Source organism: Rhodococcus sp. BE178 (assembly GCF_050433545.1).
Classification (GTDB): Bacteria; Actinomycetota; Actinomycetes; order Mycobacteriales; family Mycobacteriaceae; genus Prescottella.
In genome coordinates this window covers 1-115,343 of the sequence record NZ_JBNPXA010000006.1, presented here as the reverse complement: position 1 = coordinate 115,343, position 115,343 = coordinate 1, and the positions used below count along the sequence as shown (strand labels likewise).

The window sequence follows — 115,343 nt, the reverse complement described above, 5'->3', positions numbered from 1 at the left end:
TCACGGGTAGCTCGTGACGGAAGTGTGAGGGCGATCGGGTCGGCGCTGCGCAGATTGGCTGCGCCGCGCCGGGATCCTCGACATCACGTCCCGCCCGGTCCGCAAGTGCTCCGGTGGACAGCAGCAGCGGCTGCGGTTCGCGATGGCGCTGCTGCCCGACCCGTCGCTGATCCTGCTCGACGAACCGACGGCCGGCTTGGACGTCGAGGGGCGCCGCCAGTTCTGGTCGGCGATCCGTGCCGACGCCGACGCGGTCCGCGCCGTCGTATTCGCGACCCACGACCTCGAGGAGGCCGACGCCTACGCCGACCGCATCGTGCTGGTGCGACAGGGCCGGGTGGTCGCGGACGGCACCACCGCCGAAATCAAGGCGCTGACGGCCGGCCGCATCCTGCGCGCGACGCTACCCGGCGCGAACACCGAACTGCTGCAGTCCATCCCGCACGCCGACGCCGTCGAACTGCGCGGTCAGTCAGTCGTGGTGCACTCGTCGGACACCGACGGCGTCGCCCGATTCCTGCCCACCACGTGGTCGCCGAGGTGGGTCGCGGTGACGAGGTGGTCGGGGCCGCCGTCGAACACCACCCGGATGTCGCATTGCTCGACGTGGAAATGCCGGGACTGGACGGCATCTCGGCCACCGCGGCGCTGCGGGAGGCGATGCCGTCGACCCGCGTGCGTGTCGTCGACCCGGCGCTGGCCGCGGACAGCCTCGTCAGCGGCGAGTCACCGCTCACCGAACGCGAGACCGAGGTGCTGCGGGCAGCGCGCGACGGAGCGCCGGTGGCATCGATCGCAGCGACGCTGTTCCTGTCCGCGGGGACCGTCCGTAACCATCTGTCCTCGGCGATCGGCAAGACGGGCGCGGGCACCCGCACCGAGGCCGCGCGCATCGCCGACGCGAACGGCTGGCTCTAACCCGGGAAGAGCGGACCGTCGGGCAGCTCGGCCAGGCACGCCATCGTGCCCATCTCGACGAGGTTGACGACGAAAGTGTCGTGGTCGAGCGGAAACTCGCGTTCGGCGTCGTACGCCCGAGCCCGCGCGGCCATACCGGAGACCATGAAGTTGATCGTCAGGCGATAGCGTTCCTCCCGCACGGCGTCACTCATGCCGACCATCGATCGGCGGACGAGGTCCTTCGCGATCTCGCTGGCCGGTATGTACTGCGCGTCGGCCAGACCGCCGCGCCGCTCGTACACCTCGGCCACGATCTGCATGAAGTCCCGCCCCCGATCGTCGAGGAGCTTCGCAGCGAACGGGACCGTCAGCGCGCCGATCGAGTCGCGAAGAGCGGACTTCGAAGGCTCCCGGCCTACGCAGTACCGCTCGACCATCTCTTCGATGCACTCCTTGATGTCCCCCATGTGACGCACCACGATCGCTTCGAGCAGGCCCTCCCGGGAGCCGAAGTAGTAGTGGACCGCGGAGTCGTTGCGAACCTCGGCCAAATCGTTGAGGTCCCGGATGCGGGCCCGATCGATACCTTCACGCGCGAACAGGTACTCCCCGGCTCGCATCAATCGCTCTTTCGCGGGAATGTCCGCCACCATGCTTGACAGCCTAACAAACTCCGTTAGTGTGTTCCGCATCACTCTTAACAGGCTCCGTTAACTGGATCTTTCTTCCGGGTTCGACGCTCTCACCAGCGTAGATCCCGCGTCACACGCTTGTTCTCAAACTCCACGGCACCTTCTCCGACGACCCTGAAGGATCAGCAAATGGATCTTCGAGCACCAATAGATCTTCCCGAAGGAATCGACTTCACCCATCCGTCGACATTCGAGGACGGGATACCGCACGACCTCTTCGCCGAACTTCGCCGGTCGGCGCCGGTGTGGTGGAATCCCCAGCGCCGCGGCGCCGCCGGCTACCAGGACGACGGATTCTGGGTGGTGTCCACCCACGACCTCGTCCAGGAGGTGTCCCGCTCCGACGGGGTGTTCTCCTCGTGGGAGAACACCGCATTGGTGCGCAACGAGGACGACTGCCCCCGGGCCCAGGTCGAGGCCGGCCGGTTGACCCTGTTGAACAAGGACGGGCCGGAACACGCGACACTTCGCCGCATCATCACTCGCGGGTTCACACCGCGCGCCATCAACGGCCTCCGCGACACCCTGCGCGTCAGGGCCGAGGACATCGCCCGTACGGCAGCGACTCTCGGCCGCGGCAACTTCGTCGAGCAGGCCGCGTGTGAACTACCGCTTCAGGCGATCGCCGACCTCCTCGGTATTCCGCAAGAGGACCGCCGCAAGATCTTCGACTGGTCCAACACGATGACGAGCCGCGACGATCCCGACGTCATGGACGACCCCCTCGTCGCGGTGCGGGAGGTCATGGAATACGCCCACGCCATGGCCACCGATCGGCGCGCGCGGCCCGCCGACGACATCGTCACCAAACTGGTCCAGGCGCAGATCTCGGACGGCTCCCTCACACCGGAGGAGTTCGCGCACTTCGTGATCCTGCTCATCGTGGCCGGCAGCGAGACCACGCGGAACTCGATCACCCAGGGGGTGATGGCGTTCGTCGACAACCCCGAGCAGTGGGAACTGTACAAACGCGAGCGACCCGCGACGGCAGTCGACGAGATCATCCGCTGGGCGAGCCCGGTGCTGTCGTTCCAGCGGACGGCGACCTGCGATACCGAACTCGGTGGTCAGCACATCCGCAAGGGCGACCGCGTCGTGATGCTGTACGCATCCGCGAACTACGACGAGCAGGTCTTCGACGATCCCCGGCGATTCGACATCACGCGTTCCCCGAACCCGCACCTGTCCTTCGGCGGCACCGGTGTGCACTACTGCGTCGGAGCCAACCTCGCCCGCCTGGAGGTCGATCTCATGTTCAACGCGATCGCCGACCACCTTCCCGACATCAGCGTTCTCGGCCCTCCGGTGCGAATGCACTCGGGGTGGCTCAACAGCATCAAGGCACTGCCCGTCGACTACGGCTCCTGCCCGGTCGCCCACTGAATCGGCAAGGAGACCCAACGTGCACAGTCTCAACGGCAAGACCGTCGTCGTCACCGGCCACGCGTCGGGCATCGGGGCGGCGACGGCCGCCGCACTGACCGAACTCGGCGCTGTCGTGATCGGTGTCGACCGCGCCGCCGCCGATTCCGGGCCGCTCGTGGCCCGCACCGTCGTCGGCGACCTCTCCACCTCCGACGGCGTGCGCGCTGTCGCCGACGCCATCGACGGGCCGATCGATGTCCTGGTCAACAACGCCGGCGTCGCGGCGACCCAGCCGTGGCGGACGGTGCTGTCCGTCAACGCGCTCGCACCTCGTGACCTGACCCGCCTGTTGCTCCCCAAATTCGGTCCGCGGCCCGTCGTGGTCACCACCGCATCGCAGGCCGGCTTCCAGTGGCAGCGGAACTTCGCACGTGCCAACTCATTCCTCGCGATCGACGACTGGGACGAGGCCCTGGACTCGCTCGCCGATCTGCCCGGCATCGACCAACTCTGCTACTCGCTGTCCAAGGAAGCGGCCATCGTGAACTCGGGCAACCTGGCGGTGGACTACAAGACCCTCGGCCTGCGCTCCAACACCGTCTCCCCCGGCACGGTGGGAACGCCACTGCTGCCGGAGTTCACCGCGACGATGGGCGAGGCGGTCATCAACGGCGCGGCGGCCTGGGCCGGCAGGCACGCGGCCCCGGAGGAGATCGCCGACGCCATCGTCTATCTCGCGTCCGACGAGGCCTCCTGGATCAGTGGTGTCGACCTCCCGGTCGACGGCGGCTACGGGTCCCTCGTGTTCCGAACCCTCGTCGCACCCGCCACGAGCGCCGCGCAGTGACCCGGACAGAAGGGAAGCGATGACCACCCATCCGGCTCCGCCACGCGGAGTGAACACGACCGTCACCACCACCGCTACCGACGTCACCGGCCTGCAGCGCAGCCTCGAAGGCTGGATCCGGGACCGGCTCGCAACCCCGACCGCGCGGATCTCCGACCTGAGAAAGCCATCCGAGTCCGGGATGTCCAGCATCTCCGTGCTGTTCACCGTCGAGTGGGACCTGGACGGATCGCGTCAGCGCGCCGATCTCGTCGCGCGACTGGCGCCGGAGCCCACGGCACTTCCGGTGTTTCCCGGCTACGACCTCGAGCGTCAGGCCGCGGTGATGCGGACCGTCGCGGACCACAGCACGGTGCCCGTGCCACGGGTCAGATGGATCGAATCGTCGCCCGCCGTCCTGGGGCGGCCGTTCGTGGTGATGGATCGCGTCGACGGCGTGGTCCCGGTCGACAACCCGCCGTACGTCTTCGGCGGTTGGCTGCACGAGGCCACGACGGCGCAGTTGGACGTCGTGCAGCACGGCTCGGTCGACGTACTGGCCGGCATTCATTCCATTCCCGATCCCCGTTCCCTGCTGCCGGAACTCGGTGTCGGTACAGCCGACGACGCGCTGCGTCGGCACGTCGACGGCGAACGCGCGTACTACGAATGGACGCGGCAGGACGACGGACTGCGTATCCCGCTGTTGGAGAGAGGTTTCGACTGGCTGGAGGAGAACTGGCCCAGCAGTCCGTCCGAGCCGGTGCTGTGCTGGGGCGACTCCCGGATCGGGAACATCATGTACCGCGACTTCGCACCCGCGGCTGTCCTCGACTGGGAACTGGCCACGCTGGCCCCACGCGAACTGGACGTCGGCTGGTTCGTCTTCTTCCACCGGATGTACCAGGACATGGCCGAGCAGTTCGGCCGGCCGGGGCTACCGGGCTTCCTGCAACGCGCGGACGTGGTTGCCCACTACGAGAATACGACCGGAGTCGAGCTACGCGACCTCGACTTCTACCTCGGGTACGCGGCGATCCGCCACGGCATCATCATGTCCCGGATCAAACGGCGGTCCATCCACTTCGGCGACAGCCCTGCGCCCGACGACCCCGACGAATACGTCCTGCACCATCGAATGCTCCGACGGTTGATCGAAAACGAATACTCTTGGGAGACAATGTGAACCCCGATCCGCTCGACGAATACCCCATCCATCAGTCGCCGCTGTCCATGGCGCGGGTCGCCAGCAGCGACCGGAACTTCTACGACCGCTTCTACTTCAACGGTCACGACCGCACCGGAGACATCTTCCTCGTGTCCGGCTTCGGCGTGTACCCCAATCTGGGTGTCCGCGACGCGTTCGTCACCGTCCGCCGCGGTGACACCCAGAGGTCGGTCCGGTTCTCCGACGCGCTGGACGCCCGCTCGATCGAAGCCGAGGTCGGCGGGTACCGCCTCGAGGTCGTCAAACCCCTGCAGACCGTCCGCCTGATCTGTGACCACGCGAATCTGTCGGCCGACCTCGTCTGGGAGGGCGCCTTCCCCGCGGTGCTCGAGGAGCATCACGAGCTCATGGCGGGCAACCGGCCGTCGCTCGACGCCAGCCGCTTCGCTCAGGTCGGAAGCTGGGCCGGCACCATCAGCGTGGACGGCACGGACCTCACCGTGGATCCCTCGGTGTGGACGGGCACCCGCGACCGCTCCTGGGGCATCCGGCCGGTGGGCGAACGCGAACCGCTCGGCCGAATGGCCGACGAGCCGGTCGGTGGATTCTGGTGGGCGTACGTTCCGTTGCGATTCGACGACTACGCGCTGATGATCATCGCGCAGGAGGGACCGGACGGACACCGGACGCTCAACCACGCCACCAGAATCTTCCCCGACGGTCGAATCGAGCAGTTGGGCTGGCCGCGATTCGAGATCACCTACCGCAGCGGAACCCGCACCCCCGAATCGATTCGCATTCATCTCACCACGCCGACCGGCGATCCCCTCGTGGTCGACATCGACCCGCTCGGATTCGTCGTCCTGCAGATCGGCTCCGGGTACGGCAGTGATCCCGAGTGGAATCACGGGCAGTGGAAGGGCCGCAGCTGGAGCTCCTCCTCGCTGTACGACCTGACCGATCCCGCACTCGCGCCCCGGATTCCGCACGGCACCGTCGAACACATCGCCCGCGCCACCTGCAACGGCGACGTGGGTTGGGGCATGTTCGAGCACGGTGTCGCCGGCCGCCACGACCCGTCCGGATTCCTCACCGCCCAGACCATGGCGCCGTAGCACGCTCACGGTCCCCGGTCCTCTCAGCTTCGAAACGGAAGAAGGTTCGAATGAAACGATCGTCTCTCGCCCGCGCCGGAACGATGTTCACGGCACTCGCCACCGCCACCGTGCTACTGGCCGGGTGTGCCGGCGAGTCAGGTTCGTCGACCGACGCCTCCGACGTGAGGACCGGGATCGTGGGAGAGCAGCCGGACGGCGGCGATCCGCAGTCCGGCGGCACGGTCTCGTACGCCACCTACAACGGTGTGAGCAGTCTCGATCCGGCCGACCGCCAGGACGGCGGCGCCACCGGTGGCAGCGAGATGGCGGCGATCTACGACCTGTTGATGCGCTACGACTCCGAAAGCAAGGAGTATCAGCCACAACTCGCGCAGTCGCTGACCGCGAACGCCGACAACACGGTGTGGACGTTGAAGCTCCGGCCCGACGCGAAGTTCAGTGACGGAACCCCGGTCGATGCCGCGGCGGTGCAGTGGAGCATCAACCACTACCTGGAGAAGAGGGGCACGCACAGCCAGGTGTGGAAGGCGAGTGTCGCCGACGTCGCCTCGCCCGATCCGGCGACGGTGGTGTTCACGCTCAAGCAGGCGTGGAACGAGTTCCCGATCATGTTCACCACCGGGCCCGGCATGATCGTTTCGCCGGCCTCGACGGCGACCGGCACCTTCACTCCGGTCGGTGCCGGCCCGTTCCAAGTCGAGAAGTTCGCCTCCCAGGACGAACTGGTCCTGACCGCGAACCCGACCTACTGGAACGGCAAGCCGCACCTGGACAAGCTGCGCTTCCCCGCCATCGTCAATGAGCAGGCCAAGGTCGACGCCCTGCACACCGGTGGCATCCAGGCGGCCTACCTGCGAGCGGCCGACGTCGTGCACGGCGCCCTCGAAGCGGGCGACCCCGGATACGTCTACACCGCCAACATGGGTGGCATCGGTCTGATCAATCAGCGCGAGGGTCGAGCAGGCTCGGACGAGCGGGTTCGCAAGGCGATCGTGGCCTCGTTCAACCCCGAGTCCTACAACGAACGCTACGAGGGCGGCTTCGGGTTGCCCAGCAGCGACATGTTCCAGTCGGGGTCCAAGTGGCACGGCGACGTGGCCGGCCCCGCCTACGACCCGGAAGCGGCGAAGAAGTACCTCGCGGAGGCCAAGGCCGACGGATACGACGGCAAGCTCACCTACGTCGGGCTCAACGATCCGGCGGCCCAGCGCGGCGCCCTGGCCTTCCAGTCGATGCTGCAGGCGGTCGGATTCACCGTCGAGATCGTCTGGGCGACCAACATCAACGATCTCGTGAAGAAGACGTTCGTGCAGTACGACTACGACGTCTCGTACTCGGGGTTCAACGTTCTCGACGAGTCGCCGTTCGTGCGTCTGTACGGCAATCTCTTCAGCGAATCACCCTCGAATGCCCTCGGGTACAAGAACCCGCAGATGGACGCGCTGCTCGGCAAGCTGCAGACCGCCCCGACGGACGAGGCCCGGCTCGGGGTCGTCCAGGAGATCCAGACCCTCGTGAACGACACGGCACCGATGGTCGTCACCGGCGCCGGCAAGTACTTCATCCCGTGGAGCAAGAACGTCCACGGGATCACGCCCAGCGCCGACGGCATCCTGCTCTTCGGAGACGCCTGGCTCACCGAGGATTCGGAGTCGTAGGGCGGCGCGACAAGCGAACATTCCGTCCCCGATCGGGCGGGCCTGTCACCGGGCCCGCCCGATCGGTGTGTTTCGAGGGCTTATGCTGGGCGGTGCAGCTGGTTCGCCAGGCGCGGTCGTGAGGAGCCCCGAAGACCACCGCCCGGCGTCGAAGCATCCGCGGTCACGAGACCACGGGGGTGAGAGGGAACCCGGTGAGAATCCGGGACTGTCCCGCAGCGGTGAGTGGGAACGACCGCCGTCACATGCACTGGACCGAGAAGGTCTGGGAAGCGACGGCCAGTAGGTTTCGGCGCTGTCCGAAGTGTCCACGAGTCCGAAGACCTGCCGACTGTGTCGGGCACGCCGTGCCCGACGGTCCACCGCCTCGAGGAAAAGGCGAGTAGATCAGCTCGGTACTTCGTGCTGCCCCGTTGGCGGACGCACACCAGGGGCTCGGTCTGTTCTCGTCTGCCGGTGGTGGCCATCCACGCTGTGAGCAACTGGAGAACACCGTGACATTCGCTTTCACCGCAACCGTGCTGGGCTCCCCGCGCATCGGGCCCCGGCGCGAACTGAAGAAGGCCGTCGAGTCCTACTGGGCCGGGAACCTCGACGCCGCCGCACTCGAGACCGTGGCGAAGGATCTGCGCCGGCAGACCTGGACCGAACTGGTCGACGCCGGCATCGACTCCGTGCCGGTCAACGTCTTCTCGTACTACGACCAGATGCTGGACACCGCCGTCATGCTCGGCGCGCTGCCGGAGCGGGTCGCCGGGATCGACAACGCACTGGACCGCTACTTCGCCGCCGCCCGCGGCAACGCGACCGTGACGCCGCTCGAGATGACGAAGTGGTTCGACACCAACTACCACTATCTGGTCCCCGAGATCACCCCGGACACCGTCTTCACGCTCGACCCGTCGAAGGTGCTCGGCGAGGTGAACGAGGCACTGGCGCTGGGTGTTCCGGTCCGACCCGTCGTGATCGGACCGGTCACGTTCCTGCTGCTGTCCAAGTTCGAGGGCGGAGCTCCGCTGGATCGCCTCGACGAGATCGTGGCGCTGTACGCCGATCTGCTGGCGCGTCTCGAGGACGCGGGCGTCGAGTGGGTGCAGATCGACGAGCCGGCCCTGGTCGCGGACCGCACCGACGCCGAGATCGCCGCGGTCGGCGCGGTGTACAACCGCCTGTCGGCGCTCGATCGCCGTCCGGCGATCCTGCTGGCGTCGTACTTCGGCGACCTGGGTCCGGCGCTGCCGGTACTCGCCGAGACCGGTGTCGAGGGGCTGGCCGTGGACCTGGTCGCGGGCTCGCTCGATTCCGTGATCGCGACCCCGGGCCTCGAGCGCAAGCACGTCGTCGCCGGTGTGGTCGACGGCCGCAACATCTGGCGCAATGATCTCGACGGTTCGCTCGACGCCCTCGAGGCCCTGCGCGAGCGCGCCGGTTCGGTGGCCGTCTCCACGTCGTGCTCGCTGCTCCACGTCCCGTACACCCTCGACGGCGAGGACGGCCTGGATCGCGCGCTGCGGTCGTGGCTGACCTTCGGTGCCGAGAAGATCAAGGAGGTCGCCACACTGGCTACCGGCGTGCAGTCGGGCCGCGACGCCATCACCGCCGAGCTGACCGACGCCCGCGCAGCGGCGGCCACCCGCGCCGCCGACCCGCGTCTGCACGACGACGCGATCCGCGACCGGCTCGCCACACTGACCGACGCGGACCGTCGTCGCAGCCCGGCCGCCGAGCGTCGTGCGGCCCAGTCCGCGATGCTGCCGCTACCCCCGCTGCCCACCACCACGATCGGCTCGTACCCGCAGACCACCGCCATCCGGGTCGCCCGCGCGGCGCTGCGCAAGGGCGAGATCGACGACGCCGAGTACGTGCGGCGGATGCAGTCCGAGATCGCCGATGTGGTTGCGTTGCAGGAGAAGCTGGGCCTGGACGTGCTCGTGCACGGCGAGCCCGAGCGCAACGACATGGTGCAGTACTTCGCCGAACAGCTCGACGGCTTCTCCGCGACCGTGAACGGGTGGGTGCAGTCGTACGGCAGCCGCTGCGTGCGTCCGCCGATCCTGTTCGGCGACGTCCGCCGTCCGCGGCCGATGACCGTCGACTGGACGTCGTACGCACAGTCCCTCACCGCAAAGCCGGTCAAGGGCATGCTCACCGGCCCGGTGACGATCCTGGCGTGGTCGTTCGTGCGCGACGACCAGCCGCTTGCGAGATCGGCCGATCAGATCGCGCTCGCGATTCGGGACGAGACGGTCGACCTCGAGAAGTCGGGTGCACAGGTCATCCAGGTCGACGAGCCGGCGCTGCGCGAACTGCTGCCGCTGCGCGCGGTGGACCAGCCCGCCTACCTGGACTGGGCGGTCGGGGCGTTCCGGCTGGCGACGTCGGGCATCGAGGACTCGACGTCCGTGCACACCCACCTGTGCTACTCCGAGTTCGGCGAGGTGATCGGGGCGATCGCCGGCCTGGATGCCGACGTCACCTCGATCGAGGCCGCTCGCTCGCACATGGAGGTGCTCGACGACCTCAACGCGGTCGGCTTCGACCTCGGTGTCGGGCCAGGGGTCTACGACATCCACTCGCCGCGCGTCCCGTCGGTCGACGAGATCGCCGGATCGCTACGGGCCGCGCTCAAGGCGGTGCCCTCCGAGCGCCTGTGGGTCAATCCGGACTGCGGCCTCAAGACCCGCGGACCCGTCGAGGTGGAGGCGTCGCTGCGCAACCTCGTCGAGGCGGCGCACGTGGTGCGCGCCGCGATCTAGGTAGCTCCGGGCGCACCCCCGATCCGACGGGGGTGCGCCCGGACACCCAGTTACGGCAGGCTCACCTTCGGCGGCACAGACCTCCACCGCTTCAGCTCGGTCTCCCCCGAGCAGCAGGTCAAGTTGTTCTTCTCCCGCACCGACAGCGAGCCCGAGGTGCCGCCGCGACCCTCGGACGGCGACATCATGACCTGGCACCGCGCGTATCTCGCGATGCCCGACGACATCCGTCCGTGGATGCGCGCCTACACGATTCGCGCGCATCGCCCGGACGTGCAGGAAGTCGACATCGACTTCGTGCTCCACGGCGACGAGGGGCCGGCGTCGGCATGGGCGGGCAGGCCGCGGCCGTCGGCTGAGCGACCGCCTCAGTCGTTCGTCAAACCGGCCCGGCGCCGGGTGGACTCGGTGATCGCGGACCAGTCCTGGTCGGCCTGCCCGTGCGCGAGCGCGTCGAGGAACACATTCTCGAGCGCGCTGCCGAACAGCAGGCCGATCCGGGCATCGTGCGCCTCCGACAGCGCCAGTCGAACATCCTTGAGGCCCAGCGTGAGCCGGAAACCGGCGGGCTCGTAGTTGCGCTGCGCGATCATCTTCCCGTAACCGCCGTAGACGCCGCCCGGGAAGAGGCTGTCGTTCATGACCTCCATCAACAGCTCGGGTGAACCGCCCACCTTCTCCGCCACCGTCGTCGCCTCGGCCATCGCCTGGATCGCGTTGGCGATCAGATAGTTTCCGAGGATCTTGACGACGTTGGCCTGCTTCGGATCGTCACCGATCCGCCACGTCCGACGCCCGATCACCGCGAGCAGCGGGGCCACCTCGTCCACCGCGGTGGGATCACCGGCGGCGAGCACCGTGAGCTCTCCCGCCTCGGCGACCTCCGCCCGGCCGAACACCGGCGCGGCGACGTAGCGGATCCCCCTCTCCCCCAATGCCGATACCGCCTCCGTCGACATCCCCGGGCTCACGGTCGCCAGGTTGACGTGCACCGACCCGGGCTGCGCGGCCTGCAGCGACGGCGCCGACAGCACCGCGTCCGCGAACGCCCGGTCGTCGGCGAGTGAGCTGAACACCACCGGCTGGTGGAGCGCATCCGACACCGCCGACACCTCGGTGGCTCCGTAGTCGACCACACCCGCAGCCCTACCGGGAGTGCGATTCCACACCTTCACCGCATGTCCGGCGCGGGCGAGATTGCGCGCCATCGGTTGCCCCATCGTGCCCATGCCCAGAAATCCGACGTCCACGGCAGACTCCTCGCGATCGAGAAACGCGGTAACACGGCTCGGTCCACTGTAACGCGCGCTGCAGCGCCGAGGCTCCCCGATCGCGCGCACCCCGCGGTCAGGGCCGAACGCAGCAGTTCGGGTCCAGCACCACTCGCAGCGCGTCGAGCGCCTCGGCCTGTGCACGGTAGAAGACATTCATGCCGCGGCGGGTGCGCTCGACCATCCCGGCCTTCTTGAGCTGGCCGAGGTGATGACTGACGGTCGACTCCGCCAGGCCGACACCGGTGGCCAGGTCGCACGTACACACCTCGCCGCCGTCCGCGGTGAGCAGGATCGACATGAGCTTGATCCGGACCGGGTCGGCGAGAGCCTTCAGCCGCAGTGCGAGTTGCAGCGCCGCCTCGTCGCCCATCGGGCCCGCCGAGACGGGAGCGCAGCAGATCGGGGCACTGACATCGACCATCGGCAGCGTCTTGGGCATGACAACGATCGTAACCACTTACTTGACTTATGTCGAAAAGGTGGGCACTCTCGAAGTCGGTAATTCGATATATGTCGCATAAGTGGAGGCTGTCATGTCACGCGCCCAGCTCGCTCTCAACGTCGACGACCTGCAGGAGGCGATCACGTTCTACTCCAAGCTGTTCGGCACCGAGCCCGCGAAGGTCAAGCCCGGCTACGCGAACTTCGCGATCGCCGAACCCCCTCTCAAGCTGGTACTGCTCGAAAATCCGGGCAAGGGCGGCACCCTCAACCACCTGGGCGTCGAGGTCGAGTCCAGCACCAAGGTTCACGAGGAGATCGCCCGACTGACCGGCGAGGGCCTGTTCACCGACGAGGAGATCGGCACCACCTGCTGTTTCGCCACGCAAGACAAGGTGTGGGTCACCGGCCCGGCGGGCGAGAAGTGGGAGGTCTACACGGTCCTCGCCGACTCGGACACCTTCGGCTCGAGCCCGCAGCATCCGTCCAGCACTGACAGCGGGGCGTGCTGCGGCACCTCTGCCGACGAGGCGCCGGCTGGCGAATCCTCCTGTTGCTGAACACGTATCGGACCGGATCGCATCACCGCCGGTTTCCCTGGACCTAGCGGACCTTCTCGAGTTCGTCGAGGCATCGCTCGGCTCGGCTCACGATCTCGTCGATCAACTCGGCCACACTCGGAAGATCGTCGATCATTCCGACCACTTGACCGGAGGCGAGGACGCCCGCGCGAGCGTTGCCCTCGACTAGTCCTGCCCGCAACAGCATCGGACTGTTCGCCGACATCATCAGCTGGGACAGGGTGCGATCACCGGATCGCACCATGGTGAGGCCTTCGGCGATCATCGATCGCCACGAGATGCCGGTCAGCTTCCGGAACCTGACGGTGTTTACGGCCGCGTGCGCCAACGTGCGGACGCCCCGGGTGCGTTCCAGTGCATCGACGAGTTCGGTGCGCAACACCCGGTGCGGGATCCCGTCGACCTTCGTCGTGACGACGGTGTCATTCAGCCCACGGGCCAGATACTCCCGTTTCACGGACTCCGGGACGGTGCTCTCCTTCGTCAGCAGGAATCGCGTCCCCATCGCGATACCCGAAGCACCGCAGGCCAACGCGGACGCGAGACCGCGGCCGTCGAAGAAGCCTCCCGAAGCAATCACCGGTATGTCCACGGCATCCAGCACCGAGGGCAACAGAAGGCTGGTGGCGACACCACCTGTGTGGCCACCACCCTCGCCGCCCTGCACGATCACCGCATCTGCACCCCAACGCGCCACCTTCTCGGCGTGGCGCGCGGCGCCGACGGACGGAATCACCACCACGCCGGCCTCTTTGAACCGAGCGATCATCTCCTCGCGCGGGGCCAACGCGAACGACGCGACCCGCACGCCCTCGCGGATGATCAGGTCGACCCGCTTCTGTGCATCCTCGGCGTCGGCGCGCAGATTGACACCGAACGGAGCATCGGTGCGCGCCTTGACATCCCGGATCGCCGTGGCCAGTTCGTCGTAGGTCATCGTCGCCGACGCGAGAATGCCGAGCCCGCCGGCCCGAGCGGTCGCGGTGACCAGTCGGGATCCGGACACCCACCCCATGCCGGTCTGCACGACCGGATGCTCGACGCCGACCAGTTCGGTGATCCTCGTCTTCAGTGTCACGACCGCGCCCCCTCAGCCACCCGAACGCGCGCGTCCGACCCGATCACGACTGCACGGACAAGCGTGAGCATCCCATCCCCCTCGATCTCCCAAAGCAAGCACTTGCTTGGTAAGGTAGCAGAGGTTTGGTTGCGCACCGGGATCAATGGACGACTTGGGCTATTCCGGAAGCAGTTCGGCGATCAGCGCCTCGACCCGGGCCCGAATCTCGTCGCGGATCGGACGCACCGCGTCCACGCCCTGCCCGGCCGGGTCGTCGAGCGTCCAGTCGCGGTAGCTGACACCGGGGAACACCGGGCAGGTGTCGCCGCACCCCATCGTGATCACGACGTCGGAGGACTCGACGGCGTCGGGCGTGAGAATCTTCGGGCTCTGCCGCGAGATGTCGATGCCGACCTCGGCCATCGCCTGGACGGCAGCGGGATTGACCGACTCGGCTGGAGCCGAGCCCGCCGACCGCACCTCGATCCTGTCCCCCGCCAGGTAGACGAGGAACGCTGCGGCCATCTGTGATCTTCCGGCGTTGTGGACGCAGACGAACAACACACTCGGGGTCGTGGACACGAATCAGGACTCCTTCCGGGCTGCTGCGGGCACGTGCCCCGCGAAACGTGTGCGGAGCGCGAGGGACACGTAGACGAGGCCGACCAGCACGGGCACCTCGATCAGAGGCCCCACGACACCGGCCAGCGCCTGACCGGACGACGCCCCGTACGTCGCGATGGCCACGGCGATGGCGAGCTCGAAGTTGTTGCCGGCAGCGGTGAACGCGAGCGTGGTGGTGCGCTCGTAGCCGAGACCCATCGCGGCACCGAGGGCGTAGCCGCCGCCCCACATGATCGCGAAGTACGCCAGCAGCGGCAGCGCGATCCGCACGACGTCCAGGGGCCGGGAGGTGATCTGGTCGCCCTGCAGCGCGAACAGGATCACGATGGTGAACAGCAGACCGTAGAGGGCCCACGGGCCGATCTTCGGCAGGAACGTCGACTCGTACCAGTCGCGGCCCTTCGTCTTCTCCCCGAAGTGGCGGGTGAGGAACCCGGCGAGCAGCGGGATGCCGAGGAAGATGAGCACCGATTTCGCGATCTGCCACGGCGAGGTGTCGATCGTGGTCTGCTCGAGTCCCAGCCAGCCGGGCAGGACCGAGAGGTAGAACCAGCCCAGGACGGCGAACATGAGCACCTGGAACACCGAGTTGATCGCGACCAGGACGGCGGCGGCCTCGCGGTCACCGCAGGCGAGGTCGTTCCAGATGATGACCATTGCGATGCACCGGGCGAGTCCGACGATGATCAGGCCCGTCCGGTACTCGGGCAGGTCGGGCAGCAGCAGCCAGGCGAGGGCGAACATCAGCGCCGGCCCGACGACCCAGTTGAGGACCAGCGAGCCGATAAGCATCTTGCGGTCGCCGGTCACGGTGTCGAGGCGGTCGTAGCGCACCTTCGCGAGCACCGGGTACATCATGATCAGCAGGCCGAGCGCGATCGGCAGCGAGATCCCGTCGAGTTCGACGGCGCTCAGCGCGTCGCCGAGCCCGGGGATCATCCGGCCCAGCAGCAGGCCGACGACCATCGCGACGCCGATCCACACCGGCAGGAAACGATCCAGGGTCGAGAGCCTGCCGACCACGGCGGGCTGCGGGACGCTGGAAGCCCCGCTCACGCCGTGACCTCCGCACAAGCCCGCGACGGCCCACCCTGCGCCACGAGTACCTCCGACAGCTGCCGCAGCGCAGCGGGAATCACCCAGTAGTACACCCACGTTCCGCGGCGTTCGCAATCGAGCAGCCCCGCCTCGCGCAGCACCTTGAGATGGTGCGAGATGGTCGGCTGCGACAGGTCGAACGTATCGGAGATGTCGCACACGCATGCCTCGCCGCCGGCGTGACTGGCCACCAGGCTCAGCAACCGCAGCCGCACCGGGTCACCGAGCGCCTTGAACATACGGGCCAGGTCACCGGCCCGGTCCTCGGTCAGTGGCGTGCGCGCGAGCGGCGAACAGCATGCGTCGCCCGGATCTTGATTCGACATCCTTCAATATTGACAGATATCGAATCAGAGATTCAACCGGTCAGCGCCTGAAGTGGGGGTGGTCACGACGCCGGCGGGTACGGCAGCAGATGCAGACCCGCTCCCGGCTGTACGAACTGCTCGAGTACGAGCGCTACAACGAGTTCGATTCCGGAGTCTTCAACTTCACGCTCGGAGGGAACCAATGACGAATGCAGTCCCGACGATCCGCAAAGGCCTGGCCGGCGTCGTCGTCGACACCACCGCGATCTCCAAGGTCGTACCCGAGACCAACTCGCTGACCTACCGCGGTTACGCGGTCCAGGATCTCGCCGCGAACTGCAGCTTCGAGCAGGTCGCGTACCTCCTGTGGAAGGGCGAACTGCCCTCGGACGCCCAGCTCGAGCTGTTCTGCCAGCGTGAGCGGGCGGCCCGCCGCGCCGACCGGTCGCTGCTCTCGCTCGTGGCGAAGATGCCGGACAACTGCCATCCGATGGATGTGGTCCGCACGGCGATCAGCTTCCTCGACGCGGAAGACCCGCAGGAGTGGGACAACTCGCCGAAGGCCAACCGCGAGAAGGCGCTTCGCATGATGGCGGTGCTGCCGACGATCGTCGCGGCCGATCACCGTCGCCGGCACGGCCTGGATCCGATCGCCCCGCACAGCCACCTCGGGTTCGCCGAGAACTTCCTGGGCATGTGCTTCGGTGAGATCCCGGAGCCGGAGATCGTGAAGGCGTTCGAGGTCTCGCTGATCCTGTACGCGGAGCACAGCTTCAACGCGTCGACCTTCGCCGCCCGCGTGGTCACCTCGACTCTGTCGGACATCTACAGCGCCGTCACCGCCGCGATCGGCACCCTCAAGGGCCCGCTGCACGGCGGTGCCAACGAGGCGGTCATGCACGACATGATCGAGATCGGTGAGCCCGAGCGCGCCGAGGCCTGGATGAGGGACAAGCTGGCCCGCAAGGAAAAGGTCATGGGCTTCGGGCACCGCGTCTACAAGAACGGCGACTCGCGCGTCCCGACGATGCGTCAGGCATTCTTCGATGTCGCCACGAAGACCGATGGCGAGAAGTGGGTCCAGATGTACGAGATCCTCGAGCGCACCATGAACGAGGCCACCGGACTCGAGCCCAATCTCGACTTCCCCACCGGGCCCGCCTACTACCTGATGGGCTTCGACATCGAGGTCTTCACCCCCGTCTTCGTGATGAGCCGCATCACCGGATGGACCGCGCACATCATCGAGCAGGGCGAGTCCAACGCCCTGATCCGACCGCTCAGCGAATACACCGGCGTGCCACAGCGCTCGGTGGTGGCCTGACCGTCGCAGCACGAGAATCGGCTCGGGGCCTGGACCGCAGTTGCGGTCCAGGCCCCGAGCCGTCCAAGCGTGTGGGACTACAGGTCCTGGCCGCGCCGTCCGACGGTGATGCCGAAGGCCAGAATTGCACCGAGCAGGGCCGCGCCGGCGGCGACCATGAAGCCGACGAAGAAGCCGTCCGAGCTGTACACCGGGCCGGCGGGACCGACGGTGATCACATGCTGGGCCAGCAGGGCGAAGCCCACCGACGACAGCATTCCGCCGAACATCGACTGGGACAGTCCGGTGAAGTTGGCACCGATCGCGCGCTGGTCGGCCGGCAGGGCCATCATCACCAGATTCGGGATGGCGGCGTAGATCATCGAGCCGAAGCCGATCAGGCCGTAGCCGAACACGACCTGCCAGGCCTGGTCCGGGGTGGTGGCGAGCAGGGCCGCGCCCAGGGCGATGAGAACCGATCCGCCGATGAGGTGCTGACGGAAGCCGATTCGCTTCGAGGTGGCGCCGACGAACACGCCGCCGAGGACGATCAGGATGCCACCGGGCAGCATCCACAGCGCCATGTCGGTGACCGACAGACCGAATCCGTAGTCCGCCGCCTCCTTGGGCGTCTGCAGCAGCATCGGGATCAGCGTCGCTGTGAGCGTCGTTGCGCCGTAGGCGATACCACCCGCGAGCAGCGTGATGCCGACCTTGCGGCTGGCCAGAACATCGATGCTGATGAGCGGCTCGGGGCAGCGACGCTCCCAGACCACCCATGCGACCGCGAAGATGACGGTGACGGCAAGCGTGCCGAGCGTCTTGCCGCTCAGCCAGCCCCAGCCGGCACCCAGCGACAGCGCCAGCATGACGGTGAACAGGGCGACCGTCAGCAGGAACGCGCCGAGCCAGTCGACCGAAACCTTTGCGCGCAGCGGAGTTTCCGGGACGAAGAACAGAGTCAGGAGGCCGCCGACGGCGCACAGAGCGAAGGAGAACCAGAAGACCGAGGACACGTCGGTGCGATCGAGCATGAAGCCCGAGATCAGCGGGGCGACGACGGTGACGACACCGACGCCGGTGTTCGCGATGCTGATGGACATCGCCTGCAGGCGGGCCGGGAAGATGTCACGGATCAGCGAGTAGCCGAGCGCGGTGAAGGCGAAGCCGACACCGGACAGGAAGCGGCCGACCAGCAGGATCGGGAAGGTCGGCGCGATGGCCGAGATGAGCGCACCGAGGCTCGCGATCGCCGCGGTCACCACGAGAATGCGCTTCTTGCCGTAGACGTCGGCCAGCTTGCCCAGGATCGGGGACGCGATAGCGGCGGCGAGAACGAGTGCAGTCATGACCCAGACGACCTGCGTCGTCGAGTACTTCACGGCAATCTTCGGCAGTGCGGGGGTGAAGAGGGCGAAGGCCAGTGCCGCCTGCTCGGTAAGCAGGACGAGGATCAGCAGAACGCGGATCCAGTACCCGGTCGAGCCGCCGGGATCACCGGCACCCCGCACGGGGGCTTCGTCGCCCTTTGAGACGGTGACTGACATTTCCTACCTACATTCCAGTCGTGTGCCCAACAGTGACCGCAAGCACGTTAGGAGGTGAGACGCGACTCACCTCCATCGTTTCCCGGTGAGCGGAAAAGTGTTCCGAATCGAAAGACGCACCCCCACCTCGCCGGGCGCCGATCGATGCCGCGCGCCGCCACCCGACCGGAAACTTCCTGCCCGCAAGTGTTTTTCGGGAATCCTGCAGGCGTGTTCCGCTGGGCCGAATCCGCTTGCACGAATCCACGACTGACGCCAGGTAACGCGCACCACACGGACTCGGTTCGCTAGTCGCGGATCCGCGCAGACTCGCCCGGGAAACGTTCACCGCACCGATCCCGAACCCGGCCGACACCCCGAGGGCCCGCGACCGTCCGGCCCAGCCGTCACCCCCTCCGAAACGAGTTCTCGCCGGCGCTGGAGCGACGCGGCGCACGCTGATACAGTCTCACCACTTAATTGAACGCTTGCTCAATCAGATCGGAACGACGCATCAATGGAGGTTCGAAGGGTCATGACGACGGCAGATGCAAGCTCCCCGATCGCAGTCATCGACCGCGTCGCGTTCCTACTGGACGCGTTCAGGGAAGCGGAACGACTGACGCTCTCGGAGCTGTCGCGTCGCACCGGGTTCCCCAGGTCCTCGACACATCGCATGCTCCTCCAGCTCGTTCGGATCGGGTGGATCCGTCGCCACGGGCATGCATACGAACTCGGCATGAAGATGCTCGAACTCGGCTCGCTGGCACAGCACCACGACCGCGTACACCAGGCAGCACTGCCCGTGCTGCACGAACTGCACAACGCCACCGGCCTCGTCGTCCACCTCGCGGTACTCGACGGATCCGACGCGCTCTACCTCGAGAAGATCGGCGGGCGATTCACGCTCTCGGTCCCCTCCCGCGTCGGCGGACGCCAGCCCGCGTACCGCACCGCGATCGGCAAGGCACTGCTCGCGAACTCGCGCGTGGATGCCGAAACCATTCTTCCCGAGTCGATTTCGGGGCCCACACAGAACTCGATCAGCGATCCGGCGCGCCTGCGGATCGAACTCGCCCGCATCCGGGAGCAGAGCATCGCGCACGATCGCGACGAGACGACCATCGGAGTCTCCTGTGTCGCAGCAGCTATCGGAGACGGTAAGAACGCGGTCGGTGCGATCTCGGTGTGCGGACCGACCAAGGGCATGAACAGCTCGGCACTCGTCGCACCGGTGCGGATGGCCGCGCTCGCGACATGGCGGCACATGACCAGCAGCCGCACGCTGCGACCCATCCCCGCCTGACCGACCACCCTCAGTTGTCATTCGCCCGCCGGCGAGGGTGATTTCACGCCGAGACAGCAGCGACGACGCTGTCGGGAATGACGATCGCGCGTTTGAGAATCTTCCCGGTGGCGCCCTTGGACAGTTCATCGACCAGCCAGATGTGGCGCGGATACTTGTAGGGGGCGACGCGCTCGCGGACGAAGGTCCGCAGTTCCTCGGGCGTAGTTCGCGAGCCGGGCCGAAGTACGACGGCAGCACCGACCTCTTCGCCCAGGGCGTGTGCGGGAATGCCCATGACGGCAGCCATTTCGACGTCGGGGTGTTCGTAGAGGACTTCTTCGATTTCGCGTGGATAGATGTTGAATCCGCCGCGGATGATCAGGTCCTTCTTCCGGTCCATGATCCAGTAATAGCCGTCGGAGTCGACCCGGCCGAGGTCGCCTGTCCGGAACCAGCCGTCCGAGAGCACTGCTGCGGTGGCGGCGGGCTGACGCCAGTAGCCCTTCATCACGTTGTGGCCGTGCACCGCGATTTCTCCGACCTCCCCAACGCCCAGTTCACGCCCGTCGTCGCCGAGCACACACATGCTGATGCCGGCGATCGGCGTACCGATACTGCCTGCTTTGCGCAGCGCATCCGGATGGCTGAAGCACGCCACCGGCGAGGTCTCCGACAGCCCCCAGCCTTCGAGGATCACCGTGTCGAACTGCTCCTCGAAGGCGTGCAGTGTCTCCACCGGCAGCGCCGCGCCGCCGGACACGCAGACCCGTAGCGCGCTCAGGTCGTAGTCGCCACGATCGGGATGCGCGAGCAGCGCGGCGTACATGGTCGGCACGGCGGCGAAGACGGTGACGCGGTCCCGGGTCAGGACCTGCAGTGCATCGGTGGCGTCGAAACGGGGCAGAAGAGTGAGGCATGCGCCGTGAGCGATGGCCGAGGTCAGGGTTACGGTCTGCCCGAACGCGTGGAACAACGGCAAGCCTCCGAACACGACATCGTCCTCGGTCAGCTGCAGCAGGCTGGTACTCGTGACCTCTTGATTGCGCATGAGGTTGCGATGGGAGAGCTCAGCGCCTTTCGGCTTGCCGGTGGTGCCCGAGGTGTAGAGGATGACCGCGGTGTCCGACGGATCTCGGAGCGCAACGGCGCACTGATGCTCCTGCACCGGCGACCGGTTCACGAATGAATCCGGATGCACCGTCAGGCATTCGACGTCAGCGAGTGCCGCACCGGGGATCGATTCGGCGGCGTCGTGCCAGGCGAGCAACAGCGCTGCGGTGCTGTCGGCGAGTTGGTGGGCGACTTCGCGGGGTTTGAGCAGCGGATTCATCGGTACCACGATCGCGCCGGATCGCAGGATCGCGTAATAGGCGATCGCGAACATCGGAACATTCGGCACCATCATCGCGACGCGCTCGCCCGACCGAACCCCGCGCTCGCGCAGTTCGAGCGCCAGTGCGGCGCTGGCTGTCTCCAATTCGGCGTAGGTGAGTTGCTGCTCGCCGCAGATCACCGCGATCCGGTCTGGATGCCGTCGGGCCGAGTCCGTCAGCGTGGTTGCCAGATTCGTCACTTAATCTCCCTGCCGATCGATCGGTTGTCGCTGAGAATCGCCTAACTATCGATCCATCTCGCGTACGATGTCAACCGATCGATCGGTAGGCAACCGGTCGGAGCAGAACGAAGGAGTCCGAGGTGGATATGTCAGTGTGGAAACCGCGGCGGGTGGCATCAGTGCCCGTGGAACTACCCGAGGGCGTCGCGTCTGCCGGAACGCGGGGGACGATACTTCGAGCCGCGCTGGCACTCTTCGCCGAATCCGGATACAGCGCGGTATCCATCCGCAAGATCGCCAACCAGGTCGGGATCACCTCGGCGAGCCTGTACGCGCACTACCGATCCAAGGAACAGATCCTGGCGGAGTTGGTGCTGATCGGGCACCGCGAGCTGCACGCACGGCTGACGAACGCACTCGCTGCCGCCGAGCCCACAGCGGTGGCCCAGCTGTCGGCGCTGGTACGCGCGCATGTGCTGCTGCACACCGATTTCCCCCTGCTGGCCGTGGTGACGAACTCAGAGCTACACGCGCTACCGGAGGAAGTGGCCGCGCCCGCTTTGGAATTGCGGTCATCGTGCAGCCGACTGCTGGTCGATGCGCTCGAAATCGGCGTCGCCGAAGGCGTCTTCCGAATCGAGAACCTCCAACTGGGTGCGATAGCCATCGGCGGGATGGCCATGCAGGTAGCTCAGTGGTTCGGGCCGGACGAGCCGTTCACCCCGGACGAGGTGGCCGACAATTATGTGCGTTACGCCCTGCGCATCGCCGGAGCGGACGAAGGAGCAGTGCGATGACACGCGCCGCGCAGAGTGCTGTCGTCACCACCACCGACGGAGCGGTACGCGGCCGGACGGATCCGACCACGGGTGTGGTCTCCTTCAAGGGAATTCCCTACGCAGCTGCACCGGTCGGTGCACGCCGGTTCGCTCCACCCCAGCTATGTCCCAGGTGGGACGGAGTGCGAGACGCGAGCGAGTACGGACCCACCGCACCGGCCTCCCCCTATGCACCTCCCTATGATGCGCTGATTTCCGAAGTGTTCATCCCGGGCGAGGACTACCTGAACCTCAATGTGTGGACACCGGATCCGAACGGCACGGCGCCGGTGATGGTATGGATCCACGGTGGTGCGTTCACCAACGGCTCCGGTTCGACCACCGCCTACGACGGCACCGCATTCGCCCGCGACGGTGTCGTGCTGGTGACCATCAACTACCGGCTCGGCGTCGACGGGTTCGGACAGCTACGCGGGCAGGTCACGAATCTCGGCCTGCGCGACCAGATCGCGGCGTTGCGCTGGGTTCGCGACAATATCGCAGCGTTCGGCGGCGACCCCACGGCTGTGACGGTATTCGGCGAATCCGCCGGCGCCATGAGCATCGGAGCGCTACTCGCCTCCCCACCAGCCGAAGGCTTGTTCCAGCGCGCAATCCTGCAGAGTGGCGCGGCCCACCACACGATACGGCCCGAGACCGCCGAGCGGATCTCGGAAGAACTGGCTTCCCTGCTGGGGATTTCGCCAACCCAGGAAGCCCTCGCCGCTGTGCCCGCGGACCGGGTGCTGGCCGCCCAGCAACAGTTGCGGGCCGCGGTGTCAGCCGACCCGAATCCGCAACGGTGGGGTGAGGTGACGCGAAACCTCATGCCGTTCGAGCCCGTGGTGGACGGCGAAGTGCTCCCGGTAACGCCGCCCGAAGCGATAGCGGACGGCGCGGGCGGCGACGTCGACGTGCTGATCGGATGCAACACCGAGGAGTTCCGCTACTTCCTGGTTCCGGTCGGCGCGATCGACGCGGTCACAGCCGAGCTGACGCATGGCGCGGTTGCCGCGTACGGGCTCGACCCCGATGTCGCACTGCCGGTTTACCGAGAAGCCGATCCGAATGCAGGTCCCGGAGACCTACTCGCGGCCGTCGGCACCGACTGGTTCTACCGGATACCCGCCATCCGGCTGGCAGAGGCACATGCCGACAACGGCCGGGGACGCACCTACGCCTACGAATTCGCTTGGCAACCACCGACCTTCGATGGCCGACTGGGCGCTTGCCATACCGCCGAGATCCCGTTCGTCTTCGACAACCTCGGCCTCGAGGGGTTCGAGAACGTGGTGGGAGCACGCCCGCCGCAGGATTTGGCCGACACCATGCACGCCGCGTGGATCGCATTCGCGACACACGGTGATCCCGGCTGGGCGCCTTACACCGTTCGTGACCGAGCAACTATGCGCTTCGATACCGTCTCCGCCGTGCAGACGGATCCGCATGCACAGCGACGGCAATTGTGGAGCGGCATCCGGTGACCACGGCTGCCTGATCGAAGCGGATGTCACCCCGCCGAAGGCCATGCCTTCGACGGGGTGACATCCGCCATGCGCAGCGCACACAGTGCCTCCAGCGCGGGACTCGACCGTCAGCCCGGGATCTGCCGGGCCAGATCGTTGCGGTCGAAGTCCGAGAACTGCTGGGTGTCAGTGCAGTACCCGCAGCTCGCTCCGAAGAACTCGGTGCGGGCGTTCGGATCGTCGAGTAGCCAGTACCGCAGCCACGCCGTGCTCGGTCCGCGCATATCGCCGCCGGTGATCGATGTGCCGAAGTGCGTAGCGTCGCGCAGTTCCAGATACTCGGCGGGCACGTGGTCGGCGTCCTCGTACATCGCCCGCACCACTGCCGGCCAGACGATTGCGTCGGCCTCACCTGCGAGATAGAGAACGGGCTCGTCGATGAGGTCGACATCGTTGAGCGGGCCCGGCTGGATCGCGACGGCGGTGTCGACGCGGTCGTCGATCGCGGCATTGATCGCCGCCGAACCGCCCTGTGAATGCCCTACCGCACCAATGTGTTCCAGGTCGACCTTGCCGAAGAAGACACTCGATGGGTTGGCTGCCTTGCCTGCGATGAGGTCAATTCCCGACCGCATGGTGACGGCGAAGTTGCTCGCCGGGGTATTGGCGGCGACCACGATGAATCCGTGGCTGGCGTAGTGGCGCAACAACGAGGCGTACGCACCGGGGAGCACGCCGGTCCCGTTCCCCCAAATCACCACGGGGTGCTTCTCGCCGCGTGCGCCGAGCTCACCCGGGTAGTACAGAGTATGTACCAGCCCGATCGAGACGTTCGGCGTGTACGGCCCTGCACCCGCCCAGTCGTGCCCGACGCTCGGGATGCCGGGCGCCTCGGCGGCAGCCGTTCCGGCCGGGCCCGTGAGCCCGAGTGTCGCGCACAGCGCAACCGTCGCTGCAGCATTCGCAAACAGTTTGAGGGATTCTCGCATGAAGGTCTACCTTTCGAATTTGATCGGCACGGTCAGTCGGCGAGACTGGACCGCATACGAATTGAGTCCACATCCACCCGACGGGTAGCGAGGTAGATGAAACCCGCGGTCAGTGCGAGCATCAACGGCACCAGGTAGAGCGCGGAGTTGAGACCCTGGCCTGCGAACTGCGCGACGCCCTGCACGCCGGCGCTGTGTGCCGCACGTTCGGCGAACCAGTCGGAGATGCCGCCGACCACAACCGGTCCGGCAAATCCTCCGAGTAGGTACATCGCGGCGAAGAACAACGCGGTTGCGGTGGCACGTAGCTGCGGAACGACAACGTCGTGAATCGCGGGATACACGCTGATGTAGAAGCCGTAGGCGAGCAGCCAGCCGAGCGAGAACAGCAGGGCGAACAGGAATACGCTGCCGCCGTTCTGCATCAGCGCCAACGCGGTGAGCGGCGCCGCGACGGCGCTGGCGACGACGCCGATCATCAGCCGGGACCGCGGAGAGGTGGCCGAGGCCCGGTCGGCGTAGCGAGCCCCGAGCAGCAGGCCGAACAACCCGGTGAGCCCGACGATGACGCCGGTGACGACGGCCGCGGACGTCAGTTTCAGTTCGTACTGTCGCATCAGGAGCGGGACTGTGAAGGAGTTGACCGCATAGGCCGCGAAGTTGAAGGTCAGGCCGGCGAGGATCAGCCAGCGCAGGGTCGGGATCGACAGCAGGAGGCGGATCGGACGCCGAATCGCGCCTGATTCGGTGATCGAGACCTGCTCAGCACCACCGCGTTCGGGATCGCGCATCCGAAGCATCACGAGCGCGAGGATGACGCCCGGGACCGCGGCGACGAAGAACGGTGCCCGCCACGAGTCGAAGGCCTCGGCGATCCTGCCGACCGTGAAGTAGGCGAGCATCAGCCCCATCGGGAGTCCCAGCATGAAGATACCGACGGCACGAGAACGCCTATCGGCCTGATAGAGGTCGCCGATCATCGAGTTCGCGGCTGGGGTGAAGGCGGCCTCTCCGACACCGACGCCGAGTCGGACGAGGACAAAGAGCATGTAGTTGCCAGCGGCCCCGGTGGCTGCGGTCAGACCACTCCACACAAGCAGTCCGACACCGATGATCCCCGGGCGGTTTCCGCGGTCGGCAAGGCGCCCGAGTGGCAGTCCCGCGATCGCGTACACAACGGTGAAGGCTGACGTGATCAGGCCCAACTGCAAGTCACTGAGGGCGAATTCGTGCTTGATCGGCTCGGCGACGACCGAAGGGATCGACCGGTCGAAGAAGTTGAGGAGGTTGGCGAGGAACAGGGCGACCAGCGCCCCGCTGAGTATTGTGGTGCGGCCGGTGTCCGGGGCAGGGGCGCCCGTCACGGTTCGAGGCAGCGACATGGGAGTCCTCAGTGTCGAAGGGGAAGGGTGGCGTGTAGGCCGAAAGGGCGGATCAGCGGATCTGTTCGGCGACGTAGGCGCCGATCGCCTGCATACCCAGTGCGGTCGGGTGCAGTGGTACAGCGGATTCAGCGGGCACGACGCCGGCATAGTGCGCCCGGCTCACGTCGGCGCAGATGTCGTGCCCGGAGGTCACCGTTCGGATATCGACGAATGCCATTGCACGGGAACGTGCCTGGGCCGCCATGGCATCGTCGACGGAATCGATGACGTTCTGCAGGTAGTCAGCGCCGCGCGGCCACATCGGTTGCCGGTCTGGGCATCCACCCGGGGGCGTGTAGGTGCCGTAGCCGACGACGACGATCTCGGCGTTCGGCGCGTGTGCCCGGATCTCGTCGAGCGCCGTTCCCCACTGCGGGGCGACCTGGTCGACGAGCGGGCGCTGCTGGTCGACACCACCGGCGGTGAACGCGTCTGCACACGAGGTGCCGTACCGCTCCGGAAGCGGATTGAGGCAGCAGGGTGCAGTGGTGACCAGATTGATGTCGTTGGCGCCGATGGTGACGGTGACGAGGTCGGTGTCCGCGCTCAGCGCTTCTAGCTGGATCAAGGAACGCACGGCGGACACCTCCTTCGGTCGGCGGGCAGGCTCACTGTGGTCGGACTTGTCGATTTCGGAGTGATGCGTATTACATATTCACCGGAAAGCGACAGGTCGTCGTTGTTTGAGCAAACCGACTATCGGAGGAGTGTTGTGCCTGTGGACAAACCCATCGCCATCGGTGGCCGACCGATAGCCGATCAGCTCGCCCAGCGCACCCACACAATCGTGGCGGCGACGGTCGAGTTGGTATGGAGGCAGGTGCCGTTCTATCGGTCACTGCCCGAAGAAGCAGTACGCAGCGACGTCACGGCGATCATCCGGTGCAACTTCGAGGTGCTCATCGCGAGCCTGCGGTCGTTGCAGACGACGGACGACGAGGGATTGATGCGGATCCGCGCGTCGGCGCAGCGGCGGGCAGAGGAACTGGTTCCGCTCGCGGAGGTGCTGCACGCGTATCACCTCGCTGTCGATCACTGGTGGAAAGTGATCGGTGACCTCGCCGGCCCCGAGGACACCACTGACCTGTCGCGGGCCGGAACGCTGCTGCACAGGCACCTGCTGGCAGCGACAACCGCGGTGCTGGCAGGATACGGCTCCGATCCAGCGGTTCACGGCGAGGAGGACTCAGCGCGGCGAGACTTGTTCCTGGAGTTGACGTCCGGCCCGAATACCACGGGGACAGCGGAACGGTTCGGTATCGACCTTCCCCGCTTGTACTGGGTGCTGTCGCTCCACGTCGAACCCCATCCGGACGAGCGGTCGGCCGGTATCGACGCGGTGGTGGCAGAACGTCGTAAGGTTCGGCGATTACAGCGCGAGTTGGACAACGTCGGCCGCGACAACGCGTTGAGCATGCTCACGAGCAGTGGCGGCGGTGTCCTGATCCCGATTCTCGAGCCCACCCCTGGGGTGGACGACTGGCAGGACAGCGCACAGTACGCGCAACTGAGTCGGAACCTGCGGGACATGGAGCGGACGATCGGTGCCGCGGTCCTGACGGCAGTGTCGGTGGCAGCACCACAGGAAGTGCCACAGGCATACGAGCAGACTCGAGAGATCCTCGACGTCGCCCGCCGATGCGGGCGCGGCAACGGCACCGTGCGACTCCCGGACGTCGCGCTCGAATATCAGCTCACCCGGCCGAGCGCAGCGACGCCGCTGCTGGCAGACCTTCTGTCACCGTTGCAGTCCAACCCGGTCGTGCTCGAAACGCTGGAGTCCTACCTCGACACCGGCTGCGACCGCTCCGCTGCGGCCGCTGCGTTGCACGTACACCCGAACACGGTGGCCTACAGGCTGCGAAAAGTCGCTACCCTCACCGGCTTGGACGTCGGGACAGCACCCGACCTGGTGCGTCTCGTTGCGGCGGTGGCGGCGAGACGGGCGACGGATGCGACTCAGACGGCTCGGGTTTCGAGAACCGCACCCTCGCTGTAGATCTTCACCGCTCCCCCACCGAACCTGAAAACTCCTGTGCCCCTACCGAACAATTCGGCAGGGGCACAGGCGTTGCAGTCGGCAGACCTAGACGTCCGCGACCAGCTCGACGGGCTTGACGCCCTTCGCGACGTTGCCCGCGACCACGTCACGCCAGTTCTCCTGTGCGCGGGTGGTGTCGACCTCGAACTCGAACCGCTTGGTCATGTCCTCGGTGACGTCCTCGACGTCGACGTAGAACTGCTGGTACCAGCGACGCAGCTGGTAGACCGGGCCGTCTTCCTCGGTCAGCAGCGGGTTCTCGATCCGGCTCTTGTGGTTCCAGATCGCGATGTCCTGCTTGAACTGGTGCTCGACGCCCTCGGTGAACTGCTCCGCCATCGCCTTGGCGTCCTCGTCCGACAGACCCTCGGTCCGCTTGACGACGGTGCCCCACTGCAGCAGGAACGAGTTGTTCGTGATCGGGTAGTGGCAGTTCGCAAGCTTGGTCTCGACCTTGATGTCGCCGGCAACCGTGTAGACGGTGTCCAGCATGAAGGACGGACCGAAGTACGAAGCGTCCGAGATCGTCTCGGCCTCGGCCATACCCAGCTGGACGCCGGTCTGGATGTCGTCACGACCACCCGAGCGCATCACCTGGGTCGCGACGTGACCCTCGAAGATGTTCTTGAAGTAGGTCGGGATCTGGAAGTGCACGTAGAAGAAGTGCGCCATGTCCACCACGTTGTCGACGATCTCGCGGCAGTGCGAGCCCTCGACGTAGTAGGTGTTCCAGCTCCAGTCGCTCCAGCCGCCCTCGTCGAAGCCCTCGATCTGCGGGATCGTGACGTCGGCTGGCGGCGGGTTGCCCTGCGGGTCGTTGTACACGAAGAACAGGCCGTTGCGCTCGAGCTTGACCCACGCCTTGGTCTTGGCGACCGGGGGAACGCGGCGAGCGTAGGGGATCTCCGTGCACTTGCCCTTGCCGTTCCAACGCCAGTCGTGGAACGGGCAGGCGATGTTGTCGCCCTTGATCTCACCCATCGCGAGGTTGCCACCCATGTGACGGCAGAACGCGTCGAGAACCTGGAGCTCGCCCTTGCTGTCCTCGAACACGACCAGGTCGGTGCCGAAGATCTTGACCTGGTGCGGCTTCCCGTCGCGGAAATCCTTGGCACGGCCGATGCAGTGCCAGCCACGCGCGAAACGATCGGGGTTCTTGCCCGCCTCGATCTCCCGAACCTCGACGTCGTCGGCGATCTCGGTCATCTTGCCTCCTCAAATGATGTGTTCGCGTGCTCGCCCTTGTGCAAGCCGCATGAAAACCCCCGGAACCACAGAGAATCTGGTTCCGATGACTAGGTGTACGAGCGGACTTCCTGCGTCGATCCCGCGACCGGCACGGTGCGGTAGGACTCCGCGATGGTGCCGTTCTCGACCGCCTCGTCGATGGTGTTACGCAGCGAGTAGCACGTGCGGACGTACATGCTGTGCACGCCCTTCTCGGCCTGTGCGCGGAACTCGGCGCAGTTGCTCTCCGCGTCGTCGACCCACTGGGTACTGGTGTGAGTCGGACTGAACTTCTCGACGAGTACCCGGTTACCGCACGATCCACATTCGATCGGTTGCATTGTGCGACCTTTCCGTTGGAACTGTATTCAGCGAGCGTACGAGTAGGCAGTGCGCTCTTCCTGGTCCATTTCCGTTGAGCGGTAAAGAATTCGACCGATCATCACCTCAGGAAAGCCTGTCCTCCGTCCACCGGCAGCGAATGGCCGGTGATGTACCGCGCGGAGGCGCTGCACAGGAACACCACGGCCGGCCCGATATCGGTTTCGGCGTCGCCCAGACGCCCCAGCGGCACGCTCCGGAGGTACTCGCCGTACGCCTCCGGATTGAGATCGGCCCACTCGTCCATCAGGGGCGTCGACGCCAGCGGCAGGATGGCGTTGACGCGGATGCCGTCGGCGCCCCACTCGCAGGCTGCCGTCCGGGTGAGCACCCGGACGGCCTCCTTCGCCGCGGCGTACGCGCCTGTCCCGGTGGGATCCCACTTCAGCCCGGCTGCCGACCCCAGGTTGACGATCGACCCACGGCCCTTCAGGTGCGGGTGGCACGCCCGCATCATCCGCAGGGTTGCCAGCGGTCCCGAGTTCATGCTGCCGTGGTAGTCGTCTTCACTGACCTCGAGCAGCGTGCCGTGCGCCGGCGTCTGGGCATTGTTCACCAGAATCGACAGGCTTCCGTACCGCGCCACCACGTCGGCGACCACGGCGTCGATCTGTTCGGGGTCGGTGACGTCGCACCGGAAGGCGACCGCGTCGCCTCCCCTGCGGACGATCTCGTCGGCGGTGTCGGCCACCTTGGACAGGGTCCGGCCGACGACCGCGACGCGCGCGCCCTCGACCGCGAGGGCGAGCGCGATTCCCCGCCCGATCCCCTGTCCGGCGCCCGTCACCAGCGCGACGTCACCATCGAGTACACCCATCAATCACTCCCGCTGCTGCTCACTCGGTCACAAGTCGCCGATCATTGTGATCCAAGACACCGAATTGAGCAAACGCTCAATCAATGTAGGATTGCCTTGCCGGGTCGGGCGCGGGCTGTGCGGGCACAGGTAGCATGAGGCGCCTCGACCGACACAGAATCGACCCAGGTACAGGGGGAAGTCCGAATGGATCCGCAGGAACGTCGGCGTCAGATACTCGAACGTTCCGGTGAGATCTTCGCAACGAAGGGCATCTCCGCGACGACGGTCCGCGAGATCGCCGACGCGTGCGGCGTCTACTCCGGCACGCTCTACCACTACTTCCCGTCCAAGGACGCGATCGTCACCGAGATCATCTGGGTGTACGTCGACGAGCTGTACGAGAAGTGCTCCGAGGTGATCGGCCAGGGCCTTCCGCCGATCGAGCGGCTCGAGGCCCTCGTCCTGGTCGCGATCGACTCCGCCGAGAACCACCGTCACGCGACCGCGATCTGGCAGGTCGAGACGGACTACATGCGCGATCAGATGCTCGAGGCCAGCCTCGACGACAAGGGCGATTTCGCGGCGACGTTATGGCTGCAGTGCATCGAGGAGGCGCAGGCGTCGGGCGATCTCCGCAGCGACGTCGAGTCCGCGACCTTCTACCAGCTGATGCGCGACGCGGTGTGGCTCACCAGCCGGTGGTTCCGGAAGTCCCCGACGAAGTCGAACGCACAGTTCGCACACGAGATCACGTCGATCTTCATCGACGGACTGCGGGTCCGTTAGACACACGAAGGGGCGGTACAGGCGAATCGAATTCGCCTGTACCGCCCCTTCTTCTACCACGATCAGCTCACGACGAGGTCCAGCTCGTCGTCCGCGACGGTCACGGTGATCCGTCCACCCGCGTCGAGCACGTCGTCCAGCAGCAGATCGGCGATGCGATCGTCGACCTCCCGGGCGATGGTCCGGCGCAGCGGCCGCGCACCGAACTCGGGCTGGTGCCCGTGCTCGGCAATCCAGTCCACCGCATCGGGTGTGAACTCGATGTCGATGTCCTTGGCCCGCAGCCGATCACGGCTCTCGCTCAGCAGTAGATCGGTGATCCGGTGCAACTGCTGTGCCTCGAGCTTCCGGAAGATCACGATCTCGTCGATCCGGTTGAGGAACTCCGGCCGGAAGGACTCCCGAAGGCGCCCCATCACCCTGTCGCGCAACGGCTTCTCGGCCGCGGCGGCGTCACCGGTGGTGAAGCCGAGCGCCCCGCCCTTGCTCGAGATGATGTCCGAGCCGAGGTTGCTGGTCATGATCAGGACCGTGTTCTTGAAGTCCACCGTCCGACCCTGGCCGTCGGTCAGCCGGCCGTCGTCGAGCACCTGCAGCAGGACGTTGAACACGTCCGGGTGCGCCTTCTCGATCTCGTCGAGCAGGATCACCGAGTACGGGTGCCGGCGCACCTGTTCGGTGAGCTGACCGGCCTCGCCGTAGCCGACGTACCCCGGAGGGGCGCCGACCAGTCGGCTCGCGGTGTGCCGCTCGCCGAACTCGCTCATGTCGAGCCGCAGCATCTTGCTCTCGTCACCGAACAGCGACTGCGCCAACGCCTTCGCGAGCTCGGTCTTGCCGACGCCGGTGGGCCCCAGGAACAGGAAGCTGCCGACGGGCCGACGCGGATCGCCCATGCCGGTCCGGCTGCGGCGCACCGCGCGCGCGATGGCCCTGACCGCGTCCTCCTGGCCGACGACCCGCTGGTGCAGCTCGTCCTCCAGCCGGCGCAGACGCTCCTTCTCCTTCTGCGTCATCTGGCTGGCCGGGATACCGGTGGCCCGGGCGACCACCTCGGCGATATCCTCGGCCGTCACGGCCGGAACCTCCGTCGCGACGGGTTCGCCGTCACGAGCCTCCGCCAGCCGCTTCTCCACACCCGCGATCTCGTCCCGCAGCTGCGACGCACGCTCGTACTGCTCGGCCTGCACCGCGCTGTCCTTGTCCTGTTCGAGCCGAGCGATCCGCTGCTGCAGCGCCTTCGCATCCGGATTGGATGCGCCGAGCTGCAGGCGCTTTCGCGCGCCCGCCTGGTCGAGGAGGTCGATCGCCTTGTCCGGCAGGAACCGGTCGGCGATGTATCGCGACGACAACTCGACCGCGGCGGTGATGGCCTCGTCGGTGTAGCGGACACGGTGATGCTCCTCGTACCGCTCCCGCAGGCCCGTCAGGATCGCCTCGGCGTCCTCGGGACTCGGCTCGTTCACCGTCACCGGCTGGAAGCGTCGTTCGAGGGCCGAGTCCTTCTCGATGTGCTTGCGGTACTCGTCGAGCGTGGTGGCGCCGACGATGTGCAGGTCACCCCGGGCCAGCTTGGGCTTGAGGATGTTCCCGGCGTCCATCGCACCCTCACCGCCGGCACCCGCACCCACGATGGTGTGGATCTCGTCGATGAAGACGATGACCTGGCCGTTCTGCGCGACGATCTCGTCGACGGCCTTGGTCAGCCGCTCCTCGAAGTCGCCGCGGTAGCGGGTACCGGAGAGCATGCCCGCCAGGTCCAGCTGGACGATCCTCTTGTCTGCCAACACCTCCGGGACGTCGCCGTCCACGATGCGCTGCGCCAGCCCCTCGACGACGGCGGTCTTGCCGACGCCGGCCTCGCCGACCAGCACCGGGTTGTTCTTGGTCCGGCGCGCGAGGATCTCGATGGTCTGCTCGATCTCGTCAGCACGTCCGATCACCGGGTCGACGCCGCCGGAGCGAGCGCGCTCGGTGAGATCGGTGCCGTACTTGTCCAGGGTTGGCGTGGCCGAATCCTGCTGGGGTTCGGCAGGACCCGCGTTCACAGCGGACTGCATCGACTCGGGTGTCACGCCGGCCGACGCCAGGACACGTCCGGTCGCGGAGTCCCCGTTGGAGACCAGCGACAGGAAGATGTGCTCGGGATCGATGTAGGTCGAGCCGAGTGCGCGTGCGATCTGGTGAGCGTCGAGCAGTGCCCGACGTCCCGCGGCAGTCACCGCGGGAGGGGTCGAGATCGCCTCACGGCCGCGCGGCAGGTGGGCCTCCGCAGCCTTCGAGATCGCCTCCGGGTCCCCGCCCACACGCTTCACCATGTCGCGCACCGGGTCCTTGACCGCGGCCACGTGCAGGATATGCAGTGCGTCGAGGCCCGCATCACCGCGTCCGACCGCGTACTGCGCGGCCTCCGCCATGAGCACCTGAGCTTCGTTGCTCATGAGCCGGGTGATGTCGATGCGCCCGGGCCCCTCGGGCCCGAAGAATGCCGGCATTCGCAGCCTCCTCCAAAGTTGAGTCTTATCGACTCATGGAACATGCCTCGATCGGATTCAATTCCCGACCGTCCAGAATCTTTGGCACGAGAGCGTCCGACCACCCGCGCACACCGCACCCACCGAACCCGCCAGCCCTCTGACCTCGACGTTTCTCCACAACGACGACCGACGACCCGACGGCTGTGAGAGCCGACACACTTTCGGCTGCGCGCGGAAGTACCGTCGACCCATGGACAGGGGTCTCGCTACGGTGCCGCAGCTTCTGGGCTGCCCGCGCGGAAGGTTCTTCGCCGCCAACGTCGGCTACCTGTGCAGCGACGAGGAGCAGGTTTCTCTGCACTTTCGGCCGCGGACACACGACGCCGTGCTGGCCGTCCTCGACAAGGTCGACGTCCGGGCAGTGGCCGCACTGCCGGAAGCCGAACTGCTCGACGCCCTCGGCCTCGCGGTGGACTTCGCGCGCTACTGGCAGCCACCGGACGAGGAGGATCTGCTGTTCGCCCACCCCGACGTCGTCGCGGCGCTGCGCCCGATCGCCCAGGCGCGCGCCCGGGTCCGGCCTGTGCGCGTCCACAGCACGCCCCGGGTGTACGAGATCGGGGGTCCGGCGGACTGGGCACACCTGGTCGACACGTATCCGTTTCCGGTACCGGCGTCGCGGCGCTCCGACTGGTACTCCACCACCGGGGAGCACCTCGACTGGTTCATCCCGGACTGGGTTGCCGTCGCCGCCGACTTCGACGCGGTGCACCTGACCGTGCACGGCTACCTCAGCGCGCCCGGAGTCGCGATCCCGCTGGTCGCGAACTCGGGTGCGACGGTGCTCGCCGGCTGGGACCCGGACGCCACCTTCTGGCTGCGCGACGGCGTCGTCACCATCGACGACGAGCCGACCGAATGGCGCCGAACCTCGGACAGGCCGTGGGCGCCCGAGCCGAACTCGCCTTGACCTCGAGCGCACTCGAGCTTCTACCTTCGGCTCCATGAACACCCGAACCGAGGCCTCCGGCAGCTGGCGTCAGCTGCTGACCGGACGACATCTCGGTGTCGCCGCCGTGTTGGCCGGAGGCGAGGCGTTGTACGCGACCAACGTCTACCTGACGAGCAGCCTGCTGCCCACCGCGATCGACGACATCGGCGGCCTCCGCTACTACGCCTGGACGTCGACCGTCTTCCTCATCGCCTCGGTGTTCTCCTCCATGATCGTCAGCCGCACGCTCGCCGCCCGCGGCCCCCGCGGCGCCTACCTGATCGGCCTCGCGCTCTTCGCGTTCGGAACCGCGGTGTGCGCGCTGAGCCCGACGATGGAACTACTACTGGCCGGACGGGCCGTGCAGGGTTTCGGCGGCGGTCTGCTCGCCGGTCTCGGCTACGCGGTGATCAACTCCGCGTTGCCCCGGCACCTCTGGACCCGCGCCACCGCACTGGTTTCCACCATGTGGGGTGTCGGCACTCTGGTCGGTCCCGCCGTCGGCGGGGTGTTCGCCCAGTTCGGCGCGTGGCGCTGGGCCTTCGGTGCGCTGATCGCGTGCACCGTCGCGGTGACCGTCCTCGTACCGATGGTCCTTCCACGGCGCACGGGCGATCGCGACCGCGTCGTCGCGCCCGTGCCGGTCGTCCCGCTGGCGCTGCTCACCGCGGCAACCTTGCTGGTGAGCGTCGCCGGCCTCCTGGCCGACGCCGCGATCGCCGGTGTCGCCGTCGCCGGTGCGGTGGCGCTGGTCGTGTGGTTCGTCGCGGCGGACCGGCGCAGCCCGCACGGGGTGCTGCCACCGTCGACGTTCACCCGGTCGCCCCTGAAGTGGGTCTACCTGACCATCGCAGTCCTCGCGATGGCGTCGACGGTCGAGACGTTCGTCCCGCTGTTCGGGCAGCAACTCGCGGGGTTGGCCCCCGTTGTGGCCGGATTCCTCGGTGCCGCACTGGCACTCGGCTGGACGGTGGGCGAGATTCCGAGCGCGTCGGCCGCCGCGCCTGACGTGGTCCGCCGGATCGTGCGGTCCGGACCGATCCTCGTCGCGGCCGGGCTCGCGATCATGGCGGTGGTCCTGGCCGAGCAGGCCGGCAGCGGACGCGTCGCGCTCTGGGCGGCCGGGCTGATCATCGCCGGCGCGGGCATCGGCATCGCGTGGCCGCACCTTGCGGTCGGTGCCATGAGCGCCGTGGCCGAACCCGCCGAGGGTGCCCGTGCCTCCGCCGCGATCAACACCGTGCAGTTGATCGCCAATGCGTTCGGCACCGCGCTGGCCGGTGTGCTGGTGAATCTCGGCGGACAGTCCGAGCTGCGCTCGGCGCAGCTGCTGCTGTTCAGCTTCGCAGCGCTGGCACTCGTCGGCGGCGGGACCGCGTGGCGGGCCGCGCCGCGGGACGCCCGGCCGAACCGGGCGGCTCGTCGCGCCGTCGAGGCAACCGCCGGCTGATCAGCGGCGAGCGCGCGCCGCGTGCACCCGCTCCCACAGATGCCGATCGGTGCGCGGGCCGCCGTGCGTGTCGGCACCGTAGCGGGCGATCTCGGCGGCGATGTCTAGCGGACGGGTCGGCGGCTGAGCAGGAACCAACTCGTCGATCGCGAGTTCGTCCGGCACCAACCAGCACACCTCGAACTCGATGCCGTCCGGATCCTGCGCATACAGTGCCTTCGTCGAACAGTGGTTGCTGGCGCCGGTCAGCGCGCCCGCTGCGATCAATCGGTCCCGCATCTCCGCCAGGTTTGCGAGCGTGTCGACCTCCCACGCCAGGTGGTAGAGCCCGACGTTGCCCGGCGTGACGCCGCTGCTCGGGTTCGGGCTCTGGAACAGGCCCAGGTCGTGATCGTTCGCCGAGTCCGGCGCCTGCAGGAAGGCCGCACCCGGGAACGCACCCGGAAGTGCCTTGAACCCCAGCACATCCTGGTAGAACGCCAGGCTGCGCTGCAGGTCCGACACGAACAGCACGGCATGGTTGAGTCGCTCGATCGCCAACGCGGTCAGCCTCCGAAGTTGTAGTTGACGCCGGTCAGTTGCTCCGACAGCGTCCACAATTGTCGTGCAACGCTCCGGTCGTGCGACTTCCGGTTCGAGGAAACCACTTTGGGATAGCCGCGCGTCTCGAACATCGACGACGGGCCGAGGTAGCTCCCGCCGATCGCGTCGGGCACCGTCGCGGCGTACAGCATCGGCAGCGCGCCCATCTCCGCGGACTGCGCGATGAACGGGTCGGCCAGGGCCATGACCCGGCTCGAGATCGACCCGGTGTGCGACTGCAGATTGGTGGACGCGTACCCCGGATGCGACGCGAGCGACTTGACGGTGGACCCCGATGCCGCCAGCCGCCGCTGCAACTCGTACGCGAACAACAGATTCGCGAGCTTCGACTGCCCGTACGCCGGCCAGCGCCGGTACGACCTGCGCTCCCAATTGAGGTCGTCGAGGTCGATGGTGCCGATCTTGTGCATCGCGCTCGACATCGTCACGACCCGGTCGCGCACCTTGTCGAGCAACAGCCCGGTCAACACGAAATGGCCGAGATGGTTGGTACCGATCTGCATCTCGAACCCGTCGACGGTGCGACGCAGCGGAACCGCCATGACCCCGGCGTTGTTCACCAGAACGTCGAGGCCGTCGACCGAGTCCGCGAACTCGCGTACCGACGCCAGGTCCGCGAGGTCGAGCCTGCGAACCTCGGCGTTCTCCCCCAGTTCCGCCGCGACGGCGCTCCCCTTGTCGACGTCACGACACGCGAGCACGACGTGCGCACCGGCCTTCGCGAGCGCCTTGGCGGCCTCGGCACCCAGGCCGCTGTTCGCGCCGGTCACGACGAACGTCCGGCCCCGCTGATCGACGATGTCCCGCGTGGTCCATGTGGTCATGGCCACAGACTACGGAAATCACGATCAGCGGAGGCGGACCTACGCGTGTTGTTCTCTCACCACGCGTTCAGTGCATTCAGGATCTGCGGCCGGGCCTGCCACAGTTCGGCCGACCAGTACGGCCAGGCATGAATGCCCGTGGCGTTGAACTTGAAAGTCGCCGGGATTCCGAGGGTGTGGAGTCGAACCTGGAATGCCCGCGAGGTGATCATCGAGATGAATTCGAGGCCCATGCCCATCGTGGTATTCCAGTACCCGACCGGGTCGGACGGATGGTCGTACATACCCGGGATTCCGCTGCCCGCCGAGACGTAGAGCGACAATCCCTGCAATTGCGGCGCAGATACGAACGGGTCGTTACGGAGCCACGCCGGATCCCAGGGGAAGCCCCACATCGAATCGGCGTTGTAGCGGCCGGCGTCGTACAGCGCCAGCCTGATGGCCTCCCGCCCTCCGGGGGCCGTCGTGTGGAGGTAGCCCGACAACGAACCGGCGAATTTGAATTGATCGCGATGATAGGCGGCGAGCGTCATCGCGGCCGTTCCGCCCATCGATAGTCCCAGAATCCCGGTATTGGTCCGGTCCACGCCGAAATTGGCGAGATAATCCGGCAATTCACGAGTCAGGAATGTCTCCCACTTGTAGGTGACCTTCTGGTTGTTGAAATTACTGGGGTTGTACCAGTCCGAATAGAAACTCGCCTCGCCGCCGACCGGCATGACAACGGTGACGTTGTCGAGCGCGAACTGTTCCATCGCGTTGGTCTCGAAGGTCCAGGCATTGCGATCGTCCCGGGCCCGCATGCCGTCCAGGAGGTACAACGACGCGCCGCCACCCCGCGCAGCCCACTGAACCTGAACCTTGATGTCCCCCATCGAGGAAGGAACCCACAACTCCTGGTAGCCGCCCCGCTGCACCTGACGGCTCGGCTCGGCGGCCGCAACCGGCGCCGCCCCCGCCGCCACCCCGGCGAACGCGAGCAGCACGGCGAGCACCAGCGCTACGGGGTTCTTCCAGATTCTCTGTCGATCTCCGGCGAAATACATCAATGCTTCTTCCTACACGAGCCGCCGATCTCGACGAACAAACTGAATCCGATCACCGTGTTGATCTTAGATACGCGTCGCGGCGTTAACACCCGCAGGGTGTGGCGAAGCTCTCGAATTCATATTCGTGAGAGTTCTCTGAGAATCAAGATGGATTTCACGGAATCGGCCGTTTTCGTGCTACCCATTGCCGGGCCGCCGGCGGCGCGTGCGGCGCGGATCCGCGACCGCAGCGCACCGGCGTGACGACAGCGCCACCACCCACCCCTCGAGAGCGGTGGACACTGTAACTTACTGAAGGGTAAGTTAAGGAGGTGTGCACGTCAACGACCTGCGCACAACTCGCGTCGGCGTCGACGTCTGCCCCCGCGCCGGCGGGTACCGTCGGAATGTGCCCGCCGCCCCCCTGCCCGTCCGCGACGGCCTCAACCCCACCCGCCTCCGGTTGCCGAACGCCCAGACCTGGCCCACCGCCCTCGCCTACCTGCTGGACCGCTTCCCCGACGACGCGGCGCGACTGCTCGAGAAGGTCGACGCGGGCGAGATCGTCGACCAGCACGGCTCCCCGATCACCCGCGACACCGGGTACCGCCCGCACGGGTTCGTCTACCTCTACCGCGACCCCCCGGTCGAGAAGCGGGTGCCGTTCGAGATCGAGATCCTGCACCGTGACGAGAACCTCCTCGTCGTCGACAAGCCACACTTCCTCGCGAGCACCCCTCGCGGGGCCTACGTCGTCGAATCAGCACTGGTCCGCCTGCGCCGCGACCTCGACCTCCCCGAACTCACTCCCGCCCACCGCCTGGACCGGATCACAGCGGGGGTCCTGGTGTTCACCATCCGACGGGAGGCGCGACGGGCCTACCAGTCGCTGTTCGACGAACGTCGCGTGACGAAGGAGTACGAGGCGCTGGCGCGCCACGATCCGACCGTGCAGCTGCCCGTCACCGTCCGCAGCCGAATCATCAAGGAGCGCGGGGTGCTACAGGCCCGCGAGATTCCCGGCCCGCCGAACGCCGAGAGCCGAATCGAACTCATCGGAACGCGCGACGGCATCGGCCGCTATCGACTCCTGCCGCACACGGGCAAGACCCACCAGCTGCGACTGCACATGAGCTCCCTGGGCCTCCCGATCCTCGGCGACAACTTCTACCCGGAGTTCTACGACGTCGCGGGCGACGACTACTCGACGCCCCTGCAGCTCCTCGCGCGCAGCATCGAGTTCGACGACCCGTTCTCGGGTGCGCGACGCCGCTTCGAGAGCCGTCGCGCGCTCGAGGCCTGAACGCGGCACTCTCCCACTCCGCGGGCGAACCCGGGACCGCCATACCAAGCAAGTGCTAGGTTGCCTGTAGATTCACGAGAACGCCATTCACCACGACACCCGGGAGCACGCCGTGACCACCTCATCGCCGAGTTCGACGCCCACCACCGCCCTCGTCACCGGCGGTACCGGCGGCATCGGCGCAGCCATCGTCCGCCGACTCGCCGCGCAGGGCCACAACGTGGTGCTCACCTACCGGTCCAATGCCGAGGCCGCCGCGAAGCTCGTCACCGAGATCGAGGAACTCGGGGTGCGCGGCGCCGCGCACCGCGTCGACCTGTGCGACGTCGACCAGTTGGGCGACCTGGCCCGCAACACCACCGCCGACTTCGGCGGCCTCTCGATCCTGGTCCACGCGGCCGGACCGCACGTTCCGATGGTCCACCTGTCCCGCGTCGAACCATCCACGTACGCACAGCATCTCAACGACGAGGCGACCGCGTTCTTCGCCGTCGTGCAGGCCTGCCTACCGGCCTTGCGGGACGCGTCGGGCTCCGTGGTCGCGGTGACCACCGCCGCCACCGACCGCTACCCGGTGCGGGACGGCCTGTCCGCCGGCACCAAGGGCGCGGTCGAGGCACTCGTGCGCGGATTCGCGGCCGAGGAGGGCCGCTACGGTGTCCGTTTCAACGCCGTCGGCCCGGGCATGCTCACCGACGGAATGGCCGAGCGCCTGATCAGCTCGCAGAGCCTCGACCAGCGGGCCCTCGATGTCACGATGAGCCGCATTCCGTTGCAGAAGTTCGGGACTGCCGTCGACATCGCGGAGGCCGTCTGCTTCCTCGCGAGCGACAAGGCCGGATTCGTCACCGGCCAGAAGCTCAACGTCGACGGCGGTTACACCGTCTGAGCCCGGGACCGGCCCTTGGATCACGGCAGGATCATCCGGGCCGAGCCCTCGAGCCGGTCCGCGATATGCCCGTACGAGTCGTACCCCATGCCGGCCCGCAGCAGCGCGCCCGCGTAGAGCATCTCGAGCGCCTCGAGCAGCTCCTCGTCGGGCTCGGGGCCGAGGGCGTCGAGTAGTCGCTTCCGGATCTCGAGTCCGATCCGCGCCCGCAGATGCACCACGTCCGGGTCGCGGCCGAGCAGCGCAGTCGTGACCGCGGCCGCCAGTTCGGGCTCGTCCGACACCAGGAGGGCGACGCTGCGCAGCACCTCGACGACCCGCGTCGTGCGGTCGTCCGAGGGCGCATGGTCGCTCGACATGGCGGACAGCCGGCGCCAGAAAACCTCCGCGACCAGGTGTTCCTTCGACGAGAAGTAGGTGTACGCCGTGGCCGGCGCGACACCCGCCTGCGCCGCCACCAAACGAACGGTCAATCCGGCGAAACCGTTCTCCCGTAGCACCTCCACCGCGCACCGGGTGAGCCGCGAGACCGTCTCCGCCTGCTTGGACGTCAGACGGCGGCGGGTCGATTCGTAATTGCCAGACACATGTCCGGAGGCTACGCGACGGTGGAATTCCGCGCGACGACGGCCCCTGCTCGACGGCCCGAGTACACGCAGTCCGCGATCGACAGACCGCTGACGTACGACTGTGAACAGATCCCCACCGCGTTGCGGCCGGCCGCGTACAGTCCCGGGATCGGGCGGCCGTCCTCGCCGGTCACCGCGCCGGTCACCTCGTCCACGACGAGACCGCCCAACGTGAGCACCGGACACGGGAAACCTGCCTGCACGCGGATCGAGCAGTCGAACGCGTAGAAGGGGCCGTCGACCAGCGGCGTGACATGCGCGGAGTCCTTGCCCATCGCGTCGGGTCGACCGTCGCGACGGTCCGCGTTGTACCGCTCGAGTGTGCGCGCGAGCCCCGCGGGATCGATCCCGGTACGACGGGCCAACTCCTCGGCGGTGGCACCCTTCTTGTGTCCGGTGCTGAAGAGATACGTGGTCTGCAACCGCTGGAACCACAGCGTCTGCTCGGGCACCTGCCGCTTGGCGTCGGCCAGGACGCGGGAGTCGACGACCAGGTACGCGGCCACATCCGTCTGCTCGGCGATGTGCTCGCCGATCTTCGCGCCGTAGTACAGCTCGTTGCAGATACGCTCGCCTTCCTTGTTGACGAGGATGCCCTCGGTCATCGCGATCGGCGGATTGAAGAACCGCCACGCCGACACCCGCTCCATGCGGTCGGTCGCGCCGCCCACCGACTGCCCCAGTCGGATGCCACTGCCGTCGTCACCGATCGTGCCCAGCGCGGTGCCGCCCAGATACCGCGGCGCGTGCTCCTTCAACATCTCTCGATTGAAGGCGAACCCGCCGGCGGCGAGGATGACGCCCTTGCGGGCCCGGTACCGGCGCACCACCGAGTGCTCGCGCTCGATCCGGCGGATCGGACCGTCCATGAGCCGTCCGATCGGCCGGTAGTACAGGTTCATCTTGCGGTTCCACGAGCCGAGCAGCCGGTGCAGAGCGCGGCGCGCGGTAGCCCCCGGATCCACCTCCCGGCACTCGATTCCGATCACGGTGCCGGCGTCGTCGGTGATGAGCGACGTGACCGTGGTCTGTCGGCGTACGTCGATCCGCCGCTTGCGCGCGGCCTTCTCCATCGCGGAGAAGAAGACCTTGCCCGACGTCCCCCGCCCCTTGGTGCGGTGTCCGCGCGGCGCCGGCTCGGCGACATCCTTGTACGGCAGCGCGAGTTCGTTGCCCGAGTAGTACAGGTAGTAGTCGTTGGTCGGGTACGACGTCTTCCGCGGCGCCATGCTGCCCTCGAACGGCACCCCGAGCCGCTCGAGCCACTGCAGGTTCTCGACACTGCGCTCGCAGAAATCGTCGAGCAGTTCGTCCGAGACCACACCCGACGTCTCGAGCTTCAGGTAGTCGAACATCGTGGCCGGAGTGTCGTGATCGAATCCGGCCTCCTTCTGCTGCGCCGTCCCGCCGCCCGCGTAGTAGATGCCGCCGCTGATGGCCGTGGCACCGCCGCCGTCGAAACGCTCGACCACCAGTACCTGTGCGCCCCGGTCGGACGCCTCGATCGCCGCGCTCGCGCCGGCCGCACCGAAGCCGACCACGACCACGTCCGCCTCACCGTCCCAGCGATCGGACCCAGTGTGCACCTGCATGTTCCGCCTCCTCCTCGATCCGCTCGCGCGGCGCGTCACACCCACGCGTCGCGAATGTCGTGCCCCAGTTCGCTGCGCCCGAAGAGCGCCAGAGCCTGATGCGGGTCGTTGATCACGTGCGCCCGGCCCGCGTGCGCGTCGCGCCAGAACCGCTGCATGGGGGTCCCCCGCCGCAGCGCGGCACCACCGGCATGATCGAACAACCGATCGATCGCCGCGACCGCCATTCCGGTGGCGCTCACCTGATCACGACGAACCTTGGCCCGCAGGGACAACGGCAGTCGATCACCGTTCTCCGCGAGCAGGGACAGCCGGGAAATGTTGCTGTCCAACTGCATCCAGGCGAGCTCGATGTCGCGGGTGGACTCGGCGAGGGCCATGTGCACGTGGTTCTCGTCGGAGTTGAGTCGCCCGCCGATCACCATCTGCACCCGTTCCGCGGTCAACGCGGTGAACGCGGAGTACGTACCGTCGGCCATCCCCACGATCGGCGCCGAGATGGCAGTGGAGAAGACGACGGAGAACGGAAGACGGTACAGCGGAGCAGGATTCACATCCTGACCAGGACCGACGCACTGCACGGTCGAGGCGAAGCTCAGGGTGCGGTACTCGGGAACGAAGGCATCTTCGATGACGATGTCGTTGCTGCCGGTGCCCCGGAGTCCGACCGTGTCCCAGACGTCGTCGATCGTGTAGTCACGAGCCGGCACGAGAAACGTGCGGAAGTCGATCGGGTCCCCGGCGTCGTCGACGACCAGACCACCCACCAGAACCCAGTCAGCGTGCACCGACCCGGACGAATAACTCCACCGCCCGGAGAAGAAGTACCCACCGTCGGAAGCGATCGCGCGGCCCATCGGCGCGTACGCCGAGGACATCAGCGTGTCCGGGTTCTCGCCCCACACGTCGTCCTGTGCGCGGGGATCGAACAGCGCCAGGTGCCACGGGTGTACACCCACGACTGATGCGACCCATCCCGTGGAACCGCACGCACTCGCGAGCGCCCGCACCGCCGCGTAGTAGTCGCGCGGATCGGCCTCGTGGCCGCCGAATCGACTCGGCTGCAGCAACCGGAAGTGCCCGGCATCGGTGAGTGCGCGGATCACGTCGACGGAGACCTCCCGAGCGTCCTCGACATCCTGGGCCCGTTCGCGCAACTCCGGCAGGAGCGCCTCGATGTCGCGCAGTACATCCGCGACTTGCCGGTCACCCATCGAGCCCCAATCCCCGCCGAGGTCATCCCGGCCACGTCCGAACCGACCGATACCTCGGACGATCACCTCCACTGGCCCAGAGATTAGAACAGGGTACAGATTTTGTCGATCACCGGAGCGGGCAACCGCTCGGCGAGCGCCCGTCGCGAATCACCGACCCGCCATTCGACACATCATCCAAACTGGTCAAATAGCCATTTCAGCGCGCGGAACCGTCTCCCCGGGTCGCGGCTCGGGCGCGTCCCGGAAAAGCGGTGGAATCTGTTCTAGATACTCGCCCGAGGAGAGGGCGTTCGCCCGGTCTGCCGCTCAGCCGTAGTCGGCGAGTACCAACCCGGCGACGTCCTCGACATTGCGCATGGCCTGCGCGTAACTGATGCGCCCGGCGATCCAGAGCGCCATGGCCGACAGCATGGCCCCGTCGATGGCAAGGATCGCCGTGCGCGCCACGTCCTCCGGGACCCCGTCCATCAACTCGAGCATCGCGGCATGGTTGTCCGCGGCCCGACGCCGCATGGACTCGCGCACGTAGGGGTCGGACGACGTCGTCAGTTCCAGGTCGAGTCGCGCAAAGTTGGGCCCGCGCTGAAATGCCCGCATCTGCCGTCGATACAACGACACCACGCGATCACGGACGCTGCGGGGATCCCTCGTGTCGGACTCGCGGGCACGTCGACGCTCGGCGGCCAGCTTGCGCGACAGCCGATCGTTCCAGGCGACCATCGACGCGGCCATCAGGTGCGCCTTGGTCGGGAAGTACCTGTACAGGGTGCCCAGCGCCACCCGCGACCGCTCGGACACCTCCCGCATCTGGATGCGGTCCGGTTCCACCTCCTGCAGCAACTCGATCACCGCGTCCGTCAGCGCCGCTCGCCGCGCCCGCTGGCTCGACGTCATCTCCGCGGTCGCCATCGGAGCCTCGCACTCAGGTCGCACCCGGCCACGGTAGCCGACACACAACCCGCGCGACGCCTGCGCCCCAGCCTCTAGATTTGAAACAATGTTCTCGTTTACTCTGAAACACTGTTCACCATCGAGGGTTTCGACAACCAGTTCGTACCGATGAGTAACCGGCGACCGGACACTCGCGGCCGCCCCCAGCTTGGCGCGGCAGCGGCGGGGTGGGTATAACTCAGGTATTGCTCGGTATTACTCGGTATTACTCGGTATTACTCGGTATTACTCAATGGACCGGATCTCCGACTCGGCCGGCGATTGGAGGACACGTGACTGTCATCGACGACAACCTGGATGTCTCGGCTTCGAGCGTGCCACCGACCATGGCCGAGCGGATCACGCTGATCCTCGATCAGTTCGACGGCGCCGGCACCCGGCTGACCGCGGAAGAACTGGTCCAGCTGACCCACATCCCCCGGTCCACCACACATCGGATCCTGGACCAGCTCACCCAACTGAACTGGCTTCGCCACAACCGCTTCGGATACCGCCTCGGCTGGCGGGCGATCGCCCTCGGGCGCAGCACCGAACGCGACGAACTTCGGGCCGTCGCCGCCCCGCACCTGCATCAACTCCATCTGCGGACGCGACTGATCACGCACCTGTCGGTGCTCGACGGCCGTGACATCGTGTGGCTGGACAAGGTCGGCGGACGCTGCGCAGACTCCATCGCCACACGCGTCGGTGACCGCAGCCGAGCGGATCGCACCGTCGAGGGGCGCTCGATGCTCGCGCTGTTGCCCCCGGAGCACGTCGACGCGCTGTATCGGGGTGCGCTGGCGCCGGCGGCGCTGTCGGACCTGCATCGGCAACTGGGGATCATCAGGACCCGCAGCGGCCGGGCTTGGGACACCGATCCGTCCGGCGTGCTGTCAGTTGCCGCCGCCATGTGCTCCGGCGAAACCGATTCGGCCCAACTGGGTTGCATCTCGCTGCGCGGCCGGGTCCACACGGATCAGCTGCAGCGGGCCCTGCCGCTGCTCGCGGGGGCGACACGGATGATCTCGGCACGAATCGCCGAGGGATGAGGGAAGACCGAGGACAAGCTCGGTACTCGAAGTGGTGGCCAGAGCCGGGATCGAACCGGCGACCTTCCGCTTTTCAGGCGGACGCTCGTACCAACTGAGCTACCTGGCCGGAAGACACCCGAACGAATGTCTGTCGCATCGAACCGTATCCGACTCGAATGAGCGACCCTGACGGGACTCGAACCCGCGACCTCCGCCGTGACAGGGCGGCGCGCTAACCAACTGCGCCACAGGGCCTTGCTGTTACTGCTGGTGGAACTGTACTGCTGCCACGGGAGCCGGCACATGCAAGGGCTTGCATGCGAAGACTCCGCGATCGAGTTGTCATCCTCGTTGCGGAGTCTGTCGACTTCCTGTGGTGGCCAGAGCCGGGATCGAACCGGCGACCTTCCGCTTTTCAGGCGGACGCTCGTACCAACTGAGCTACCTGGCCGGACGGCACCCGAACCGAATGCCTATCACGCCCCACCGTTTCCGGTGAGACAAAGCGACCCTGACGGGACTCGAACCCGCGACCTCCGCCGTGACAGGGCGGCGCGCTAACCAACTGCGCCACAGGGCCTTGCTGTTACTGCTATTCAACTGTACTGCGTACTTCAACGAGCGAAGCGTACCCCCTACGGGATTCGAACCCGCGCTACCGCCTTGAAAGGGCGGCGTCCTAGGCCGCTAGACGAAGGGGGCCCGTCGGATTGCTCCGGCCAGTACCCTCAACGGCGTTCCGTTGGGAGCTTGCATAGCTTAGGGCACCGATTTCGCAAACCACAAATCGCCTGATCAGGGGCCGCAAAGGCGGAATCACTCCGGCCCTGCGGCAACCGTCTCCACCGGCCATCCCTCACGGCGCCACTTCTCCAGCCACGCCTCCGACGCCATCCCCGCGAGAACCACCTCGAGCGTCTCCTCGAACCTTGCCCGCAGGTCGACCTCCTGCGCCGTGAGGTCGGACATGTACCGCTGGCCGGCCAGACCGGCCGCGAGGACCCGCGTGAACTTCTCCGCGTCGGCGCCCTCCCGGACCAACCCCTCGCGGCTGGCCCTCTCCACCAACTCGTGAGCGGAACCACCCCACACGCTCGCCCCGCCGTTCTGCACGTCGGAGTAGAACTCCGGCTCGATGATCAACCGGAACTCCGCCTGCACGATCGCGTCGGACAGGAACATCCGCGCAACGTCGTCGATGAGACCGTGCAGTACCTCGAAGGGGTCGAGATCCGTCCGGCTCATCCACCGGTCCGTCGTCTCCTTGAACTTTTCGAGAGCGGCGCCCAGCACCGCGCGCCCGAGCTCCTCCTTCGATTCGAAGTGGAAGTACATCGCGCCCTTGGTCGCGTGCGAACCCTCGAGGATTGCATTCACCGACGCTGCCGCGTATCCGCGCTTGCTGAACTCGACTGCGGCCGCTTCCACGATCGCAGCGCGAGTCCGCCGCGCACGTTCCTGTTGACGTGCCATTGCGCTACTCGCCTCCGAAAGCCGTAACGCCGGCCGATTGATCGGCCAGCTGCCACCCGCCCGAAAACCAGACTAGTCCCCTTGTGCCCGGGTCCGAAACAGCAATGCCCTGACCTCGGGCTTCGACGACACAGGCCCAAAAACACACCGAATGGTATAATTTTCCCGGCTCGGGTGTGCTGCAGGGGGTGCGCACCCGAGCCGTTCCACAGCCGGAATTCCCCGGCGCCGCACAGCCGGGCATCTCGGATCCGGGCAGCGGAAAGCTCCGGCCGCGGAAGCGGCCGCACCGCGCGTCGAATCAACTCGTCGACCGATGCCGCGCATCACCCGGAACACCGAGAGCAGAAGACCCCCGCCAGGAAGATCCTGGCGGGGGTCTGAGTGCCCCCAGTAGGGCTCGAACCTACGACCTGCGGATTAAAAGTCCGTAGCTCTACCAACTGAGCTATAGGGGCGTGCGGGCAGCAGTCTAGTGGGATCCGCCGGCTCGTGGGAACTTCGCCCCCGACAATCGCGATCACGACGAGGATCGGTGCAGCGCCGGAGTATCCGGCCGTCGGTGTACCGGCGAGGGAGAGTGTGCCGCACCGGTACACCGACGACCGCCCTCCCCCGAGGGTTCGACGAAGGGCCCTCATCGGGAAGAAATGGCGAACGCCCCGTCTCCAGACTGACGGGGCGTCCAGCAGAACCGTCGACAGCACCCGAAACCGACGGTCGACCTCTGCGCGAAGAGGCATCAACAGATCACCACACCGCACCGGGTCACGGAAGGCCTGACGCGGATGTCGGGAGCAAGGACCCACGAACGAGGGACGAAGGGCCCACGGTCCCGGACGATTTCGGCTCAGCGCCGCCGGCGAGCCAATTCGGCGTTCAAGCGCTCGTCGTACGCGACCGCCAGTTCACGCAGCGCCGTGGGACAGTCGCCGTGGAAGGCCGGACCGTGCATCAGTCCCAGCACGGCCGGGTCGAGATCGGCGAGTTCGGACAGCGTCGACCCGAGCGCCGGGGTCAGCGCCGTCGCGTGCCCGAGGTCCTCCGCGGCCAACGCCGGTTCGACGATGTCGTGTTCGGTCTGTGCGGGCAGTTTGCCGAATGCGGTGAAGAAGTCCCCACACAGCAACGTCGACGTCGTCTCCTCGAACATCAGGCCGGCGTCCCAGCCGTGCGGAATGTGCGGGGTCTCGATACGCCGCACCCGGCGGCCACCGATGTCGATGACCTCGCCGTCCTGCAGTGGGCGGGGCGGGCGATCGGCGAGGTATCCGACCTGGACGAAACACCCCATCGCACCGTGCGCCACCTCGGCATCGGGAGCCGCTGCCAACCAACGGTTCATCGAGCCGCTCTCGTCGGCCTCGACGTGTCCGAACGTGATCCAGCGCAGCGTTTCGACAGGTAGCAATCGGGCGGCCGCGACCGAGACGGAGGGGAACAGTACGGGCAGACCGGTGTGGAAGAGCAACGGCTCCTCGCCGAGGATCAGGAACTGGTTCATCACCAGATTCGCGTCGTCGACGAACGTCGACAGACGGAAGATGTCGGCTGCGATCTCGGTGATCTCAGTGGCCTCGGTATCCACGGCTCTACCTCACAAACGCGCCCCCTGCCCAGACTGCGCCGACGACGGGTTCGGTGCAAGACGAGGGCGCGCCGACCGACCTCGCGCGACGGGCGATCACATCTCTGGCCCCGGCGCCTCCCCCGACGACTCCGGCTCCCGCTGATGAAGATCGGCGCGCAACTCCGTCAACTCCTCGCCGCGTTTGCGGTACCGGACGTTGAGGAACACGACGGCCGCGAACACGAGAACACCGATGATCGCTCCCCACAGCGACGCTCCGCGGAACCCGGGCGCGTCGACGTCCAGCGTGCGTTCACCCGCGTGCGCGGCACTGCTGCCACCCAGGACCACTGTGAGCGTCAGCAGGTTCGGGATCGCGAACACGAGGCCGAGCACCAGACTCGTGAACACCCAGACCCGCGCGTGCTTGCGATGACGCGAGCGCCACGCGAGATAGAACAGCAGCAGCGGAACCGCCGTGCACAGCGCCCCGTACAGCAGCCCCCACGTGATGCCCTGGGCAAAGCTGCCCGACGACAGCGAGCCGACACGCTGCGCCCACCAGCGCGGCAGGAATGCGGCCAGGATGAAGTACGCGACGACCAGTGCCGCCAGGATCACCCCGCCCCAGATCGCCTTCCTCGCCCACGGAGGCATCCCCGCCTTGGACGGTGTGGTGGTGGAGGTGTCGCTCACTTCGGTCCTCCCGTCGTCGGCGCCCCGTCCTCGGCGAGAACGATGCGCGCCAGGGTCTTCGGCGCGATCAGCGTGTACGACGTGCGTAGCCACTCACGCAGTTGAGCCCACCATTCCTCGCCGCCGTCGGGCGGCACCGCGGTGGAGACCCAGCCGTGTCGACCCAGTCCGTAGCCGGCCGGCTCGATACCGGACTCGGTCGCCACGACCGCTGCGGCCTCGTCCACAGGCAACTTGAACGACAGGCTCGTCGCGTCGGCGTCGCTGAAGACGAAGTTCTTGCCCCGCACGCGGAAACTGGGGTGCCCACCCCACTCCTCGATATCGACCCGCTGAGCCTCCGGCAGTTCGTCGACGATCCGCTGCAGGCGGCTCATGTTCGCGACCATGGCGCGATTGTGTGCCTCCCACACGCACGGCCGCAAGACTTTCGACGGGACGATGCGGTCTCTCGATGGTTCGATGGGGCGGTGACTCGAACACCGGCGACCACGAACACGCGCACTCGCGGCATCACCGCCGTCATCGAGGGGTTCTTCGCCTTCATGTGGTTCGGCTGGGGATCGGCCGAGGCGCCCGACTGGCTCCGCACGGTGCTCCTGGTGGGTCAGGTGGTCGCCGGACTCGTCGTGATCGTGGGCATCATGACGGCGGTCCGCAGCACCGGGGAACACACTCCGATGGCCGATCCACAGGTACGACGGCGGTACAACGTCGTCGTGGGCGCCGAGTTCGGGGTCCTCTTCGCCGGTGCGATTCTGCTGGGATCGCTCGGGCTCGGGGCGTGGACCGCGGTGTGGATCTGCGCCGGTGTCGGTATCCACTTCTTCCCGTTGGCCCGAATGTTCGGCGACCTGTGGCTGGTCCCGCTGGGCGTGGCAGTCACCGCGATCGCGGTGGTGGCGCTCGTCGTCGGGCTGGCCACCGACGTCGCACCGAGCACCGTCACCGGACCGGGCGCCGGACTGCTGCTACTCGTCGCTGCCGTCGCGGTGCTCGCGACGTCCCGGCCCGCCGGCCGACGCCCGGACGCGTCGACCCGGTCCGGGGCGCGACTGCCGGAACATCCCTGAGGCTCCTGCTACTGCGATCACCAGCAGCACACCGACGAACCCGACCGTCGCCGGCCAGCCGCCCCACGCATAGGCGACACCCGCCGCGGCCCCGGCGACACTCGACCCCAGGTAGTACGAGAACAGGTACATCGACGACGCCTCCGCGCGATGCTCGGTGGCGAGCAACCCCACCCATCCGCTGGCCACCGAATGCGCGGCGAAGAAGCCGCCGGTGAACAGCAGCATCCCCAGCAGGACCAGCGGCAGCAACGGCGTCAGCGTGATCACCAGCCCGGCCGCCATCACCGCCACCGCACCGAGCAGGACCGTCGCACGCCCGAATCGGTCCGCGGCGGCGCCCGCCGCAGCCGACGTGTAGGTGCCCGCGAGGTACATCAGGAACACCAGACCCACCAGCGCCTCGGGCAGTGAGAACGGCTCCGCGAGCAGCCGGAAGCCGAGGAAGTTGTAGGCGGATACGAAGCCGCCCATCAGCAGGAACCCCAAGGAGAACAGCGTCGCGAGCGCCGGATTACGAAGGTGTCCAGCCAGATTCGCGAGCACGATCCGCGGATGCACGCGCTGCGGCCGGAAGTTGCGCGACGGCGGGAGCTTGCGGGTCATGACCACGGCGAGCACCAACGCCAGCACCGACGCCGCCTCCATCGCCCAGCGCCACGACGCGACGTCGAGCACCACCGACGGGACGAGCCGGCCCACGAGACCGCCGATCGTGGTGCCCGCGATGTACCGACCCATCGCCGATCCGAGATCGCGGGAGCCCACTTCCTCGGCGAGGTACGCCATCGCGACCGCCGGAATCCCGGCCAGTGCCATCCCCTGTACGGCCCGCCCGACCAACAGCACCTCGATGCTCGGACTCAGGGGCACCAGCACCCCGAGCACACTCGACACCGCCGCGGAGGTCACCATCACCCGGGTCCGGCCGAAACGCTCCGACAGCACGCTCGCCGGAATGATCGCGACGGCCACCATGCCGGTCGTGACCGACACCGCGAGCGCGGCCACCGCCGGGGCCACCCCGAAGTCGTCCGTCAGCGCCGGCAGCAGCGCCTGCACCGAGTACATCGAGACGAACGTGGTGAGTCCGGCCGCGAACAGCGCGAGGGTGATCGCGCGGTACTCCCGCGATCCTCGGGTCGGGCGATCGTCGCGCGGGTTCGTCGCCCCCGCGACCGTCTCTCCCGCGACCGTGTTCTTCATGCATCTGCCTCCGTCGACCATCTTCGCGATGCGACGTAGACAAAGGAAATGCATTTCTCAACAGCTGTTGATGCATCCTGTGCATAAGCTTGCGGGGTGGAACTGATCGAGAGCCTGCGCTGGTTCGTCGCACTCGCCGAGACCGAGCAGGTCACGGCCGCGTCGGACATGCTGCGCATCTCCCAGCCGACGTTGTCGCGTCGCCTGGCCCGGCTCGAACGCGACCTGGGCGTCGCACTGTTCGACCGCCACGGACGCCGGCTCGAGATCAACGACAGCGGGCGGGTACTCCTCGAGCACGCACGCCGGGCCCTCACCGAGCTGTCGACAGCGCAGCGGGAGATCGCGACACTGGGCAGCCCCGACGGTGGAACCGTGCGGCTGGGCTTCCTGCATTCGTTCGGAACCCGGCTGGTCCCGGAGGTGCTGCGGGCCTATCGCGACGAGCGCCCCAAGGTCACGTTCTCCCTCTACCAGGACGCCGCCCAGGCCCTCGTCGACCGCGTCGTGGAGGGCCGCGACGATCTGGCGTTCGTGTCACCGAGGCCGCGGACGCCGCAGGTCCAGTGGGCCGCGGTCGCACACCAGCGACTCGCCCTCGCGGTCCCGGCCGGTCACCCGCTGAGCAGCAGCACCTCCCTGGACCTCGGCGCCGCGGCCGACGAACCGTTCATCGGGATGCACGAGGACTACGGGATGCGTCGCATCTTCGACGAGTTGTGCGCCGAGGCGGGCGTCGTGCCGACCGTGGTCTTCGAGTCGAGCGAGCTGGCCACCATCGGCGGCCTGGTGTCGGCGTCGCTCGGTGTCGCGGTGATGCCGTGGCAGGAGCCGCACGCCTGGCCCGAGGGCGTGACGCTCGTCCCCCTGCGCGGCGCCGGACGCGATATCGGCATCGTCTGGGCGAGCGGACGGCCACTGCCGCTCGCCGCGGAGCGGTTCCTCCGATTCACAGCAGATTCACAGTGGGGAGAAGCGTGGAAAACGGGCTCCCCGAAGGTCACCGACGTGTAACGTCCGACACAGACGACACGGTGAACTCGGTATCGGCGAGGCCACAGGGGACGTGCCGCCCCAGGGGGATTACGCAGCGGCATCCACTGCCACCCGGCCCTCTTCCCTTCGAACCTACGGTACCGTAGGTTTGCAGCACGTTCCCCGAGGAATGCGTGTCCCCCAACTCGTTACGGAGGCAGAATCGGATGTCGCGGGATCTCACCCAGCTCGAGCTGCTGCAGGAGCTGCAGCCTGTTGCCGAAGAGAACGTCAATCGGCATCTCTCGATGGCCAAGGATTGGCATCCGCACGATTACGTCCCGTGGGACGAGGGCCGTAATTTCGCCGCGATGGGCGGCGAGGACTGGGATCCCGAGCAGTCTCGCCTGGGCGAGGTCGCCAAGGCCGCGATGATCACCAACCTGCTCACCGAGGACAACCTCCCCTCCTACCACCGCGAGATCGCCGAGAACTTCTCGCGTGACGGCGCCTGGGGCACCTGGGTGGGCCGGTGGACCGCCGAGGAGAACCGCCACGGGATCGTGATGCGCGACTACCTCGTGGTCACCCGCGGCGTCGACCCGGTGGAACTCGAGAACGCCCGCATGATCCACATGACCAACGGCTACAACTCACCGGCCGGCGACAGCGTGGGCCTGCTGCACTCGGTCTCGTACGTGACGTTCCAGGAACTCGCGACCCGCGTCTCGCACCGCAACACGGGCAAGGCCTGCCAGGACCCGGTCGCCGACAAGATGCTCCAGCGCATCGCGGCGGACGAGAACCTCCACATGATCTTCTACCGGAACATCTGTGGCGCGGCGATGGACATCGCACCCGATCAGACACTCAAGGCCGTGACCGACATCATCAAGAACTTCCAGATGCCCGGCGCCGGTATGCCGAACTTCCGCCGCAACGGCGTGCTGATGGCCAAGCACGGCATCTACGACCTGCGTCAGCACCTCGAAGAGGTCGTGATGCCGGTGCTCCGCAAGTGGAACGTCTTCGATCGCACCGACTTCACTGCGCGCGGCGAGGACACCCGCGAGGAACTGGCGGTGTTCCTCGAGGATCTCGAGAAGCAGGCCACCAAGTTCGAGGAGATGCGCGACCGGTCGCTGGCCCGCGAGGCCGCGCGCGCCGAGAAGGCCTCCTGACAGGTCGCCACCTGCCCCGTTGCAGCTATCCTGTGCCCGGTACCGGATTCGGTACCGGGCACAGTCTTTTCTCCCGTAGTAGTTATCCCGAGGTCTTCATGTCACCCCTTCGCATCGGCCCCCTCGAGCTGGGCAGCCCGGTCGTGCTGGCCCCCATGGCCGGCATCACGAACGTCGCGTTCCGCACCCTGTGCCGTGAACTCGAACTCGAGCGCGCCGGAAGCACGTCGGGCCTGTACGTCTGCGAGATGGTGACGGCGCGCGCACTGGTCGAGCGGCATCCGGTGACGATGCACATGACCACGTTCGGCCCCACCGAGACGCCCAGGTCGCTGCAGCTGTACACCGTCGACCCCGAGATCACGTACGCCGCCGCGAAGATGATCGTCGACGAGAACATGGCCGACCACATCGACATGAACTTCGGCTGCCCCGTCCCCAAGGTCACCCGCAAGGGCGGCGGCTCGGCGCTGCCGTACAAGCGCCGCCTGTTCGGGCAGATCGTCGCCGCCGCGGTGAAGGCGACAGAGGGCACCGACATCCCGGTGACGGTGAAGATGCGCATCGGCATCGACGCCGAGCACCACACGCACCTCGACGCGGGACGCATCGCCGCCGCGGAGGGTGCCGCCGCCCTCGCGCTGCACGGCCGCACCGCGTCGCAGCGCTACTCGGGCACCGCCGACTGGAGCGAGATCGCCCGGCTCAAGGAACACGTCACCGACATCCCGGTGCTCGGCAACGGCGATATCTTCGCCGCCGAGGACGCCGCGAAGATGATGGCCGAGACGGGCTGCGACGGTGTCGTCGTCGGACGTGGCTGCCTGGGCCGACCGTGGCTGTTCGCCGAGCTCAGCGCCGCCCTCAACGACAAGCAGATCCCGACGCCACCGACGCTCGGCGAGGTCGCCGCGATCATGCTGCGGCACGGTCGGTTGCTGGCCGACCACCACGGCGAGGACCGCGGCATGCGCGAGATGCGCAAGCACATCGCGTGGTACATGCGCGGGTTCCCGGCCGGCTCGGAACTGCGCAACGGGATGGCCCGGGTGTCCTCGCTCGCCGAACTCGAGGGCTTCCTCGGCCAGCTCGACCCGACGGTGCCCTTCCCCAAGGACGCCGAGGGCCCGCGCGGCCGCCAGGGTTCGCCCGGCACCGTCGCGCTGCCCGACGGCTGGCTCGACGACCCCGAGGACACCCTCGTCCCCGAGGGTGCCGACATCATGCATTCCGGCGGATAGCCCCGGCCGATCACCACCGACGCCTAGACTCCGGAGAAGCTGCAGATCCTCGAGGATTCTTCCGGAGGGAGACGTCGTGGCCGCTTCACCCACCGATTCCGATGTCTGGCCCGCACTGCGGGTCGCGGACTGGGAACCCACCCGCGACACCCTGCACATGTGGACGCAGATCGTCGGCAAGGTCCGTCTGGCCCACACCCCGCTGGTCAACCACTGGTGGCAGGTGCCGCTGTACGTGAGCGCGCGGGGACTGACGACGTCGGCGATCCCGTACCGCAACCGCGTCTTCGACATCGAGTTCGACTTCTGCGACCACCGCCTGACCATCCGTGACAGCAACGGATCGGCGCGGGGATTCGCGCTCGAACCGATGCCGGTCGCGAAGTTCTACACCCTGATCACCGGCGCGCTCGACGAGTTGGGCATCGAGACACACATCACGGCGACCCCTAACGAGGTGGTCACGGCGATCCCGTTCGCCGAGGACACCGCGCACGCGTCGTACGACGCGCACGCGGCCAACCTGTTCTGGCGGCAGCTGATCCAGGTCGACCGCGGGATCCACGAGTTCCGGTCCCGTTTCCTGGGCAAGGTCAGTCCGGTGCACTTCTTCTGGGGCTCGTTCGACATGGCGTGCACCCGGTTCTCGGGACGCACCGCGCCGAAGCATCCGGGTGGCGCACCCCACTGCGGCGACTGGGTGATGGTGGAGGGCTACTCACACGAGCTGTCGAGCTGCGGGTGGTGGCCCGGAGGCGGCGAGGAGGGCGCGTTCTACTCGTACGCCTACCCCGAGCCCGACGGTTTCGCCGACTACCCGGCGGCGCCCGACCAGGCGTTCTACAGCACCGAGCACCGCCAGTTCCTGCTGCCCTACGAGGCCGCCCGGACCGCGGACGACCCCGACGCGACGCTGCAACGATTCCTGCAGACCACATACGAGGCGGCCGCCGACAACGCCGACTGGGATCGCGCCGCGCTCGAGTGCGATCCGCGGCGGTGGCGCTCGAGCCGCTGATCTTCGCGCGCCCGCCTCCAACTGCGACAACCGAACTCCCGCGCGCGCACTGATGCCACGGAGGTCATCCATCAGTATCATTGCGACGTCGTCGAGCGACGGTACTTTTTTGGAGGCGGAGAGGTCAGGGCGAATCGGTGGGTGACGAGCACAATCCCGGTCACGCCGCGCCGGAAGGCCGAGCGCCCTGGGAGCGCCCCCTCGCCGACAGCACCTATCGCGAAGCGCAGGCCCGCAGACACGGGCGTCACGAGTCCGATCCGGGAGCGATCGACACGCCCGGATCCGCAGGCCGACGCGCGGACGACGGCGACACGAGTGAACGGCTGTCCGTCGCCGAACTGATGGAAAAGATGGGCCGGCCCGCGGGCCGGGCCTCCCGCGGGCGGCGCGCCCGAGCGGACGAGGACGACGCCCGAGTCGCCGGCTACGGTTCCGACGTCGACCCGATGGACGACCAGGACCCGACCGAGATCATCCCGTCCGTCACCGACGACGACTACCTGTTCGCCGAGGATCCCTACGACGACCCCGAGCCGTCCGCCCCGAACTGGGTGGAAGAGGCTGTGACGACCGCGTCACCCCAGGCCGTCGGCAACCCCCAGCCGACCAGGCTCGCCGCGAGCAAGACCCGCAGGCAACGCAAGCTACTGCTGTTCGGACGGTCCGCCGTCGCGCTCGTCGCGGTCATGGCGCTGCTCGCGACCGGCGTCGTGTGGGGATACCTGAGGACCACCGAGGGCCGGTTCTCGCAGATCGCCGCACTCGACACCGACTCCACCGACATCATCGACCCCGGCGGGCAGACCGGCGACGAGACGTATCTGATCGTCGGCACCGACACGCGCGCCGGAGCCGCCGGAGCGGTGGGCGCCGGCACCGTCGAGGACGCCGAGGGCGCCCGCGCGGACACCGTCATGCTCGTCCACGTCCCGGCCGATCGCAGCCGCGTCGTCGCGGTGTCGTTCCCCCGTGACCTCGACGTGGAGCGGCCGGTCTGTCAGGGCTGGGACAGCACGACCGGCGAATACACCGACGAGACGTACCCCGCCGCCGACGGCGACAAGCTGAACGCCACCTACGCACTCGGCGGACCGAAGTGCCTGGTGAAGGTGATCCAGAAGGTATCCGGTGTGAAGATCCGCCACTTCGTCGGCATGGACTTCGCGGGCTTCGAGAACATGGTCAACGAGGTCGGCGGCGTGAAGGTGTGCGTCCCGCAACCACTGATCGACGGTGAGCTGGGCACGATCCTGCCGACGGCGGGCACCCAGACCCTCGACGGCAAGAAGGCGCTCGACTACGTGCGCGCCCGTCACGTCGAGGCGGAGGGCAACGGCGACTACGGCCGGATCAAACGCCAGCAACTGTTCCTGTCGGCGCTGCTGCGTGAGGCGATGTCGAGCAAGGTGCTGTTCGATCCCACCAAGCTCAACGGCTTCATCAACGCGTTCACCCGGGCCACGTTCGTCGAGAACATCGACACCAAGTCGCTACTCACGCTCGGCCAGTCGCTGCGCAACGTCGACGCCGGCGCCGTCACGTTCATCACCGTCCCGACCGCCGGAACCAACGAGTGGGGCAACGAGATCCCCCGACTCGACGACATCAAGGACATCTTCAAGGCGATCATCGACGACGAGCCCCTCCCGGGCGAGAAGCGCACCGAGGACACCAAGAAGGACGCCGCGCCCGCCCCGGACCACGCCGTCGACCAGCTCGCGCTGAGTCCGGAAGAGGTGACGCTCCAGGTATCCAACGGCTCGGGCGTCTCCGGGCTGGCCGCCACGACCGCCGACCAGCTCGCCGCGTATGGGTTCCAGATCTACAGCGTCGGCAACTACACCGGCACCAGCAGCCAGACCGTCGTCCGGTTCTCCCCCGGCCGCGAGGCCGAGGCTGCGACCGTGGCGTCGTCCATCCCCGGTGCGGTGCTCGAATCGGTATCCGGCCTCGGCAACATCGTCGAGGTGGTTCTCGGCAGCGAGTTCGACCGCACCCTCGTCGCCCCCGTCGAGGCCGGCACGCCCGTCGACGCCGGGCACGCACGGGTCGGCGCCGACGAGGAGATCGAGCTGCCCGCCGACCTCGCAGTCACCAACGCGACGGACAATCCCTGCACCTGACCGCCGGAACTGCGCCTGGCATTCACCCACCGTTCACCTGACCGGGGTGACTTGGTTTCCGCTGCACCGTAGGCTGTGACCTCATGCGCGTCGCTTACAACGAACAGATGACCGAGCTCGCCGACACCCTCGGCGAGATGGCGGGCTTGGCCGGGGCGGCCATGGAGAAGGCCACCCAGGCCCTCCTGCACGCCGACCTGGGTCTCGCCGAGCAGGTCATCGGCGAGCACGAGAAGATCACCGAGCTGAGTGTCGTGGCCGAGGAACGGGCGTTCGCCCTCCTTGCCCTGCAGGCCCCGGTCGCCGGCGACCTGCGGTCCGTCGTCAGCGGTATCCAGATCGTCTCCGACATCGACCGCATGGGTGCGCTCGCGCTGCACGTCGCCAAGATCACGCGCCGCCGGCACCCCAACCACGTCCTCCCCGAAGAGGTCAACGGCTACTTCGCCGAGATGGGCCGGATCGCCGTCGCGCTCGGCGCCGGCGCCAAGGAAGTCCTCGAGACCCGCGATCCCGAACGTGCAGCGAAGATGCACGAAGAGGACGACGCGATGGACGACCTGCACCGCCACCTGTTCAGCGTCCTCATGGACCGGGAGTGGTCGCACGGTGTCGCAGCCGCCGTCGACGTGACGCTCCTGGGCCGCTTCTACGAGCGCTTCGCGGACCACACCGTCGAGGTCGCGCGCCGGGTCATCTTCCTCGTCACCGGCAAGATGCCGGTCGAACCGAGCAACGACTCCGACGACCTCACGTCGTACCCGGAGCTCTAGAGCCCCCAGCACGATCGGCGCGGGGCCCGGCACCGGCCGGACCCCGCGCCGTCTGCGCTACTGGGTCCGCAGATCGAACATGTTCGGATCGGTGACGACGACGTCACCGTCGAACGTCATCCGGTACATCATCGAATTCGACACGCGCTGGAAGATGCCGAACGGCTCCACCGCGTTCGGTGTCCACGCCGGGACCAGGCCCAGCATGTCGATGTCCGTGGCGTTCTGGAATCCCTGCATCACCGCGGACGCGTCGATCGTGTCGAGGGTCTGGGCGACCTCACCGAACGCGCGCACCGACAGCCACGAGAAGATCTCGGTGCCGTTGAGGTTGGCGCGTTCCAGGTTCTCCTCGCCGGACGCGGACATGTCGTCGAGGAACGGGACCAGCCCCGGGAACTGGTCGGTGCTCGACGACGGCGCCGGCACCGGGCTGGTGTAGATCGACGACGTCGCGAACGTACCCAGGTCCTGCAGGTCGGCCTGCGTGAATCCGGTTGCCGCCAGCGCGAATCCGAGTTTCGACCCGAGCTGTTCGAACGCGTCGGCCATCTGGTTGGCCTCGGTGGCGGGCAGCGCCATGATGACGCCCTGCGCTCCGTTGCGCTCGGCCGCCGCGATGAACTGCGTGTAGTCGGTCGCACCGGCACCCACCGCGACCTCGTTGACGATCTCGGCCCCCTTCGCCTTCACCGCGGGCGTGAGCATCTGGCTGAGCATGGCCGCGACCGGGACGTCGGGGCGCATCAGCGACAGCTTGGTCTTGCCCTGCGCGACGAGCGCGTCGACATTGGCGTAGAGCGTGAGCAGCGACCCCGCGAACGGCGTGAAGACGTTGGGTGCGGTGAAGTCCGCGATGTTCATCGGGTTCATGCCGATGCGCGGGATACCTGCCGCCGCGAGGATCTGCGACACCGCCTCCGGCGACGCCGGGGTGAAGTCGGCCAGCGTGGCGGTCACGCCCTTGCCGACCATGTCGTTGGCGCAGTCGACCTCCTTGTTGGGATCGCCCATCGAGTCGCACTGGATCAGCTCGAGTGGCCGACCTGACACGCCGCCGCGGGAATTGAGGGCCTGGATCGACGCCGTCATGCCGGCCGCCTGGCTGGCCACCGACACGCCACCCGCCTCGATCGCGAGGATCTGGCCGACCTTGATCGGATCGCCCGTCGCGGCATTCTCGGCGGCGTCGGCGGAACTGTCGTTGCTGCAACCCGAGGCCACGAGGCCGACGGTGGCGAGGGCTGCGATCGCCGGAGCAAGGGTCTTCAGTTTCACGTGATGTCCTTCTCGATAGGCGCTGCACTTCCGGACGAGATGTGGAGCCACGGATCGCGAAACCGTCCCCCTCGGCGCTGTCCGCACCTCCTATCCGGCTTGCCGCAGGAGCGTAGTGAAACTTCGAGCAATGTTTGGGCGATTCGGACAATTGCAGTGAATGCGCAGATAGCTGCCATTGCAAACGACCGAGTAAGACATGAGGCTTATCCTCGGTTATCACCTCGAACGCTCCGGGCCCGCCAACACTGCGGCCGACCTCGCCGGCGGCGGGCATGATCGAGAGGTGATCGACTACCGGACCGCGCGCCTGACGGCGGGGGTCTTCGCTGCGGTCTGCGGACTGTCGGGAGCATTCGGCCTGCTGGCCTCGGCCGTGAGCATGGAGAACCGGTTCGTGGTCCTGCTGGCCGGACAGACACCGACACTGCTCGTCATCGCACTGGTCGGCGCCGCCGTCGCCGCGTTCGCCGGGCAGTGGGCCGTCCAGGCGGCCTGTCTGGCCGTCTGCGCCGTCGGCGTCGGGGTTCTCGCCCCGCTGTACATCCCCGGCGCGGACGGTGCCGCGACGCCGGACCCGTCCGGTCCGTCGGTGCGAGTCATGCAGGCCAACACCAAGATCGGCCGCGCCGATCCCGCATCCCTGGTCCGTACCGTGCGCGACCGCGGCGTCGACGTCCTCACCGTCCAGGAACTCACCGACGAGTCGATCGACGGACTGCAGGCCGCCGGCCTCGACGACCTGCTGCCGTACCGGTTCGTGGTGTCGTACGGCCCGGGTGGCGAGGGCGGCGGCATCTACAGCCGCTTCCCGCTGTCGAACACCCGCAATCTGGAGGGCTACCTGTCCGCGAACCTCACCGCGGATCTCGATGTGGGGCTACGAGAACCCGTGTCCCTGTTGGCGGTTCACCCCGCGCCCGCCTACCTGTTCCCGGCGCAGCTGTGGGCGGCGGAACTGCGCGGCCTGCACGGCGAGATGCTCGCGGACGCGCCGCGCGACAACGTCATCGTCAGCGGAGACTTCAACGCGAGCTACACCCAGCGCCAGTACCGTGAGCTGCTCACCGACGGCTACACCGACGCGGCCGACCAGGTGGGCGCCGGGCTGCTGCCCACCATGCCGGCCAACCGTCGGCTCCCCGCGTTCACGGGCATAGACCGCATCATCACCAAGGGCGCCGCGGTGACCGCCCTCGAGCGCATCGAGATCGTCGGGTCGGACCACCACGGACTCGTCGCCGACGTCCGGTTGGCCGTTCCCGCGGCCGTCCCTGCGCCGCAGAACGGAACGCGGACCGGGGCCCTAGCCGAAGCGGCCGGAGATGTAGTCCTCGGTGGCCTTCTGGGTGGGGTTGGAGAAGATCTTCTCGGTGTCGTCGATCTCGATGAGCCGGCCCGGCTTGCCGGTGGCCTCGAGGTTGAAGAACGCCGTCTGATCGCTCACGCGCGCCGCCTGCTGCATGTTGTGCGTGACGATGACGATCGTGAAGTCCTTCTTGAGCTCGGTGATGAGGTCCTCGATCGCGAGCGTCGAGATCGGGTCCAGCGCCGAACACGGTTCGTCCATGAGCAGCACGTCCGGCGAGACCGCGATGGCGCGCGCGATGCACAGACGCTGCTGCTGACCACCGGACAGGCCGCCGCCCGGCTTGTCGAGCCGGTCCTTGACCTCGTTCCACAGGTTGGCGCCGCGCAGCGACTCCTCCGCGACCTCGTCGAGCTTCTTCTTGTTGCGCTCGCCCTGCAGCTTGAGGCCGGCGACGACGTTGTCCCGGATGGACATGGTCGGGAAGGGGTTCGGCCGCTGGAAGACCATGCCGATCGTCTTGCGGACGCCCACCGGATCGACGGACGAGCCGTAGATGTCCTCGCCGTCGAGCAGCACCGAGCCCTCGACGCGCGCGCCCGGGGTCACCTCGTGCATGCGGTTGAGGGAGCGGAGCACCGTCGACTTGCCGCAACCGGACGGGCCGATGAACGCGGTGACGCTGCGCGGGGGCACCGACAGCCCGACATCGGCGACGGCGTGGAACTTGCCGTAGTAGATGTTGACGTCCTTGAGATCCAGACGCTTGGCCATTACCGGCTCCCTACTGATGTGAGCGCTAGCTCGAGTATGTGCTGACGAGATTCGGGGGATGCGGCGATCGCGGCGATCGCCTCCGATTCGGTGCTCACTTGTTGCGCACCGAAGCGAAGTGACCGATCGTCTTCGCGACGATGTTGAGGACCGCGATCAACAGGATCAGGGTCAGTGCCGCACCCCAGATCCGGTTGGAGCCGGCATCGGTCGGGTTGTTCATCTCCGCGACCATCACGCCGGGCAGCGTGCCCATCTCCCCGCCGAACAGGTTGAAGTTGATGAACGGCGCGTAGCCCACCAGGATCAGCAGCGGCGCGGTCTCGCCGAGCACGCGGGCCAGGGCCAGCATGACGCCGGTGATGATGCCCGGCAGCGCGGTGGGAACGACGATGCGCGCGATGGTCTTCCACTTGGGCACACCCAGCGCGTACGACGCCTCGCGCAGATCGTTCGGCACGATTCGCAGCATCTCCTCGGTGCTGCGCACCACGACCGGCACCATCAGCAGCACCAGCGCCAGCGACACCGCGAAAGCCGACTTCGGGAAGCCGAACGTCGCGATCCACAGCGCATAGATGAACAGGGCCGCGACGATCGACGGGACACCGGAGAGGATGTCGACCATGAAAGTGGTGAGCTTGCCGAGCCGCGAGTTGCCCGCGTACTCCACGAGGTAGACGGCGACGAACAGGCCGAGCGGAACCGACAGCGCCGCACACACCAGTCCCTGCATCAGGGTGCCGATCAGCGCGTGGTAGATACCGCCGCCCTCGGCCGAGGCGGACAAACCGCTGAGCGAGTTCGTGAACCACGTCTGCGACGTGACGGCACCGATGCCCTTGACGATCACCGTCCACAGCACCCACACCAGCGGCACGAGCGCGACGAGCACGGACAGGGTCACCAGCACGGTGGCGGCGACATCGGTGAAGCGGCGGCGGAATCCGACGCCCTGGAATGCGGGAGCCTTGATGGGCTTGTCGAGAACGCTGGTCATCGGTCAGTCCCTCTTTCCGGCGATCGCGGCGCGGGCCGCCGCGTTGACCAAGAAGGTGAGTACGAACAGGACCAGGCCGGCGGCGATGTAGGCGCCCGCCTGGATGTTGTTGTTGAACTCGGCGTAACCGAGGGCGATCTTGGACGCGATCGTCGATCCGCTGTCGAACACCGACCAGCTGAACGCCTGCGACGTCGTGCGCAGGATCATGTACAGCGCCATGGTCTCGCCGAGCGCGCGGCCCAGGCCGAGCATCGAGCCACTGATGTAACCCGACTTGCCGAACGGGATGACGGTGGTGCGCACCACCTCCCAGCGGGTGGCACCGAGCGCCAGCGCGGCCTCGATGTGTGCCTTGGGCGTCTGCCCGAACACCTCGCGGGTCACCGCGGTGATCACCGGCAGGATCATCACCGCGAGCACGATGCCGGCGGTGAAGATCGTGCCGCCGCCGCGGATCGAGCCGGAGCCGTCCGCGAAGATCGGGATCCAGCCGAGGTTCTCGTTGAGCCACACCGCAACCGGGGCGATCGCCGGGGCGAAGATCAGCAGGCCCCACAGGCCGTACACGATCGACGGCACCGCGGCGAGCAGGTCGATGACGTAGGCCAGCGGCCGAGCCACCTTCTTCGGTGCGTACTCGGTGAGGAAGATCGCGATGCCGAGCGCCACCGGCATCGCCAGCACGAGCGCGACGAGCGAGACCATCACCGTCACCTGCAGCAGGTCCAGGACACCGAACGCCATCGAGTTGATGTTGTCGGTGTTCCACTCACGGCTGGTGAGGAAGTTGACCTCGTTGCGCTGCAGCGCCGGAATCGCGCGCCAGATCAGGAAGAAGCCGACAGCGGCAACCAGCAACGTGATGAAGACCGCCGACCCCGACGCCAGCGATCCGAAGATCCGGTCGCCGGGACGGGTGACCGTCTTGCGCTTCGTTGTCTCGGGGGAAGTGATCGGGACCTCCGGGGTGCCGTTCGGACCGCCCACCCCGGCCCCGCCGTCCGCGGGGCCGGAGGCGCGTGGTGTTGACCGTGTGCTCGCGTCAGTCATCTGCGCTCACATTCTCTGTCTGAATATAGATGGGCGGTCCGAATGGCGACGGGTCCGATCAGGCGATCGCGGAGATCGACTCGTTGATCTTGGCGCGGAACGACTCCGGCAGCGGCACGTAGCCCTGCTCGGCGAGGGTCTGCTGACCCTCGTTGGCGGCGCTGGTCAGGAAGGACTTCACGGCCGCGGTGGTCGCGGCGTCGTAGCCCTTGGAGCACACGACCTCGTAGGTCGCGAGAACCAGCGGGTAGGCGCCGGCTTCCGTGGTGCCGTAGATCGACTTCAGGTCCAGCGTGAGGTCACCGGTGCCCGAGCCCTTGAACGACGCGTTGGCGATGGCCTTCGACGCTGTCTCCTGCGACAGCTTCACCGGGCCGGAGCCGGTGTCGATCTGGGCGGACGGCAGCTTCTGCTGATCCGCGAAGGACTTCTCGACGTAGGTGATCGAACCGGGCGCGGTGGCCACGGCCTGTGCGACACCGGCGGAGCCCTTGGCGCCTTCGCCGACACCACCCTTGAAGTCCGAGCCCGCGCCGGCGGTCCACGCACCGTTGGAAGCAGCCTCGAGGTACTGCTGGAAGTTGTCGCTGGTGCCGGACGAATCCGAACGCACGATCGGGCTGATCTTCTCGTCGGGCAGCTTGACGCCGGAGTTCAGCGCCGCGATGGCCGGATCGTTCCAGTTGGTGATGCCACCGTTGAAGATCTTGGCGATGGTCTCGCCGTTGAGCACCAGGTTGTCGACGCCGTCGAGGTTGTAGGCGATCGCGACCGGGCCGAACACGAGCGGCAGGTTCCACGCGTCGTTGCCCTGGCAGCGGGCCTTCGCCTGATCGGCCTGCTCGCCCTTGATGGCGGAGTCGGAGCCGGCGAAGTCGATCTGGTTCGCGATGAACTGCGTGCGGCCGTCACCGGAACCGCTGGGGTTGTAGGCGACGTTGACGTTCTTGCCCTTCTGCTGGCAAGCCGCGATGTAGGCCGAGGTGAACTCGTCCATCGCGTTCTTCTGCGCGGACGAACCCGCACCGGAGAGCTTGTCCTTGCCGTCGCACAGGGCGGTCGACGCCGACGTGTCGACGGTGGACGACGCGGCATTGTTGTCGCTGCCGCACGCCGTCAGAGACATCGCCGTCACGGCACCGACTGCCACCATTCCGAGCAGTGCGCCGTTTCGCTTGAGGTTCACCCTTGTCCTCCGCTGGTCTAGCGTCTCGCCCGACTCCGGGCGGCATGGGAAGCGCGAATCACGCGTGACTCGCACCGGGCGACCGACTGCCACCCAGGCCAGAAACGTAAGGGGCGCCGGTAGCCAACTGGACCCGGTTCGGTGAACGGAAGGTGAACTCCCGAGAGAAATCTTCGGAGGGGATCGTCACACCCACCCGAACCTGCACGAACAGCCGTTATCGGGACGGGGTGGCGTACGCGACGTCGACGTGGAACCGCTCGAATGCGAGCCGCTCGTACGTGTGCAGCGCCGCGGTGTTGTCGCCCTCGACGTACAGCAGCACCGTCTCCAGGCCGCGGTCGCGCAGGTAGTGCAGCCCGGCCAGCGTCAGCACCCGGCCGAGGCCACGCCCCTGCGCGTCGGGGCCGACGCCGACCACGTACACCTCGCCGAGCGCCGGGGTGTCGTTCTCGGGTGCGTGCACCTTGGTCCAGTGGAAACCGAGGAGGCGGTTCGGGTCCCCCGCAGCCCCCTCTGCCGGGTAGGCGAGTAACAGCCCCGCCGGATCGAACCACGGTTCGGCGCGGCGCTCGTCGACGTCGCGCTGCGTCCAGCTCCCCTGCTCGGGATGCCACGCGAAGGCGGCGGCGTTGACCCGCAACAGCTCCGCGTCGTCCTCCGGTCCGCGATACGTGCGCAGCGTGACCCCGTCCGGCACGACGACGTCGGGCAGTTCGGGGGTCGCGAGCGGCCGGCGCAGCTGCAGCAGCTCACGTGCGCCGACGAGTCCGAGCCGGCGCGCGACCGCGACCGCGGCGGGGTGGTTGCCGTGCGCCCACACCCGGGTGCCGGGACCACCGGCCTCCAGAGCCTCGGCCACCAGCCGTCCACCGATCCCGGCCCCGCGCTCGGCGGGGTCGACCACGACCTCCGCCATCGCGGGATGCTCACCGTGACCGGGCTCGAGTTGCGCATACCCGACGACCCGACCGTCCGAGGTGGACACCAGGTGGCGGACCGAGCCGGCCGCGGTGAGCGCGCGCACGGCGTGCTCGGACACCGGCGCCGTACCGTCCGCCGCGGTGGCCCGTTCGATCATCGCCCGCACGGCCTCCGCCGGCGGTGAATCGATCCAGTCGAGCTGCTGCGTGGCCATCTAATACGCCGATCCGTTGGTGGGAGTGAGGTCGGGGTCGTCGGAGTCGGCGTCGCCGAGGTCGTCCGCGGCGGCGGCCTGCCCGGGCCGGTTCGACGGCCGCGCGGGACGCACGGCCTTGTAGCCGACGTTGCGGACCGTGCCGATCAGCGACTCGTACTCCGAGCCGAGCTTCGCGCGCAGCCGTCGCACGTGGACGTCGACCGTGCGGGTGCCGCCGAAGAAGTCGTAGCCCCACACCTCCTGCAGCAGCTGCGCTCGGGTGAACACCCGACCGGCGTGCTGCGCGAGGTACTTGAGGAGTTCGAACTCCTTGTAAGTCAGATCGAGGGGACGACCCCGCAGTCGTGCGGTGTACGTCCCCTCGTCGATCACGAGCTCGCCGAGCGTGATCTTGCCGGCGGATTCCGGACTCGCCACACCCCCGTTGCGGCCGACCAGCAACCGCAGTCGCGCGTCGAGTTCCGCCGGGCCGGTGGTCGGCAACAGAATGTCGTCGAGACCCCAGTCCGAGTTGACGGCCACCAGGCCGCCCTCGGTGAGGACCGCCACGACCGGGACCGCCGACCCGGTGCTGCCGAGCAGTCGGCACAGGCCGCGCGCGGCCGCGAGGTCGGTGCGGGCGTCGACGAGCGCCACGTCCGCGGATCCCGCCTCCAGCAGGGACGACACCTCCGTCGGAGCGGGGCGAACGGAATGTGACAGCAGCGCCAACGAGGGCAGCACCGCCTCGGGGTTCTGGTCGGAGGTCAGAAGCAGTAGCTCCACTCCACCTCCCTCTCTCGCGGCACGAATGCCGGCGGAAGAGCCGACACCGAGTGGACCGACGTTCTTGTTTCGGGGACAGATTAGCGCGAGTTTGCGCAGGACCGCCGCACCGGTCCTCGGCGAGGCCGGTAAGAATGATGTGGTGCGGAAACTCATCATCGGACTGGTGTGCCTCGTCGGACTCGTCGTCGTCGTCGACTTCGGCGCTGCCGCCTACTCCGAATACCGCGTCTCGCGCGCGCTCCGCGAGGGCGGCTCCCTCACCGCCGATCCCGAGGTCACCATCCACGGTTTCCCGTTCCTCACCCAGGCGCGGAACGGCAAGTACGACAACGTCGAGGTCCGCGCCCGGCAGGTGCCGAACGACATGATCGGCGAGGTGACCATCGAGGCGACCCTGAACGGCGTGTCGGTGCCGGCGTCGGCCCTGCTCGACGGCTCGGTCCGCACCGTCCCGGTCGATCATCTCGACGGCCGGATGATGATCGACGCCACCGACCTGGGGCGGTTCCTCGGCATCCCTGACCTGCAGGTTTCCGCACCTCCGGCGAGCAAGTCGGACGGCACCGGGGGTTCCGGCGGCTCCGGCTCCCCCACCACCGGCGGGATCGTGCTGACCGGCACGGTGCCGGTGGGTCCGCTGCAGACGTCGGTGAGCGTGCAGGCCGACCTGGTGCTGCGCGGCGAGCAGTTGGTGATCGTGGCGACGGACTTCTATTTCGGGCCGGAGGGCGAGGCCGACTTCACGGTGCCCGCACCGCTCCGGCAGGGGGTGCTCGACCTGTTCACCAAGACGATCGATCCGCAGTCGCTCCCGTTCGGTGTCATGCCCACCGAGGTCTACGCGGAGGGCTCGCAGATCGTCATCGAAGGGTCCGGCGACAACGTCGTCGTCAACCTCGACGAATTGAAGACGAAGCAGTGACCGCAATCACCATCCTGGTCATCGCGGTCGTCGCGACGCTCGCCGTCGGGCTGATCCTGCGCGGCCGCGCCGGTAAGGTCCGCGCATCCACGCCCGCCCCCACGGCCGACGCGGTGGACGACGCGTGGACCGCACAGCTCGCCGCGGCCGGCGTGACGGCCACCGGGCGACCGATCGTTCTGCACTTCTCGGCCGACTGGTGCGGGCCGTGCGCCGCGGTGCGCCGCGTGATCGGGCAGGTGCTCGAGCGCCTCGACGCCGACACCGACGGCTCACCCGACTCCCCCACCGCCACCGGGGTGGAGCTCGATATCGACGAGCACCCTTCCCTCGCAAAGACACTCGGTGTCCTGTCCCTGCCGACGACGTTCATTCTCGACGGAGCACTGGTCGAGCGCTTCCGAATTTCCGGTGTGCCGTCGGCCACGGACCTCCAGTCGTCGATCGAGACCCTCCTCACATCCGGGGATTCAATTTCCTGAGAAACCGGGTACGCTGCACCACGTGTACGCCAACCATGAGCTGATGCTCACCCGTCGCCGCGCAGTCGATCTGTGCCGCCTCGGTGGTTGTTGCTGTCCCTGCTGTTGATCACGCAGACGGTCGATCTTTCTTCCCAGCGTTCTCGCTGACGGACCCGTCGGTGATCGGTGAAACCCCGAAATCCGGTCCCTGCCGCGTTCCCACGTCGGCATGTCAGCACTCGGTAGCCCGCAGGAGCACTCCCAGATGTCCACTCCCACACTCCAGAACCAGCAGGTCGACGTCCGCGGTCCACGCTTTGCCGCATGGATCACCACCGCTGTCCTCGTCGCGGTGCTGGTGCTGTCGACCGTCTCGACCCTCGCCGCCGGCCTGCTGCTGGCAGCACAGGCGGTCGTGTTCGCGATCGGTGCCGTCGCCGGCCCGCGTCGCAGCCCGTACGGGCGGCTCTTCGCGACGCTGGTCGCGCCGCGTCTGAGCCCCACCGTCGAACGCGAACCCGTCGCACCGTTGCGGTTCGCGCAGCTCGTCGGCCTGGTCTTCGCGGCTGTCGGCACCGTCGCGTTCCTGCTCGGCGCCGGCCTCGTCGGCGGAATCGCCACCGGCTTCGCACTGTTCGCGGCCCTGCTCAACGCCGCGTTCGGGATTTGCCTGGGCTGCCAGATCTACCCGCTCGCCACCCGCCTGCGCGGCGGCGCGACCCCCAGCGCGGCCTGAGCCGCAGTACTTCGCTCCACCCGTGCGGGCCCTCAACCGCACAGCACTCCCACGCTCCACACACGCCGTTCCCACACCGAAAGGACAACCCATGGCTCGCTCCGACGTCCTGGTCTCCGCAGACTGGGCAGAGCAGAACCTCAACGCTCCCAAGACCGTCTTCATCGAGGTCGACGAGGACACCGCCGCCTACGAGAGCAGCCACATCGAGGGCGCGATCCGGCTCGACTGGCGCAAGGATCTGCAGGACGGTGTCCGCCGCGACTTCCTGAACCAGGAGCAGTTCTCGGCTCTGCTGTCCGCCAAGGGCGTCGCCAACGACGACACCGTGGTCCTGTACGGCGGCAACAACAACTGGTTCGCCGCCTACGCGTACTGGTACTTCAAGCTGTACGGCCACCAGGACATCAAGCTGATCGACGGCGGCCGCAAGAAGTGGGAACTCGACGGCCGTCCGCTGTCGAGCGAGACCGTCACCCGTCCGGCCACCGAGTACAAGGCCGCCGCGGCCGACACCTCGATCCGCGCGTTCCGTGACGACGTGATCGCCGCGATCGGTTCGGCGAATCTGGTCGACGTCCGCTCCCCTGACGAGTTCTCGGGCAAGATCCTGGCCCCGGCGCACCTTCCGCAGGAGCAGGCGCAGCAGCGCGGCCACGTCCCCGGCGCCATCAACATCCCGTGGAGCACCACCGCCAACGAGGACGGGACCTTCAAGTCCGACGAGGCCCTCGCGAAGCTGTACGCGGACAAGGGCTTCGACGAGACCAAGGACACCATCGCCTACTGCCGCATCGGCGAGCGGTCGAGCCACACGTGGTTCGTGCTGCAGGAGATCCTCGGCAAGCAGAACGTGAAGAACTACGACGGCAGCTGGGTCGAGTACGGCTCACTGGTCGGCGCACCGATCGAGTTGGGAGCATAAGAGATATGTGCGGAGCACCTGTTCAGACCCAGACCCTGCCCGCGGGCGTCGACGTCGAGAAGGAAACCGTCATCACGGGCCGCGTCCTGGCCGCTGACGGCCAGCCGGTGGGCGGCGCGTTCGTGCGCCTGCTCGACGGCACCGACGAGTTCACCGCCGAGGTCGTCGCGTCCGCGACCGGCGACTTCCGTTTCTTCGCGGCCCCCGGAACCTGGAAGGTGCGTGCACTCTCCAGCTCCGGCAACGGCGACGTGACGATCAGCCCGGACAGCGCCGGCGTCTACGCCGTCGACGTGACGGTCGCCAAGTAGATCCAGACCCTCGAAAGGGGCGCCACTCCTGTTGGAGTGACGCCCCTTTCGTCGTCCGACGGCGGCCACTGCGCGAGGCCTTCGACGCCGTGTGCCGGTCCGGCGGGTGGGACCGGAGCTACCAGTAGTCAGGAACCGGACGACAGCGACGAGCCGGTCGATCCGCCGGACGTCGGGGTCACCGGCGCGTCCTCGCGTGCGAGACCGCTGATCCAGTCGACCACCTTCTCGCTGTCCCAGTACCAGGGGTCGTTCGGGTTGGAGTTCCAGTACAGGATGTGCTGGATGAAGCCCAGGAAGATGTACGGCTCCACGATCAGGTTCACGACGCCGCGGTTGTCCTCGACGAAACCGGCGCCCTCGGCACGCAGCTTCGCGCGCACCACGTCGGCGCCCGGGCCGCGCGCCCAGTCCACCATCGCGGCGACGCGCTCCGGCGTCGCCTCCGCGGCCGCCGCGTCGTCGCGGTAGGTCTGGTCGGCCACCTTGCGCAGCACGTCGAGCAGGGACTCGTCGGAGGTGAACCAGTCGTCCCGCGTGACGATGTGCGCGATGGTCCGCGCCGACATCTCGGACATCACTCGACCGAAGTCGGCGAACGTCTGCACCGGATTGAGCACCGTGAACCGCATCTGCCCGAGCACCCCGAGCGCGAGTTCGAGGACCGCGATCTCCGGTGGGGCGTCGCACGCGATGTCGTACGGCCGGCAGGCGTACAGGATCTTGCCGTCGAGGGCGCCGTAGTCGGCCGGTTCCGACGACATGAATCCGCCGCCGCGCGGTCCGGGCGCCCCCAGCGACGGGGTGCCGGCGGGACGGTACGGGTCCCCGACGAGCGCAACCCCGGCGATATCGTCGGCGGTGACGGTCGCCGAGCCGTCCCGGTGGCCGAGTTCGCGGGCGACGCGCTCGGTGACCTCGGCGCCGACGCTGTAGCCGAGCAGCACGAACTGGGTCGCGTCGCCGCACTGCGTCTTCTTCTCGTCCAGAATCCGGTTCATCGACGCGACACCCGCCGCCACCGAGTCCTGATAGGTGGGCACGTCCTCGAGCAGACCCAGCCCGAATGTCGACGGGTACGGGACGTACATCCAGCCCACCGTGCCCGGCTGATCCCGATTCGCCTCGCCGAGCGGGACGGTGATGTTGGGGAGCCAGTTCGACCACGGCACCCGCTCCCCGTCGTCGAACGGGTCCCGATCCACCGTCGAGTCACCGGCGCCCGACACCGCGACCACCAGGACGTCGGGGCAGCCCCCGCCGAAGTTGTTCGGGTCCTTCACGGGCGGGCGCAGCGACCCCGAGCCGGATCCCCCCGAGCCCCCGGCCCCCGCGGAACCTTCTGCCACCGCCGGACCCGCGCAGACCAGCAGCGTCACCGCCGCGATCACCCCGCCGACCGCGGACACGATTCCTCGACGAGCCATCGACACCTCCGACCGTGCGCACCCCCGCAGGCGTGACAGTTCGTGATTCGTTCGCGATTCCGCGAGCACCGTATACCGCAAATCCGGTACGGATCGGGAATCGACAAGATCAGTGCCCGGAACCGCCGCGTTGCTGCCGATTTCGAACGCCTCGGGGGTGCGGTCTAAGATGGGCGCGTGGTCATCTTCTTCGAGGTTCTCCTGGTTCTTGCCGCCATCCTGATCACCTGGTTCTCGCTGTACGTCGTGTACCGGTTGGTCACCGACAAGCCGTGAGTCAGGATCCGGACGCGGGCTCGGAAATGCAGCCTGACGACACCGAGTCGCACGTTGCTCGTGGCAGCGGCGACCGCGCGGTCGCGGGTGCCGTAGAGCGCGCGAAGGAAACGGCGGGACGCAACATCCCGACGCTGCCCGATCTCCCCCTGCCCGAGGACACCGCGAATCTGCGCCTCGGGCCGGACCTGCATCCCGGATTGCTCGCACTGCTGCCGCTGGTCGGCGTGTGGCGCGGCGAGGGTGAAGGACACGATCCGGAGACCGGCGACTACCCGTTCGGTCAGCAGATCGTCGTCTCACACGACGGCGGCAACTACCTGGCGTGGGAATCCCGTTCCTGGCGCCTGGACGCCGACGGTCAATACGTGGGACCCGGTCAGCGCGAGAGCGGCTACTGGCGCGTCGCCGGTGACGGCATCCCCGGCAGCACCAACGAAGAGGTCGTCGAGCTCCTGCTCACGCACGCCTCCGGTGTGGTCGAGCTGTTCTACGGCCAGGCTCTCACGCAGTCGTCGTGGGAACTCGCGACCGACGTCGTGATCCGCAGCGAGTCCGGCGAGCTGATCGGCGGCGCCAAGCGTCTGTACGGCATCGTCGAAGGCGGCGATCTGGCCTACGTCGAGGAGCGCGTCGTCGCCGACGGCCCCCTCGCGCCGCGGTTCTCCGCGCGTCTGTCGCGCTACATCGGCTGAGACAGCCTCATACACAGCAACGACCCCCGGGCCCGTCCACTGACGATGCCCGGGGGCTTCGTTTGTCGTGGGTTTCCGATCTGGACGTGACCGGAGAGCTCGGGGGTCGGGTAGCTGCCTGGGATTCGCCAGCCGCGAGGCGGTCAGTGAATTCCGAGAGCATCGTGGCTAGGTGACAGCCACCTCACGTGTCCGTTTGTCATTCAACTCCAGACCACCTCCTTCCTCGTGTACGCCCGAAGCTACGCCCGGTCACGGCGCTCGGCAACAGTTTTTCGGTCGAAGGTGCCCTCAAGCGCAACGAAGCGAGCCCCGCCCCGGAGATGTCCAGGGCGGGGCTCGTTTTCGAAGTGCTCATGGGAGTTCACGGCACGGATTCACGCGCGCAGCGTGCCGACGATTCCCGTTCGGGATGGACTAGCTGATGACGATCAAAGCTCTCTTCGACAATGCCGATGCGGGCAGGGCTACCAGCATGCGCTGGTAGCCCTGCCCGCATTCTTGCCGGAGCCGAGTCAGCTCAGGTTGCCGAGCACATTGCCCAGGATTCCGCCGACCACGTTGCTGATCGAACCCTGCGGATCGGTGATGGATCCGAAGACCTGGCCCGATCCGGTGTTCACCGAACCGAAGCCCAGATCCTCGAGGCTGCCCGAGCCGGCCTCGACGGGGTTCGGCGGACGAACGGTGACGCACACGCCCATCGGGTTGATGTTCCAGTCACCAGCAGCGAGCACGATGTTGGTGCCGGCGCCGCTGTCGAGCTTGGAGCCGACCGTGGCGTTATCCGGGACCTTGTAGGTGGTTTCCAAGGCGATGACTCCGCCACCCGCGGTGGTCCACCCGCCACCCTTGGCGATGACGGCGTTGTTGCCCACGACGGCGGTACCGGTGACGTCCGTCCACTGCTGATTCCCGATAGCCCATTTGACGTTCAGACGAGCCTTCACCAGCTGGAAACCTGCCGGGTGGAAGTCACGGATCTGGTCGACGAGCGCCCCCGAACCGGACACCTTGGTTAGGTAGGTGACGGTGCGCCCCGGTGCGACCGTGCCGTCGCCGACAACCTCCTTGCTCACGGTGTACGGAGTCCCGAGCGAGCCGGCCCAACTGTCGGTGACCGACTGGCTGAGCGCGCATGCGGGCGCGGCCTGGGCCGCCGACGCTCCGAGTCCGACGGTAACGCCGGCGGCGAGAAGGGCCACAGAGGCGGTTGTGGCTACGGCGTGGCGTAGTGAGCGGCGTGACATGTAGATGCTCCTTCGATCGTTCCTGAGGGGAGGCAGTTCTATGTAGAACGCGTTTCAATTTAGACCGTGAAGTCACGGCAAATCGCCCATACAGCAGTGAAGACGATCACATACTAACCGGTTTTTCGGACGTTCGTCCAGCAGGGCAGTTACGAGGTGGCGCAACAACTTTTGGGTTCACCGACCTGTAACGGCGCGGCCGGTAGCCGCGATTGGCCGAACAATTAGAACGCGTTCCACATCTGGGTGCCGCGCTTGCCGACGCGTCGTCCGTGGTCAGGCGGGCCGAGCCGAGTCCAGACCCGCGGACTCCCTGACACAATCCACATCCCGGCCGATTCCGTTACCGACGGTCACGATGCCATCGGCGCGGGCGTCCGGCGGCAACTGGTGCGTAACGAGGACCACGGTCCGTTCCCGATCGACCAGCCCACATTCCCGGTCGAGCAGGGCCCGCTGGATCCTCGCGCCGTCCGCCGCGTCGAGGTGCTCGGTGGGCTCGTCGAGCAGCAGCATTCGCGCAGGGGAGACGAGCGCGCGGGCGAGCAGCAGGCGTCGGCGCTGGCCACCGGAGACCGCCCGAGCCCCACCGCCCAGCGACGTGTGCACGCCACGCGGCAACTGCGCCACCCACTCCCCCAGCCCCACGGTGCGCAGCGCCTCGAGCGCGGTGTCCTCGTCGAGGTCGCCACGGGCGACACGCAGGTTCTCGAGGACCGACGTGTCGAACAGATGGGCGTCCTCGGCGAAGAACCCGATCTCGTGGCGCAGCGCGTCGGGCTGGAATCGTGCGATCGGTGTGCCGTCGAGCGACACGGTGCCGTCGACCGGCGGCAGCAACCCGGCCAGGGTCATGAGCAGCGTGGTCTTGCCCGCACCGCTCCCGCCGACCACGGCGACACGCGCCCCCGGGGACAGATCCAGATCCACGGGCGCGGTCACCCTCTCGCCTCCCGGCCACCCGCACCGCAAGCCCTCGGCACGAACCCGTCCGGGACCCGATGGCACCTCGGCGCCCTCGGGCAGCGGCTCACCGGCCCGATCCAGCAACGCCAGGATCCGACCCGACGCGATCCGAGCCCGGGTCAGCGCGAGCGCGGCCGCCGGCAGGGCACCGGTCGCCTCGAATGCGGCGAGCGGCACGAGCACGAGGATCGCCAACGACATCGGCGTCATCGCGCCCGGCGTACCACCGTCCGGCCCGTACAGCGTGATTCCGATCAGCAGCGACCCCAGCACACTGGCCCCGATCGCGAGCGGTGTCGCGGCGGCGGCGAACGCCGAGGGCCGGGCGGCCCGGTCGGTGGCCCGAACCGCGTCGTGGTTGGTGGCCTCCGCACTCGCGAGGACGTCGTCGAGGCGTCCGGCCACCCGCAACTCGGCGGCATGGTCGAGTGCGGTCACCGCGGTCTCGCTGAACAGTGCCGTCGCGGCCGCGCTGCGGGACTCCGCAATCCGAGCCGCGCGCGCCGACAGCCACGGCGCCAGCACCCCCGACAGGGCGAGAGCGACGGCGAGAACCAGCGCGGCGGCCGGTGAGATCAGCCCGAGCACGACGACGGCGGACAGTGCCATGATCGCCGCGACGGCGATCGGGATCAGCGCCCGCACCACGACGTCGCCGAGTGCGTCGACGTCGGCACCGGTCCGGGCCAGCAGGTCACCGCGCCGGAGTCCTGCGGCGGCCGCCGGATCACCGTCCGCGAGGCGGCGGTAGATCTTCGTCCGGGCCGACGTGGTGCCGCGCAGCGCGGCGTCGTGCGTCGCGAGACGTTCGAGGTAGCGGAAGACGCCGCGAGAGATGCCGAGCGCACGCACCGCGACCACCGCGACCGTCAGATCGAGCACGGGCGGCATCTGCCACGCCTTCGTGATCAGCCACGCCGACAGCGCCGCGAGCGCCAGCGCACTGCCCAGCGTCGCGACACCCGCGGCGATCGCGGCCAGCACGCGCCGTGGCTGCAGATCCAGCAGCCGTATCGCCCGCACCAGGTCACGATTCATGGTGCTGCGCTCCCGCGTCCTCGTCGGCCACGACGTCGTGTCGGGCCGCCACCTCGGTCACCTGGTCCCCCGCCGCCAGCACGGTCGGGCGATGTCCCACGACCACGACGGTGCGGCCGTGGCGGGCGAGCTCACGTAGCGAGTTCAACACTGTCCGTTCGGTTTCTTCGTCCAGGTGCGCCGTCGGCTCGTCGAGCAACAGCACCGGCCGCGACGACACCAACAGCCGGGTGAGGGCCAGTCGCTGGCGTTGACCGAGCGACAGCCCCAGTCCCCCTGCACCGACGACGGTGTCCCATCCGCGCGGCAGTTCCGCGAGGACATCGTCGAATCCGGTTGCCCGGCATGCCTGCTGCAATCGCTCGGCGTCCGTGTCGACGTCGCCGACGAGGGCGAGATTCTCGGCGAGGGTGCCCGGGACGATCACGGGGTGCTGGGGCAGCCACGCGATCTGTGCCCACCATCCGGCCGGGTCCAGGTCACGGACGTCGGTCCCGTCGATCCGCACCGATCCGGCGTCGGGCTCGGTCAGTCCCAGAACCACCTGCAGGGCAGTGGATTTTCCGGACCCGTTGGCACCGGTCAGCACGGTCACGGCGCCGGGCAGGCACCTCGCATCCAACCGGTCCGGCGCCGTCCCCGACCGGGACCGCACGCTGACGCCCGCCAGTTCGACGACGGCACCCTCGGCCACCACCGCGCGAGTGCCGGTCGGCCGCTGTTCCGCGGCCTCGTCCAGCACTCCGAACGCCTTGGTTGCGGCAGCGACACCGTCCTCGGCGGCGTGGAACTGGGCACCGACCATGCGCAGCGGCAGGTAGACCTCGGGCGCGAGGATCAGCGCGACGATGCCCGGCTCGAGTTCCATGTTGCCGAAGACCAGACGCAGGCCGATGCTGACGGCGATGAGCGCCACCGACAGCGTCGCGAGCAGTTCGAGCACCATCGACGACAGGAACGCGACCCGCAGCGACGACATCGTGGTCTTGCGGTGCGCGTCCCCGAGTTCGCGCACCCGCGTCGCGGGGCCGTGTTCGCGGCCGAGCGCCCGCAGCGTCGGCAGGCCTGCCAACAGGTCCAGGAGCTGCCCCGACAGGCGCGTCAACGCGGCGAGCGTCTGCTCGGATTTCCCCTTCGTGAGCAGGCCGATCAGGATCATGAACACGGGGATGAGCGGCAGCGTGATCACGACGATCATCGCCGCCGTCAGGTCCTGCATGACGATCACCACCAGCGTCGCCGGGGTGAGCGTCGCCGCCAGGATGAGCGCGGGCAGATAGCCCGTCAGATACGGCGCCAACGCGCGAACCCCCCGGGTGAGCACGGTCGCGATCTCGTCGCGGCGCGGGTCGAGGGTGCGCGGCGGCATCCGCACGGCCGCCTGCAGGACCTCGACCTCGAGTTCGGCGACCACCCGGTTGGCGGAGCGGTGGGCGTACCGCGCGTGCAGCCAGGCCGCCAGGACCCGCACGGCCACCGCCGCGGCGAGCCACATCAGGTCGGTACGCCAGTCCGCGAGGCTGCGCCGATCGGAGGTGATCACCCCGGCCAGGATCGTGCCGATAAGCACGGCCGAGACGATCACCATCGCGACGTTGATCGCGGACAGGACGACCGTGAGGATCAGGTAGCCGCGCGCCGACGCGGAGTACTTCCACAGGCGGGGATCCACCGGACCCCCGCGCCGCCCCGCCCGTCGACTCGATCGGGCGGGGCGATCGATACCAGTACTCATCCGACCTTCGTAGGTCCAGCCTTGCGGGGCAGCCCGATCGACGGCGGGATGTGCTTGGTGGAGATCCGCTTACGGAACACCCAGTACGTCCAGCCCTGGTAGCACAGCACGATCGGCGTGAGAATCACTGCCGCCCAACTCATCACCTTCAGGGTGTATGGACTCGACGACGCGTTCTCGATCGTGAGGTTGTACGCCTCGCTCGTCGTCGACGGCATCACGTTCGGATACAGCGACGCGAACAGCAGCACCACGGTGGCGATCACCGCGAGCGTCGTGAACGCGAACGCCCAGCCCTCGCTCTCGGCCCTGGTCAGGAACACCACCGCGATCACGGCAATTGCCGCGAGCGCCACCAGGATCCACGTCCAGCCCTTGCCGTGGGCCAGCTGGGTCCACAGCACGAACCCACCGGCGATCGGGACCGTCGGAATGGCGAGCTTTTTCGCCAGGTCCGCGGCATCGATCCGCACGTCGTCGGCGGTCTTGAGGGCGATGAACACCGCGCCGTGCAGTGCGAACACCAGCGCCGTGGTGATGCCACCGAGCAGCGCGTACGGGTTGAGCAGGTCGAAGAAGGTTGACGTCACCTTCTTGTCCGCGTTGATCGCGACACCGCGGACGATGTTCGCGAATGCCACACCCCACAGCACCGCCGGCACCCAGGAGCCGATCATGATGCCCCAGTCGGCACGACGCCGCCATTTGTCGTCGTCGATCTTGCCGCGCCACTCGATCGCGACGATTCGCAGGATCAGCGCCACCAGGATGATCAGCAAAGGTAGATAGAACCCGGAGAACAATGTCGCGTACCAGTCGGGGAACGCCGCGAACAGCGCACCACCACCGACGATCAACCACACCTCGTTGCCGTCCCAGACGGGCCCGATCGTGTTGAGCAGCACGCGACGACGGTTCTCCGTCTTGCCCAGGACGGGCATCAGCATTCCGACACCGAAGTCGAACCCCTCGAGTACGAAGTACCCGACGAAGAGCACCGCGATGAGAATGAACCAGAATTCCTGCAGTCCCATGACGGTCTCCTAGTACGCGAACGACAGTTGCTCTTCGGCCTCCGGCTCGCCCGGTTCTCCCGGGCCGCCGGCCTTCGGCGCGGGCCCTCGACCCGGCGGATGCAGGTCGTGCGGCGACGGTCCCTCGATCGCGTACCGACGGATCAGGTAGAACCACACGACACCCAGCGCGCCGTACAGCAGCGTGAACACCACGAGCGAGGTGACGACCAGCCCGGTCGGGTGATCGGAGACACCCTGATCGACGGTGAGCCGGATCAGGTCGACGCCGGTCGGGTTGGGATGCACCACCCAGGGCTGACGGCCCATCTCGGTGAAGATCCAGCCCGCACTGTTCGCGAGGAACGGCATCGGAATTGCGATGAGGCACAACCACTTGAACCAGTTCTGGTCCGGGACTCGACCCTTACGGGTGACCCACAGTCCGGCCAGCGCCAGCGCCAGCGACCCGGCAGCCAGACCGATCATCGCGCGGAACGACCAGTACGTGACGAACAGGTTGGGACGGTAGTTGCCGGGACCGAACTGCTGCTCGTACTGCACCTGCAGATCCTCGACGCCCTGCAGTGTCACGCCGCTGAACTTGCCCTCGGCGAGCCACGGCAACACGAAGGGCACCTCGAGCACGTGCGTGACACCCTCGCAGTTGTTGTGGGTACCGACGGTGAGGATCGAGAAGTCCGGATCGGTCTCGGTGTGACACAACGACTCCGCGGACGCCATCTTCATGGGCTGCTGCTGGAACATCAGCTTGCCCTGGACATCGCCGGTGTAGACGATCCCGATGCCGGCGATGATCATCACCAGCATGCCCATGCGGGCCGCGGGCCGGAACATGTTCCGCGCGTCCTGGACCAACGTCTTGGCGTCCTCCGGCGCCGCGGTCTTGGACTTGCGCATGTTGCGCACCATCCACCAACCGGCGATCCCGACCACGAACGTTGCGGCGGTGAGGAAGCCACCTGCAACCGCGTGAAGGTACGCCGCGATGGCCGTGTTGTTGGTCAGCAGGGCCCAGATGCTCTCGAGCTCGGCGCGTCCGGTCTCCGGATTGAAACGCGCGCCGACGGGGTGCTGCATGAACGAGTTGGCGACGATGATGAAGTACGCCGAGGCGTTCACACCGATCGCGGCCAACCAGATCGTCGCGAGATGGACACCCTTGGGCAGGCGGGTCCAGCCGAAGATCCACAGGCCGAGGAACGTCGACTCGAGGAAGAACGCGACGAGACCCTCGAGCGCCAGCGGAGCACCGAAGACGTCGCCGACGAAGCGGGAGTACTCACTCCAGTTCATACCGAACTGGAACTCCTGCACGATGCCTGTCGCGACACCGATCGCGAAGTTGATCAGGAAGAACTTGCCGAAGAACTTGGTGAGGCGATACCAGTGATCCTTCTTCGTGATCACCCACATCGTCTGCATGATCGCGACCAGCGGGGCCAGTCCGATCGTGAGGGGAACGAAGATGAAGTGGTAGACGGTGGTGATTCCGAACTGCCACCGGGAGACATCCAAGACATCCATGGCTACTCCGAAAAGTCGGCCCGTAGGACAGGCTTCGGGGTCGAGACGTGGGCGTCCGCTCGATCCCTGTTCACAAAGCTACTGCGGGCAGAAGCTCCCCGCAGCGGATTGCTACTACGGAATGTAGTAGACCTTCCGGTCGGCGCCTAACCCGATCTAGTCCGACCCCACCGTCTCGACCGCCAACTGGACCATCGAGGCCACGTCCTCGGCCGCCGGCGACACCGGCAACGAGAGCCCGTCGAGGGCGTGCACCCGCGCCGCCAGGGTAACACTCGAGACCAGCCAGATTCCCTCCGCGACAACAAGATCCACAGGGTTCAGAGGTTCGTACTTGCACGTGTATCCCTTGGCCCCGGCGACCTCGAACAGGGCCCGCTGCGTGGTGCCCGGCAGGATGCTGTGCTCGGGCGGCGGAGTGATCAACGTCTTACCCCGGGCGATCACGACCGTCGACCGGGGACCCTCCAGAATTCGTCCTTCACTGCTCGTGAAGATGACGTCGTCGACACCCTGCGCCTGGGCATGCCTCAGGGCTGCCATGTTCGTCGCGTACGACAGAGTCTTCGCCCCCGCCAGCTGCCACGGCGCCGACGCCGCCAGGTCGACCGAGTACCCGCGCGGCAGCGTCATGACGGAGACCCCGTCGCGGCGAGCACGCAGAACACGCTCCGCGACCGGACCCACCGACACGAACGCGGTGGCCGGTCCCCCGGTCTCCCGGCCACGACTGAGCAGAAGACGCATCCAGCCTTCCCGGTCGCGTCCCCACTCCCGGGCCGCCGCCTCGACGGCGCGGCGCCACAACCCACGGCCCGGCAGGGGCAACTCGAGGGCGGTCGCCGACGCCTCCAGACGATCCAGGTGCAGCCCGACCTTGCACGCCCGCCCGTCGCGGACCAACAGCGTCTCGAACACGCCGTCGCCGCGCACCACGGCGAGGTCGTCCACGTGCAGGAGCGGGGCGTCGGCGTCGCGCACCTGCCCGTCCAGTGTCACCAGCACCTGCCCACCCTGCTCAGCCATGCCGCCCACCATAGTCAGAACTCGGCGCGACCAGCAGTTCCCTGCGTCACGCGGCACCGTCGCTCACCGCTCCTAGAATGGGGCCGTGGCCGACACTCCGCACGTTGCACCCAGTCCACTTCTGTCCACGCCCGGCGCGGTCCCTCCGCCCGAGGGCTCACCGGATGCCGGCGTCGCATGGCACTACGGCGATCCGTTCGCCGAGCAACGCGCCGCGGTCCGCTCCGCAGCCGTCGTCGACCGCTCCCACCGGTTCGTCATCGCGATCTCCGGCGACGAGCGGCTCACGTGGCTGCACACCATCTCCAGCCAGCACGTCGCCGCGCTCCCGGACCGGTCCAGCGCCGAGAACCTGAGCCTGGACATCAACGGCCGCATCGAGCACCACTTCGTGCAGACCGACATCGACGGCGTGACGTGGATCGACACCGAGGCCGACCACGGCCCGGAGTTGCTGACCTTCCTGCAGAAGATGGTGTTCTGGTCCAAGGCCGATCCGCGCGACGGCAACGACATGGCCGTGCTGAGCCTGCTCGGCCCCGACGTCGCATCCTCCCCCGCCTTCCTGGAGGCGCTCGGCGTGCCGGTACTGCCCGGCGTGTACGACGCGGTCCCGCTGGCCGGCGGCGGATTCGTGCGCCGGATGCCGTGGCCCACCGTGGACTCGTTCGACCTGGTGATCCCGCGCAGCGAACTCAGCCGCTGGTGGACCGTCCTCACCGCGGCCGGCGCGCGTCCGGCCGGCTCGTGGGCGTTCGAGGCCCTGCGGGTCGCCGCGCTGCGCCCGCGGATCGGCGTCGACACCGACGACCGCACCATCCCCCACGAGGCCGGCTGGATCGGTGCGCCGGCCGAGCACGGCGCCGTCCACCTCGACAAGGGCTGCTACCGCGGCCAGGAGACGGTGGCCCGGGTCCACAACCTCGGCAAGCCGCCGCGCCACCTCGTGCTGCTGCACCTCGACGGCTCCGCCGAGGGTCGCCCCGAGGCGGGCGAGTCCGTGACCGCGGACGGGCGCACCGTCGGCCGCGTGGGCACCGTCGTCGACCACTTCGAGTGGGGACCGATCGCGCTGGCGCTGGTGAAGCGCACCGTGCCCGTCGCGACCGCGCTCGTCGCCGGGCCGTGCGCCGCCTCGATCGACGCGGACTCGGTGCCGCGGCACGACGAGGTGCAGGCGGGCCGGGCGGCCGTCGACCGGTTGCGCGGCCGGTGACGGGCGCGTCGACCGGCCGCCTCGATGCGGTGTGCGTCGTATTCGCCGACCGCGACGCACCCAGCAAGCGGGCGCCGCGCACGGCCATCGACAAACGGCCCGTGACGGGCCCTGTGCGCGTCGAAACCGGCGGGGTGACCGGAGACCACGTCTGCGACACGAAGTTCCACGGAGGGCGCGACAAGGCGGTCTACGCCTACTCCACGGAAGAGGCCGAGCGTTGGGCGTCGGAACTGGGCCGGCCCCTCGCGCCGGGCTGGTTCGGCGAGAACCTGCGCGTGGTCGGCGTGCCCACCACCGACGCGGTGATCGGCACCCGCTGGCGCATCGGCGACGTCGAACTCGAGATCACCGAGCCGCGCGTGCCGTGCGGGACGTTCGCGCACTGGTCCGGCGAGCCACGGTGGGTCAAGCGGTTCACCGAACGCGCCGACGTCGGCGCGTACATGCGGGTGCTGACCCCCGGCCGCATACAGGCCGGCGACGCCGTCGAGATCCTGTCGGTGCCCGCACACGGGGTGACCGTCCGCGACGTGTTCGTCGGCGACGACGCCGCCCGGCTGGCGCGCCTGCTCGCCGAACAACCCGATCTCGCGGACACGGTCGAAGCCCGGGTCCGCAAGTTCCTGAACCGTCTGGAAGAGCAGGTGCCGTCGTGAGCGTCGAACTGGTCGAGGTCGTCCGATCCGGATTCCGCGAGTGCGTGCACCGCGGTTCCCTGGTGGTGCTCGCGCCGGACGGAACCAGCACGCTGACCCTCGGCGAGGTCCACACGCCGATCTACCCGCGGTCGTCGAACAAGCCGATGCAGGCAGTCGCACTGCTCCGCAGCGGGTTCGTGCCCGAGTCCAGCGAGCAGCTGGCGATCGCGTCGGCGTCGCACGAGGGCGAGCTCGCGCACGTCGAACTCGTCGAGCAGCTACTCGACCGCCACGGCCTCGAGGAGCGGCAGCTGCAGTGCCCTCCGGACCTGCCGGCGAACGAACTGGCGCGCGCAGAGGTGCTCGCGGCGGGCCGGCCGCCCCGAACGGTCTACATGAACTGTTCGGGCAAGCACGCGGCCATGCTCGCGGCATGCGCGGCCAACGACTGGCCGATGGACACGTACCTCGACCCCGCCCACCCGCTCCAGCGCACCGTGATCGGGACCATCGCCGAACTCAGCGGCGAACCCGAGACCGAACTCGGCATCGACGGCTGCGGGCTGCCGATCATTCCGGTGTCGCTGACCAACCTCGCGCGGGCGTTCTCCCGCCTGGCTACGGCCGAACCCGGATCGGCCGAGCGATCCGTCGCCGACGCGATCCGCGCGCACCCGCACCTCGTGTCGGGCACCGGTCGCGACGACGCCCGCCTGATGCCGGCGGTGCCGGGGCTGCTGTGCAAGGCCGGCGCCGACGGAGTCCATGCGGGCGCGCTGCCCGACGGCACCGCCTTCGCGTTCAAGATCGACGATGGGCACGAGCGGGCCCGGCTGCCGTTGACCGCAGCGCTGCTCCACCGGCTCGGCGTGACGTGGTCGGAGGACCACGCCGCACTGGCGTCCCAGCCCGTCCTCGGCGGCGGCGCCCGAGTGGGGACGATACGCGCCGTCCCAGGTGTGTTCTAGCCTGCAGAAATTCGCCATCACTCCAGCTCACGGGCCCTCTGAGACAAATCAGACACCACCGGGAACCATTCGTGGAGGCGGAAGCGACATTTGCACGCTAGAGTGTGGGTCAGGAAAACATCAACACTCACGCGGGGCCGCCAAATTCCCCAGGCCGCCCCGCGAAAGCGCGAGGGGGTCAGCCATGGGCCGCGGCCGGGCTAAGGCAAAGCAGACCAAGGTTGCACGGGAGCTCAAATACAGCTCTCCGTCCACGGATTTCGACAGCCTGCAACGAGAGCTCTCGAGCGGCGGTGGATCCGGCTCGTCCCGTAACGGCGGAGTCATCGCCGACAAGCGCTCCGACGAGGACAACCGCCCTCCCTGGGAGGACGACGACTACGACGATTGGCGTCGTTGACTGTCGTCCTGACCCAGTCGGACAAACGCGAATGAGGGGGAGCCCGACCGGCTCCCCCTCATTCGTGGTATCTCCGTGAGGACTTCGCGGCCTGCCCGCGCGTGCAATGCCGTCGCATCTCCGGCATCCCAAGTGCACGTCTGGCGCCTCTGGCATCTCCGGCCCTAACCGGCCGACACCGCCTAGAACGACGTCGTCCCCGGAACCTCGTGGAGGTTCCGGGGACGACGTCTAGGTGCGGTCCCGGCTCGGGACGGCCGCTCAGAAGCGCGGGTGATCGCCCAGCAGCAGGGCGCGTGCGGCGTCGGCGTCCGATGCCTTCTTGACGCTGCCGAGGGTCCAGCAGTCGATGTGGCGGGCCGTGAGCACCGCCAGGGCGCGGTCCACGTCCTCGGGCGCGACGATCGCGACCATGCCGACGCCCATGTTGAACGTCTGCTCCATCTCGGCGCGCTCGACACGACCGCGCTGCGCGATCATGGTGAACACGGGAGCGGGGCTCCAGGTGCCACGGTCCAGCTCGGCGACGAGGCCCTTGGGCATCACGCGCGCGAGGTTGTTGGCGAGGCCGCCACCGGTGACGTGGCAGAACGTGCGCACGTCGGTCTCGGCGGCCAGCGCCAGGCAGTCCTTGGCGTAGATCTTGGTGGGCTCGAGCAGCTCCTCGCCGAGGGTACGGCCGAACTCGTCGACGTGCCCGGTCAGCGACATGCGGTCGATCTCGAGCAGCACCTTGCGGGCCAGCGAGTAACCGTTGGAGTGCAGACCCGACGCGCCCATGCCGATCACGACGTCGCCCGGGCGGACACGGTCCGGTCCGAGGACCTGGTCGGCCTCGACGACGCCGATACCGGTGGCGGACAGGTCGTAGTCACCGTCGGCCATCACCCCGGGGTGCTCGGCCGTCTCGCCGCCGAGCAGCGCGCAGCCGGCCTGGATGCAGCCCTCGGCGATGCCGCCGACGATCTCGGCGACCCGCTCGGGGACGACCCGGCCGACCGCGATGTAGTCCTGCAGGAACAGCGGCTCGGCGCCGCACACCACGAGGTCGTCCACGACCATCGCGACCAGGTCGAGGCCGACGGTGTCGTGCTTGTCCATGGCCTGCGCGACGGCGAGCTTGGTGCCGACGCCGTCGGTGGACGCGGCGAGCAGCGGCTCCTTGTATCCACCCTTGAGGGAGAACAGGCCGGCGAAACCACCGAGACCACCCATGACCTCGGGGCGGCTGGCCTTCTTCGCCAACGGGGCGAACAGTTCGACTGCCCGGTCGCCCGCTTCGATGTCCACTCCGGCGGCGGCGTACGAAGCGCCCTGCGTGCGGGTACTGTCCTCGGTCATTGGGTTCTGGCTCCAGCCTTGATACTCGGTGAACGTCTCAACTGCAGCATCCGCAGCGGTCGCGAATGCATGTGCGCATGCGCAATCACCTCGATTGCGCCCTTACGCTACCGGAGTTGCTCGGGCATCCCCGGACGGTCCTGCGAACTAGGGACGAGACAGCGCGTCCGCGTTGTCGTTGTCATGACTGACCGCGGCGCCCGCGGCCGACTCCAACATCCCCTCGAGGACGTTCTTGCCGATGCCCCCGTCCGGCAGCGCGATCGGGTAGTTGCCGTCGAAGCACGCCGCGCACAGACGCGAGCGGGGCTGCTCGGTGGCCGCGACCATGCCGTCGATCGAGATGTAGCCGAGCGAGTCGGCACCGATCGACCGGCGCACGCCGTCGAGCATCTCGTCGAACGTGGCGTTCACGCCGCTACCCTCGGCACCGTTCGCGATGAGCTCGGCGGGCGAGGCGAAGTCGATGCCGTAGAAGCACGGCCACTTGACCGGCGGCGAGGCGATGCGCACGTGGATCTCGAGGGCGCCGGCCTCGCGGAGCATCCGGATCAGTGCGCGCTGGGTGTTGCCGCGGACGATCGAATCGTCGACCACGACGAGGCGCTTGCCGCGGATGACTTCCTTGAGCGGGTTGAGCTTGAGGCGGATACCCAGCTGACGGATGGTCTGCGACGGCTGGATGAAGGTGCGGCCCACGTAGGCGTTCTTCATCAGCCCCTGGCCGTACGGGATACCCGAACCCTGTGCGTAGCCGACCGCGGCCGGGGTGCCGGACTCCGGCACCGGGATCACCAGATCGCCCTCGGCGGGGTGCTCCTTGGCGAGACGGCGACCGATCTCGACGCGGGTCGAGTGCACCGAACGACCGGAGATGACGCTGTCCGGGCGGGCCAGGTACACGTACTCGAACACGCAGCCCTTGGGTTCCGGGTTCGCGAAGCGGGACGACCGGACACCGTCGGCGTCGATCGCGAGCAGCTCGCCGGGCTCGATTTCGCGCACGAAGGACGCGCCGACGATGTCGAGGGCGGCGGTCTCGCTGGCGACCACCCAGCCGCGGTCGAGACGACCGAGGCACAGCGGGCGGATGCCGTGCGGGTCGCGCGCCGCGTACAGCGTGTGCTCATCCATGAACGTCAGGCAGAAGGCACCGCGCAGCGTCGGCAGCAGCTTCATCGCGGCCTGCTCGAGCGTGCTGTCGGCGGCGGCGTGCGCCAGCAGCGCACCGACGATGTCCGAGTCGGACGTGGCCGCGCCGGGACGCTTGTCGTTGATCAGGCCGGCCTCGCGGGCGCGCTGCGCCAGTTCGGCGGTGTTGACGAGGTTGCCGTTGTGGCCCAGCGCGACGCCGGTGCCGGCGGCGGTGGTGCGGAAGATCGGCTGCGCGTTCTCCCAGGTCGTGGACCCGGTGGTGGAGTAGCGGCAGTGGCCGACGGCGACGTGCCCCGGCATGGCACCGAGGGTCTGCTCGTCGAACACCTGGCTGACCAGGCCCAGATCCTTGAACACCAGCACCTGCGCGCCGTCGGCGACGGCGATGCCGGCAGCCTCCTGGCCACGGTGCTGGAGGGCGTACAGCCCGTAGTACGTCAGCTTGGCGACGTCCTCGCCCGGCGCCCAGACACCGAAGACGCCACACTCTTCACGAGGTTCGTTCTCGTCCTCGTCTGGTGCGGTCGTAGCGAGAAGATTCCGACTGTTGACCGACAGTTCGGCACGAGTCACGGCAAGCGCTCCCTAAGGGGATTCGGTGAGGGGGGCGTGCCCCATTCTAACTACCGATCCAGGCACACTCGACGGTCGGTGCGTCGGATCACGTCGATGCGACCCACGTCACATGAACTCACAAGCGGATCAGCGGGAGCCAGTGGGCGATCTCGCCGGCCCGACTGCCCGACGCGCTCAGTGACCCGCCGGCCGCCGCGTCGTCGAATCCGAGTCGTCCGGTCGCCAACAACAGCCACGTCCGCGGGTCGGTCTCGACGACGTTGGGCGGGGTCCCCCGGGTGTGTCGCGGGCCCTCGATGCACTGCACCGCGACGAACGGCGGCACCCGGACCTCGACACTCGACCCGGGCGCGATCTGTTCGAGGGTGCGGGCACTCAGCCGCACCGCGGCGGCCAGGTCCGCGCGGGCCGGCTTCGTCTCGTCCTCGCCGCGCAGCCACGGCCCGACGGCGAGCAGCGCACTGCGGAGTTCGGCGGGGTCGACGGCGCGGCGGGCTGGCATGAGCATCAAATCTACTGAGCCCGCCCGCGGCGGCGGAACAAGCCTCCGGGCAGCGTAGTTACACAGTCCATGAGCATCGAAGCCGACACCCAGAGACCGCTGCTCGATCTCGTCGCGTCCCAGAACCGGGCGATCCTCGCGACCCTCAAGCGCGACGGCAGGCCACAACTGTCCAACATCATCTACGCGTGGGACCCGGAGTCGCGCACCGTGCGGATCTCGGTCACCGCGGATCGCGCGAAGACCCGCAACGCGTCCCGCGATCCGCGGGTGTCGCTTCACGTGAGCGCCCCCGACTTCTGGAGCTACGCGGTGATCGAGGGCGACGCGGAGCTGACGCCCGTCGCCGCCGATCCGGGCGACGCGACCGTCGACGAACTGATCGCGGTCTACCGTGCCGCCACCGGAGGCGAGCACGACGACTGGGACGAGTTTCGTCGGGCGATGGTCGCCGAGCGGCGTCGGGTCCTGCGGGTCCGCGCCGACCACGTCTACGGCATGGCGCAGCTGCCCTGACCGCCGGTCACACCGGCGGCAGCGGCACCTCGACCGGGCCGGTGACGACCCGGATGCGCCGCAGCAGCAGCGCGCCACCGACGTTGACCGCCAGATGCAGCAGTGCCGGCGCGAGGACGCTGCCGCTGACCGCGCGCAGCCGGTCGAAGAGGATCGATGCGGCGGCGGTGAAAGCGACGGTGCCGACCACCGAGTCGCCCGCCACGTGTGCCGGGTGCACGTGCCACAGCCCGAAGGCCGTCGCCCGGACCGCCGTCGCGGCGGCCGGCGGGAACGCGCGGTCGGTCAACGCGGTCAGCACGCCCCGGAACAGCAACTCCTCCGTGACGACGGTGCCGAACGGAATGTGCGCCGACACCCACTCGGCGAAGTCGTGCCGCACCTCGTCGGGCACCGTGAAACGGCTGTGCAGCGACGGCATCGCGAGCGCGCCCACATAACCGACGACGGGGACCGCGGCGGCGGCACTCCCCCACGCCAGCCCCGAGCGGACGTTGCCGAGCCCCAGTTCGTCGCAGTGCAGCCCGCGCGCCAGCCCGGCCGCCGTGGCGCCGAGCGCCACCAGGGTTCCGGCCGTCGCCCGGCCCCGCGACGACAGCCGCAGCGCGGGCAGCACCGCGTTGTTCCAGGCGACGAGCGCGGCCGCGGTGGCCGGCCCGGCCGCCCGGCTCACTTCTCGGGCCCGTCGTGCCCGCGCAGGTCCTCGAGGGTGGCGCGCACCCGTTCGGTGTCGGCAGGCGTCCAGCCCTCCGGCGCAGTGACGGCAACCCAGCCGTCGAGGATCACGGTGCCGTAGTTGTGGCCGTGCCCGTCCGGGACGCCCGCGGCATTCGCGAGATCGGCGCTCACCTGCCAGAACGTCACGAACGGGAACCACTTCATCGACGGCAACCGGTCGAATCCCGGCGGCTCGGACAGCCAGTCCGGGCGGGTGAACGCGAGATCGGTGGACCACCACACCACGGGATCCGACGGGTGCTGGATGTAGAGCACCCGCGGCTCGAGCCACGGCCCCTGATCGCCGGGGATCGCCGACGCTTCGTCCGCGAACCGGACCACCAGACCGTCCGCGTACACCGGTTGCACTTCGGGGGTGCCCGGGTCACGCCGGTCGGTGAGCGCACTCCACAGCGGATTGGCGTTGGGCGGACCCACCCACAGCACACCGTCCACGGTCTCGCGGATGTCGGCGAGACCGTCGAAGGCGCCCTCGCCGGCCTGGGTGCCGAGGCTCTCGCCGTACACGTACAGCTTGGGGCGAGTGGCCTCCGGTTTCGTGAGCCAACGGTCGTGCACCGCGTGGATCAACGCGTTCCCGGCCACCGCCGCCTTCCCGCGGTCGGCGATGAACGAGATCCAACTCGGCAGGTACGAGTACTGCGCCGCCACCAGCGCGCTGTCGCCGTTCTCGACGAGTTCGATGGCCTGTGCCGCGGTGGGATTGACCCATCCTGTCCCCGTGGTGGGAATGATGACGAGGGCCTTGCGTTCGAACGCGCCGGTCCGCTCCAGTTCGTCGAGCACGACGTTCATCCGCGCGGCCGTGTCGTCGGCGGTCTCGAGACCCGCATACACCCGGATGGGTTCCTTGGCGGGCTTGCCGTTCGCGGCGGTCAGTTCGCCGGCGTGGATGCCGCCGGAGACGAAGTTGCGGCCCTCGAACCCGAGGGTGTCCCACGGTGCCAGCGATGCCGGGCTTCCGGACCGCTCGGGCAGCAGGGGTTGCACGGCACCGTGCCGGGTCTCGTTGTTCTGCAGACTGAATATCGAGTTCACGGCGGCGTACCCGGCGCGGAGCAGGATTCCGTCCACAAGCATGAAGACGAGCACGAGCACCACGGCCAGTCCGCCCGCAGACGCGGCGGGTGGCGGGATCTTGAGCCGCTTGTTGAGTTGGCGCGCGACCCAGCGGACCAGGTCGCGCAGCACGCGCCACAGCGAGATGAGCGCGGCCGCCACGAGCAGGCTGAGCCCGCCGGTGCGGATGTATCCCGTGGTGGTGGTGCCCTCGGCGTTCATCAGCGCCGACAGCTCACGCTGCCATCCGGCCGCGTAGATGAGCATGATCACCGCGGCCAGCGCAGACGCGACCGGCACGAACACCTTCACGGCGAGCATGATCCGGTCCGGCAGCGGCCACCAGGGGCGGCGTGCGAGGCCGAACTCGTAGACCACCCACCCGACGGCGGCGCCGACGGCGTAGCCGATTGCAGCGCTGATACCGCCGATGAGCCCCTGGAACAGCCAGTCGCGCGGAAGCAGCGACGGCGTCAGGGACCAGCAGAAGAACAGTGACGCGAACGCGATGCCCGTGAAGTCGAGCTTCAGCAGGCCCCACGCCCACAGGACGAACGGGTGACGCTGATCGAACCCGGGGGTGAGGACAGGCGTCACCGGCCGCGGATCCTCCCGCAGCTCAGCGACCGCCTCCCGCTCGACCCCCGAGTCCGTCACACATCACCCAAACAGTGCCGGGAGGGTCGATTCGGACGTCTCACGCAGTTCGGCCATGGAGACCGAGAACTGACCCTGGACCTCGACGGAGTCGGAACCCTCGTCGACGACGCCGATACGGACCCACGGTAGACCCCGTGCGGAGCACATTCCGGTGAAGCGGGTCTCCTCGGTGCGGGGCACCGCGACCAGCACGCGGCCGGCCGACTCCGAGAACAGCGTCACGAACGGATCCGCGTCCTCCGGGAGCAGGATCCGGCAGCCGGTCTCGCCGGCCAGCGCTGCCTCGACGACGGCCTGCGCAAGGCCACCCTCGGACAGGTCGTGGGCGGCGGAGATGAGGCCGTCACGCGAGCCGGCCAGCAGGATGTCGGCCAGCAGCTGCTCACGCTCGAGGTCGACCTTCGGCGGCACGCCACCGAGGTGATCGTGCTCGACCTGGGCCCAGATGGACCCGTCGAACTCGTCCCGGGTCTCGCCCAACAGGATCAGCGTCTCGCCCGGCTCGAGGCCCAGGCCAGTGGGGATGCGACGGTGCACGTCGTCGATCACACCGAGGACCGCGACGACCGGGGTCGGCAGGATCGCGGTGGATCCGGTCTGGTTGTAGAAGCTGACGTTGCCGCCGGTGACCGGGATGCCGAGCTTGGCGCAGCCGTCCGCGAGGCCACGCACGGCCTGCTGGAACTGCCACATGACGCCCGGATCCTCGGGGGAACCGAAGTTGAGGCAGTTGGAGACGGCCTTCGGGGTGGCACCGGTGACGGCGACGTTGCGGAACGCCTCGGCCAGCGCCAGCTGAGCACCGGCGTACGGGTCGAGCATGGTGTAGCGGCCCGACGCGTCGGTGGCCAGCGCGATGCCGCGTCCGGTCTCCTCGTCGATGCGGACCACGCCGCCGTCGGCGTTCTCGGCGAGCACGGTGTTGCCGCGCACGTAGCGGTCGTACTGCTCGGTGATCCACTTGCGGCTGCACAGCGCAGGCGAGGCGATCATCTTCAGCAGCGTGGCCTTGAGCTCGTCCGCCGTCTCGGGACGCTTCAGGCCCGCGGTGGTGTTCGCGATCAACGCGTCCTGCGTGTCGGGACGGGCAACGGGGCGCTCGTAGACCGGGCCCTCGTGGGCGATGGTGCGCGCCGGCGCGTCGACGACGGTCTCGCCGTGCCAGTCGATGACGAGGTGCTCACCGTCGGTGACCTCGCCGATGACGGTGGCCAGGACGTCCCACTTCTTGCAGACCTCCATGAACGCGTCGACGTTCTCGGGGGTGACGACCGCACACATGCGCTCCTGCGACTCGCTGGAGAGCACCTCGGCGGCGGTCATGCCGGTGGCACGCATCGGGACCAGGTCGAGGTCGATGTGCATGCCGCCGTCACCGGCCGCGGCCAGCTCCGATGTGGCGCAGGACAGCCCGGCGCCGCCGAGGTCCTGGATGCCGACGACCAGCTTGGCCTTGTACAGGTCGAGGCAGCACTCGATGAGCACCTTCTCGGTGAACGGGTCGCCGACCTGCACGGCGGGGAGCTTCTTCGGGCGTCCGCCCGAGCTCTCGTCGAAGGTCTCCGAGGCGAGGACGGACACGCCGCCGATGCCGTCGAGGCCGGTGCGCGCACCGAACAGGATGATCTTGTTTCCGGCGCCGGACGCGAACGCCAGGTGCAGGTCCTCGACGCGCATCGCGCCGGCACACAGCGCGTTGACCAGCGGGTTGCCCTGGTAGGAGGCGTCGAAGACGGTCTCGCCGCCGACGTTGGGCAGGCCGAGGGAGTTGCCGTAGCCGCCGACGCCGCGCACGACACCGTCGACGACGCGACGGGTGTCGGGGGCATCAGCCGCACCGAAACGCAGCTGGTCCATGACCGCGATCGGACGCGCGCCCATCGCCATGATGTCGCGGACGATGCCGCCGACGCCGGTGGCCGCGCCCTGGTAGGGCTCGATGTACGACGGGTGGTTGTGCGACTCGACCTTGAAGGTGACCGCCCAGCCGTCACCGATGTCGACGACACCGGCGTTCTCGCCGATGCCGGCGAGCATGGACGAGCGCATCTCGTCGGTGGTGGTCTCACCGAAGTACTTGAGGTGCACCTTGGAGGACTTGTAGGAGCAGTGCTCGCTCCACATCACCGAGTACATCGCGAGCTCGGCGTCGGTGGGACGGCGGCCGAGAATCTCCTTGATGCGGGCGTACTCGTCGTCCTTGAGGCCCAGCTCCTTGAACGGCTGGGCGACGTCGGGAGTCGCGGAAGCGTGCGTGACGGTATCTACCTGCGGAGACACGGGGCTTATGGTCCCTTCCCTCTGGGATCGAATCGGCAGGCCGGGCGGCGCGCTGCCAGGGCAAAGTCTAGCCGGGCGCACCGACGCGCTGCGCACGACCGGTCCGACACCGCCCACGCCCGCGTCATGAGTGAACCCTGCCGAGCACGCGGACGCCCCGGGACGCCGTACCGCCCATGCGGCAAGTGCGGCGAGACGTGTTCACCCTGCCTGAACACCGCGCCGGAGCCCATCGGCCCCGACACGAATTTTGGGGGTTGACTACGCCGCCTCATGCCTGCCACCCTCTGACTGAACAGCCTGAACGCTCGCTCGGTTCAGTTCATTGGGAGGAAGGGAAGCGCATGTCGACCGACATCGAACTGTCAGATCTCACGGATCTGCTGGCAGCATCGCCCAGCAACTGGGGCAAGTGGGGGGCCGACGACGAAGTCGGAAGCCTCAACTACCTGACCGCGGAGCAGGTCCTCGCCGGTGCGGCGTTGATCCGACGAGGCTCGGTCTTCACCCTCCAGCGACTGATCGGCGACCCCAAGGGCGATCCGGTGTGGCCCGGCCGCGAGCCGGCCGAGCGCGAGATGATCTACGACGAATCGGATTGGGACGAAGGCGGTTCGGGCCCATGCTTCCCGGGCGGACTCCACTACGCCGACGACAAGATCGAGGCCTTCCTGCAGGGCTCGACGCAGTACGACGCCCTCGGCCACGTCTGGTACGACGGCAAGATCTGGAACGGCTACGACGCCCGCAGCACGGTCGGCGGCATGTCCAAGGCCGGCGTGGAACCGATCGCCCAGCGCGGAATCGTCGGCCGGGCGATCCTGCTCGACATGGCGCGCCACTTCGACAAGGAGTACCTCGGGCAGCGCGAGACGTTCGACCACAAGGACCTCGAGGCCTGCGCGGAACGACAGGGCATCGAGATCCGCAACCGCGACATCATCATCATCCGCACCAACCATCTCGAGATGTTCTTCCGCGACCGCGAGGCGTTCTACGCGGACTTCTGCGAGCCGGGCCTGGTCTACTCCCCCGAACTCGTCGAATGGTTCCGGGACAAGGAGATTCCCAACCTGGTCACCGACACCATCGCGAACGAGGTGACCACCGATCCCCACAACGGGATGGCGCTGGTCCTGCACAACGCCCTGATGCGCAACCTCGGCGTGGCCTTCACCGAGATCTGCGATCTCGAGAGTCTCGCCGCCGACTGCGCCGCGGACGGAACCTACGAGTTCTTCTATGTCGCGGCCCCGCTCAAGATTCATCAGGCCACCGGCGCCCCGGTCAACCCGGTGGTGATCAAGTGACCTACCGGGACCGCCCCTGGCTGCGCCTCTACCCGGAGGGACTCGGCCCCGAGATCACCCCCGAGTTCCACAACGGTCTGGAGGTGTTCGGATCGGCGGTGCGGCGCGCCTCGGCCATGCCCGCCGTCAGGTACTTCGACGGATCGGCGACCTTCGGCGAACTCGATGCCGCCTCCGATGCACTCGCGAACCACCTGCAGCGCGGGGGCTTCGGCCGTGGCGATCGCCTGGCGCTCTTCGTTCAGAACAACCCCGCGTTCGTCATCGGACTGCTTGCGGCGTGGAAGTGCGGCGGTGCCGCCGTCGCCGTCAATCCGATGAACAAGCAGCGCGAGGTCACGTACCTGCTGCAGGATTCGGGCGCGCGTGCATTGCTCGTCCTCGACGACCTGTACGAGTCGGTGGCGGAACCCGTACTCGCGCAGGAGGAAACGGCGGTAGATCTGGTCGTGACGACGTCGGCGCTCGACGGACAGCGCCGCAACGACGGTCGCCTGTTCGGTGGAGCGACCCGGAGAAGCCTCGCCACCGATGACCTGTACGCCATCATCGGCGACCACGACGGACGGAAGCCCGACCCGGTGAGCATCGAGGGCGACGAACTCGCGATCCTCACCTACACCTCGGGTACGACCGGCAAGCCGAAGGGCGCCGTCAACACTCACGCGAACTTTGCGTTCAACGCCCAGACATACCGCGACTGGGCGCATCTGCGTGACGGTGATCCCGTGCTCGGGATCGCCCCGCTCTTCCACATCTCCGGACTCGTCGGGCACATCATGGTGGCGTTCCTGACCGCGTCACCGCTCGTCCTCTCGCACCGCTTCCAGCCGGAGGTCATGCTCGATTCGATCCGAGAGCACCGTCCGGCGTTCACCATCGGAGCGATCACCGCCCTGATCGCACTCGCCGGCGCGGACGGCGCGTGTCCCGACGACTTCTCGTCGCTGCGGGCGATCTACTCGGGCGGTGCGCCTGTGGCACCGGCGGTCGCAGACCGCCTGGAATCGATGTACGGGACCTACATCCACAACATCTACGGGCTGACCGAGACCAGTTCGCCCACGCACGCGGTGCCCGCGGGGATGCGTGCACCCGTCGATCACGAATCCGGCGCCCTCTCGGTCGGCGTGCCCGTGTTCAACACCGTCGTACGGGTTCTCGACGAGAACGGCAACGAGGTTCCCGCCGGACAGATCGGGGAGTTCGCCGCGAGCGGCCCCCAGGTGGCCCCCGGTTACTGGAACAATCCGGAGGCGACCGCGGCATCCATGCCGGGTGGCGAGTTGCGTACCGGGGATGTCGGATTCATGGACGCGGACGGATGGTTCTATCTGGTCGACCGCAAGAAGGACATGATCAACGCCTCCGGCTACAAGGTGTGGCCGCGCGAGGTCGAGGACGTGTTGTACGGGCACCCCGCCGTGCGGGAGGCAGCGGTCGTGGGCGTTCCCGACGAGTACCGCGGCGAGACCGTCAAGGCATTCGTGTCGTTGGCCTCGGGCGCGTCGGCGACCGAGGAGGAGTTGATCCAGTTCTGTCGCGAGCGCATGGCCGCATACAAGTATCCGCGCTCGATCGTGGTGGTCTCCGAGCTACCGAAGACCGCTACCGGGAAGATCCTGCGGCGAGCTTTCCGCGACAACGGAATTCCCGCGGCGGGAGCGCTGTGATGGGGCCCGAACTGAATGGGTCGGTCGCCGTTGTCACCGGCGCTGCCCACGGCCTCGGGTTCGCATTGGGGCGCGAGTTGCTGGGTCGCGGATGTCGCGTGGTCCTGGCCGACAGGGACGAAGACGGCCTGCAGGTGGCGGGCGAAACGCTGCGTCGGGTGCACGGCGATCGGGTCGAGTGGATCGCCGGCGACGCTGCCGACTCGCACGACATCGAACGAACCCTGGCGCTCGCCGACTCGACATTCGGCCCGGTGGACCTGTACGTCGCGAATGCCGGTGTCTTCCAAGGCTTCGGCCTGGATGCCACGGAGCAGGAGTGGAGTACCTCGTGGGAGGTCAACGTCCAGGCGCACGTCCGTGCCGCCCGCCTCCTCGTCCCGTCGTGGCTGCAGCGAGGCGGCGGTCGGTTCGTGTCCATCGCCTCGGCGGCGGGGTTGCTGACGCAGTTGGGTTCGCCGACGTATTCGGTGACCAAGCACGCCGTCGTGGGTTTCGCCGAGTGGCTCGCCGTCACGTACGGCGACCTGGGCGTATCGGTGACCTGCGTGTGCCCGATGGGCATCGCGACCGCGATGATCGGTGACGCCTCCGAATCATCGGACCGGCAGATGCGATCGGCCGCCGCCACGATCACCCGGGCGGGGGAAGTGATGACACCGGAAGAGGTTGCCCGCCAAGCGGTCGACGGTGTCGCTCACAACCAGTTCCTCGTTCTTCCCCACGCCGAGGTGGCCGACTTCCGAGCCCGGAAAGCTGCCGACATCGAGCGCTGGATCTCCGGCATGCAGCGACATCGGCGCGTCACCGACGCCGAAGTCGACTGATCGACGCTAGGAGTACGCCGGTCGCATGCCGAGCATCGCGCGGGCATGACCGGCGTACTCCTGCGCGATCTGCTCCGGGGAGAGGGGCCCGGTCGGGTCGAACCACTGGGGCAGCGCAGCACACATCGTCGTGACGGCCCGCGCGGTCGTGTGCGGCCGGGGATGTACGACCGCACCCGCGGCGGCCGCCCGATCGAGTTCGGCGTCCATCAGGTCCTGCATCCCGCGGCGCTCCGCAGCGATGCGGCCAGCTGCCGGTTCTTCCAAGCTTCGTGTCTCGTTGGTGCCCACCACCGCAATGTCGCTGCGCACCACGTAATAGAGCGCGAGTGCCTCCACCATGTTCGAGTAGCGCTCGACCGGATCCGCTCCGCCCTCGTCCCTGGCTCGGATCAAGCGGACCCGCACCTCCTCGATGATCAGCTCGAAGATGGCGACCAACAGGCTCTGCTTACTGCGGTAGTGGTGATAGACGCCGGCCACACTGATGCCGGCGCCGTCGGCGATTATCCGCATGGTCGCGGCGTGGTAGCCGGTCTCCGTGAAGACATCTATTGCCGAACGCAACACCGGATCAACCGACAACGGCGCGAACTCACGCCACGCGCTCGCGTCGGTTGCGGCCGGATCCGGGACCGGCGGCGACGGATCGGCGACCGGCCCGCTGAGCAACCGTTTGATCGGAATCTGGAGTTCGTCGGCGATCTCCTGAAGGCGCATCAGCGTGGGCGAGACCTTGTCGTTCTCGATCGCGCTCATCGTTCCGACGCTGACGCCGATCCGTGCCGCCAACTCGCGAAGGGTCACGCCCACGAGGTTTCGCTCGCGGCGCACATTCGGGCCCACAGCGACAGCAGCTCGTTCAGCCATGCTGAACATCGTAGCGATCGGATCACCGCGTCCGATGATGTCTCCGTGTCGTAGGGTTTAGTGCGTCTCGCCGAGCGTCCTCCGGGGCGGCAAGCAGTGCGGGATCGAGAGAGGTGAGAAGGTGACATCCCCGAACAGGCCGTGGCTCGCCAGTTTCCCCGCCGAGCATCCCGATTCGATCACTCCCGACTTCGACAACGCGTTGGCGATGTTCGATGCCGCGGTGCAACGGGCGCCGGCGGACGTCGCCATCCACTACTTCGACGGCACGCTCACCTACGGTGAACTGTCCGCGGCGGCGGATGCTCTGGCCTGTCACCTCCAAGAACGGGGATTCGGCCGCGGAGACCGCCTGGCGGTGTGCACGCAGAACAACCCGGCGTTCCTGATCGGTGTCGTCGCGGCGTGGCGAGCGGGCGGCACATCCGTGTCGCTCAGCCCGATGTGCAAGGAACGGGAGTTCGCCCATTTCGTGAACGACTGCCGTCCCAAGGCAATTCTGATCCTCGAGGACGTGTTCGAGACTGTTGCTCAGGCAGCGCTTCGTGAATGCCCCATCGGGAACATCGTCACCGTGTCGGCACTCGACGGCCAGAGTCGCAACGACGCCCGCCTGTTCGCCGCGAGCCGCCGGATCGCGACGGGCGCCACGGACCTGTACGAACTGGTTGCCGCCCACGACCGCGCGCACCGTCCGACGATCACCGACAGCCCGGCGCCGGGAGAGTTGGCGATGATCATGTACACCTCCGGAACCACCGGTTTTCCGAAGGGGGCCATGCTGTCGCATCGCAACCTCGTCTTCAGCGCGCAGGTGTACCGGGACTGGGCGCAACTGGGTCCGGGCGACCGTGTGCTCGGGCTCTCGCCGCTGTTCCACGTCTCGGGTTTGGTCGGACACGTGATGGTGGGATTCCTCCTGGGATCACCGCTCGTGCTGACTCACCGCTTCCACCCGGAGGTGATGCTCGACTCCGTTCGTGAGCATCGACCGACGTTCGCGATGGCGGCGATCACCGCCTACATCGCGCTGGCCGACGCCGGGGCGGGCGCCACCGACCTCGACTCGTTGTCCGCGCTCTATTCGGGCGGTGCACCGGTCTCCCCCACCGTTCTGAGCCGACTCGAAACCGTATTCGGCAAGTACATCCACAACATGTACGGCCAGACCGAGACGAGTTCCCCATCGCACGCCGTACCGTTCGGCTGGCGAGCACCGGTGGACGCCGAAACCGGGGTGCTCTCGGTCGGAATTCCGGTGTACAACACGGATGTACGCGTGGTCGACGACTCCGGCCAGGACGTTCCGGTAGGCGACGTGGGTGAACTGGTGACCACGGGGCCACAGGTGGCCCACGGATACTGGCCGAACCCCGACGACGGCGAAACCGTCGCCGGCACAACCACGTTTCCGACCGGCGATGTCGGGTTCATGGACCGGGACGGATGGTTCTACGTCCTGGACCGCAAGAACGACGTCATCAACGCATCGGGCTACAAGATCTGGCCGCGCGAGGTCGAAGAGGTTCTGCTGAACCATCCCGACGTGAAAGAAGCTGCGGTGGTTGGCATTCCGGACGACTACCGAGGCGAGTCGGTGAAGGCTTTCGTCGTCGTCCGCGACGGCTCGGAACTCCGCGAGCTGGATCTCATCGAGTACGGTCGTCGTTCGATGGCCGCATTCAAGTATCCGCGTGAAGTCCAGTTCGTGGCCGCTCTGCCGAGAACCGTCACAGGAAAGCTGATTCGCAGTCGACTGTGAGCCGTCGAGGCGCGTCCGAGGCAGCGCACACGAACGCGAGGACCTCCGGTCGACCGTCGTGTCCGGGACACGACACGCTCGAACCGGAGGTCCTTGTCGTCAGGCGCCGAGCGCGCCCGTCACGGGCGCGTTGGGTCAGCTCAGGTTGCCGAGCACATTGCCCAGGATTCCGCCGACCACGTTGGTGATCGAACCCTGCGGATCGGTGATGGATCCGAAGACCTGGCCCGATCCGGTGTTCACCGAACCGAAGCCCAGATCCTCGAGGCTGCCCGAGCCGGCCTCGACGGGGTTCGGCGGACGAACGGTGACGCACACGCCCATCGGGTTGATGTTCCAGTCACCAGCAGCGAGCACGATGTTGGTGCCGGCGCCGCTGTCGAGCTTGGAGCCGACCGTGGCGTTATCCGGGACCTTGTAGGTGGTTTCCAAGGCGATGACTCCGCCACCCGCGGTGGTCCACCCGCCACCCTTGGCGATGACGGCGTTGTTGCCCACGACGGCGGTACCGGTGACGTCCTCCCACTGCTGATCCCCGACCAGCCATTTGACGTTCAGGCGAGCCTTCACCAACTGGAAACCTGCCGGGTGGAAGTCACGGATCTGGTTGACGAGCGCTCCCGAACCGGACACCTTGGTGAGGTACGTGACGGTGTGTCCCGGTGCGACCGTGCCGTCGCCGACAACCTCCTTGCTCACGGTGTACGGCGTCCAGAGGGAGCCGGCCCAACTGTCGGTGACCGACTGGTTGAGCGCGCATGCGGGCGCGGCCTGGGCCACCGAGGCTCCGAGCCCGACGGTGACTCCGGTGGCGACGAGGGTGGCAGCGGCGGTGGCGGCCGCAAGGCGGCGCAGCGAAGGACGAGACATGCAGATCTCCGATCGAAGGGGGTAACGGCTGCGTGTCGGACCTCCCCGCAGAGCCGACATGCGGTGCGCCGAGCGGTTCAGCTCGGCACAGTCGCGCATCCTTCTTACTGAACCGCTGTCCAGTTCGCAGCAGAACGCGAGAACTCGCTCTTACTGCACAGGCGTGAGGAACGCCGCGAGTGCGTCCGCGTACATGCCGACGTCGCGGGCACCCATCAGTTCTCGCGCCGAGTGCATCGCCAACTGCGGGGCGCCGACGTCGACCGTGGACAGCCCGGTCCGGGACGCGGTGATCGGTCCGATCGTCGAGCCGCAGGGCAGGTCGGCGCGATGCACGTACCGCTGCAACGGGACTCCCGCGCGGTCGCACGCGAGCGCGAACTCCGCGGACCCGCTCGCGTCGGTGGCGTAGCGCAGATTCTGGTTGACCTTGAGGACCGGGCCGCCGTTGATCTCGATGCGGTGCGCGGGCTCGTGCCGGTCCGGGTAGTTCGGGTGCGTCGCGTGGGCCATGTCGCCCGACGCGCACACCGAGCCGGACATCGCCCGCAGGAAGTCCTCCCGACCACCACCCCGGAGCAGGACGATCCGCTCGAGGACCGAGTTGAGCAGATCGGAGAAGGCGCCGCGGTCGGACATGCTGCCGACCTCCTCGTGGTCGAACAGCGCGAGCACCGGGGTGCTCTCGCCCGGCTCGGCGACCGCGGCGAGCAGCGCCTGCGTTCCGGCGTAGCAGGTGCCCTGGTTGTCGAGGCGCGGCGCGCTGATCAGGGACTCGTCCTCGCCGACCACCGTGCTGGGCGCCAGGTCGTGGGTCATCAGCTCCCAACCGAGCACCGACTCGGCCGCCACTCCCGCCTCACCGGCGAGGAAACCGACGAACGATCGTAGTTCGGTCCCGGTCCCCCACACCGCGTTGACGTGCCGCTGCGGGTCCAGCTGCACGCCCTTGCGCTCCTCGGACAGGTGGATCGCCAGCTGCGGCACCCGAAGGATCGGTCGATCGACACGGACCAGCATCTCCTCGACCGCGTCCCCGGAGCGGACGCTGAGCCGGCCGGAGATGCCGAGATCGCGGTCGAGCCACGAGTTGAGCCACGCGCCGCCGTACGGCTCGAGGCCCACCATCTGCCAGCCGGCCGACACCAGGTCCGGGTGCTGCTTCACCCGTAGGTTCGGGCTGTCGGTGTGCCCGCCGACGATCCGGAACGGCCACGAGGGAACTGACGCGCCGCCGGCTGTCCCGTCCTCGGTGCTCCATGCGATCAACGACCCGCCGCGGATCAGGTAGTAGCGCCCGGGCGCGGACGGCCACGCCTCGGTTTCCCGCAGCTCGGTGAAACCGTTGTCGGTCAGCTCGGCCGCGACCGTCGCGCACACGTGGAACGGGGACGGCGACGCGTCGACGAAGGCACACAATCCCTGGGCGTCAGCCTGCGTAATCGATGGCATACCGACAATCATGCAGTACCCGGATCAGTGTGCTCCCGAGACACAGAACTGGTTGCCCTGCGGGTCCGCGAACACCACCCACCGGAAGCCGTCCATGTTCTCCCGGTGCACCTCGGTGGCGCCCGCCGCGACTACCCGCTCGACCTCCGCGTCCAGATCGGGAGAGGTCATGTCCATGTGGAGCCGGTTCTTGCCCGGGGTCGGGTCGTCGACCTTCTGGAATCCCAGCTTCTGTCCCCAGCCGGGAACCCCGACCATGTAGAACCAGCCGTCGTTCTCCGCCTCGATCGTGCCGCCCGTCAGGTCCGCCCACCAGCGCGCGAGCGGCCCGGGATCCGTCGAATCGAACGTGATCATGCCCAGTGTCAGCGTCATGCCCGGACGTTAGCGCGTGGGACCGACATTCGGCCGTCGGAAGCAGACGCTAGATTGGCCACGCCCCCAAGATCGACTGCAGTCGCACGTGCGGCCGCGCCGCACGAACCGGAGTCCGATGAACGACGTGTCCCTCCCCCAGTCCCAGCCGGTGGCCACCCCGCTGTCCCCTGCCGCGATCTTCCTCGTCGCCACCGTGGCACCCGGCGGGGAGGCAACGGTCCGGGACCTACTCACCGATGTCACCGGGATGGGTCGTGCCGTGGGCCTGCGGGTTCCCGGCTCCAACCTCGAACTGGTGGTCGCGATCGGATCCGCTGCGTGGAACCGGCTGTTCACCGGGCCGCGGCCGGCGCAGTTGCACGAGTTCGTCGAACTGCGCGGCGACAAGCACGTCGCGCCCGCTACCCCCGGCGACCTGCTGTTCCACATCCGGGCCCAGACGCCGGACGCATGTTTCGAGCTCGCCCACCAGATCGTCAAGCGTCTCGACGGCGCGGCCACGGTGGTGGACGAGGTGCACGGATTCCAGTACTTCGAGAACCGCGACCTCATCGGGTTCGTGGACGGCACCGAGAATCCCAGCGGACAGCAGGCGGTCGCGGCAGTCACCGTCGGCGCGGAGGACGCGGGGTTCGCCGGCGGCTCGTACGTGCACATCCAGCGATACGTGCACACGATGGCCGACTGGGAGGCGCTGCCGGTCGACGAGCAGGAGCGGGTGATCGGTCGCAGCAAGCCCGACGACGTCGAGATGACCGACGACGTCAAGCCCGCCAACTCGCACGTCGCCCTCAATGCGATCAAGGACGACGACGGCAACGCGCTCGAGATCCTGCGCGCCAACATGCCGTACGGCCGGGTCGGCGACGAGATGGGCACGTTCTTCATCGGCTACTGCCGAACGCCCGCGATCACCGAGCGGATGCTCGAGAACATGTTCCTCGGCAGCCCGCGCGGCAATTACGATCGGCTGCTGGACTTCTCGGTGGCGGTCACCGGTTCGCTGTTCTTCGCACCCAGCGAGGACTTCCTCGACGCGCTGCCGCCGACCCCGGCCCTCTGACCCGGCCGTCTGACCCGGCCGTCTTACCCGGCTCAGCTGCCCGGCAACGCGCAGACGGTATCCAGTCCCAGCACGTGGTTGAGCCGGCCGAACGCGATCCAGGAGCCCAGACACATCGACAGCTCGACGATCTCGGCCTGGCTGTACCGAGCACTCATCCGCGCCCAGAACTCGTCGTCGAGGTTGTGGTGATCGAGCGCGTACCGCTCGGCGTACTCGGCGGCGAGCCGGACACGGTCGTCGAAGGCGTCGGTGGTGCGCCAGTTCTCGACGGCCTCGAAGAAGTCGTCCTCCACCTTCTGCCCGTCGCGCTCGGTGCGCCAGTCCATGCAGACGATGCAGCCGTTGATCTGCGCGATCCGCAGTCGGGCAGCCTCGAACCCCCGCAGGTCGAGCGTCGAGTTCGCGTACACGGACAGCGAGAATTTCGAGGCCGGGATCCCGATTCCGGGGACCATCTCGCCCCACACGTAGCCGACCGGGTCCTTGCCCTCTGGAATGTCGATGTTCATGGCGCCCAGTGTGCTCCGCCGAAGCCGTCGTGTGGTGCAGATTCTCACCACTCGGCAATCGAGTCCGGACTGCGTCGGGATTCGGGCGGGCGCCGCCGGAACGAGGACCAACGGCCCTACGGCCGATCGGGTGACGGCACTTTCCATGCTCGCGTTCTGCGCGATCCTGCGGGCCGTCGTGCACTACATGCGGTCCCACCCGCGGGCGTCGATGTGGGTGTGGGGCCTGTCGATCCTGACGTTCCCGCTGTGGATCTGGGGCGGGTCAGCGGCGCGGCAGCATCGACGGAGACGGACGGAGCGGAACCTCGAGGGCGTCGTACAGGCCGGGCTCGGCCGCGACGAGCCAGTCGATCGCGTTGACCAGGCGCCCGACGGCGGTGGCGTTGCCACCGGCCGCGCGGCTGCCGCCCTCGTCCGTGGCCTCGACGGTGACCTCGATCCGCGGCCGCCCCTCGACGATCACACGGTGCGCGCCGGCGCCGCCGTCGGGTGGCGTCGGCCAGTCCGGGGCGCACGACGGGTGGATCCGGGTGACGTGCTCGACGATGATCCGCGGGATGCCGGCGACGATGCCCTGCACCTCGAACCGCAGAGCGCCCTGGGTGCCCGCGGAGAAGTCCCCCATCGACGTGGTCGTGACGTCCGTTTCGAGGGCGCGCCGTTCGACGGTCTCGCCCACCTTGTCGAGTTCGAGCCCGAGCGCCCGCGCCATCAGCCGGATCTGGCCGCCCCACACCATCGTCGGGACGGTCGGCGCGATCATCGGCGGCTCGTAGTCCATCGGCTGGCCCATCCCGACGAGGTAGCGCACCGAGTCGGGCTGGTCGTAGTCCGCGTAGTCGAAGATCTCCTGGCAGCGGATCACATCCACGGTGGAACCGAGCCCGCTGATCAGCAGCGGCAGCACGTCGTTGCCCCAGCCCGGGTCCACCCCGGAGACGAACAGCGACCCGCCGCCGAGCCGGATCGCCTCGAGCACGGGGTCACGGAGCTCGGGCGGCGCGCTGCGGTGGTCGTAGAGCGCGTACAGCGACGGCGTCACCACCACCGCACCGGTGCGCAGCGCGCGGACGATGTCGGCGAGTGCGTCGTCGGGCCGGACCTCGCCGGATGCCGCGTAGACGACCGCGCCGGGGCGAGTCGCGAGCACGTCGTCGATGTCGGCGGTCGCGGCGACACCGAGCTGCTCGCCGACGTCGCCCAACTCGCCGGCGTCGCGTCCCACCTTGTCGGGGTTGTGCACGACGACCGCGGACAGTTCCAGATGCGGGTTGGCGTGCACCGCGCGGATCGCCGCGCGGCCGACGTTGCCGGTGCCCCATACGACAGTGGTGATCATGCGCGGGACGCTAGCGAACCAGGTCGACTCGCGTACCCACTTCCGCACAGACGAAGGGACCCTTCGTCCGCTCGCAGCGGCCGAAGGGTCCCTTCAGGTCTCGATAAGTCGGCGGCTCAGGCCGTCAGCACGCTCTCGAGCGCGGAGTAGAACATGCCCAGGCCGTCGTCGCTCGGGCCGGTCAGCGACTCGGTGGCGTGCTCGGGGTGCGGCATGAGGCCGACGACGCGACCGTTGGCCGATGCGATGCCGGCGATGCCGCGCTGCGAACCGTTCGGGTTGTCGCCGGCGTAGCGGAACACGACGCGGCCCTCGCTCTCGAGCTCGTCGAGCACCTGCTCGGACGCCTGGTAGCGGCCCTCACCGGACTTGAGCGGCACGAGGATCTCGGCGCCGACCTCGTAGCGGGACGACCACGCCGTCGAGTTGGACTCGACCTTGAGCCACTGGTCGCGGCAGATGAAGTGCAGGCCCGCGTTCCGGGTCAGTGCGCCCGGCAGGAGACCCGCCTCGCACAGCACCTGGAAGCCGTTGCAGATGCCGAGGACCGGCATGCCGCCGTCCGCAGCCTTGACGACCTCGCCCATGACGGGCGCGAAGCGCGCGATGGCACCGCAGCGCAGGTAGTCGCCGTAGGAGAAGCCACCAGGAACGATGACCGCGTCGACACCCTTGAGGTCGGCGTCGCCGTGCCACAGGCTGACGGCCTCGCCACCGGCGAGGCGGACTGCGCGGGCGGCGTCGACGTCGTCGAGCGTGCCCGGGAAGGTGATGACTCCGATGCGCGCGCTCACTGGACTCGCGTGACCTTCCAGTCCTCGATCACCGTGTTCGCCAGCAGCGACTCGGCGATCTTGGCGAGCTCGTCGTCGCTGACGGTGTCGTCGACCTCGAGCTCGAAACGCTTACCCTGGCGAACATCCGACACACCGGCATGACCGAGTCGGGACAGGGCCCCGACAATGGCCTGCCCCTGCGGGTCGAGAATTTCGGCCTTGGGCATGACATCGACAACGACACGGGCCACGTGCTGCTCCTCGCTATGGCTGGTTTGCGCCCGGGATCGCACCGGGCATCCAGGAGTTTACCGGGCTGCCCCGTGCGACTCCGCATCGAGTGAACGTCGGACGCCACCCCGCTGCCCGGTGCGATCCCGCATACTCGTCTCATGCGACTGACGCACTTCGGCCATTCCTGTGTCCTGGTGGAGCTCGACGGCGCGAAGATCCTGTTCGATCCGGGCAACTTCTCGCATGGATTCGAAGGGATCACGGGCCTCGACGCCATCCTGATCACCCATCAGCATCCCGATCACGCCGACCCGGCGCGGCTGCCCGCGCTGGTCGACGCGAATCCCGGCGCCGGGCTGTACGCCGACCCGCAGACGACGGCGCTGCTGGGCGAGGCGTGGACCGCGGTGTATCCCGGCGACGTGTTCAACGTCGGCGAGGTGCAGGTCACCGGCACCGGTGGCACCCACGCGGTGATCCACCCGGAGATCCCGTTGATCGACAACACCGCGTACCTGCTCGGCGACGCCGAGAACCCGGCCAAGCTGATGCACCCGGGCGACTCGCTGTTCGTCCCCGAGCAGAAGGTCGACGTTCTCGCGGTGCCGGCGGCGGCGCCGTGGCTCAAGATCTCCGAGTCCGTCGACTACCTGCGCGCGGTGCACCCGCGGGTCGCGGTCCCGATCCATCAGGGTGTGATCGCGAAGGAGGCCCGCGGCATCTACTACGGGCGGCTCACCGAAATGGGCCCGGGCGGAACCGAATTCCGCGTCCTGCCCGAGGAGTCGAGCGTCGAGGTGTCCTGAGGCGTCGGTCGCCATGGTGTGAAGCCCCGGGTGAATCTCGAACCGGTATCTCCGATCGGGACACCCGGGGCTTGTCCGTCGGTACTGTGCTGCACGAATGCCGCGCTCAGGGGGACGTTCGGCATCTCGGTGGACTACCGGCCGTGGGCACTTTCGTGATGCACGGCGAATTCGGCTCTCAGGGGAGGAAATTCGCATGGGGACTTCGACGCTCGGATGCGCCCGCGTCCTGGCCGCCGCGGCGGTCGTGTCCGCTTCACTGCTTGCGGTACCGGCGACGGCGTCCGCCGGTGGCGACACCTCGGTCAAGACCGCAGCCGCATCGGACGTCTCGGCTCCCTACCTGGTGAGCACCACGAAGAACTCCGACCGCAAGGTCACCATCTCGGTGTACTCGGCTGCGATGGATCGCAACATCCCACTCGAGGTCATCCTCCCCGCCGACACCAGTCAGCCGCGCCCGACGCTCTACCTCGTCAACGGCACCGGCGGCGGTGAGGACCGGGCCACCTGGCAGCGGCAGACCGATGTCATGAACTTCTTCGAGGACAAGAACGTCAACGTCGTCACCCCACTCGAGGGTGCGTTCAGCTACTACACCGACTGGGTGAAGGACGATCCGAAACTCGGTCGCCAGAAGTGGCAGACCTTCATGCTCGAGGAACTGCCGCCGGTCATCGACGAGGCCTTCGACACCAACCGGGTGCAGTCGATCGCCGCGATCTCGATGACCGCGACCTCGGTGCTCAACTACGCGATCGCCAAGCCCGGCTTCTACAAGAGCGTCGGCTCGTACAGCGGCTGCGCCGAGACCAGCACTTGGGCGGGCCAGAACGCCATCAAGGTGGTCACCGGCGTGCGCGGCGGCGTCGACATCACCAACATGTGGGGCCCCCTCGACGGGCAGGGGTGGATCGACAACGATCCCGTCGTCAACGCCGAAGGTCTGCGCGGAACCGAGCTCTACATCACCACCGGCTCCGGACTGCCCGGCCACCACGAGACGTTGGACGGGCCCGGCATCGACGGCCGGCCGATCGCACTGGCCAACCAGATGATCGTCGGTGGTGTGATCGAGGCGGCCACCAACTACTGCACCCACAACCTCGCGAATCGTCTCGCGCAGTTGAACATCCCGGCCACGTTCGATTTCAAGCCGGGCGGCACCCACTCGTGGGGGTACTGGCAGGACGACCTCCACAACAACTGGCCGATGATCGCCCGGTCGATGGGGATCTGACGCCTCACGCCACCTCGCGCACGCCCTCGCGCAGCGGCCAGCGGTACACGTCCGGCCGGGCGCCGTGGTGCAACGACAGGTCGACGGCGTCCAGCACGGCCTGCCGGGGCCCGACCTTGCCCAACTGCTTCGCGGAGACCGCCAGCCGGACGAGGCGTCCCCGCCGGGCGCCGCGGGACGCGCCGAGCACCATGGCGCGGCACCGCCACGGCTCGGCGCGGAAGCCGTCGCCGAGACCGATCACGTGGCTGCGCACGCTGGTCCCGTTCGCGAGGTCTCGGACCGCGCTCATCCCGGCGAGCAGCCGGAAACCGTTGGTCGGCAGGACCGCGACGGCACCGGGCGAGGCCACCCAGCGCGGCGCCGCGAACAACCGCGTCCGCAGCCCCACCTCCTCGAGCACCCGATCCGCGGCCAGCAACCGCAGCCGTGCCTCGTGCTCGGGCAGCAGCGCGAATTCGGCCCGCCGGCGTTTGGTGGCGGCCTGGTCGTAGCCGTGCAGGACGATCGCGTCACCACGGTCGCGCCGGCCGCGAAGCCATTCCTGCGTGAGCGAGTCCGAGACCAGTCGGTACTTGTCCTTGAGCCGCGGCGCGACCAGCAGCGACAGCGGCACGGATCTGCGGTCCAGTTCCGCCGCGAACTCGGCGACGACGTCGAGCGTCTCGTCCCTGATCCCCGACACCGACACGATCACCTGTCCGGTCATGCATCGAGGGTGGCAGCTGCAGGTGAACGCCGGACGGCGCCCACGCACACATTCGGTGGTCGAATGTGCGTGTGGGCGCCGTCGGGTGTCCTGAGGGGGACAGACCTAGCGGGGCAGCACGGCCTCGATCGCCGCGATCACCTCGGGGGCGTCGGGCTCGGTGCGCGGACGGAACCGGTTGGCGACGGTGCCGTCGGGGGCGATCAGGAACTTCTCGAAGTTCCACTGGATGTCGCCGGCCTCGCCGTCGGCGTCCGCGGCCTGGGTGAGCTCGGCGTACAGCGGGTGCCGGTTGTCGCCGTTGACCTCGATCTTCTCCGTCAGCGGGAAGGTGACGCCGTAGGTGGTGGAGCAGAAGCTCGCGATCTCCTCCGGCGTGCCCGGCTCCTGGCCCATGAACTGGTTGCACGGCACGCCGATCACGGTGAGGCCGCGCTCCGCGTACTCCGAGGCCAGCTTCTCGAGGGCCGTGTACTGCGGGGTCAGGCCGCACTTGGAGGCCACGTTCACCAGGAGGACCGCGCGGCCGCCGTACTCACCGAGGCTGGTCGGCACACCATCGAGGGTGTTGATCGTGATGTTCTGCAGGGGGCTCGTCATGTGCACCAACCTAGCGAAGGCCTCGGACTCGTGCTTCGGCCACGCGCGGGCACCCTGCGTCGGAAATGCCATCCGTCCCACGAACATCAGGCGCTCGCCAACTCTCGCTTGTCGGGAGCGGGTATCGGCGTGGAATGCACCTGCCCCTCCACCGGAGCCGACTGCGGCTCGTCGGGCCCATCGTCGTCGACCATGCTGTCCTCGTCGAACGGCAGCTCACCCGCCAGGACGGCCCGGACCCGATCGGTGTCGACGGACTTGGTCCACGTGCCGACCAGCAGCGTCGCGACGGCGTTGCCGGAGAAGTTGGTGACCGCGCGGGCCTCGGACATGAACCGGTCGATGCCGACGATCAGGCCGACGCCGTCGAGCAGTTCGGGGCGGTGGCTCTGCAGGCCGCCGGCGAGGGTCGCCAGTCCCGCACCGCTCACTCCGGCGGCGCCCTTCGATGCGATGATCATGAAAACCAGCAGCGAGAGCTGCTCGGTCAGCGACAGCGGCTTCCCCATCGCGTCGGCGATGAAGATCGACGCCATCGTCAGATAGATCGCGGTCCCGTCGAGGTTGAACGAGTAGCCGGTGGGCACGACGACACCGACGGTGGTGCGCTCGACGCCGATGTGTTCCATCTTCGCGATGAGCCGCGGCAGGGCCGATTCCGACGACGAGGTCGCGAAGATCAGCAGGTACTCCCGCGCCAGGTAGCGCACGAGCTTGAAGATCGAGACCCCGGCGACGGCGCGCAGGATGCTGCCGAGCACGCCGAAGACGAAGATCAGGCACGTCAGGTAGAAGCCGAGCATGAGCGCGCCGAGTTGGACGACGGCGCCGAGTCCGGTCTGCCCCACGACGTTCGCGATCGCACCGAACGCACCGATCGGCGCGAGCCACAGGATCATGGACAGGATCTTGAACACGAGCTTCTGCACGTGGCCGACGCCGCGCAGGATCGGCGCGCCCTGCTTGCCCATCGCCTGCACGCCGAACCCGACGAGCAGCGCGACGAACAAGGTCTGCAGGACGCTGCCCTCGGTGAGCGACGACAGCAACGACGTCGGGATGATCGACGCGACGAAGTCCATCGTGCCGCCGGACGCATGAGCCTTCTCGGCGAGGGCCGCACCGGTGTTCGCGGTGGCGGTGATGTCGAGGCCGCTGCCGGGGCTGAGCAGGTTGCCGACCACCAAGCCGATCCCGAGGGCGACGGTGGACATACCGATGAAGTACGCGAGCGCGAGACCGCCGACCTTGCCGACACTCGCGGCCGCACGCACCGACCCGATGCCAAGGACGATGGTGCAGAAGATGACGGGGCTGATCATCATCTTGATCAGGCTCACGAACATCGTGCCGAGCACGCCGAGAGACTTGCCCGCCTCGGGTGCCAGCCAGCCGACGAGGATGCCGGCGATAACCGCGACGACGACACCGGCGTACAGCCAGTGGGTGCGGTCACGTGACTTCTTGTCCCGGGCGGGTTGCGCTGCGCCGGGTCTCCCTGTTGCACTCGTGCTCATCGGGTGTCCTCTTGATCGGGTGGATTCTCGACGAGTCGATACAGGTGATCGGGGTCACGTCGACTCGTCAGAGAATGTTGGTACCGATCCGAGCACCGGTGAAGGTTGTGTTCATTAGTTTCACGAGAGGACCGAGGTGCGCCGGGGCGTGACCCGCAAGCCCATGAGCGTCGCGACGCGACTGCTGATCTTGCAGCTCGTCGTGTTGACGCTGGTCATTGCCGCGCTCTCGGTGCTCATCGCACTCGACGAGCGACGTGATTCCGACGACGCCAGCCGTCGGGAGGTGACCGGTATCGCAGAGACCTACGCGTTGTCGGCGTCGACGATCGCGGCGCTGCGCAGTCCGGATCCCACCGCACTGCTGCAGCCCGAGGCCGAACGCATCCGGGCGGCGACGGACACCGACTTCATCGTGGTGATGGCACCGGACGGCACCCGGTACACCCACCCCGATCCGACACTGATCGGGCAACGTTTCGGGGGTCACATCGATCGCGCACTGGCCGGCGAGACGTTCACCGAGACTTATACGGGGTCGCTCGGCCCGTCGATTCGCGCGGTGACCCCGGTCCGCGACGGCGACGAGATCGTCGGTCTTGTCTCCGTGGGTGTCACCCGCGAGCGGATCGGCCAGCAGTTCGCGAACAGCCTGCCGTCGCTACTGGGGATCTCCGCGATCGCCGTCGGGATCGCCGCGATCGGCGCGACCCTGGTCAGCAACCGGATCCGACGACAGACCCTGGGCCTGGACCCCGACCAGTTGCGCCGGATGTACGAGCATCACGACGCGGTGCTCCGCTCGATCGGCGAGGGGCTGATCGTGTTCGGACGGGACCGCGACGGGAGGGTTCGCGTGGACGTCGTCAACGACGAGGCCCGCCGGCTCCTGTGGCTGCCGGACGGTCCGATCACCGTCGACCAACTGCCCGAGACCCTCCGCCGCATCGGACCGGACGCCGACGAGGAACACGACGAGGTGCACGTGACCGCCGACCGCATCCTGGTGGTGGGACGGGCACCCGTGCTGTGGGACGGCAGACGCATCGGCACGGTCGTGACCCTGCGCGACCACACCGACCTGCAGAACGCGCTGGGTGAGCTGGACTCGACACGCAGCGTCGCCGAGTCCCTTCGCGCCCAGGCCCACGAGTACGCGAACCGGCTGCACACGATCGTGACGATGGTGGAGCTGGGCCACCACGACGAGGCGGTCGCGTTCACCACGGCCGAGTTGGCGACGTCGCAGCAGCTGATCGACCGGCTCATCGCGGCGGTGCACGAACCGGCGCTGGCGGCGCTGCTGCTGGGGAAAGTCACCGAGGCCGCGCAGCAGGGTGTGGAACTGACGGTCACCGAGGACACAGCCATGGGTCCGCTGACCACGCTGACGCCGCTGGAGATGGTGACCGTGGTGGGGAACCTGATCGACAACGCGATCGACGCGGCCCGCTCGACCGAGACCGACGAGACCGCCCCGTGGGTGGAAGTGACCGTCGCGGAGGAGGATTCGAACCTGGTGATCCGCGTCGCCGACAGCGGGCCGGGGATGGATCCGGACGCGCTGACACGAGCCATGACCCGCGGATACTCGACCAAGCAGGTCGACGGCCGCCCGGCGATGCAACGCGGACTGGGCCTGGCGCTGGTGGCGCAGGTGGTGGCCCGGCACGGCGGCCGTCTGCGCACCGAGCCGTCGCTGGCCGGAATGCTCGTCGTCGAGATTCCCCTGCACACGCCGGGTCGACGGGACGGCACCCGATGATCCGCGTCCTGATCGTGGAGGACGAGCCGTTGATCGCGGAGGCGCACCGCTCGTATGTCGAACGGGTCGAGGGCTTCTCGGTCCACTCCGTCGCCCATACCGCGAACGCGGCGATGCGGGCGGTCGCGGGTGCCGCGGCCGGCGACGACCCGATCGATCTCGTCCTGCTCGACATCGGACTGCCCGACGCCAACGGACTCGATCTGGCGGACGCGCTGAGCGGGCTGCGGCCCCGCCCCGACATCATCGCCGTCACCTCGGCCCGCGACCTCGCGGTGGTCCGGACGGCGGTCACCCGCGGCGTGCTGCTGTACCTGCTCAAGCCGTTCACGTTCGCCGCGCTGCGCGACAAGCTCGAGCACTACCGCGAGTTCCGGGCCACGATGTCGCGGGGCGGTACCGCCGCCAGCCAGCGCGACATCGACCGCGCGATGGCGGTGCTGCGCAGCGCCGACGAGCGCGCAACTGCACCGAAAGGTGTTGCACCGCAGACTGCGGACCTCATCGGCGCGTGCGTCCGCGACGCCGGCCGCCCGTTGACCGCGGCGGAGGTCGCCGCGGCTGTGGGGGTGTCCCGGGTGACCGCGTGGCGTTACCTCGAACGGCTCGCCGACGACGGTGCGGTGGGCCGGGAGACCGAGTACGGCAAGGCTGGACGACCCCAGGTGCGCTACGCCTGGGTCGCCACCACCGGCTGAGCGTGCTCGCCGAAGCGCCGCAGCTGCCGCAGCACCGTGAAGAGCAGCGTGGCCCGACCACCGGACGGAGCCGGTCCAGCCGCTGGTGAGCGAGCCCCGTACCGCACCCACCGCAGGGGCTGCGTACAGCAGACCCGTCCCGGCCTGAACGAACGAGGGGCGTGGGGGCCCGCGGGGGCCCCCCCCCCCCCCCCCGCGGGGGCCCCCCCCCCCCCCCCCCGGGGGGGGCACCCCCCCCCACACGCAAACCACAACCAAACACACAAAGATACCAG

The 115,343-nt window shown here is 67.9% G+C and carries 107 protein-coding genes, 6 tRNA genes, 4 pseudogenes and 1 riboswitch; of the genes and pseudogenes, 51 read left to right on the top strand and 66 right to left on the bottom strand.

The features are described from left to right. Positions 1-58 precede the first annotated feature (58 nt). Positions 59-526, top strand: a pseudogene (locus tag J2X34_RS13335) (ATP-binding cassette domain-containing protein); the annotation flags it as partial. A gap of 2 nt (positions 527-528) precedes the next feature. Further along, complete coding sequence (locus tag J2X34_RS13330; RefSeq protein WP_429517710.1) at positions 529-918, top strand: response regulator transcription factor; 390 nt, start codon at positions 529-531, stop codon at positions 916-918. On the opposite strand, the gene J2X34_RS13325 is transcribed toward J2X34_RS13330, so the two are convergent. Continuing rightward, positions 915-1,553, bottom strand: a complete 639-nt coding sequence (locus J2X34_RS13325) for a TetR/AcrR family transcriptional regulator (RefSeq protein ID WP_429517708.1) — start codon at positions 1,551-1,553, stop codon at positions 915-917. The genes J2X34_RS13330 and J2X34_RS13325 overlap by 4 nt on opposite strands. Positions 1,554-1,721: 168 nt before the next feature. Here J2X34_RS13325 and J2X34_RS13320 point away from each other — a divergent pair, with 168 nt between their 5' ends. The 7 genes and pseudogenes from J2X34_RS13320 to J2X34_RS13290 form a co-directional block, all read left to right on the top strand. Further along, positions 1,722-2,975, top strand: coding sequence for a cytochrome P450 (locus J2X34_RS13320; protein ID WP_429517706.1), 1,254 nt, complete (start codon positions 1,722-1,724; stop codon positions 2,973-2,975). Positions 2,976-2,994: 19 nt separating this feature from the next. Continuing rightward, complete coding sequence (locus tag J2X34_RS13315; RefSeq protein ID WP_114720926.1) at positions 2,995-3,804, top strand: SDR family oxidoreductase; 810 nt, start codon at positions 2,995-2,997, stop codon at positions 3,802-3,804. A 19-nt stretch (positions 3,805-3,823) separates the two neighbouring features. Then, positions 3,824-4,969 (top strand): phosphotransferase family protein, encoded by a 1,146-nt coding sequence (locus tag J2X34_RS13310; protein WP_114720923.1) that lies wholly within the window; start codon positions 3,824-3,826, stop codon positions 4,967-4,969. Continuing rightward, complete coding sequence (locus tag J2X34_RS13305; RefSeq protein ID WP_429517703.1) at positions 4,966-6,066, top strand: DUF7064 domain-containing protein; 1,101 nt, start codon at positions 4,966-4,968, stop codon at positions 6,064-6,066. Before J2X34_RS13310 ends, J2X34_RS13305 begins: the two co-directional genes overlap by 4 nt. 50 nt (positions 6,067-6,116) lie before the next feature. After that, entirely contained in the window at positions 6,117-7,727 is a 1,611-nt protein-coding gene (locus tag J2X34_RS13300; protein WP_429517701.1) for an ABC transporter substrate-binding protein, read from the top strand. A gap of 160 nt (positions 7,728-7,887) precedes the next feature. Next, positions 7,888-8,057, top strand: a riboswitch (cobalamin riboswitch). A gap of 164 nt (positions 8,058-8,221) precedes the next feature. After that, positions 8,222-10,483: a 5-methyltetrahydropteroyltriglutamate--homocysteine S-methyltransferase gene (metE, locus tag J2X34_RS13295; protein WP_429517699.1), complete on the top strand. Its 2,262-nt coding sequence runs from the start codon at positions 8,222-8,224 to the stop codon at positions 10,481-10,483. 21 nt (positions 10,484-10,504) lie between these two features. Continuing rightward, a pseudogene (locus J2X34_RS13290) lies at positions 10,505-10,819 on the top strand (siderophore-interacting protein); the annotation flags it as partial. 32 nt (positions 10,820-10,851) lie between these two features. Here the strand turns inward: J2X34_RS13290 and J2X34_RS13285 are convergent. Beyond that, entirely contained in the window at positions 10,852-11,910 is a 1,059-nt protein-coding gene (locus J2X34_RS13285; protein WP_429517697.1) for an NAD(P)-dependent oxidoreductase, read from the bottom strand. Then, positions 11,831-12,196 carry an Rv2640c family ArsR-like transcriptional regulator gene (locus tag J2X34_RS13280; protein WP_114720912.1) on the bottom strand — a complete coding sequence of 122 codons (366 nt, stop codon included), beginning with the start codon at positions 12,194-12,196 and terminating at the stop codon, positions 11,831-11,833. Before J2X34_RS13280 ends, J2X34_RS13285 begins: the two co-directional genes overlap by 80 nt. Positions 12,197-12,290: 94 nt before the next feature. Here J2X34_RS13280 and J2X34_RS13275 point away from each other — a divergent pair, with 94 nt between their 5' ends. After that, positions 12,291-12,758: an ArsI/CadI family heavy metal resistance metalloenzyme gene (locus J2X34_RS13275; protein WP_429517695.1), complete on the top strand. Its 468-nt coding sequence runs from the start codon at positions 12,291-12,293 to the stop codon at positions 12,756-12,758. Positions 12,759-12,801: 43 nt separating this feature from the next. Here the strand turns inward: J2X34_RS13275 and J2X34_RS13270 are convergent, their stop codons facing one another. The 4 genes from J2X34_RS13270 to J2X34_RS13255 form a co-directional block, all read right to left on the bottom strand. Continuing rightward, entirely contained in the window at positions 12,802-13,857 is a 1,056-nt protein-coding gene (locus J2X34_RS13270; protein WP_220181897.1) for an NAD(P)H-dependent flavin oxidoreductase, read from the bottom strand. A gap of 159 nt (positions 13,858-14,016) precedes the next feature. Next, a complete protein-coding gene (locus tag J2X34_RS13265) occupies positions 14,017-14,421 on the bottom strand; it encodes an arsenate reductase ArsC (protein ID WP_429517693.1) in 405 nt (134 codons plus the stop codon). Positions 14,422-14,424: 3 nt separating this feature from the next. Beyond that, on the bottom strand, positions 14,425-15,519 hold the full coding sequence (gene arsB / locus J2X34_RS13260) for an ACR3 family arsenite efflux transporter (protein ID WP_429517691.1): 1,095 nt from the start codon (positions 15,517-15,519) through the stop codon (positions 14,425-14,427). After that, positions 15,516-15,887, bottom strand: coding sequence for an ArsR/SmtB family transcription factor (locus J2X34_RS13255; RefSeq protein ID WP_114720905.1), 372 nt, complete (start codon positions 15,885-15,887; stop codon positions 15,516-15,518). The genes arsB and J2X34_RS13255 overlap by 4 nt, the downstream gene beginning before the upstream one ends. Positions 15,888-15,973: 86 nt before the next feature. Between J2X34_RS13255 and J2X34_RS13250 the strand changes: the two are divergent. Further along, a pseudogene (locus J2X34_RS13250) lies at positions 15,974-16,075 on the top strand (methylisocitrate lyase); the annotation flags it as partial. Continuing rightward, positions 16,072-17,193, top strand: a complete 1,122-nt coding sequence (locus tag J2X34_RS13245) for a bifunctional 2-methylcitrate synthase/citrate synthase (protein ID WP_429517688.1) — start codon at positions 16,072-16,074, stop codon at positions 17,191-17,193. The pseudogene J2X34_RS13250 and the gene J2X34_RS13245, both read left to right, overlap by 4 nt. 77 nt (positions 17,194-17,270) lie before the next feature. On the opposite strand, the gene J2X34_RS13240 is transcribed toward J2X34_RS13245, so the two are convergent. Continuing rightward, positions 17,271-18,719, bottom strand: a complete 1,449-nt coding sequence (locus J2X34_RS13240) for an MFS transporter (protein WP_429517686.1) — start codon at positions 18,717-18,719, stop codon at positions 17,271-17,273. A gap of 514 nt (positions 18,720-19,233) precedes the next feature. Between J2X34_RS13240 and J2X34_RS13235 the strand changes: the two genes are divergently transcribed. After that, positions 19,234-20,004 (top strand): IclR family transcriptional regulator, encoded by a 771-nt coding sequence (locus tag J2X34_RS13235; RefSeq protein ID WP_114720897.1) that lies wholly within the window; start codon positions 19,234-19,236, stop codon positions 20,002-20,004. Positions 20,005-20,047: 43 nt separating this feature from the next. On the opposite strand, the gene J2X34_RS13230 is transcribed toward J2X34_RS13235, so the two are convergent. Next, a complete protein-coding gene (locus tag J2X34_RS13230; RefSeq protein WP_429517684.1) occupies positions 20,048-21,559 on the bottom strand; it encodes a long-chain-fatty-acid--CoA ligase in 1,512 nt (503 codons plus the stop codon). Between the two features lie 152 nt (positions 21,560-21,711). Between J2X34_RS13230 and J2X34_RS13225 the strand changes: the two genes are divergently transcribed. Then, positions 21,712-22,338, top strand: coding sequence for a TetR/AcrR family transcriptional regulator (locus J2X34_RS13225; protein ID WP_429517682.1), 627 nt, complete (start codon positions 21,712-21,714; stop codon positions 22,336-22,338). After that, positions 22,335-23,843 carry a carboxylesterase/lipase family protein gene (locus J2X34_RS13220; protein ID WP_174908398.1) on the top strand — a complete coding sequence of 503 codons (1,509 nt, stop codon included), beginning with the start codon at positions 22,335-22,337 and terminating at the stop codon, positions 23,841-23,843. The genes J2X34_RS13225 and J2X34_RS13220 overlap by 4 nt, the downstream gene beginning before the upstream one ends. Positions 23,844-23,953: 110 nt before the next feature. Here J2X34_RS13220 and J2X34_RS13215 read toward each other — a convergent pair whose 3' ends face one another. From J2X34_RS13215 to J2X34_RS13205, 3 genes are read right to left on the bottom strand one after another with little or no spacing between them, the layout of a single operon-like run. Then, a complete protein-coding gene (locus tag J2X34_RS13215) occupies positions 23,954-24,814 on the bottom strand; it encodes an alpha/beta hydrolase family protein (RefSeq protein ID WP_114720885.1) in 861 nt (286 codons plus the stop codon). 32 nt (positions 24,815-24,846) lie between these two features. Further along, complete coding sequence (locus J2X34_RS13210) at positions 24,847-26,196, bottom strand: spinster family MFS transporter (protein ID WP_114720883.1); 1,350 nt, start codon at positions 26,194-26,196, stop codon at positions 24,847-24,849. 52 nt (positions 26,197-26,248) lie between these two features. Then, positions 26,249-26,815: a GDSL-type esterase/lipase family protein gene (locus tag J2X34_RS13205; protein WP_258557783.1), complete on the bottom strand. Its 567-nt coding sequence runs from the start codon at positions 26,813-26,815 to the stop codon at positions 26,249-26,251. A gap of 141 nt (positions 26,816-26,956) precedes the next feature. Between J2X34_RS13205 and J2X34_RS13200 the strand changes: the two genes are divergently transcribed. Continuing rightward, complete coding sequence (locus J2X34_RS13200) at positions 26,957-28,237, top strand: PucR family transcriptional regulator (protein WP_429517678.1); 1,281 nt, start codon at positions 26,957-26,959, stop codon at positions 28,235-28,237. 87 nt (positions 28,238-28,324) lie between these two features. On the opposite strand, the gene J2X34_RS13195 is transcribed toward J2X34_RS13200, so the two are convergent. The 3 genes from J2X34_RS13195 to J2X34_RS13185 all read right to left on the bottom strand — a co-directional run bounded on the left by J2X34_RS13195 (position 28,325) and on the right by J2X34_RS13185 (position 30,704). After that, entirely contained in the window at positions 28,325-29,485 is a 1,161-nt protein-coding gene (locus tag J2X34_RS13195; protein WP_429517677.1) for a Rieske 2Fe-2S domain-containing protein, read from the bottom strand. An 89-nt stretch (positions 29,486-29,574) separates the two neighbouring features. Then, on the bottom strand, positions 29,575-29,847 hold the full coding sequence (locus J2X34_RS13190) for a hypothetical protein (RefSeq protein WP_114720878.1): 273 nt from the start codon (positions 29,845-29,847) through the stop codon (positions 29,575-29,577). Positions 29,848-29,948: 101 nt separating this feature from the next. Next, the gene (locus J2X34_RS13185; protein WP_114720876.1) at positions 29,949-30,704 is read right to left on the bottom strand and encodes an SDR family NAD(P)-dependent oxidoreductase; all 756 of its coding nucleotides are present in this window, start codon (positions 30,702-30,704) and stop codon (positions 29,949-29,951) included. Between the two features lie 186 nt (positions 30,705-30,890). On the opposite strand from J2X34_RS13185, the gene J2X34_RS13180 reads away from it, so the two are divergent. Beyond that, positions 30,891-31,472 carry a TetR/AcrR family transcriptional regulator gene (locus tag J2X34_RS13180; protein WP_429517674.1) on the top strand — a complete coding sequence of 194 codons (582 nt, stop codon included), beginning with the start codon at positions 30,891-30,893 and terminating at the stop codon, positions 31,470-31,472. A 62-nt stretch (positions 31,473-31,534) separates the two neighbouring features. Here the strand turns inward: J2X34_RS13180 and J2X34_RS13175 are convergent, their stop codons facing one another. Further along, entirely contained in the window at positions 31,535-33,967 is a 2,433-nt protein-coding gene (locus J2X34_RS13175; protein ID WP_429517672.1) for an ATP-dependent Clp protease ATP-binding subunit, read from the bottom strand. A gap of 232 nt (positions 33,968-34,199) precedes the next feature. Here J2X34_RS13175 and J2X34_RS13170 point away from each other — a divergent pair, with 232 nt between their 5' ends. Together J2X34_RS13170 and J2X34_RS13165 are read left to right on the top strand one after the other, a co-directional pair. After that, the gene (locus J2X34_RS13170; protein WP_429517670.1) at positions 34,200-34,919 is read left to right on the top strand and encodes a hypothetical protein; all 720 of its coding nucleotides are present in this window, start codon (positions 34,200-34,202) and stop codon (positions 34,917-34,919) included. 34 nt (positions 34,920-34,953) lie between these two features. Then, on the top strand, positions 34,954-36,390 hold the full coding sequence (locus tag J2X34_RS13165; protein ID WP_429517668.1) for an MFS transporter: 1,437 nt from the start codon (positions 34,954-34,956) through the stop codon (positions 36,388-36,390). Here J2X34_RS13165 and J2X34_RS13160 read toward each other — a convergent pair whose 3' ends face one another. Genes J2X34_RS13160 through J2X34_RS13150 form a run of 3 tightly spaced genes read right to left on the bottom strand, consistent with a single transcriptional unit; the run spans position 36,391 to position 38,863 of the window. Further along, positions 36,391-36,930, bottom strand: a complete 540-nt coding sequence (locus tag J2X34_RS13160; protein ID WP_114720862.1) for a VOC family protein — start codon at positions 36,928-36,930, stop codon at positions 36,391-36,393. A 5-nt stretch (positions 36,931-36,935) separates the two neighbouring features. After that, positions 36,936-37,817, bottom strand: coding sequence for an oxidoreductase (locus J2X34_RS13155; RefSeq protein WP_429517666.1), 882 nt, complete (start codon positions 37,815-37,817; stop codon positions 36,936-36,938). 56 nt (positions 37,818-37,873) lie between these two features. Next, positions 37,874-38,863: an alpha/beta hydrolase gene (locus tag J2X34_RS13150; RefSeq protein ID WP_174908383.1), complete on the bottom strand. Its 990-nt coding sequence runs from the start codon at positions 38,861-38,863 to the stop codon at positions 37,874-37,876. Between the two features lie 391 nt (positions 38,864-39,254). Here J2X34_RS13150 and J2X34_RS13145 point away from each other — a divergent pair, with 391 nt between their 5' ends. After that, positions 39,255-40,148: a pseudouridine synthase gene (locus J2X34_RS13145; RefSeq protein WP_429517663.1), complete on the top strand. Its 894-nt coding sequence runs from the start codon at positions 39,255-39,257 to the stop codon at positions 40,146-40,148. A gap of 112 nt (positions 40,149-40,260) precedes the next feature. After that, on the top strand, positions 40,261-41,037 hold the full coding sequence (locus J2X34_RS13140; protein ID WP_429517661.1) for an SDR family NAD(P)-dependent oxidoreductase: 777 nt from the start codon (positions 40,261-40,263) through the stop codon (positions 41,035-41,037). A gap of 20 nt (positions 41,038-41,057) precedes the next feature. Here J2X34_RS13140 and J2X34_RS13135 read toward each other — a convergent pair whose 3' ends face one another. The 4 genes from J2X34_RS13135 to J2X34_RS13120 form a co-directional block, all read right to left on the bottom strand. Then, complete coding sequence (locus J2X34_RS13135) at positions 41,058-41,624, bottom strand: TetR/AcrR family transcriptional regulator (protein WP_174908379.1); 567 nt, start codon at positions 41,622-41,624, stop codon at positions 41,058-41,060. Positions 41,625-41,635: 11 nt separating this feature from the next. Then, complete coding sequence (locus tag J2X34_RS13130; RefSeq protein WP_429517659.1) at positions 41,636-43,258, bottom strand: FAD-binding protein; 1,623 nt, start codon at positions 43,256-43,258, stop codon at positions 41,636-41,638. 35 nt (positions 43,259-43,293) lie between these two features. Next, positions 43,294-44,472, bottom strand: coding sequence for a 3-hydroxy-9,10-secoandrosta-1,3,5(10)-triene-9,17-dione monooxygenase oxygenase subunit (gene hsaA / locus J2X34_RS13125; protein ID WP_429517657.1), 1,179 nt, complete (start codon positions 44,470-44,472; stop codon positions 43,294-43,296). 309 nt (positions 44,473-44,781) lie between these two features. Continuing rightward, the gene (locus tag J2X34_RS13120; RefSeq protein ID WP_114720848.1) at positions 44,782-45,384 is read right to left on the bottom strand and encodes a TetR family transcriptional regulator; all 603 of its coding nucleotides are present in this window, start codon (positions 45,382-45,384) and stop codon (positions 44,782-44,784) included. 314 nt (positions 45,385-45,698) lie between these two features. On the opposite strand from J2X34_RS13120, the gene J2X34_RS13115 reads away from it, so the two are divergent. Further along, positions 45,699-46,457: an IclR family transcriptional regulator gene (locus J2X34_RS13115; RefSeq protein WP_114720845.1), complete on the top strand. Its 759-nt coding sequence runs from the start codon at positions 45,699-45,701 to the stop codon at positions 46,455-46,457. A 32-nt stretch (positions 46,458-46,489) separates the two neighbouring features. Here J2X34_RS13115 and J2X34_RS13110 read toward each other — a convergent pair. The 10 genes from J2X34_RS13110 to J2X34_RS13065 form a co-directional block, all read right to left on the bottom strand. Beyond that, positions 46,490-46,566, bottom strand: a tRNA-Phe gene (locus tag J2X34_RS13110). A gap of 54 nt (positions 46,567-46,620) precedes the next feature. Then, positions 46,621-46,694 (bottom strand) — tRNA-Asp (locus J2X34_RS13105). Between the two features lie 119 nt (positions 46,695-46,813). Then, a tRNA-Phe gene (locus J2X34_RS13100) sits at positions 46,814-46,890 on the bottom strand. A 55-nt stretch (positions 46,891-46,945) separates the two neighbouring features. Continuing rightward, positions 46,946-47,019 (bottom strand) — tRNA-Asp (locus J2X34_RS13095). 49 nt (positions 47,020-47,068) lie between these two features. Continuing rightward, positions 47,069-47,141: transfer RNA gene (locus J2X34_RS13090), tRNA-Glu, on the bottom strand. Between the two features lie 114 nt (positions 47,142-47,255). Beyond that, entirely contained in the window at positions 47,256-47,912 is a 657-nt protein-coding gene (locus J2X34_RS13085; protein WP_114720842.1) for a TetR/AcrR family transcriptional regulator, read from the bottom strand. 385 nt (positions 47,913-48,297) lie between these two features. Next, positions 48,298-48,370: transfer RNA gene (locus J2X34_RS13080), tRNA-Lys, on the bottom strand. 392 nt (positions 48,371-48,762) lie between these two features. Beyond that, positions 48,763-49,500: an MBL fold metallo-hydrolase gene (locus J2X34_RS13075; protein ID WP_174908371.1), complete on the bottom strand. Its 738-nt coding sequence runs from the start codon at positions 49,498-49,500 to the stop codon at positions 48,763-48,765. A 96-nt stretch (positions 49,501-49,596) separates the two neighbouring features. Further along, the gene (locus tag J2X34_RS13070) at positions 49,597-50,139 is read right to left on the bottom strand and encodes a hypothetical protein (protein WP_429517867.1); all 543 of its coding nucleotides are present in this window, start codon (positions 50,137-50,139) and stop codon (positions 49,597-49,599) included. A 35-nt stretch (positions 50,140-50,174) separates the two neighbouring features. After that, complete coding sequence (locus tag J2X34_RS13065) at positions 50,175-50,567, bottom strand: MmcQ/YjbR family DNA-binding protein (protein WP_174908369.1); 393 nt, start codon at positions 50,565-50,567, stop codon at positions 50,175-50,177. A gap of 81 nt (positions 50,568-50,648) precedes the next feature. Here J2X34_RS13065 and J2X34_RS13060 point away from each other — a divergent pair, with 81 nt between their 5' ends. After that, on the top strand, positions 50,649-51,251 hold the full coding sequence (locus J2X34_RS13060; RefSeq protein WP_174908367.1) for a hypothetical protein: 603 nt from the start codon (positions 50,649-50,651) through the stop codon (positions 51,249-51,251). On the opposite strand, the gene J2X34_RS13055 is transcribed toward J2X34_RS13060, so the two are convergent. Next, on the bottom strand, positions 51,150-52,457 hold the full coding sequence (locus J2X34_RS13055; RefSeq protein ID WP_429517653.1) for an MFS transporter: 1,308 nt from the start codon (positions 52,455-52,457) through the stop codon (positions 51,150-51,152). The two genes, J2X34_RS13060 and J2X34_RS13055, sit on opposite strands and share 102 nt — an antisense overlap. Before the next feature lie 96 nt (positions 52,458-52,553). On the opposite strand from J2X34_RS13055, the gene J2X34_RS13050 reads away from it, so the two are divergent. The 6 genes from J2X34_RS13050 (at position 52,554) to phoU (ending at position 59,771) form a co-directional block, all read left to right on the top strand. After that, complete coding sequence (locus J2X34_RS13050; protein WP_429517651.1) at positions 52,554-53,471, top strand: LysR family transcriptional regulator; 918 nt, start codon at positions 52,554-52,556, stop codon at positions 53,469-53,471. Positions 53,472-53,659: 188 nt separating this feature from the next. Continuing rightward, positions 53,660-54,613: an acyl-ACP desaturase gene (locus tag J2X34_RS13045; protein ID WP_114720830.1), complete on the top strand. Its 954-nt coding sequence runs from the start codon at positions 53,660-53,662 to the stop codon at positions 54,611-54,613. A gap of 98 nt (positions 54,614-54,711) precedes the next feature. Beyond that, the gene (gene dusB / locus J2X34_RS13040; protein ID WP_429517649.1) at positions 54,712-55,854 is read left to right on the top strand and encodes a tRNA dihydrouridine synthase DusB; all 1,143 of its coding nucleotides are present in this window, start codon (positions 54,712-54,714) and stop codon (positions 55,852-55,854) included. Between the two features lie 76 nt (positions 55,855-55,930). Next, positions 55,931-56,872 carry a DUF5996 family protein gene (locus tag J2X34_RS13035; protein ID WP_429517647.1) on the top strand — a complete coding sequence of 314 codons (942 nt, stop codon included), beginning with the start codon at positions 55,931-55,933 and terminating at the stop codon, positions 56,870-56,872. 137 nt (positions 56,873-57,009) lie between these two features. Beyond that, a complete protein-coding gene (locus J2X34_RS13030; RefSeq protein ID WP_114720821.1) occupies positions 57,010-58,998 on the top strand; it encodes an LCP family protein in 1,989 nt (662 codons plus the stop codon). An 83-nt stretch (positions 58,999-59,081) separates the two neighbouring features. Further along, positions 59,082-59,771: a phosphate signaling complex protein PhoU gene (phoU, locus tag J2X34_RS13025; RefSeq protein WP_114720818.1), complete on the top strand. Its 690-nt coding sequence runs from the start codon at positions 59,082-59,084 to the stop codon at positions 59,769-59,771. 57 nt (positions 59,772-59,828) lie between these two features. Here phoU and J2X34_RS13020 read toward each other — a convergent pair whose 3' ends face one another. Continuing rightward, positions 59,829-61,049, bottom strand: a complete 1,221-nt coding sequence (locus tag J2X34_RS13020; protein WP_429517643.1) for an ABC transporter substrate-binding protein — start codon at positions 61,047-61,049, stop codon at positions 59,829-59,831. Between the two features lie 294 nt (positions 61,050-61,343). Beyond that, positions 61,344-61,652 (bottom strand): hypothetical protein, encoded by a 309-nt coding sequence (locus J2X34_RS13015; RefSeq protein WP_429517642.1) that lies wholly within the window; start codon positions 61,650-61,652, stop codon positions 61,344-61,346. On the opposite strand from J2X34_RS13015, the pseudogene J2X34_RS13010 reads away from it, so the two are divergent. After that, positions 61,651-62,217: pseudogene (locus tag J2X34_RS13010) on the top strand (endonuclease/exonuclease/phosphatase family protein); the annotation flags it as partial. The gene J2X34_RS13015 and the pseudogene J2X34_RS13010 sit on opposite strands and share 2 nt — an antisense overlap. A gap of 138 nt (positions 62,218-62,355) precedes the next feature. Here J2X34_RS13010 and pstB read toward each other — a convergent pair. The 6 genes from pstB to J2X34_RS12980 all read right to left on the bottom strand — a co-directional run bounded on the left by pstB (position 62,356) and on the right by J2X34_RS12980 (position 68,277). Further along, positions 62,356-63,132 (bottom strand): phosphate ABC transporter ATP-binding protein PstB, encoded by a 777-nt coding sequence (gene pstB, locus J2X34_RS13005; protein ID WP_114720809.1) that lies wholly within the window; start codon positions 63,130-63,132, stop codon positions 62,356-62,358. A gap of 94 nt (positions 63,133-63,226) precedes the next feature. Beyond that, the gene (gene pstA / locus J2X34_RS13000) at positions 63,227-64,132 is read right to left on the bottom strand and encodes a phosphate ABC transporter permease PstA (RefSeq protein ID WP_114720806.1); all 906 of its coding nucleotides are present in this window, start codon (positions 64,130-64,132) and stop codon (positions 63,227-63,229) included. 3 nt (positions 64,133-64,135) lie between these two features. Continuing rightward, positions 64,136-65,185 (bottom strand): phosphate ABC transporter permease subunit PstC, encoded by a 1,050-nt coding sequence (gene pstC / locus J2X34_RS12995; RefSeq protein ID WP_114720803.1) that lies wholly within the window; start codon positions 65,183-65,185, stop codon positions 64,136-64,138. A 58-nt stretch (positions 65,186-65,243) separates the two neighbouring features. Then, entirely contained in the window at positions 65,244-66,371 is a 1,128-nt protein-coding gene (gene pstS, locus J2X34_RS12990) for a phosphate ABC transporter substrate-binding protein PstS (RefSeq protein WP_114720801.1), read from the bottom strand. 217 nt (positions 66,372-66,588) lie between these two features. Beyond that, the gene (mshD, locus tag J2X34_RS12985) at positions 66,589-67,509 is read right to left on the bottom strand and encodes a mycothiol synthase (RefSeq protein ID WP_429517638.1); all 921 of its coding nucleotides are present in this window, start codon (positions 67,507-67,509) and stop codon (positions 66,589-66,591) included. Further along, positions 67,510-68,277: a winged helix-turn-helix transcriptional regulator gene (locus J2X34_RS12980; RefSeq protein ID WP_114720795.1), complete on the bottom strand. Its 768-nt coding sequence runs from the start codon at positions 68,275-68,277 to the stop codon at positions 67,510-67,512. 142 nt (positions 68,278-68,419) lie between these two features. Between J2X34_RS12980 and J2X34_RS12975 the strand changes: the two genes are divergently transcribed. The 6 genes from J2X34_RS12975 to J2X34_RS12950 all read left to right on the top strand — a co-directional run bounded on the left by J2X34_RS12975 (position 68,420) and on the right by J2X34_RS12950 (position 71,638). Further along, the gene (locus tag J2X34_RS12975; RefSeq protein ID WP_174908352.1) at positions 68,420-69,202 is read left to right on the top strand and encodes an LmeA family phospholipid-binding protein; all 783 of its coding nucleotides are present in this window, start codon (positions 68,420-68,422) and stop codon (positions 69,200-69,202) included. Continuing rightward, positions 69,199-69,684: a thioredoxin family protein gene (locus J2X34_RS12970; protein WP_429517635.1), complete on the top strand. Its 486-nt coding sequence runs from the start codon at positions 69,199-69,201 to the stop codon at positions 69,682-69,684. The genes J2X34_RS12975 and J2X34_RS12970 overlap by 4 nt, the downstream gene beginning before the upstream one ends. Beyond that, on the top strand, positions 69,614-69,793 hold the full coding sequence (locus J2X34_RS12965) for a putative leader peptide (RefSeq protein WP_368077031.1): 180 nt from the start codon (positions 69,614-69,616) through the stop codon (positions 69,791-69,793). The genes J2X34_RS12970 and J2X34_RS12965 overlap by 71 nt, the downstream gene beginning before the upstream one ends. 138 nt (positions 69,794-69,931) lie before the next feature. Then, complete coding sequence (locus J2X34_RS12960) at positions 69,932-70,402, top strand: DUF4395 domain-containing protein (protein ID WP_429517632.1); 471 nt, start codon at positions 69,932-69,934, stop codon at positions 70,400-70,402. 91 nt (positions 70,403-70,493) lie between these two features. Then, positions 70,494-71,327 (top strand): sulfurtransferase, encoded by an 834-nt coding sequence (locus J2X34_RS12955; RefSeq protein ID WP_107984510.1) that lies wholly within the window; start codon positions 70,494-70,496, stop codon positions 71,325-71,327. A gap of 5 nt (positions 71,328-71,332) precedes the next feature. Continuing rightward, a complete protein-coding gene (locus J2X34_RS12950; RefSeq protein WP_114720781.1) occupies positions 71,333-71,638 on the top strand; it encodes a DUF1416 domain-containing protein in 306 nt (101 codons plus the stop codon). Positions 71,639-71,766: 128 nt separating this feature from the next. Here the strand turns inward: J2X34_RS12950 and J2X34_RS12945 are convergent, their stop codons facing one another. After that, positions 71,767-73,065 (bottom strand): cutinase family protein, encoded by a 1,299-nt coding sequence (locus J2X34_RS12945; protein ID WP_429517630.1) that lies wholly within the window; start codon positions 73,063-73,065, stop codon positions 71,767-71,769. A 302-nt stretch (positions 73,066-73,367) separates the two neighbouring features. Between J2X34_RS12945 and J2X34_RS12940 the strand changes: the two genes are divergently transcribed. Next, a complete protein-coding gene (locus tag J2X34_RS12940; RefSeq protein WP_429517865.1) occupies positions 73,368-74,036 on the top strand; it encodes an FABP family protein in 669 nt (222 codons plus the stop codon). Between the two features lie 515 nt (positions 74,037-74,551). Here J2X34_RS12940 and J2X34_RS12935 read toward each other — a convergent pair. From J2X34_RS12935 to J2X34_RS12910, 6 genes are all read right to left on the bottom strand, one after another. Next, complete coding sequence (locus J2X34_RS12935) at positions 74,552-75,241, bottom strand: hypothetical protein (RefSeq protein ID WP_429517628.1); 690 nt, start codon at positions 75,239-75,241, stop codon at positions 74,552-74,554. 321 nt (positions 75,242-75,562) lie between these two features. Continuing rightward, positions 75,563-77,290, bottom strand: a complete 1,728-nt coding sequence (gene cydC / locus J2X34_RS12930) for a thiol reductant ABC exporter subunit CydC (protein ID WP_429517626.1) — start codon at positions 77,288-77,290, stop codon at positions 75,563-75,565. Beyond that, positions 77,280-79,025 carry a thiol reductant ABC exporter subunit CydD gene (gene cydD / locus J2X34_RS12925; protein WP_114720770.1) on the bottom strand — a complete coding sequence of 582 codons (1,746 nt, stop codon included), beginning with the start codon at positions 79,023-79,025 and terminating at the stop codon, positions 77,280-77,282. The genes cydC and cydD overlap by 11 nt, the downstream gene beginning before the upstream one ends. Continuing rightward, positions 79,022-80,059 (bottom strand): cytochrome d ubiquinol oxidase subunit II, encoded by a 1,038-nt coding sequence (cydB, locus tag J2X34_RS12920; protein ID WP_114720767.1) that lies wholly within the window; start codon positions 80,057-80,059, stop codon positions 79,022-79,024. The genes cydD and cydB overlap by 4 nt, the downstream gene beginning before the upstream one ends. 9 nt (positions 80,060-80,068) lie before the next feature. Then, positions 80,069-81,586 (bottom strand): cytochrome ubiquinol oxidase subunit I, encoded by a 1,518-nt coding sequence (locus tag J2X34_RS12915; protein WP_429517623.1) that lies wholly within the window; start codon positions 81,584-81,586, stop codon positions 80,069-80,071. A 156-nt stretch (positions 81,587-81,742) separates the two neighbouring features. Then, a complete protein-coding gene (locus J2X34_RS12910) occupies positions 81,743-82,612 on the bottom strand; it encodes an aminodeoxychorismate lyase (protein WP_429517621.1) in 870 nt (289 codons plus the stop codon). Between the two features lie 85 nt (positions 82,613-82,697). Between J2X34_RS12910 and J2X34_RS12905 the strand changes: the two genes are divergently transcribed. The 4 genes from J2X34_RS12905 (at position 82,698) to J2X34_RS12890 (ending at position 85,837) form a co-directional block, all read left to right on the top strand. Then, positions 82,698-83,828, top strand: coding sequence for a YgfZ/GcvT domain-containing protein (locus J2X34_RS12905; RefSeq protein WP_429517619.1), 1,131 nt, complete (start codon positions 82,698-82,700; stop codon positions 83,826-83,828). Continuing rightward, positions 83,825-84,487 (top strand): MOSC domain-containing protein, encoded by a 663-nt coding sequence (locus J2X34_RS12900; protein WP_429517617.1) that lies wholly within the window; start codon positions 83,825-83,827, stop codon positions 84,485-84,487. The genes J2X34_RS12905 and J2X34_RS12900 overlap by 4 nt, the downstream gene beginning before the upstream one ends. Further along, positions 84,484-85,437: an asparaginase gene (locus J2X34_RS12895; RefSeq protein WP_114720755.1), complete on the top strand. Its 954-nt coding sequence runs from the start codon at positions 84,484-84,486 to the stop codon at positions 85,435-85,437. The genes J2X34_RS12900 and J2X34_RS12895 overlap by 4 nt, the downstream gene beginning before the upstream one ends. Positions 85,438-85,621: 184 nt before the next feature. Then, positions 85,622-85,837, top strand: a complete 216-nt coding sequence (locus tag J2X34_RS12890; RefSeq protein WP_114720753.1) for a DUF3073 domain-containing protein — start codon at positions 85,622-85,624, stop codon at positions 85,835-85,837. Between the two features lie 261 nt (positions 85,838-86,098). Here J2X34_RS12890 and purM read toward each other — a convergent pair whose 3' ends face one another. The 3 genes from purM to J2X34_RS12875 all read right to left on the bottom strand — a co-directional run bounded on the left by purM (position 86,099) and on the right by J2X34_RS12875 (position 89,411). Further along, on the bottom strand, positions 86,099-87,178 hold the full coding sequence (gene purM / locus J2X34_RS12885; protein WP_114720750.1) for a phosphoribosylformylglycinamidine cyclo-ligase: 1,080 nt from the start codon (positions 87,176-87,178) through the stop codon (positions 86,099-86,101). Between the two features lie 147 nt (positions 87,179-87,325). Further along, positions 87,326-88,906: an amidophosphoribosyltransferase gene (gene purF / locus J2X34_RS12880; protein ID WP_114720743.1), complete on the bottom strand. Its 1,581-nt coding sequence runs from the start codon at positions 88,904-88,906 to the stop codon at positions 87,326-87,328. A gap of 118 nt (positions 88,907-89,024) precedes the next feature. Further along, complete coding sequence (locus tag J2X34_RS12875; RefSeq protein WP_114720741.1) at positions 89,025-89,411, bottom strand: sterol carrier family protein; 387 nt, start codon at positions 89,409-89,411, stop codon at positions 89,025-89,027. Positions 89,412-89,480: 69 nt separating this feature from the next. Here J2X34_RS12875 and J2X34_RS12870 point away from each other — a divergent pair, with 69 nt between their 5' ends. Beyond that, complete coding sequence (locus tag J2X34_RS12870) at positions 89,481-89,927, top strand: PPOX class F420-dependent oxidoreductase (protein ID WP_114720738.1); 447 nt, start codon at positions 89,481-89,483, stop codon at positions 89,925-89,927. A 7-nt stretch (positions 89,928-89,934) separates the two neighbouring features. Here J2X34_RS12870 and J2X34_RS12865 read toward each other — a convergent pair whose 3' ends face one another. Genes J2X34_RS12865 through purL form a run of 3 tightly spaced genes read right to left on the bottom strand, consistent with a single transcriptional unit; the run spans position 89,935 to position 94,664 of the window. After that, positions 89,935-90,600 (bottom strand): CPBP family intramembrane glutamic endopeptidase, encoded by a 666-nt coding sequence (locus J2X34_RS12865; protein WP_114720735.1) that lies wholly within the window; start codon positions 90,598-90,600, stop codon positions 89,935-89,937. Then, a complete protein-coding gene (locus tag J2X34_RS12860) occupies positions 90,597-92,381 on the bottom strand; it encodes an alpha/beta hydrolase (RefSeq protein WP_114720732.1) in 1,785 nt (594 codons plus the stop codon). Before J2X34_RS12860 ends, J2X34_RS12865 begins: the two co-directional genes overlap by 4 nt. A gap of 3 nt (positions 92,382-92,384) precedes the next feature. Beyond that, the gene (gene purL, locus J2X34_RS12855) at positions 92,385-94,664 is read right to left on the bottom strand and encodes a phosphoribosylformylglycinamidine synthase subunit PurL (protein WP_114720729.1); all 2,280 of its coding nucleotides are present in this window, start codon (positions 94,662-94,664) and stop codon (positions 92,385-92,387) included. Positions 94,665-95,008: 344 nt separating this feature from the next. Between purL and J2X34_RS12850 the strand changes: the two genes are divergently transcribed. From J2X34_RS12850 to J2X34_RS12840, 3 genes are read left to right on the top strand one after another with little or no spacing between them, the layout of a single operon-like run. Beyond that, positions 95,009-95,974 (top strand): cyclase family protein, encoded by a 966-nt coding sequence (locus tag J2X34_RS12850; RefSeq protein WP_114720726.1) that lies wholly within the window; start codon positions 95,009-95,011, stop codon positions 95,972-95,974. Then, positions 95,971-97,647 carry a class I adenylate-forming enzyme family protein gene (locus tag J2X34_RS12845; RefSeq protein WP_114720723.1) on the top strand — a complete coding sequence of 559 codons (1,677 nt, stop codon included), beginning with the start codon at positions 95,971-95,973 and terminating at the stop codon, positions 97,645-97,647. The genes J2X34_RS12850 and J2X34_RS12845 overlap by 4 nt, the downstream gene beginning before the upstream one ends. After that, on the top strand, positions 97,647-98,474 hold the full coding sequence (locus J2X34_RS12840) for an SDR family NAD(P)-dependent oxidoreductase (RefSeq protein ID WP_429517611.1): 828 nt from the start codon (positions 97,647-97,649) through the stop codon (positions 98,472-98,474). The genes J2X34_RS12845 and J2X34_RS12840 overlap by 1 nt, the downstream gene beginning before the upstream one ends. A 6-nt stretch (positions 98,475-98,480) precedes the next feature. Here J2X34_RS12840 and J2X34_RS12835 read toward each other — a convergent pair whose 3' ends face one another. After that, positions 98,481-99,344, bottom strand: a complete 864-nt coding sequence (locus J2X34_RS12835) for a TetR family transcriptional regulator (RefSeq protein ID WP_114720993.1) — start codon at positions 99,342-99,344, stop codon at positions 98,481-98,483. Between the two features lie 121 nt (positions 99,345-99,465). On the opposite strand from J2X34_RS12835, the gene J2X34_RS12830 reads away from it, so the two are divergent. Continuing rightward, the gene (locus tag J2X34_RS12830) at positions 99,466-101,106 is read left to right on the top strand and encodes a class I adenylate-forming enzyme family protein (RefSeq protein ID WP_429517608.1); all 1,641 of its coding nucleotides are present in this window, start codon (positions 99,466-99,468) and stop codon (positions 101,104-101,106) included. 135 nt (positions 101,107-101,241) lie between these two features. Here the strand turns inward: J2X34_RS12830 and J2X34_RS12825 are convergent, their stop codons facing one another. The 3 genes from J2X34_RS12825 to J2X34_RS12815 all read right to left on the bottom strand — a co-directional run bounded on the left by J2X34_RS12825 (position 101,242) and on the right by J2X34_RS12815 (position 103,803). Continuing rightward, positions 101,242-101,976 (bottom strand): hypothetical protein, encoded by a 735-nt coding sequence (locus J2X34_RS12825; RefSeq protein WP_429517606.1) that lies wholly within the window; start codon positions 101,974-101,976, stop codon positions 101,242-101,244. 150 nt (positions 101,977-102,126) lie between these two features. Then, a complete protein-coding gene (locus J2X34_RS12820; RefSeq protein ID WP_174908311.1) occupies positions 102,127-103,428 on the bottom strand; it encodes a M18 family aminopeptidase in 1,302 nt (433 codons plus the stop codon). Positions 103,429-103,452: 24 nt separating this feature from the next. Continuing rightward, on the bottom strand, positions 103,453-103,803 hold the full coding sequence (locus tag J2X34_RS12815) for a VOC family protein (RefSeq protein ID WP_114720712.1): 351 nt from the start codon (positions 103,801-103,803) through the stop codon (positions 103,453-103,455). A gap of 118 nt (positions 103,804-103,921) precedes the next feature. Between J2X34_RS12815 and J2X34_RS12810 the strand changes: the two genes are divergently transcribed. Next, positions 103,922-104,869 carry a Dyp-type peroxidase gene (locus J2X34_RS12810; protein ID WP_429517605.1) on the top strand — a complete coding sequence of 316 codons (948 nt, stop codon included), beginning with the start codon at positions 103,922-103,924 and terminating at the stop codon, positions 104,867-104,869. A 32-nt stretch (positions 104,870-104,901) separates the two neighbouring features. On the opposite strand, the gene J2X34_RS12805 is transcribed toward J2X34_RS12810, so the two are convergent. The 4 genes from J2X34_RS12805 to purS form a co-directional block, all read right to left on the bottom strand. Continuing rightward, positions 104,902-105,381, bottom strand: a complete 480-nt coding sequence (locus J2X34_RS12805) for a carboxymuconolactone decarboxylase family protein (protein ID WP_429517604.1) — start codon at positions 105,379-105,381, stop codon at positions 104,902-104,904. A 265-nt stretch (positions 105,382-105,646) separates the two neighbouring features. Beyond that, the gene (locus tag J2X34_RS12800) at positions 105,647-106,723 is read right to left on the bottom strand and encodes an NAD(P)H-dependent amine dehydrogenase family protein (protein WP_114720706.1); all 1,077 of its coding nucleotides are present in this window, start codon (positions 106,721-106,723) and stop codon (positions 105,647-105,649) included. A 116-nt stretch (positions 106,724-106,839) separates the two neighbouring features. Beyond that, the gene (gene purQ, locus J2X34_RS12795) at positions 106,840-107,517 is read right to left on the bottom strand and encodes a phosphoribosylformylglycinamidine synthase subunit PurQ (protein WP_174908309.1); all 678 of its coding nucleotides are present in this window, start codon (positions 107,515-107,517) and stop codon (positions 106,840-106,842) included. Beyond that, entirely contained in the window at positions 107,514-107,750 is a 237-nt protein-coding gene (gene purS / locus J2X34_RS12790) for a phosphoribosylformylglycinamidine synthase subunit PurS (protein WP_114720701.1), read from the bottom strand. Before purS ends, purQ begins: the two co-directional genes overlap by 4 nt. 141 nt (positions 107,751-107,891) lie before the next feature. On the opposite strand from purS, the gene J2X34_RS12785 reads away from it, so the two are divergent. Next, entirely contained in the window at positions 107,892-108,539 is a 648-nt protein-coding gene (locus J2X34_RS12785; RefSeq protein ID WP_114720698.1) for an MBL fold metallo-hydrolase, read from the top strand. 196 nt (positions 108,540-108,735) lie between these two features. Then, a complete protein-coding gene (locus tag J2X34_RS12780) occupies positions 108,736-109,779 on the top strand; it encodes an alpha/beta hydrolase (RefSeq protein WP_174908307.1) in 1,044 nt (347 codons plus the stop codon). A gap of 4 nt (positions 109,780-109,783) precedes the next feature. Here J2X34_RS12780 and J2X34_RS12775 read toward each other — a convergent pair whose 3' ends face one another. From J2X34_RS12775 to J2X34_RS12765, 3 genes are all read right to left on the bottom strand, one after another. Next, a complete protein-coding gene (locus J2X34_RS12775; RefSeq protein ID WP_114720693.1) occupies positions 109,784-110,488 on the bottom strand; it encodes a DUF2334 domain-containing protein in 705 nt (234 codons plus the stop codon). Positions 110,489-110,593: 105 nt separating this feature from the next. Continuing rightward, positions 110,594-111,088, bottom strand: a complete 495-nt coding sequence (locus tag J2X34_RS12770; RefSeq protein ID WP_429517600.1) for a glutathione peroxidase — start codon at positions 111,086-111,088, stop codon at positions 110,594-110,596. Between the two features lie 86 nt (positions 111,089-111,174). Then, on the bottom strand, positions 111,175-112,605 hold the full coding sequence (locus tag J2X34_RS12765) for a cation:dicarboxylate symporter family transporter (protein ID WP_258557777.1): 1,431 nt from the start codon (positions 112,603-112,605) through the stop codon (positions 111,175-111,177). 163 nt (positions 112,606-112,768) lie between these two features. Here J2X34_RS12765 and J2X34_RS12760 point away from each other — a divergent pair, with 163 nt between their 5' ends. Together J2X34_RS12760 and J2X34_RS12755 are read left to right on the top strand one after the other, a co-directional pair. Further along, on the top strand, positions 112,769-114,370 hold the full coding sequence (locus J2X34_RS12760; protein WP_429517863.1) for a sensor histidine kinase: 1,602 nt from the start codon (positions 112,769-112,771) through the stop codon (positions 114,368-114,370). Then, positions 114,367-115,068 (top strand): response regulator, encoded by a 702-nt coding sequence (locus tag J2X34_RS12755; protein ID WP_114720688.1) that lies wholly within the window; start codon positions 114,367-114,369, stop codon positions 115,066-115,068. Before J2X34_RS12760 ends, J2X34_RS12755 begins: the two co-directional genes overlap by 4 nt. Positions 115,069-115,343: the final 275 nt, after the last annotated feature.

Coding starts and splice junctions, on each gene's coding strand:
- purM (WP_114720750.1), bottom strand. CDS start 87,178: ATGACCGAGGACAGTACCCGCACGCAGGGCGCTTCGTACGCCGCCGCC.
- J2X34_RS12820 (WP_174908311.1), bottom strand. CDS start 103,428: ATGCCATCGATTACGCAGGCTGACGCCCAGGGATTGTGTGCCTTCGTC.
- dusB (WP_429517649.1), top strand. CDS start 54,712: ATGTCACCCCTTCGCATCGGCCCCCTCGAGCTGGGCAGCCCGGTCGTG.
- cydC (WP_429517626.1), bottom strand. CDS start 77,290: ATGAATCGTGACCTGGTGCGGGCGATACGGCTGCTGGATCTGCAGCCA.
- J2X34_RS12825 (WP_429517606.1), bottom strand. CDS start 101,976: ATGTCTCGTCCTTCGCTGCGCCGCCTTGCGGCCGCCACCGCCGCTGCC.
- J2X34_RS13155 (WP_429517666.1), bottom strand. CDS start 37,817: ATGACCACATGGACCACGCGGGACATCGTCGATCAGCGGGGCCGGACG.
- J2X34_RS13015 (WP_429517642.1), bottom strand. CDS start 61,652: ATGACTCGCACCGACGGACCGGACGGGTCCGGCGTCGCGGCACCGTCC.
- J2X34_RS13195 (WP_429517677.1), bottom strand. CDS start 29,485: ATGACCGAGATCGCCGACGACGTCGAGGTTCGGGAGATCGAGGCGGGC.
- J2X34_RS12910 (WP_429517621.1), bottom strand. CDS start 82,612: ATGGCTGAGCAGGGTGGGCAGGTGCTGGTGACACTGGACGGGCAGGTG.
- J2X34_RS13065 (WP_174908369.1), bottom strand. CDS start 50,567: ATGGTCGCGAACATGAGCCGCCTGCAGCGGATCGTCGACGAACTGCCG.
- J2X34_RS12760 (WP_429517863.1), top strand. CDS start 112,769: ATGAGCGTCGCGACGCGACTGCTGATCTTGCAGCTCGTCGTGTTGACG.
- J2X34_RS13070 (WP_429517867.1), bottom strand. CDS start 50,139: ATGCCTCCGTGGGCGAGGAAGGCGATCTGGGGCGGGGTGATCCTGGCG.
- hsaA (WP_429517657.1), bottom strand. CDS start 44,472: ATGGGTGACCGGCAAGTCGCGGATGTACTGCGCGACATCGAGGCGCTC.
- J2X34_RS13245 (WP_429517688.1), top strand. CDS start 16,072: ATGACGAATGCAGTCCCGACGATCCGCAAAGGCCTGGCCGGCGTCGTC.
- pstC (WP_114720803.1), bottom strand. CDS start 65,185: ATGACTGACGCGAGCACACGGTCAACACCACGCGCCTCCGGCCCCGCG.
- cydD (WP_114720770.1), bottom strand. CDS start 79,025: ATGAGTACTGGTATCGATCGCCCCGCCCGATCGAGTCGACGGGCGGGG.
- J2X34_RS13130 (WP_429517659.1), bottom strand. CDS start 43,258: ATGCAGGTGCACACTGGGTCCGATCGCTGGGACGGTGAGGCGGACGTG.
- J2X34_RS13045 (WP_114720830.1), top strand. CDS start 53,660: ATGTCGCGGGATCTCACCCAGCTCGAGCTGCTGCAGGAGCTGCAGCCT.
- mshD (WP_429517638.1), bottom strand. CDS start 67,509: ATGGCCACGCAGCAGCTCGACTGGATCGATTCACCGCCGGCGGAGGCC.
- J2X34_RS12945 (WP_429517630.1), bottom strand. CDS start 73,065: ATGGCTCGTCGAGGAATCGTGTCCGCGGTCGGCGGGGTGATCGCGGCG.
- J2X34_RS13165 (WP_429517668.1), top strand. CDS start 34,954: ATGAACACCCGAACCGAGGCCTCCGGCAGCTGGCGTCAGCTGCTGACC.
- J2X34_RS13320 (WP_429517706.1), top strand. CDS start 1,722: ATGGATCTTCGAGCACCAATAGATCTTCCCGAAGGAATCGACTTCACC.
- J2X34_RS12765 (WP_258557777.1), bottom strand. CDS start 112,605: ATGAGCACGAGTGCAACAGGGAGACCCGGCGCAGCGCAACCCGCCCGG.
- J2X34_RS13175 (WP_429517672.1), bottom strand. CDS start 33,967: ATGCCGGCATTCTTCGGGCCCGAGGGGCCCGGGCGCATCGACATCACC.
- J2X34_RS13210 (WP_114720883.1), bottom strand. CDS start 26,196: ATGTCGCTGCCTCGAACCGTGACGGGCGCCCCTGCCCCGGACACCGGC.
- J2X34_RS13120 (WP_114720848.1), bottom strand. CDS start 45,384: ATGGCGACCGCGGAGATGACGTCGAGCCAGCGGGCGCGGCGAGCGGCG.
- J2X34_RS12785 (WP_114720698.1), top strand. CDS start 107,892: ATGCGACTGACGCACTTCGGCCATTCCTGTGTCCTGGTGGAGCTCGAC.
- J2X34_RS13055 (WP_429517653.1), bottom strand. CDS start 52,457: ATGAAGAACACGGTCGCGGGAGAGACGGTCGCGGGGGCGACGAACCCG.
- J2X34_RS13300 (WP_429517701.1), top strand. CDS start 6,117: ATGAAACGATCGTCTCTCGCCCGCGCCGGAACGATGTTCACGGCACTC.
- J2X34_RS12875 (WP_114720741.1), bottom strand. CDS start 89,411: ATGCCAGCCCGCCGCGCCGTCGACCCCGCCGAACTCCGCAGTGCGCTG.
- J2X34_RS12775 (WP_114720693.1), bottom strand. CDS start 110,488: ATGACCGGACAGGTGATCGTGTCGGTGTCGGGGATCAGGGACGAGACG.
- J2X34_RS13180 (WP_429517674.1), top strand. CDS start 30,891: ATGGATCCGCAGGAACGTCGGCGTCAGATACTCGAACGTTCCGGTGAG.
- J2X34_RS12810 (WP_429517605.1), top strand. CDS start 103,922: ATGAACGACGTGTCCCTCCCCCAGTCCCAGCCGGTGGCCACCCCGCTG.
- J2X34_RS13170 (WP_429517670.1), top strand. CDS start 34,200: ATGGACAGGGGTCTCGCTACGGTGCCGCAGCTTCTGGGCTGCCCGCGC.
- J2X34_RS12755 (WP_114720688.1), top strand. CDS start 114,367: ATGATCCGCGTCCTGATCGTGGAGGACGAGCCGTTGATCGCGGAGGCG.
- J2X34_RS12870 (WP_114720738.1), top strand. CDS start 89,481: ATGAGCATCGAAGCCGACACCCAGAGACCGCTGCTCGATCTCGTCGCG.
- J2X34_RS12835 (WP_114720993.1), bottom strand. CDS start 99,344: ATGGCTGAACGAGCTGCTGTCGCTGTGGGCCCGAATGTGCGCCGCGAG.
- J2X34_RS12850 (WP_114720726.1), top strand. CDS start 95,009: ATGTCGACCGACATCGAACTGTCAGATCTCACGGATCTGCTGGCAGCA.
- pstA (WP_114720806.1), bottom strand. CDS start 64,132: ATGACCAGCGTTCTCGACAAGCCCATCAAGGCTCCCGCATTCCAGGGC.
- J2X34_RS12950 (WP_114720781.1), top strand. CDS start 71,333: ATGTGCGGAGCACCTGTTCAGACCCAGACCCTGCCCGCGGGCGTCGAC.
- J2X34_RS13185 (WP_114720876.1), bottom strand. CDS start 30,704: ATGGGTGTACTCGATGGTGACGTCGCGCTGGTGACGGGCGCCGGACAG.
- J2X34_RS12840 (WP_429517611.1), top strand. CDS start 97,647: ATGGGGCCCGAACTGAATGGGTCGGTCGCCGTTGTCACCGGCGCTGCC.
- J2X34_RS12805 (WP_429517604.1), bottom strand. CDS start 105,381: ATGAACATCGACATTCCAGAGGGCAAGGACCCGGTCGGCTACGTGTGG.
- phoU (WP_114720818.1), top strand. CDS start 59,082: ATGCGCGTCGCTTACAACGAACAGATGACCGAGCTCGCCGACACCCTC.
- J2X34_RS13280 (WP_114720912.1), bottom strand. CDS start 12,196: ATGCCCAAGACGCTGCCGATGGTCGATGTCAGTGCCCCGATCTGCTGC.
- pstB (WP_114720809.1), bottom strand. CDS start 63,132: ATGGCCAAGCGTCTGGATCTCAAGGACGTCAACATCTACTACGGCAAG.
- J2X34_RS13190 (WP_114720878.1), bottom strand. CDS start 29,847: ATGCAACCGATCGAATGTGGATCGTGCGGTAACCGGGTACTCGTCGAG.
- J2X34_RS13150 (WP_174908383.1), bottom strand. CDS start 38,863: ATGTATTTCGCCGGAGATCGACAGAGAATCTGGAAGAACCCCGTAGCG.
- J2X34_RS12770 (WP_429517600.1), bottom strand. CDS start 111,088: ATGACGAGCCCCCTGCAGAACATCACGATCAACACCCTCGATGGTGTG.
- J2X34_RS13325 (WP_429517708.1), bottom strand. CDS start 1,553: ATGGTGGCGGACATTCCCGCGAAAGAGCGATTGATGCGAGCCGGGGAG.
- J2X34_RS13310 (WP_114720923.1), top strand. CDS start 3,824: ATGACCACCCATCCGGCTCCGCCACGCGGAGTGAACACGACCGTCACC.
- J2X34_RS12955 (WP_107984510.1), top strand. CDS start 70,494: ATGGCTCGCTCCGACGTCCTGGTCTCCGCAGACTGGGCAGAGCAGAAC.
- J2X34_RS12890 (WP_114720753.1), top strand. CDS start 85,622: ATGGGCCGCGGCCGGGCTAAGGCAAAGCAGACCAAGGTTGCACGGGAG.
- J2X34_RS13215 (WP_114720885.1), bottom strand. CDS start 24,814: ATGCGAGAATCCCTCAAACTGTTTGCGAATGCTGCAGCGACGGTTGCG.
- J2X34_RS12815 (WP_114720712.1), bottom strand. CDS start 103,803: ATGACGCTGACACTGGGCATGATCACGTTCGATTCGACGGATCCCGGG.
- J2X34_RS13240 (WP_429517686.1), bottom strand. CDS start 18,719: ATGTCAGTCACCGTCTCAAAGGGCGACGAAGCCCCCGTGCGGGGTGCC.
- J2X34_RS12780 (WP_174908307.1), top strand. CDS start 108,736: ATGGGGACTTCGACGCTCGGATGCGCCCGCGTCCTGGCCGCCGCGGCG.
- J2X34_RS13220 (WP_174908398.1), top strand. CDS start 22,335: ATGACACGCGCCGCGCAGAGTGCTGTCGTCACCACCACCGACGGAGCG.
- J2X34_RS12960 (WP_429517632.1), top strand. CDS start 69,932: ATGTCCACTCCCACACTCCAGAACCAGCAGGTCGACGTCCGCGGTCCA.
- J2X34_RS13275 (WP_429517695.1), top strand. CDS start 12,291: ATGTCACGCGCCCAGCTCGCTCTCAACGTCGACGACCTGCAGGAGGCG.
- J2X34_RS13085 (WP_114720842.1), bottom strand. CDS start 47,912: ATGGCACGTCAACAGGAACGTGCGCGGCGGACTCGCGCTGCGATCGTG.
- J2X34_RS12915 (WP_429517623.1), bottom strand. CDS start 81,586: ATGGATGTCTTGGATGTCTCCCGGTGGCAGTTCGGAATCACCACCGTC.
- J2X34_RS12800 (WP_114720706.1), bottom strand. CDS start 106,723: ATGATCACCACTGTCGTATGGGGCACCGGCAACGTCGGCCGCGCGGCG.
- J2X34_RS12940 (WP_429517865.1), top strand. CDS start 73,368: ATGCAGCCTGACGACACCGAGTCGCACGTTGCTCGTGGCAGCGGCGAC.
- J2X34_RS13235 (WP_114720897.1), top strand. CDS start 19,234: ATGACGACGGCAGATGCAAGCTCCCCGATCGCAGTCATCGACCGCGTC.
- J2X34_RS13285 (WP_429517697.1), bottom strand. CDS start 11,910: ATGTCTTCTACCGTGCACAGGCCGAGGCGCTCGACGCGCTGCGAGTGG.
- J2X34_RS13255 (WP_114720905.1), bottom strand. CDS start 15,887: ATGTCGAATCAAGATCCGGGCGACGCATGCTGTTCGCCGCTCGCGCGC.
- cydB (WP_114720767.1), bottom strand. CDS start 80,059: ATGGGACTGCAGGAATTCTGGTTCATTCTCATCGCGGTGCTCTTCGTC.